Annotated in this window: 78 protein-coding genes; 39 read left to right on the top strand and 39 right to left on the bottom strand. The window is 50.0% G+C overall.

Annotated elements, in window-relative coordinates:
- Positions 1-796 precede the first annotated feature (796 nt).
- Genes ACR6Z4_RS20215 through ACR6Z4_RS20225 form a run of 3 tightly spaced genes read left to right on the top strand, consistent with a single transcriptional unit; the run spans position 797 to position 4,258 of the window.
- Complete coding sequence (locus ACR6Z4_RS20215; RefSeq protein WP_479719122.1) at positions 797-1,333, top strand: hypothetical protein; 537 nt, start codon at positions 797-799, stop codon at positions 1,331-1,333.
- Positions 1,334-1,363: 30 nt separating this feature from the next.
- Positions 1,364-3,466, top strand: a complete 2,103-nt coding sequence (locus tag ACR6Z4_RS20220) for a peptidoglycan D,D-transpeptidase FtsI family protein (RefSeq protein ID WP_479719123.1) — start codon at positions 1,364-1,366, stop codon at positions 3,464-3,466.
- 3 nt (positions 3,467-3,469) lie between these two features.
- Positions 3,470-4,258, top strand: coding sequence for a peroxiredoxin-like family protein (locus ACR6Z4_RS20225; RefSeq protein WP_479719124.1), 789 nt, complete (start codon positions 3,470-3,472; stop codon positions 4,256-4,258).
- A gap of 318 nt (positions 4,259-4,576) precedes the next feature.
- On the opposite strand, the gene ACR6Z4_RS20230 is transcribed toward ACR6Z4_RS20225, so the two are convergent.
- On the bottom strand, positions 4,577-5,092 hold the full coding sequence (locus ACR6Z4_RS20230; RefSeq protein WP_479719125.1) for a nuclear transport factor 2 family protein: 516 nt from the start codon (positions 5,090-5,092) through the stop codon (positions 4,577-4,579).
- A 267-nt stretch (positions 5,093-5,359) separates the two neighbouring features.
- On the opposite strand from ACR6Z4_RS20230, the gene ACR6Z4_RS20235 reads away from it, so the two are divergent.
- Positions 5,360-5,860, top strand: coding sequence for an orange carotenoid protein N-terminal domain-containing protein (locus tag ACR6Z4_RS20235; protein WP_479719126.1), 501 nt, complete (start codon positions 5,360-5,362; stop codon positions 5,858-5,860).
- Positions 5,861-6,135: 275 nt separating this feature from the next.
- Here ACR6Z4_RS20235 and ACR6Z4_RS20240 read toward each other — a convergent pair whose 3' ends face one another.
- Positions 6,136-7,536 carry a serine/threonine protein kinase gene (locus ACR6Z4_RS20240; RefSeq protein WP_479719127.1) on the bottom strand — a complete coding sequence of 467 codons (1,401 nt, stop codon included), beginning with the start codon at positions 7,534-7,536 and terminating at the stop codon, positions 6,136-6,138.
- Positions 7,537-7,749: 213 nt separating this feature from the next.
- Here ACR6Z4_RS20240 and ACR6Z4_RS20245 point away from each other — a divergent pair, with 213 nt between their 5' ends.
- Together ACR6Z4_RS20245 and ACR6Z4_RS20250 are read left to right on the top strand one after the other, a co-directional pair.
- Positions 7,750-8,202, top strand: coding sequence for a hypothetical protein (locus ACR6Z4_RS20245; RefSeq protein WP_479719128.1), 453 nt, complete (start codon positions 7,750-7,752; stop codon positions 8,200-8,202).
- A 102-nt stretch (positions 8,203-8,304) separates the two neighbouring features.
- Complete coding sequence (locus ACR6Z4_RS20250) at positions 8,305-9,627, top strand: HhoA/HhoB/HtrA family serine endopeptidase (RefSeq protein WP_479719129.1); 1,323 nt, start codon at positions 8,305-8,307, stop codon at positions 9,625-9,627.
- 208 nt (positions 9,628-9,835) lie between these two features.
- On the opposite strand, the gene ACR6Z4_RS20255 is transcribed toward ACR6Z4_RS20250, so the two are convergent.
- The gene (locus tag ACR6Z4_RS20255; protein WP_479719130.1) at positions 9,836-10,039 is read right to left on the bottom strand and encodes a hypothetical protein; all 204 of its coding nucleotides are present in this window, start codon (positions 10,037-10,039) and stop codon (positions 9,836-9,838) included.
- A gap of 170 nt (positions 10,040-10,209) precedes the next feature.
- Here ACR6Z4_RS20255 and ACR6Z4_RS20260 point away from each other — a divergent pair, with 170 nt between their 5' ends.
- Positions 10,210-12,189 (top strand): META domain-containing protein, encoded by a 1,980-nt coding sequence (locus tag ACR6Z4_RS20260; RefSeq protein WP_479719131.1) that lies wholly within the window; start codon positions 10,210-10,212, stop codon positions 12,187-12,189.
- Positions 12,190-12,441: 252 nt separating this feature from the next.
- Here ACR6Z4_RS20260 and ACR6Z4_RS20265 read toward each other — a convergent pair whose 3' ends face one another.
- Complete coding sequence (locus tag ACR6Z4_RS20265) at positions 12,442-14,484, bottom strand: elongation factor G (RefSeq protein ID WP_479719132.1); 2,043 nt, start codon at positions 14,482-14,484, stop codon at positions 12,442-12,444.
- A gap of 864 nt (positions 14,485-15,348) precedes the next feature.
- On the opposite strand from ACR6Z4_RS20265, the gene ACR6Z4_RS20270 reads away from it, so the two are divergent.
- The 4 genes from ACR6Z4_RS20270 (at position 15,349) to ACR6Z4_RS20285 (ending at position 24,182) form a co-directional block, all read left to right on the top strand.
- The gene (locus ACR6Z4_RS20270) at positions 15,349-15,516 is read left to right on the top strand and encodes a hypothetical protein (protein ID WP_479719133.1); all 168 of its coding nucleotides are present in this window, start codon (positions 15,349-15,351) and stop codon (positions 15,514-15,516) included.
- Between the two features lie 129 nt (positions 15,517-15,645).
- Entirely contained in the window at positions 15,646-20,691 is a 5,046-nt protein-coding gene (locus ACR6Z4_RS20275) for a CHAT domain-containing protein (protein WP_479719134.1), read from the top strand.
- Positions 20,692-20,874: 183 nt separating this feature from the next.
- Positions 20,875-21,714, top strand: coding sequence for a DUF928 domain-containing protein (locus ACR6Z4_RS20280; RefSeq protein ID WP_479719135.1), 840 nt, complete (start codon positions 20,875-20,877; stop codon positions 21,712-21,714).
- Positions 21,715-21,878: 164 nt separating this feature from the next.
- The gene (locus ACR6Z4_RS20285; protein WP_479719195.1) at positions 21,879-24,182 is read left to right on the top strand and encodes a CHASE2 domain-containing protein; all 2,304 of its coding nucleotides are present in this window, start codon (positions 21,879-21,881) and stop codon (positions 24,180-24,182) included.
- An 84-nt stretch (positions 24,183-24,266) separates the two neighbouring features.
- Here ACR6Z4_RS20285 and ACR6Z4_RS20290 read toward each other — a convergent pair whose 3' ends face one another.
- Positions 24,267-24,590, bottom strand: coding sequence for a DUF1825 family protein (locus ACR6Z4_RS20290; protein ID WP_479719136.1), 324 nt, complete (start codon positions 24,588-24,590; stop codon positions 24,267-24,269).
- Between the two features lie 271 nt (positions 24,591-24,861).
- Between ACR6Z4_RS20290 and ACR6Z4_RS20295 the strand changes: the two genes are divergently transcribed.
- The 3 genes from ACR6Z4_RS20295 to ACR6Z4_RS20305 are packed head-to-tail and all read left to right on the top strand — an operon-like array spanning position 24,862 to position 26,926.
- Positions 24,862-26,088, top strand: a complete 1,227-nt coding sequence (locus ACR6Z4_RS20295) for a hypothetical protein (RefSeq protein ID WP_479719137.1) — start codon at positions 24,862-24,864, stop codon at positions 26,086-26,088.
- 3 nt (positions 26,089-26,091) lie between these two features.
- Positions 26,092-26,484, top strand: a complete 393-nt coding sequence (locus ACR6Z4_RS20300) for a hypothetical protein (protein ID WP_479719138.1) — start codon at positions 26,092-26,094, stop codon at positions 26,482-26,484.
- Positions 26,450-26,926, top strand: coding sequence for a hypothetical protein (locus ACR6Z4_RS20305; protein WP_479719139.1), 477 nt, complete (start codon positions 26,450-26,452; stop codon positions 26,924-26,926). The genes ACR6Z4_RS20300 and ACR6Z4_RS20305 overlap by 35 nt, the downstream gene beginning before the upstream one ends.
- A gap of 85 nt (positions 26,927-27,011) precedes the next feature.
- On the opposite strand, the gene ACR6Z4_RS20310 is transcribed toward ACR6Z4_RS20305, so the two are convergent.
- The 4 genes from ACR6Z4_RS20310 to ACR6Z4_RS20325 all read right to left on the bottom strand — a co-directional run bounded on the left by ACR6Z4_RS20310 (position 27,012) and on the right by ACR6Z4_RS20325 (position 35,856).
- Positions 27,012-28,610 (bottom strand): hybrid sensor histidine kinase/response regulator, encoded by a 1,599-nt coding sequence (locus ACR6Z4_RS20310; protein ID WP_479719140.1) that lies wholly within the window; start codon positions 28,608-28,610, stop codon positions 27,012-27,014.
- Positions 28,601-30,937: a PAS domain S-box protein gene (locus tag ACR6Z4_RS20315; RefSeq protein WP_479719141.1), complete on the bottom strand. Its 2,337-nt coding sequence runs from the start codon at positions 30,935-30,937 to the stop codon at positions 28,601-28,603. Before ACR6Z4_RS20315 ends, ACR6Z4_RS20310 begins: the two co-directional genes overlap by 10 nt.
- A 676-nt stretch (positions 30,938-31,613) precedes the next feature.
- Entirely contained in the window at positions 31,614-34,367 is a 2,754-nt protein-coding gene (gene cphA, locus ACR6Z4_RS20320) for a cyanophycin synthetase (RefSeq protein WP_479719142.1), read from the bottom strand.
- Positions 34,368-35,001: 634 nt separating this feature from the next.
- Positions 35,002-35,856: a cyanophycinase gene (locus ACR6Z4_RS20325; protein WP_479719196.1), complete on the bottom strand. Its 855-nt coding sequence runs from the start codon at positions 35,854-35,856 to the stop codon at positions 35,002-35,004.
- Between the two features lie 718 nt (positions 35,857-36,574).
- Between ACR6Z4_RS20325 and trmD the strand changes: the two genes are divergently transcribed.
- Together trmD and ACR6Z4_RS20335 are read left to right on the top strand one after the other, a co-directional pair.
- The gene (trmD, locus tag ACR6Z4_RS20330) at positions 36,575-37,267 is read left to right on the top strand and encodes a tRNA (guanosine(37)-N1)-methyltransferase TrmD (RefSeq protein ID WP_479719143.1); all 693 of its coding nucleotides are present in this window, start codon (positions 36,575-36,577) and stop codon (positions 37,265-37,267) included.
- Between the two features lie 76 nt (positions 37,268-37,343).
- Positions 37,344-38,120 (top strand): MlaE family lipid ABC transporter permease subunit, encoded by a 777-nt coding sequence (locus ACR6Z4_RS20335; protein ID WP_479719144.1) that lies wholly within the window; start codon positions 37,344-37,346, stop codon positions 38,118-38,120.
- A gap of 5 nt (positions 38,121-38,125) precedes the next feature.
- Here ACR6Z4_RS20335 and ACR6Z4_RS20340 read toward each other — a convergent pair whose 3' ends face one another.
- Positions 38,126-38,803 carry a PD-(D/E)XK nuclease family protein gene (locus ACR6Z4_RS20340; protein ID WP_479719145.1) on the bottom strand — a complete coding sequence of 226 codons (678 nt, stop codon included), beginning with the start codon at positions 38,801-38,803 and terminating at the stop codon, positions 38,126-38,128.
- Between the two features lie 235 nt (positions 38,804-39,038).
- Between ACR6Z4_RS20340 and glmU the strand changes: the two genes are divergently transcribed.
- Complete coding sequence (gene glmU, locus ACR6Z4_RS20345) at positions 39,039-40,394, top strand: bifunctional UDP-N-acetylglucosamine diphosphorylase/glucosamine-1-phosphate N-acetyltransferase GlmU (RefSeq protein WP_479719146.1); 1,356 nt, start codon at positions 39,039-39,041, stop codon at positions 40,392-40,394.
- A gap of 237 nt (positions 40,395-40,631) precedes the next feature.
- Here glmU and ACR6Z4_RS20350 read toward each other — a convergent pair whose 3' ends face one another.
- From ACR6Z4_RS20350 to ACR6Z4_RS20365, 4 genes are all read right to left on the bottom strand, one after another.
- Positions 40,632-41,372, bottom strand: a complete 741-nt coding sequence (locus tag ACR6Z4_RS20350) for a histidine phosphatase family protein (protein WP_479719147.1) — start codon at positions 41,370-41,372, stop codon at positions 40,632-40,634.
- Positions 41,373-41,391: 19 nt separating this feature from the next.
- The gene (locus ACR6Z4_RS20355; RefSeq protein WP_479719148.1) at positions 41,392-43,065 is read right to left on the bottom strand and encodes a 2-succinylbenzoate--CoA ligase; all 1,674 of its coding nucleotides are present in this window, start codon (positions 43,063-43,065) and stop codon (positions 41,392-41,394) included.
- Complete coding sequence (locus tag ACR6Z4_RS20360) at positions 43,014-44,051, bottom strand: o-succinylbenzoate synthase (RefSeq protein ID WP_479719149.1); 1,038 nt, start codon at positions 44,049-44,051, stop codon at positions 43,014-43,016. The genes ACR6Z4_RS20355 and ACR6Z4_RS20360 overlap by 52 nt, the downstream gene beginning before the upstream one ends.
- A 465-nt stretch (positions 44,052-44,516) precedes the next feature.
- Positions 44,517-45,161 carry a DUF3318 domain-containing protein gene (locus tag ACR6Z4_RS20365; protein WP_479719150.1) on the bottom strand — a complete coding sequence of 215 codons (645 nt, stop codon included), beginning with the start codon at positions 45,159-45,161 and terminating at the stop codon, positions 44,517-44,519.
- Between the two features lie 428 nt (positions 45,162-45,589).
- Here ACR6Z4_RS20365 and ACR6Z4_RS20370 point away from each other — a divergent pair, with 428 nt between their 5' ends.
- Positions 45,590-45,790 carry a hypothetical protein gene (locus ACR6Z4_RS20370; RefSeq protein ID WP_479719151.1) on the top strand — a complete coding sequence of 67 codons (201 nt, stop codon included), beginning with the start codon at positions 45,590-45,592 and terminating at the stop codon, positions 45,788-45,790.
- A gap of 237 nt (positions 45,791-46,027) precedes the next feature.
- Complete coding sequence (rnc, locus tag ACR6Z4_RS20375; RefSeq protein ID WP_479719152.1) at positions 46,028-46,699, top strand: ribonuclease III; 672 nt, start codon at positions 46,028-46,030, stop codon at positions 46,697-46,699.
- Positions 46,700-46,903: 204 nt separating this feature from the next.
- On the opposite strand, the gene ACR6Z4_RS20380 is transcribed toward rnc, so the two are convergent.
- From ACR6Z4_RS20380 to cobS, 5 genes are all read right to left on the bottom strand, one after another.
- Positions 46,904-47,788: a hypothetical protein gene (locus ACR6Z4_RS20380; protein WP_479719153.1), complete on the bottom strand. Its 885-nt coding sequence runs from the start codon at positions 47,786-47,788 to the stop codon at positions 46,904-46,906.
- Between the two features lie 20 nt (positions 47,789-47,808).
- Positions 47,809-48,051 carry a DUF4351 domain-containing protein gene (locus ACR6Z4_RS20385; protein ID WP_479719154.1) on the bottom strand — a complete coding sequence of 81 codons (243 nt, stop codon included), beginning with the start codon at positions 48,049-48,051 and terminating at the stop codon, positions 47,809-47,811.
- 169 nt (positions 48,052-48,220) lie between these two features.
- On the bottom strand, positions 48,221-48,700 hold the full coding sequence (locus tag ACR6Z4_RS20390; RefSeq protein ID WP_479719155.1) for a Dps family protein: 480 nt from the start codon (positions 48,698-48,700) through the stop codon (positions 48,221-48,223).
- Between the two features lie 678 nt (positions 48,701-49,378).
- Positions 49,379-50,722: a sensor histidine kinase gene (locus ACR6Z4_RS20395; RefSeq protein ID WP_479719156.1), complete on the bottom strand. Its 1,344-nt coding sequence runs from the start codon at positions 50,720-50,722 to the stop codon at positions 49,379-49,381.
- A 407-nt stretch (positions 50,723-51,129) separates the two neighbouring features.
- Positions 51,130-51,930, bottom strand: a complete 801-nt coding sequence (cobS, locus tag ACR6Z4_RS20400; protein ID WP_479719157.1) for an adenosylcobinamide-GDP ribazoletransferase — start codon at positions 51,928-51,930, stop codon at positions 51,130-51,132.
- 556 nt (positions 51,931-52,486) lie between these two features.
- On the opposite strand from cobS, the gene ACR6Z4_RS20405 reads away from it, so the two are divergent.
- The 3 genes from ACR6Z4_RS20405 (at position 52,487) to ACR6Z4_RS20415 (ending at position 54,823) form a co-directional block, all read left to right on the top strand.
- Positions 52,487-52,945, top strand: a complete 459-nt coding sequence (locus ACR6Z4_RS20405) for a hypothetical protein (protein WP_479719158.1) — start codon at positions 52,487-52,489, stop codon at positions 52,943-52,945.
- A 30-nt stretch (positions 52,946-52,975) separates the two neighbouring features.
- Positions 52,976-54,100: a tRNA guanosine(34) transglycosylase Tgt gene (tgt, locus tag ACR6Z4_RS20410; RefSeq protein ID WP_479719159.1), complete on the top strand. Its 1,125-nt coding sequence runs from the start codon at positions 52,976-52,978 to the stop codon at positions 54,098-54,100.
- A 237-nt stretch (positions 54,101-54,337) separates the two neighbouring features.
- On the top strand, positions 54,338-54,823 hold the full coding sequence (locus tag ACR6Z4_RS20415; protein ID WP_479719160.1) for a glutathione peroxidase: 486 nt from the start codon (positions 54,338-54,340) through the stop codon (positions 54,821-54,823).
- Positions 54,824-54,938: 115 nt separating this feature from the next.
- Here the strand turns inward: ACR6Z4_RS20415 and ACR6Z4_RS20420 are convergent, their stop codons facing one another.
- Positions 54,939-55,664 (bottom strand): hypothetical protein, encoded by a 726-nt coding sequence (locus tag ACR6Z4_RS20420; protein ID WP_479719161.1) that lies wholly within the window; start codon positions 55,662-55,664, stop codon positions 54,939-54,941.
- Between the two features lie 156 nt (positions 55,665-55,820).
- Positions 55,821-58,397, bottom strand: coding sequence for a leucine--tRNA ligase (leuS, locus tag ACR6Z4_RS20425; protein ID WP_479719162.1), 2,577 nt, complete (start codon positions 58,395-58,397; stop codon positions 55,821-55,823).
- 324 nt (positions 58,398-58,721) lie between these two features.
- On the opposite strand from leuS, the gene ACR6Z4_RS20430 reads away from it, so the two are divergent.
- The 3 genes from ACR6Z4_RS20430 (at position 58,722) to ACR6Z4_RS20440 (ending at position 61,078) form a co-directional block, all read left to right on the top strand.
- Entirely contained in the window at positions 58,722-59,135 is a 414-nt protein-coding gene (locus tag ACR6Z4_RS20430) for a gamma-glutamylcyclotransferase family protein (protein WP_479719163.1), read from the top strand.
- A gap of 247 nt (positions 59,136-59,382) precedes the next feature.
- Positions 59,383-60,303: a HEAT repeat domain-containing protein gene (locus tag ACR6Z4_RS20435; protein WP_479719164.1), complete on the top strand. Its 921-nt coding sequence runs from the start codon at positions 59,383-59,385 to the stop codon at positions 60,301-60,303.
- Positions 60,304-60,463: 160 nt separating this feature from the next.
- On the top strand, positions 60,464-61,078 hold the full coding sequence (locus tag ACR6Z4_RS20440) for a hypothetical protein (protein ID WP_479719165.1): 615 nt from the start codon (positions 60,464-60,466) through the stop codon (positions 61,076-61,078).
- A gap of 316 nt (positions 61,079-61,394) precedes the next feature.
- On the opposite strand, the gene ACR6Z4_RS20445 is transcribed toward ACR6Z4_RS20440, so the two are convergent.
- The 3 genes from ACR6Z4_RS20445 to ACR6Z4_RS20455 form a co-directional block, all read right to left on the bottom strand.
- Positions 61,395-62,990 (bottom strand): FkbM family methyltransferase, encoded by a 1,596-nt coding sequence (locus tag ACR6Z4_RS20445; RefSeq protein ID WP_479719166.1) that lies wholly within the window; start codon positions 62,988-62,990, stop codon positions 61,395-61,397.
- Between the two features lie 24 nt (positions 62,991-63,014).
- The gene (locus tag ACR6Z4_RS20450; protein WP_479719167.1) at positions 63,015-66,815 is read right to left on the bottom strand and encodes an FkbM family methyltransferase; all 3,801 of its coding nucleotides are present in this window, start codon (positions 66,813-66,815) and stop codon (positions 63,015-63,017) included.
- A gap of 145 nt (positions 66,816-66,960) precedes the next feature.
- Positions 66,961-67,107 (bottom strand): hypothetical protein, encoded by a 147-nt coding sequence (locus ACR6Z4_RS20455; protein WP_479719168.1) that lies wholly within the window; start codon positions 67,105-67,107, stop codon positions 66,961-66,963.
- Positions 67,108-67,121: 14 nt separating this feature from the next.
- Between ACR6Z4_RS20455 and ACR6Z4_RS20460 the strand changes: the two genes are divergently transcribed.
- Positions 67,122-67,286 (top strand): hypothetical protein, encoded by a 165-nt coding sequence (locus ACR6Z4_RS20460; RefSeq protein WP_479719169.1) that lies wholly within the window; start codon positions 67,122-67,124, stop codon positions 67,284-67,286.
- Between the two features lie 120 nt (positions 67,287-67,406).
- Here ACR6Z4_RS20460 and ACR6Z4_RS20465 read toward each other — a convergent pair whose 3' ends face one another.
- Positions 67,407-68,729 carry an MlaD family protein gene (locus tag ACR6Z4_RS20465; RefSeq protein ID WP_479719170.1) on the bottom strand — a complete coding sequence of 441 codons (1,323 nt, stop codon included), beginning with the start codon at positions 68,727-68,729 and terminating at the stop codon, positions 67,407-67,409.
- Between the two features lie 161 nt (positions 68,730-68,890).
- A complete protein-coding gene (locus tag ACR6Z4_RS20470; RefSeq protein ID WP_479719171.1) occupies positions 68,891-69,673 on the bottom strand; it encodes an ABC transporter ATP-binding protein in 783 nt (260 codons plus the stop codon).
- A gap of 765 nt (positions 69,674-70,438) precedes the next feature.
- Between ACR6Z4_RS20470 and ACR6Z4_RS20475 the strand changes: the two genes are divergently transcribed.
- Positions 70,439-71,791, top strand: a complete 1,353-nt coding sequence (locus ACR6Z4_RS20475; protein ID WP_479719172.1) for a gluconeogenesis factor YvcK family protein — start codon at positions 70,439-70,441, stop codon at positions 71,789-71,791.
- 276 nt (positions 71,792-72,067) lie between these two features.
- Here the strand turns inward: ACR6Z4_RS20475 and ACR6Z4_RS20480 are convergent, their stop codons facing one another.
- Entirely contained in the window at positions 72,068-73,141 is a 1,074-nt protein-coding gene (locus tag ACR6Z4_RS20480; protein WP_479719173.1) for a glycerate kinase, read from the bottom strand.
- A 4-nt stretch (positions 73,142-73,145) separates the two neighbouring features.
- A complete protein-coding gene (locus ACR6Z4_RS20485) occupies positions 73,146-73,499 on the bottom strand; it encodes a DUF565 domain-containing protein (protein ID WP_479719174.1) in 354 nt (117 codons plus the stop codon).
- A 257-nt stretch (positions 73,500-73,756) separates the two neighbouring features.
- On the opposite strand from ACR6Z4_RS20485, the gene ACR6Z4_RS20490 reads away from it, so the two are divergent.
- A complete protein-coding gene (locus tag ACR6Z4_RS20490; RefSeq protein ID WP_479719175.1) occupies positions 73,757-74,377 on the top strand; it encodes a GerMN domain-containing protein in 621 nt (206 codons plus the stop codon).
- A 487-nt stretch (positions 74,378-74,864) separates the two neighbouring features.
- On the opposite strand, the gene ACR6Z4_RS20495 is transcribed toward ACR6Z4_RS20490, so the two are convergent.
- On the bottom strand, positions 74,865-75,473 hold the full coding sequence (locus ACR6Z4_RS20495; protein ID WP_479719176.1) for a hypothetical protein: 609 nt from the start codon (positions 75,471-75,473) through the stop codon (positions 74,865-74,867).
- A 45-nt stretch (positions 75,474-75,518) separates the two neighbouring features.
- The gene (murD, locus tag ACR6Z4_RS20500) at positions 75,519-76,943 is read right to left on the bottom strand and encodes a UDP-N-acetylmuramoyl-L-alanine--D-glutamate ligase (protein ID WP_479719197.1); all 1,425 of its coding nucleotides are present in this window, start codon (positions 76,941-76,943) and stop codon (positions 75,519-75,521) included.
- Positions 76,944-77,166: 223 nt separating this feature from the next.
- On the opposite strand from murD, the gene crtO reads away from it, so the two are divergent.
- From crtO to ACR6Z4_RS20520, 4 genes are all read left to right on the top strand, one after another.
- The gene (gene crtO / locus ACR6Z4_RS20505; RefSeq protein ID WP_479719198.1) at positions 77,167-78,846 is read left to right on the top strand and encodes a beta-carotene ketolase CrtO; all 1,680 of its coding nucleotides are present in this window, start codon (positions 77,167-77,169) and stop codon (positions 78,844-78,846) included.
- A gap of 35 nt (positions 78,847-78,881) precedes the next feature.
- A complete protein-coding gene (locus ACR6Z4_RS20510; protein WP_479719177.1) occupies positions 78,882-79,157 on the top strand; it encodes a UBP-type zinc finger domain-containing protein in 276 nt (91 codons plus the stop codon).
- A gap of 348 nt (positions 79,158-79,505) precedes the next feature.
- Positions 79,506-79,943, top strand: coding sequence for a DUF4363 domain-containing protein (locus tag ACR6Z4_RS20515; RefSeq protein ID WP_479719178.1), 438 nt, complete (start codon positions 79,506-79,508; stop codon positions 79,941-79,943).
- 259 nt (positions 79,944-80,202) lie between these two features.
- The gene (locus tag ACR6Z4_RS20520) at positions 80,203-80,499 is read left to right on the top strand and encodes a peptidase (protein ID WP_479719179.1); all 297 of its coding nucleotides are present in this window, start codon (positions 80,203-80,205) and stop codon (positions 80,497-80,499) included.
- A gap of 141 nt (positions 80,500-80,640) precedes the next feature.
- Here ACR6Z4_RS20520 and ACR6Z4_RS20525 read toward each other — a convergent pair whose 3' ends face one another.
- From ACR6Z4_RS20525 to ACR6Z4_RS20540, 4 genes are all read right to left on the bottom strand, one after another.
- On the bottom strand, positions 80,641-81,024 hold the full coding sequence (locus ACR6Z4_RS20525) for a hypothetical protein (RefSeq protein WP_479719180.1): 384 nt from the start codon (positions 81,022-81,024) through the stop codon (positions 80,641-80,643).
- A 54-nt stretch (positions 81,025-81,078) separates the two neighbouring features.
- Positions 81,079-82,071, bottom strand: coding sequence for a hypothetical protein (locus ACR6Z4_RS20530; protein WP_479719181.1), 993 nt, complete (start codon positions 82,069-82,071; stop codon positions 81,079-81,081).
- A gap of 120 nt (positions 82,072-82,191) precedes the next feature.
- Entirely contained in the window at positions 82,192-82,650 is a 459-nt protein-coding gene (locus ACR6Z4_RS20535) for a hypothetical protein (RefSeq protein WP_479719182.1), read from the bottom strand.
- A 119-nt stretch (positions 82,651-82,769) separates the two neighbouring features.
- A complete protein-coding gene (locus tag ACR6Z4_RS20540; protein WP_479719183.1) occupies positions 82,770-83,135 on the bottom strand; it encodes a hypothetical protein in 366 nt (121 codons plus the stop codon).
- Positions 83,136-83,495: 360 nt separating this feature from the next.
- On the opposite strand from ACR6Z4_RS20540, the gene ACR6Z4_RS20545 reads away from it, so the two are divergent.
- The 3 genes from ACR6Z4_RS20545 (at position 83,496) to ACR6Z4_RS20555 (ending at position 86,178) form a co-directional block, all read left to right on the top strand.
- Positions 83,496-84,326 carry an ABC transporter permease gene (locus ACR6Z4_RS20545; RefSeq protein WP_479719184.1) on the top strand — a complete coding sequence of 277 codons (831 nt, stop codon included), beginning with the start codon at positions 83,496-83,498 and terminating at the stop codon, positions 84,324-84,326.
- A complete protein-coding gene (locus tag ACR6Z4_RS20550; RefSeq protein ID WP_479719185.1) occupies positions 84,323-85,405 on the top strand; it encodes an ABC transporter ATP-binding protein in 1,083 nt (360 codons plus the stop codon). The genes ACR6Z4_RS20545 and ACR6Z4_RS20550 overlap by 4 nt, the downstream gene beginning before the upstream one ends.
- A 167-nt stretch (positions 85,406-85,572) precedes the next feature.
- Positions 85,573-86,178 (top strand): alpha/beta fold hydrolase, encoded by a 606-nt coding sequence (locus ACR6Z4_RS20555; RefSeq protein WP_479719186.1) that lies wholly within the window; start codon positions 85,573-85,575, stop codon positions 86,176-86,178.
- 8 nt (positions 86,179-86,186) lie between these two features.
- On the opposite strand, the gene ACR6Z4_RS20560 is transcribed toward ACR6Z4_RS20555, so the two are convergent.
- Entirely contained in the window at positions 86,187-87,212 is a 1,026-nt protein-coding gene (locus tag ACR6Z4_RS20560) for an ABC transporter substrate-binding protein (RefSeq protein WP_479719187.1), read from the bottom strand.
- 583 nt (positions 87,213-87,795) lie between these two features.
- Between ACR6Z4_RS20560 and ACR6Z4_RS20565 the strand changes: the two genes are divergently transcribed.
- The gene (locus ACR6Z4_RS20565; RefSeq protein WP_479719188.1) at positions 87,796-89,289 is read left to right on the top strand and encodes an aminobutyraldehyde dehydrogenase; all 1,494 of its coding nucleotides are present in this window, start codon (positions 87,796-87,798) and stop codon (positions 89,287-89,289) included.
- A gap of 82 nt (positions 89,290-89,371) precedes the next feature.
- On the opposite strand, the gene ACR6Z4_RS20570 is transcribed toward ACR6Z4_RS20565, so the two are convergent.
- Positions 89,372-89,779, bottom strand: a complete 408-nt coding sequence (locus ACR6Z4_RS20570; RefSeq protein ID WP_479719189.1) for a response regulator transcription factor — start codon at positions 89,777-89,779, stop codon at positions 89,372-89,374.
- A gap of 1,072 nt (positions 89,780-90,851) precedes the next feature.
- Between ACR6Z4_RS20570 and ACR6Z4_RS20575 the strand changes: the two genes are divergently transcribed.
- Both ACR6Z4_RS20575 and ACR6Z4_RS20580 read left to right on the top strand, forming a co-directional pair.
- Complete coding sequence (locus tag ACR6Z4_RS20575; RefSeq protein ID WP_479719190.1) at positions 90,852-92,321, top strand: phosphoglucomutase/phosphomannomutase family protein; 1,470 nt, start codon at positions 90,852-90,854, stop codon at positions 92,319-92,321.
- A 236-nt stretch (positions 92,322-92,557) separates the two neighbouring features.
- Complete coding sequence (locus tag ACR6Z4_RS20580) at positions 92,558-93,136, top strand: peroxiredoxin family protein (protein WP_479719199.1); 579 nt, start codon at positions 92,558-92,560, stop codon at positions 93,134-93,136.
- Positions 93,137-93,347: 211 nt separating this feature from the next.
- On the opposite strand, the gene ACR6Z4_RS20585 is transcribed toward ACR6Z4_RS20580, so the two are convergent.
- The 3 genes from ACR6Z4_RS20585 to cysC form a co-directional block, all read right to left on the bottom strand.
- A complete protein-coding gene (locus tag ACR6Z4_RS20585) occupies positions 93,348-93,947 on the bottom strand; it encodes a transposase (RefSeq protein ID WP_479719191.1) in 600 nt (199 codons plus the stop codon).
- A gap of 54 nt (positions 93,948-94,001) precedes the next feature.
- On the bottom strand, positions 94,002-94,466 hold the full coding sequence (locus ACR6Z4_RS20590) for a transposase (protein WP_479719192.1): 465 nt from the start codon (positions 94,464-94,466) through the stop codon (positions 94,002-94,004).
- Positions 94,467-95,210: 744 nt separating this feature from the next.
- A complete protein-coding gene (cysC, locus tag ACR6Z4_RS20595; RefSeq protein WP_479719193.1) occupies positions 95,211-95,768 on the bottom strand; it encodes an adenylyl-sulfate kinase in 558 nt (185 codons plus the stop codon).
- A gap of 241 nt (positions 95,769-96,009) precedes the next feature.
- Here cysC and ACR6Z4_RS20600 point away from each other — a divergent pair, with 241 nt between their 5' ends.
- The gene (locus ACR6Z4_RS20600) at positions 96,010-96,984 is read left to right on the top strand and encodes an EI24 domain-containing protein (RefSeq protein ID WP_479719194.1); all 975 of its coding nucleotides are present in this window, start codon (positions 96,010-96,012) and stop codon (positions 96,982-96,984) included.
- Positions 96,985-97,004 lie beyond the last annotated feature (20 nt).

The following is a 97,004-nucleotide window of genomic DNA, read 5'->3' on the forward strand; positions in this document are numbered from 1 at the left end:
TGCGTGGGGGCACCGCCCCCACCCCCCTGATGTCCTAACTGGATTGTGTAGAGCTATAGATAGAAGAAATTTGCAGAAAAATTGATAAAAGTGCGATCATTTCTCCGTTCCACCTTATACTTGAGAACCATCTACACCGAAACTGTGTTCTCTGCATTCTTCATCGGCTTGCATCAACATCTAACAGTTAATTAGGGCAGACAGCCCCTTGTCTTTACTCCAGATTTGATGCAATATCGGAGGAATTCCTGGGTTTCCAGAATGCCCTTACATTAATATGAAAAGCCTGATTCCAAATTTTGTGCTACTTGCGCAGCTTGCGGCGCAGAGGTTTGGGGTTTTATGTTTAACTGTGGTTAGTTAGGGTGACCGATCAAATACAACTCGAAGATGTATGTGCAACAGCATGGCGACGCCAGGCTAATGACGATAGATCTGCGGATTTATTAAATCACCGATCCCCAACTCATAACCCGTTCACTTAATGATTAGTCCAACTTATTTTTAGTCCAAATTTATTTTTTAGACTGAATCAATTGGGATTAAATAGTAAGTTCTTAAAATACGGCGCATTTCATATTAATGAGATAAAAGGGGGGATGAGGGCTTCACCCCCAGCCACAGGTTCCACCGCCTCATAGACTGTCGGAATCTGCTGGATACAGGGCTAGTGTTGTCAGCGCTGAAATTTTGCAATATATGGGTTTGAGGGTTATAGTCCTAAACTGGATGATGAACCTCTTGACCCCTCTTCAACAATTTAATTGTGTACTACTACATTTAAGCGGGTGAAGTGATGACTGCCATTCTCAAACCATCTAGACAAGAGTTGATGCGCTCTAGAAATCCTAATCCCATCGCTTCGTTACCCAATACCAACCGATCGCGTTATCAAAAGCAGCATCAGAACCAGTCTCTACCGTCATCGCCTCGCCATCGCTCCCAATCAGTCAGTGTTCTACCCAATCTGCAAACCACTCCTGCTTGGGTTAAGGCACTGGTTTTGGCACAACGGGGATCAACGATCGCCACATTTTGTCTGGTGTCTGGAGCTTTAGCGGTCTACAGTTGGACGGTGTATTCCCAAACATTTTGGGGTAGAGAATATAGCCATCTAGAGCAATTGCAAAAAAATCAGCGGCAACTCACGGAAGCCAATGAAGCCCTGAAAAATCAAATTGCTCAGCAGGCAGAAACACCAGACGCCGGATTGGTGTTACCTGATGCCAATAACACTATTTTCTTGCAAGCTGCACCCGATCGCCCGCTGCGTCCTGATCCCACCACGTCAGTCATCGCCCCCACACCCCTAACGATGCCCATGGGATACTAGTGTTGCGACCACAAATTTTGCGCTGCCATCATGCCCAGTCCTCCTCCGCCCCCCGGTTCTCATCGTGTGATCTCCATCGCCCAGGCAAGACGACGAAAATCATCGGATAGACGAGGACAGCCTGCGATGCGTAAAACTCATGCCGGAGCGACCGCTGGATCGGCAACTGGGTTTGCATCACGACAGCGATCGCCGGGTTCTCGTCCGCCCAGTCGCCGTCGTCGAGTGCCAGTGCAACCCTCTCGGTTTCGCCTGGTCTTGGTCTGGATGATTTTGTTAGCTGCGTTGCTGGGGTTGGCGATTAATTTATTTCGCTTGCAAGTAGTTGATGCTGACTTTCTCCAACGTCAAGCCCAGCAACAACAGGTTGTTAGCCTCAAACCATTTGTGCCGCGTCGCCCGATTATTGATCGCCTGGGGAATGTATTGGCGATCGATCGCCCTGCCTTTTCTCTCTATGCTCACCCTGTGTTGTTTGAAAAAACATCTAACGAAATTGCAGCGGCGATCGCGCCTCTGGTCAATCGACCCGTTGCCGATCTGATTACCCTGTTTAGTACGGGCGATTCCGGTCTGGAAGTAGAATACTCGTTGCCCGAAAATGCTGCAAACCGGATTCGAGCGTTGGGGATCAGTGGGTTAGAACTGGTGGGGCATCAGCAGCGATTTTATCCGCAGCAAGATTTATTCGCGAATATCCTTGGCTATGTCGATATTGACCAGCAGGGGCAGGCGGGAATTGAATCGACCCTGCAAGACCAGCTCAAACGGACTGTGGCAGATGTTGAGGTCAGTCGTACGGGAGACGGCAGCCTTTTGCCCGATCGGGTGACAGATGATTTCTTGCAGGGAGATGATCTGCAATTGCAACTGTCTCTTGATAGCCGGATGCAACGATCGGCGCGATCGCAGTTGAAACAACAGCTCGAACGCTATCAGGCAAAACGAGGGACGGTCATGGTGATGGATGTCAATGACGGCTCCATCCGCGTGCTGGTTAGCGAACCATCCTATGATGCCAATCGCTATAACCAGGCAGACTATAAACTCTTTCGTAACTGGGCTGTTAGCGATTTATATGAACCGGGATCAACCTTTAAACCCATCAATGTGGCGATCGCCCTGGAAGATGGTGCGGTGACACCCGATGATGTCTTTTACGACGAGGGTGAAATTTATGTCGGTGGTTGGCCGATCAAAAACTTTGACTATCAAGAAAGAGGCGGACGCGGCAACCAGACGGTCACTCAAATCATTCAAAACTCTAGCAACGTCGGCATGGTGCATATCATGCATCAGGTGAAGCCCGATGTTTATTATCACTGGCTAGAAAAAATTGGTATTGACAAGCCCACTGAAGTTGATCTGCCCTCCGAAGCAACCGGACAACTTAAAGACTTTGACCAGTTTACCGAGGCTCCGGTTGAGCCAGCGACCACTGCCTTTGGGCAAGGTTTTGCGTTGACCCCTGTCAAACTCTTGCAACTCCATGCCAGTCTGGCAAATGGGGGTAGATTGGTCACGCCCCATGTGGTTGAGGGTCTGGTCGGGCGCAATGGAACGGTTGCCTGGCGACCGAATCTGCCGATGCCGAGTCCCATTTTCTCGATCGAGACGACCCAAAAAGTCATCAAGATGATGGAGACGGTGGTTCAAGATGGCACTGGAAAAGTGGCTCAAATCCCTGGCTATCAGATTGCCGGTAAAACGGGCACGGCACAAAAAGCCGACCCGAATGGGGGTTACATGGATCGGGCAAGAATTACCAGCTTTGTCAGCATTCTCCCGGCGGATGCACCGCGCTATGTGACATTGGTGGTGGTCGATGAGCCTCAAGGGGATGATGCCTACGGTTCAACTGTTGCGGCTCCGGTTGCCAAAGCGGTGATGGAGGCACTGATTGGTGCGGAACGTATTTTGCCCTCTGAACCGATTGAGCATAATTTAGAACAACTGAATCAACTGCCCATCGAGCCTGAACCCGAAATGACAGATATCGAGAATAGCGATGAGGGACAATCGGCAGAAGCAGACGGTCAACACTGGGAAGACTCCTCAGACACAGGAGATGGCTTCTATGACGACGGCTCTGCGGCTGCGGATGACTATTATTATGACGATGCGAACAGGTGATTGATGAATTCTTATGCCCTCTTCAGCCAGTCGTTGTGCCAGCGGGTCAGTGATGGCGTAATGGTGCCGATCGTCAGCAGTAGAGCGTCGGCTGCTTTGCAACTGGTATTGCTTTTGCCCCAATTGGGCGATTTCGATAGTCTGGAATATGCCTGGTGGGTACAACGCCACGCCGAATGGTTGCAAGCGGGGGGTGTCGCTGTTGCGGCGATTGGCATTGGCGATCGCACCTCTGGGGAGCAATTTTGTAGCTATACGGGGTTCCCGTCCGATCGCCTCTGGGTAGACCCCACTGCTGCCCTGCACCAAAAACTCGACCTCTATCCAGGGTTATCCCTGAAGCTACCGGGGTTATCGCCGGCTCAAAATGCCGGGTTTAATCTCTTGCTGATGTGTGCCGGGATCGGTAGCCCTGGAACGTTGGCTGAAGTGTTTCGCGGCTATCGAGGCGATCGCCAGGCACCTCAACTAATTGATGACGAAGAAACGATTCGAGCCATGCCGTTGCCACCAATCAAAGGGTCATTCTTCCGCTGGGCAGGGGGCACAGGGTTTCAACGACCGTTTGAACTGGCAACGCTACGACTGCGCAATATGGCAGAAGTATTGGGGCATTGGAAAACCTACGTCCCCGATGCGGCGTATCTGACTCAGCGAGGAGCCACGTTCCTGTTCAATGCCGAGGGCGAGGTATTGTATGAGCATCGCGATCGCGCCATTCTTGGCTTTGCAGAAGATATGAGCAATCCGCTGTCATTTCTGGCTCAATTTGTATCTGTCCCCCGCCAGTAGTCTGTCATTTTTGCTAGTGGTATTCATGTCATGATTTTTTGTGGCGCGGGCGACGCCCGCGCCACAAAAAATCATTATTTTTTTAGGACTACCCACTTTTTATAGGAAGGGTGCAGCAGTGTAACACCGATTTAATGTGAAGCTGCGTCTTATTCAACCCCCGGCTGTCGCTGTCCCCCTTGCCAAGGGGGACTACAGGGGGTTCTAGTTTGGCGCAACTTCAAAGATTGGTTAACCCCTGTGTGTGGGCAATGCTTTTAGAAGGATGGGGGCGGACAATGTAGTGCAACACGGTGCTTCATGTTGTGCCTCAACCCATTACCCTTCTGCATCCATGCGTATAGCGCTGTGTCCCTCTGGTCTCAATTTGAGAAGTTCTTCCAGAGCTGCCAGCAATTTGACTCGAACGGATGCAATCTCAGTCCCTTTGATCTCGATCGTCCAGCCGACATTGACGCTAAAAAGGGGCGTTTGCACGCTGCCCATAACTCGATACTGCACGGTGTTAGCATCCTTTTCTGAGGCATCTTCTGAAGCATCGTTTTCTTGGGCATCAACGGCATATGTCCTGGGAAAAAGCTGTAATCCCTTAGCTTCAGTTTCTAGATAATGGGCGATCGCCTCACGCCCAACAATAGCAGCCTCAAATGGAGGATACAACACGCCATCCTCTGCAAATAGCTGCGCCGTTGCTTGGGCATTCTCTGTGTTGAGCGTGTCAAAATAACGTGAAATCAGAGTTGGAATGAAGGATTCTGCTTCGCTGAAGGCTGCACATTCAGATTGAGAATCAGCCGTATTAAATGGCGTGTCTGATGAAATAAACTGACCCATTATTAACATCTTGTGTAAGAAATAACTGCTCCTACACTACTGCTTTTAATTAAAGAAAATCAGCTACGTTAGGTAGATTTAAAACCTAACCAAAGTATTGGTATCAATAACTCTGACGACATATAAAGAATAAATTTCTGGCTCATTTTCTGGAGCAGTTTTAATTAGTAATCTACCTTTGGTTAGGTGGCGTAGTTCCATCTTCAGAATGGTTTGTTTACTTGCAAACATTTGTTAAGTTGCAGGGAATGAATTGAGGAAATACGCGTGACATTTACAACCACCGGATCAAATTCAACTTTAGTGACGGCGTTTCAAAATCTAACGGTTGACCAACAACTCGCGTTGTTCTGGTTCATTTATACCGAAATGGGAGAGTCGATCACGCCTGCGGCACCCGGAGCCAGCACTGCCTCCGCTCCGGTCGCAGAAGGGCTGTTCGAGCAGGTCAAAGGTATGTCTCAGGAAGAGCAATTGCAGGTTCAGCGCGATCTGGTGGCTCGCAAAAACAGCCTGATTTCGCGAGAATATGGCGCACTCAGCGACACCACCAAGTTGCTGTTCTGGTATCTCCTGGCAACAGGAATGGAAAACGGCATGGTCATTCCAGTTCCCGACGATTATGAGTTGAGCGACCAGGCTCAAAGCGTGTTCAACCAAATTAGACAGTTAGAGTTTAATCAGCAGATCACGCTTTTCAGAGACATCGTTGCCCCGATGGGTGTAGATCCATCGGCAGCGCCCCACGATCGCGCAACGGGTTTATGAGAGCTGGAGAGCCTCGCGCAGCGAGGCTCCCGACACCTATACCCTGTTTGAGTTTTAAGTCGGCATCAAATTGTAGACGTTGCTAGTTCTGGGCATGAGGTGAATGGAAGCTGAAGGCTTCTATTCATCTCATGCCTTTACTTCGTCATGCGGGATTTTAGGGTTAACGATAGCCACGGCTTATGTAGTAACCGTTGAGACGGTTAAATCAGGAGGTTGTATGAGAACCCGCGCGGAGCGCGGGTTCTCATACAACCCTTGTCCCAATCAACTCTTTATTCTCTGGAAATCGGTATATCGAGCCACTTGCTGAGTTCTTGTGCCAGCCAGTCCAGTTCTAGATCGGTGAGGTGACTGCCTAATTCATATTTTTCGGTGCCGGCCCAGAGAATAAAGCGAGGTTTGATTTCGACGTGACGACGTAAACTCTGAGACCAGGTGAACGAGCAGGGTGTATAGATTAGTTTGTGGATGTGCTGTCGCTGTACAGGACGCCGAAAACTATATTCCATGGTATTGATGGCATAGGAGAGAGCAACGTGTTGGGAATTGATTCTTAAATGAGTTCGTACAAACAAGGCTTTTAAGACGTTCAGCAATGCCTCCGCTCCTATGCCCCAAAAGGGCAAGGAAAAAAGCGCAAAGACGATGCTGCCAGGTAGGGCACTCAATATCCCCGCCAGGAGAGAGGCATTCCAAATAATGGCAAAGCCTGCTGCATGGAGGGTTTCAGTTGTAAATCCAGCAGGGGGAACGGTGACGTTGAATTCATTCCTAGTTTGTCTTATCCATATCCTACAGCCTACTGGAGGGGTGAGGGCGTTGGCAGGCGATCGCACAGGCAGCGATCGCTCTGCTAATTCGTTTAAAGCGTCTTGGGCTGAGGTCAACCGTCGATCGAGACTGGGTTCGATCAGGTGATGCAACCAGCGAGTGAACCTGGGATTCAAGCTTACCGATGGCTTAAACTGAATTCGTAAATCCGCCTGGGGCAAATCAGCAGGATGCTGACCTGTGACTAGATAGACCAGGGTCGCTCCCAAACTATACAGATCAGAAGCCGGAACGGCGCGTCCACCAAACTGCTCGGGAGGCATATAGCCATAGGTGCCCACAACCGTGATGGTGCCACCTTCCCGTGCTGCCAGGGTTTGCACAGAGCCAAAATCGACTAAATAAACCTGTCCGATACTATGCCCCGAACGATTGGATAACAGAAGATTGCTGGGTTTAATGTCGCGATGGATGACGGGTGGTTGGCGATGATGCAGATAGGTGAGAATTTCTAATACGGCGATCGCCAATTCTTTGACCTCGGTAGGACTGAAGCTACGTCCGGCTTTGAGGTGATCTTCGAGCGATCGCGCCTCGATATAGGTTTGCACCAGAGCAAACCCTTTGCCTTCTACTTGATCGACTTCAAAATGATCGAGATAGCGGGGAATAGATGGATGGCATAGCGATTGTAGGGTTTCGGCTTCGCGTTCAAAGAGTTTTAAGTCATCCCATTCAAAATCGACATTAAACAACAGAATTTTAACAACCACCGGGGTTTGGGTTTGCAAATCTTGGGCTAAGAAAGTTCGCCGCCCTGCCCGCTTGCCCAACAGTCGTTGGATCTGGTAGCGATCGTTTAAAACCAGGTTGGCAAAATTATCTGGCGATTGGCGTTCCATCGAAATTCGTTGAATAATAGATTGATCTAGCCCGGTTACGGTCTATGCAATATCTATCGAAATTCGCAATGGCGTGACGTGGGAGTCGTTTTGTGAGAGAGCCGCGCTCTGCGTGGCTCTCTCACAAAACCCGTAATCTATCCCGGCGCAAAGCGCTATAAACAAGCCATGTCTGAGAAAGCAACGCCTGAGAAAGCAATACCTAAGCAAGCAATGTCTGAGAAACCAACCTCTGAAACAGCAACACAGTTCGGTCCTGGCTTTCTGCCGACGTTTTTATATTACTTTTCTAGCACAGCGCTGATTTTCTCTCTGGTTGTCATGCAGGGATTAAACATTGGGTTTGATAGTGGCGTTCCCCAACAAACCGGGATATTGGCAGGGCTGCTAGCTGGCTTGTTGGGGGCATATGCCAACCGCACCACCACATTAACGTTGCCGTATACCCATAAAAATCAAAAGCAGCAACTGATTGCCCGAATCGAGACGGTGTTATCCGACAAAGGCTATCAGTCTCACGAACAGGTTGAAGAGATTTCAGTTTATGAGCGATCGGCGATCGCCAAGTACCTATCCGGGAAGATTTTTGTGCATGTAGAGGCGAACCAGATCACCCTTGCCGGACGTGCCAGCCAGATACGTGGTCTACGGAAACAATTGACCTAGAACCTGACATAAAACCGTTAAGCCTGCGTCATAAGGTTGACAAATTCACTGTCTAAGCTAAAAACAAGTCGGTACATGAATTGTTTTGCTTAGGTATTGTCCATGCAATTAGATCACCGCAACACCAGCGATCGCACCTCTGATTCAGACGCCCTGTCGGCTGAGTTTCTCACACCTCACACCCCATCACCGCGCTCCTCACTGCTTCAGCGGGCGGGTACGTCAGTGGCATTGGTGTTGATGGGCGCGGGAATTGCTACGGCAGGGTCATACGTTGTCTGGCACCGCAATTCTGTGCCGTCCCAAACTCCTCCACCCGTTGCAGTGGAACAACCTGCAATGTCACCCGCCCCCGTTGCTGCTGCGGTTCCGCCCATTCCAACCTCGTCCTCGTCCAATTTTGTGCAAGATGTCGTGAAACGGGTGGGACCGTCAGTAGTTCGCATCGATGCGTCGCGTACGGTGACGCGTTCGGCTCCCCAAGTGTTTAATGACCCGTTCTTTAGGCAATTTTTTGGCGATCAGGTACCTTCGTCGCCGACTCAACCTTCCCAGCAGATTGAACGGGGGGTCGGGTCGGGCTTCATTTCGACAGCAGATGGACGGATTATTACCAACGCCCATGTGGTAGATGGTGCCGATACGGTGCAGGTAACGCTGCAAGACGGGCGCACGTTCCAGGGGCGAGTGATGGGAACTGACCCTGTAACCGATGTTGCTGTGGTAAAAATCGAGGCGACACAGTTACCCACCGTTGCCATCAGCAATTCAGATGCGATCGAGCCAGGAGAATGGGCGATCGCTATTGGTAATCCTTTAGGGCTGGATAGCACTGTGACAGTGGGAATTATTAGTGCCACGGGTCGGTCGAGCGGACAGGTTGGCGTTCCCGATAAACGGGTAGATTTCATTCAAACCGATGCGGCTATCAACCCCGGCAACTCTGGGGGTCCCCTGCTCAATGCGGAGGGGCAAGTCATTGGCATGAATACTGCCATTATTCAAAGGGCACAGGGCTTGGGCTTTGCCATTCCCATTAACACCGTGCAGCGCATTGCCGACCAATTGGCTAGCAATGGCAATGTTGAACACGCCTATCTGGGCGTGCAAATGGTGACTTTGACCCCAGAAGTGAAACGACAGATCAATGGCGACCCCAATAGTGGTCTGAGCGTCGATCAAGACAATGGGGTTTTAGTCGTGCGAGTCATCCCCAATTCACCTGCTGCACAGGCGGGAATGCGATCGGGCGATGTGATTGAGAAAGTAAATAATCAAGACATTGCCACCGCCGATGATTTACAAAAACTCGTCGAAGCTAGCCAGGTGGGCAGCAATCTTCAGGTTACGCTTAAGCGCAATGGTCAGGAGTTGACGCTGTCGGTGAAACCCGGCGCTTTTCCAACGACACCTCAAGAAAATTAGGGCTTAATTTAATTATGAAATTGGGTGTGAGCGCCGCGCTCTGCGCGGCACTCACACCCAATTTCATAACCCTAAAACCTCGGAGGTTTAATCTCCTCTGTCAGCCTAGATCCAGCAGCCGAGAGGCTGGTTGAACGGGGTGCAGGGGTAGAATCCCTGGCTGGGGCGCAGCTCCACCCCCCTATCCTCCTAACCATCTACTCAATGGCTATAAATGTTGATTAAGCGCCAAAGACGTAGAATTCGAGCAGAAATCGTCAGTATCAGTCAGTATCAGTAGAGTTTGACCCGATCTGCCAGTGCGATCGTAGGACAGTCCCGATAACTGTTCTAAGGTGTCCTCCACACTGAGCGATCGCCATCTAGACACAAAAATGGGCAAAACTGCTTCTATTCCATACGAATCAGGCATTGTTCTGCATTTAAGCATCAGCTAAGACAAAATTTGCCTTGGCACACTTGAAAAACTTTAATAAGCTTTGCGCTACTTGCTAATCTGCTTGGGAAGATGGATATTGGCTACTAAAAAGGAAAAGCAGTCAATCATCCAACACTGCCTCCGTCAAGGGGAGAATTCTCAACATGATCAGGAAACATCAAGCAGCTCTTACAGGGTTATTGCTAGCAACATATCTCGTGGGTGGTCTACCGATCGCTAACGCCGGAGAATCTGATGCAGTGGCGATCGCTGTCAAACAGACATCCTCTCCCTCTACCCCCTCAACCACTCCTACCAATCGCCTCAATGGCACATCCTGGAGACTGTCCTTCTGGGAAGGACCGGATGCCCTCAATAGTTTGGTAGACGATACAGAAATTACGGCTGATTTTGTTGGCAGTGCGATCACCGGATCGTCCAGTTGCAACCGTTACAGCTCGTCTTATCAGGTGAATGGTGCGGGTCTAACGGTGAACCGGGCAACCACGACCACCAGCGCTCGTTGTACGCGCCGAGTGCGTCGCCAAGAAAGCCGATATCTGGAAGCTTTACAAGGCGCACAAAGTTATCAGATCAACAGCAGAGGCGAACTAGAAATTATTTATAGAACCCGACGTGGTCCGGGTCGGTTGACCTTCCGGCAAGCCCCTCGACAACTCAGCCTGGAAGGAACCACCTGGACGATCGCCACCTGGACGGGCACAGGCGCGCCCAGTCGGTTAATTACTACCAGCCCGATTACGGCTGAATTTACCCGTGATGGCGTCAGTGGGTCTGCCAGCTGTAACCGCTATCGCTCGACCTATCGCACCAGTGGCATTAGCTTAACGGTTGATACAGTTGCGGCAACACGGATAGGCTGCGCTGAAGACATCATGCGGCAAGAAACGGCGTTTATTAATGCCTTAGAAAGCGCTCAGACCTACGAGATTGCCAGCAACGGTCAACTCCAAATTGCTTATAGAACCAGTCAGGGGACTGGCGTTTTAACCTTCAATTCGGGTCTGCCAGCGACAAACAATCCCCCTCCCGGTGCTGAACGGGTCATCTACGTGGCACCCCAAACGGTGCGATGCTATGGGGGAACGCAGCAAGATTGTTTACAAATTCGCGATCGCACGTCTGATCCATGGGCAGTGTTCTACGGCACGATTGAAGGGTTTACCTATAGAGCCGGGTACACCTACCAATTGCGGGTATCAGAAACCAGGGTGACTAACCCGCCTGCGGGCGCGCCTGCAACGCGGTTAACGCTGGTTGAAATTGTCAGCCAAACGCCGGTAGGCTCGACCGACAATCCGCCTCCTGCCACGACTCAGACGGGTGTCTTAAGAGCGTCTACTCCAGATGCGTTGATTAACATCCGCTCTCAGCCCACCACCGAATCCGAAATTGTTGATTATGGTCAAGTGGGCGATCGCGTGCAAGTATTGCGATCGAGCCGAGGACGTGATGGCAACCTCTGGTACAACATCCGGGTGACAAGCACCTCTGTAGAAGGATGGGTGCGCGAAGATCTGATTACTATATCGGGCACGACCACACCGCCGGGTACGGGAACAGACAGCTCGTTGCAATCCTTGCCAGTGGTTAGCGGCATCGATGTCAGCCAGGTGCAATATGTGCGGGCAGAAACGACAGCGAATGCAGCGTTAGAACGAGCCATCTTACGCGAACTGCCGGGGTATCAGTATGGGGCAGATGAACCCGTTTCGCGCGCCGTGCGGTATTTCTACAATCAGGTAGATCTAAACGGCGATAACACGCGGGAAGTGATTGTCTATCTGGTGGGTTCTTATACCTGTGGCACGGGTGGATGCACTGCTCTGATCTTCCAACCCAGCGGCTCTGACTATCGCTTGATTTCAGAACTGACGGGTGTTAGTAACCCCATTGTGGTGAGCGAACAGCGCACCCAGGGGTGGAATGATTTGATTGTCTATGTATCGGGTGGGGGGTCTCAGGGCGCTTATCATGTCTTGAAATATACCGGACGCCGCTATCCAGACAATGCCTCGGTAGAACCGACGGTAGCAGCCAATACCCGGATTACGGGCAGAGCCTTTGTTGCCGATCGCACATCCGCGACGACTACATCAGATTCTGTATTGCAGTCGAGATAGCCTGTTCACGTTTATGTGAAACACACCGATGTGAAACAGTGATGGTTCGTGCCCGACGGGCACGAACCATCCAACACCAGTTTCTAACGGTGCTTCAAGACCTCCGAGGTTTGAAAACCTCGGAGGTCTAACATTCCGCAGCCATCTGCACCGGAGTGTTGACAAAGCACTAAAGGCTTTTAGCCTTTGTCATTATGGGATAGGGCGTGGGCTTCGCCCACGCCCTATCCCATTCAATTAGAATCAAGGCTTTTAGCCTTTGCCGTTGCCATTACTCGACTTTGCCAGCACCCGTTCCATCACCTTTTCAGGCACTTCCTGGAGGTGGTCAAACTGCCAGCGGAAAAAGCCAACGCCCATGGTGAGCGATCGCAATTCTACGATCAGGTCGTGCATTTCAGCTTGAGGAATTTGGGCTTGCACTTCATCCCAGCCGCGCCAGTTGGGTTTGGCATCATACCCCAGGATCTGACCTCGACGACCGCTCACCAGCCGCAGAGCGCTGGAGGTATAGTCGGTCGGAACGGAAATGGCGATCGCCAAAATCGGTTCTAACAATTGTGGTTCGCATTGCAACATCCCCTCCTGCATTGCCAGACGAGCGGCTTGCCTGAAGGCTTGTTCGGAACTATCTACCGAGTGATACGAGCCATCTTTCAGCGTCACTGCCACATCGACTACCGGGAAACCCAATGGACCTGTGACCAGATATTCCCGCACTCCCATCTCGACACCGGGAATATATTGTCGAGGCACAACACCCCCGACAATCGTTTCACTGAAGTTAAACCCTTCCCCGCGTGGCAGCGGTTTGATTTCCAGATAGACATCGCCAAATTGTCCATGACCGCCGGTTTGGTGCTTATAGCGACCATGCACTTTGGGGGCTGTCTTGCGAATCGTTTCTTTGTAAGGAATTTGGGGTAGGTGGGTGCTCATGGGCAGATTGTATTTCCGCCGCAGCCGATCCAATGCAACTTGCAGGTGAATATCGCCCTGCCCCCACAAAATCACTTCATGGGTATCGCCATGCTGCTCCCAAAAGAGCGAGGGATCTTCTTCCATCAATTTGCTCATAGCGCTGCTGAGTTTCACCTCATCACTGCGCTTCTCAGGGGCGATCGCCAACGCGAACACGGGATTGATATGTTCTGCTTTGGGCAACAATGCCACCAGTTGCGCATCGTTGCTGAGCGTATCTCCGGTTTTAATGCCATCCAGCCGACCCAGTGCCACAATGCTTCCGGCTTGCGCTTCACTCAAGCTCTGTTGCTGTTGTCCCATGAGTTGATACAATCCACCAACCCGCACGCCATTCAGCATTACACCATCGGTAAGTGTGCCCTGCCAAACGCGAACCAGGGAGATCTTGCCACCCTGGGGGGTGTAGTACGTTTTTAGAACTTGGGCAAGCGGTGTGTCTGTATCTAACGCAATGCCTCGCCGTTCAGTTGTAATTTCAGGTTCAGGTGCTTCCCGCAGCAACGCATTCAGTAACGGGCGCACACCAAAATCTTGATCGGCTACACCGATGAAGACGGGCACAATCAAGTCTGCCCCAAGTTCCATCTTCAAGTCAGCCAGGATTTCTTCTTCGGGTGGGTTGATATCTTCCAGCAACTCTTCTAACAAGTGATCGTCAAAGTCTGCCAGAGTTTCCAGCATTTCGGCACGCGCGGCATGTTCTGCCTCACGCAATTCTTCGGGGAGGGGAACTGGGTCGGCAGGCGCACCGGGATGATAGTGATAGGCTTGCTCATTCACCAGGTCAATAAAGCCAGTGATCTGTTCGCCTTGCCCAATGGGATATTGGTGCAGCACCAGAGGACGACTGGAAACTTGCTTGAGTGCTTGCAGAATATCGGCAAAGTTGTCGTGGGCGCGATCCATCTTGTTGATGAACACAAGGTGGGGGATTTCCCAATCATCTAAAAATTGAAACAGCGGAGCCAACGTAAGGACACGGGCGCTATCGGGTTCGCACACGACCACAGCGGCATCGACGCCCACCAGAGCATTGTAAGTTTCTTGGGCAAATTCTACGGAACCGGGACAATCTACAAATGTAAAACGAATGCCGCCGTACTCAGTACTGGCGGCATTCACTTCCACACCCATCTGGCGATCGCGGGCTTCATTCGAGCTATCTCCCACTGTGTTGCGCTCGGTTACTTTACCTTTGCGGGAGATGGCGGCGGTGACAGACAAAATGCTTTCCAACAGCGTTGTTTTGCCACTGAGATAAGGACCCACAATCGCCACGTTTCGTGAGCCAGATAAGACTTTTTCGTTCATAAAACATTCCTCGCCTTTGAGACTGAGCTATGAGTTGCTATTAGCGTTAAGCCATTTGCTATGCGCCAGTAGCGATTAGCGATCAGTAACTAGCTATCAACAACCCGGTATCGCCATCTGTTTGAAATACCCATGGTTTGCAGAACCCATAGGGTTAGAAGAAAATCTGCAATTGCAGCCTGATCCTGTGTCAGGCAATCACCCTATTTCCTGAGACAAAATCAATGGGCGATCGCTGTTATTTGAACTGAATTCAGCGAATGAAATAGCGATAGAGCTGATTCATCATGGTTGGCTAATCACTGATTGCTGAGATTAAAAAGCAATCCTAACTGCTAGAAGAGCCACCAGGCAAAACATTAGCAACGCTAGTCTCAATTTGACTTTTATGGAAGTCATACATGAGTTCTGTCTAGTGGCTTAACTTTAGAGTACCGTGTCCTTCCCTCGACAACGATCTCTGGCAAGGAAAGTTTATGTCACTAAGTTTCTTTGATTTCTTGTTACAGTATGAAACACATTTGAGCAGGTTTTGTTACTGAGACGTGTCGCTTCAATTAACCCCAATCGTTTAGTTTTGCGATCGCGGCGTTATGACCCTGACAACAATAAATAGTTAGTTCTAACTCCGTTTGTGTTGCCCTAAATATGGGGGCTTAGCATTTGGGTCAAGATTTTCGAGATCGATCCAAGGATTTTTTACCAAATGCTAAGCCCCTACAAGAGGGTCAAAATTTTCGAGAGCGATCCGAGGATTTTTTACCAAATGCTAAGTCCCTACAGGATTGGATGACGCCGACATAATATCCATCAGACATCCGAATCAGAAAGATTACAGCGGCTAAATGAACATAAAAGAATCGGGTGGGTATAACTGACCGCTTCACAGAAACTTTACCCAATTCAAACAGTCCTGCTAAGGTAGGGGTGCAGAGTGAATCGAATCAACTCGATCGCATCATCCATGGTTTAAGGGGTAGCGCTGCCATTGCCAGTCTAATTTTTATCGAGAGTTTTATTCTGATTCTCTAATCTGCTGGTGTAACTATGTAGTGTCTTCTGTTTTAAAAGCCCCCGTTCATCATGAATTTAATTAACTCTGTTTTCCTTCCGTCCGATGGACGAAGGAGCGGGACTGGTCTTGCCTTCCCGCATCCTCCGGTGCAGACTAATTCTGAGAACGAACTAAGACTTTGGGATGATGATGTCGGCGAGGGGTGTGCAACCCTGCCATCGACCTCCAGTTTTGTGACGGCAATTTTCCCGTCTAAAAGCGCGTCTCAAACCTGGCTGATGTTGACGACGTTACTGCTGGCAGGGGCGATCGCCCCCAAAGCAGCTTGGGGTCAGTCGATCACGCCCAGTCAAGATGGCACCCAGACGATCATCATCCGCCATGGCGATCGCTTCAACATCAGCGGCGGGCGACGGTCGGGCAATGGTGCCAACCTGTTTCATAGCTTCGACGAGTTTGGGTTACGGCGCAACGAAATCGCCAACTTCCAATCCAGCCCAGAGATTCACAACATTCTGGCGCGGGTGACGGGAGGGGATGCCTCGATTATCAATGGCTTGCTGCGGGTCAGCGGCGGCGACAGCAATTTATATCTGATGAATCCGGCAGGCATTATTTTTGGACGCACCGCCCGTCTGGATTTGCCTGCATCTTTTACGGCAACAACTGCCACAGGCATCGGGTTGGGCGATCGCTGGTTTTATGCCACAGGTGGTAACGCTTACACGGCTCTGGTCGGCACCCCTAGCGGCTTTAGCTTTGCCACACCGGAAGCAGGAGCCGTCCTCAATGCCGGAATCTTATCGGTACCGGCGGGTGAACATCTGACCCTATTGGGCGGCACGGTTGTGAACACAGGCACGATCTCGACGGCAGGTGGAGACGTTACTATTGCTGCCGTGCCGGGAGCCAGCCGGGTGCGGATTCGTCAACAGGGGATGATCCTGGGATTGGAACTGGAGCGGGGGACGGAGGTCAGGGAGCCGGGAAGAGAGGATGGGGGGCGGAGCGTTAGCGGCAGTAGGGCTATACCGTTTACGCCGATGTCATTGCCGGAGCTATTGACGGGGGGCGGATTAGAGCGGGCAACGCGGGTTCTGGTGAATCCGGATGGCTCGATTCATCTGGCAGGTGATGGAACGGCGATCGCCGCTGATCCCGGTACCACGATCGCGTCTGGTACCGTTGATACGTCACAGACGAGTTCTAGCCAAGCTGCGTTATCTTCTACTACCCAGACCGGCGGCACTGCGCAGATCTTGGGCGATCGCATTGCCTTGATGGAAGCCAATATTAATGCCACAGGCACCCGTGGCGGCGGCACGATTTTGGTAGGGGGTGATTATCGGGGTGAGGGAACAACACCCACAGCCACTCACACCTATGTCAGCCCAACCTCAACCCTGAATGCCGATGCCTTAGAACACGGAGATGGAGGACGAATTATTGTCTGGTCAGATGTATCGTCTTACGTTCACGGCACTCTTAGCGCCAGAGGGGGGGCAGCATCGGGTGATGGTGGATTAGTAGAAACCAGTAGTCGTCAGGGGTTGGCGGTGACAACGGCGGCTGATGTTTCGGCTCCAGCGGGGACTGCTGGCATCTGGTTGATCGATCCGCACAACATCACCATTGGGGCAGGTGCGCCTGTGGTACCGGGTCCTCCCTTTACCGCGATCGCTGATGATTCTTTCTTACCGATTGCGACACTCCGGGCGGCATTAAGCGGTGGAGCCACGGTGATTGTCTCGACGGGAACGACCGGAACGCAACTGGGCGATATCACCCTGACTGATCCTTTAGATTTCGACGGCATTGGAGCCGGAACGCTGCGACTGGAAGCTGCCAACGACATCAACCTCAACAATGAAGTATTTGACTCTGCCCCTGGTGCCGACTCGCTCAATCTGTTTTTGCTTGCCGACAGCGATAGCAGTGGCGAAGGACAGCTGAATATTACTGACAACAATCCACTGGGGGCGAGTCGGTTAAATACAGGCGGCGGCGATATCACCGGGGTGGGCATCAGCCAGGGATTTGCCGGAATTCAGATCACGGGCGATATCCAATCGGATGCCACCAATGTGACACTGACCGGAACGGGGGCAACCCAGGGCATTGTTGTATCGGGTGGAACCCTGAGTCTGACTGGCGATGGCGTTGTCAATTTGACCGGAACCGGGGGTGCCAGTGGCATCCAGGTGAATAATGGGTTTGTGGACTTTGGCGCGAGTCAGGTCACCCTCACCACTGACGAATTGGACTTGACCAATGTCGGCACTCTCCAGGGCACGGGCTCTTTCCTGATTCAACCGGCTACGGCTGGTCTGGATATTCGTCTGGGCGGAACAGGTGCCAGCGGCGGGTTGGATCTATCCACCGCAGAACTGAACCGTTTGCAAAATGGCTTTGGGGCAATTACCATCGGGCGGGCGGATGGTACAGGCGATATTACCCTGGGTGGCGATCTGACGGTGAATGATTCGTTGACGTTGCGATCGCCCAATGGCTCCATTGATACCACAGGCGGCAGTTTGACGGGAACGGGGAATGCTGCCTTGACGCTGCTGGCAAACCAGAGTATTACCACGGGCAACATCACCACCAACGGTCAAGCTATCACCCTGACGAGTGCCACTGGCAATATCGATACCTCTGCCGGAACCTTGCAGACGACCTCTGCCACCGATGCCGGGGCGATTACCTTACAATCTGCTAATGGCACCATTCGTACCGGCATATTGGATGCATCGTCAGTGAATGGCATAGGGGGAGCGATCGCATTCACGGCACTGGGTGCGATCGCCACCGATGATCTGCGCTTGGGTTCAGCCGCGGGACTGACCAGCGGCGCACTCAGCTTCAACACACCCGCAACCCTCGATCTTTCTCTCGCCACGCTGAGTGACAACGGAGCCAGGGTCAATATTGGCAACCTCACCCCCATCAGCAACATCGTTTTGCCGGTCAATACCTTGCGGTTGAATGGCGGCAGTTTTACCCTGGTGCGCAATGGCAGCCTCAGCCTCAGCGGCTCGGTCAACACCGGGGGCGGCAATTTTAGGATGACGACCACCAGCGGTAACCTGTCGTTTGATGGTGCAGTCAGTACAGCGGGCGGCAATTTTTTGCTGGCGAGTGCTGGAGCGGTAACGATTTCAGATCAGGTGGCTACGAACGGCGGCACGATTGACATTCAGGGCACTCGCATTACCACCAACAACCTCGATGCTGGCAGTCCTTTGGGAATCGGCGGCGGGATTAACCTGACAGCAACTCAATCTGCCATTCAAACGGGTGATCTGACCAGCAGTGGAGCCACAGGCAGTGCAATTTCTCTGACTGCCGTCACAACCATTACAACAGGGGCGATCGACTCCAGTGGCAGTGTTGGCGATGGCGGGGCAGTTTCCCTCGACCCCAGTGGCGATATCCAGGTCAGCTCGATCAATGCGCAGGGTGGCGATAGTGGCACCGGCGGCAACGTTGATATTACGACGGCTCGCTTTTTCCGGGCAACAGACAGCTTTAGCGATCGCAACGGTCTTCTAACGAGCATCTCCACTGCCGGTGGACTGGGTGGCGGTGCGATCACCATTCGCCATGGCGGCAACGGCATCACCCCCTTTGTCGTGGGCAGTGCTGTTAGCAATGGGACAACGGCTGCCATCAGTAGCGGTGACTTCAGTATCATCCCCGACCGCTCGTTTTTGAGAAGTTTCACCCTGGGTAACATTCGCATTATCACCACGGCAACGCCGACCCCGACGCCCACACCCACGCCGACGCCGACCCCGATTCCCACCCCAACTCCCACCCCGACGCCGACGCCGATCCCGACGCCGACCCCGTCACCGCCACCCCCGATCAGCTTCACCCCACCCCTTCTCTGCCCGACCGACTGTCCGGCAGAACTACCTCTGGAGCAACCGTTAACCTCTGATGTGTTGACGCTGGATCAGGCGCAGCAAATCTTGCGCCGAATTCAAGAACAGACGGGTATTACTCCGGCGATTCTCTATGTCAATTTCATGCCGACGGAATTGCCCATAGACCAGGATTTTCAACAGCGAGAGGCGAACTCGTTGCAGCAGGTCTATGACTATTTAGAACACCCCATCAGTCCGGGGAATTTAACCTTAAAGTTTGAGCCGCAAGCCAGTGATTCGTTGGAATTGCTCTTGGTCACCCCCCACGGAACACCTGTGCGCTATCGCCTACCTGGGGTCACCCGATCCACCGTCTTACCTGTCGTGCGGCAATTGTTGAGCGAGATCACCGATCGCACTCAACTGCGGACAACAAGTTACCTGGCTCCAGCCCAACAGCTTTACCAATGGATCGTCGCGCCCGTTGCCGCAGATTTACAAGAACGTCAGGTACAAAATATTGCGTTTGTTATGGATAATGGGTTACGTGCCCTACCCGTTGCTGCTCTTCATGATGGACACCAGTTTTTAGTCGAACAGTACAGCGTCGGTTTAATGCCCAGCCTCAGCCTCACGGATACGCGCTATGCAGACATCCGCGATCGCCAGGTTTTAGCGATGGGTGCATCAGAATTTGACCAGTTGCCTGACCTGCCAGCCGTTCCTACCGAACTGAACATCATTACCCAAACGCTCAGGGGTGGCGAAGAATTTTTGAACCCATCCTTTACCGTGGCGAATTTACGATCGCAACAGCAACAGACCCCATTTAGCATCGTCCATCTGGCGACCCACGGCCAATTTAACGGCAAACAAAACTCCTACCTTCAGTTTTGGGATCAACGGCTGACCTTAGATCAAATTCGGCAGTTGGGTCTGAACCAGCCACCTGTAGAATTGCTGGTTTTAAGTGCCTGTCGCACGGCTCTGGGTGACGATGAAGCCGAACTCGGCTTTGCCGGATTTGCTTTGCAAGCCGGAGTCAAAACCGTTTTGGCTAGCCTCTGGGCAGTCAGTGACGACGGCACATTGGGGTTGATGGCAGAGTTCTACCAACAATTACATGCTGCCCCGATCAAGGCAGAAGCCCTGCGACAAGCCCAACTTGCCATGCTGCATGGCGACGTGCGCATTGCCAATGGGCAGATTCACATATCTAGCGGTGCTCTACCTCTTGCGCCAGGATTGGCGTCTTTACAAAACACTAACCTATCCCATCCCTATTACTGGTCAGCCTTCACGCTGGTGGGTAGTCCGTGGTGAGTAGGACAGGAACCCGTCTGATAGCAACGCACGTAGAAACGCACTATCCCGCGTCTCAGGAGTTCAAAAAAGTAATTTCTTTATTGCGCGGGCGACATCCACGCAATAAAGAAATCACCACACGAAAACCCCTACCTGCGCCTCTACCAGATGCCTGACATTCTTAAAAAGAGGTTTTGAGCCATGAATTGGAAAATCGTTTTCGTTCCGTTAATGACGGTGATAATGGGTTTGACATCGGAATTGGTTGTATTCTCCCTGGGGTCAGGAGAGGCGATCGCCACCCCAACCAGTCCCGCTCAAGCCAATACTCGCAGTGTTCCCAGACGCCGGGTGCGTCGGGTCAACTTTAACCCACCCAATCGCGGCGCACCCCCGGCAACGGTGGGGTTGGGGAGTCGAAACGGTAGTTGTGTGGCGGCGAGTGAGCCACCCTTGAGTGCGGTCGTGCCCTTAAGTTTGGGCAGTTCGGCAGCGGTTGAATCGATTTCGTTGGAATATACAACCACCGACCATCCTACGTTTTTGGTCTATGTACCTGCCTACAGTTCTACCGCTCAGGTATTGTCGTTGCGATTAATGCAGATGATGCCGGATGGACAGGAAGCAGAACGCTATAGCCAATCATTTACCCTGCCAACAACTCCTGGAATTGTTAGCCTCAGCACGGCGGATGCTGGCTTACCGGCGCTACAAATAGGGCAACGCTATCATTGGTACGCGTCTCTGGTGTGTGGCTCGGTTGATCAATCCGGGAATGCGATCGCCGAAGGGTTGATTGAGCGGATCGAACCTGACTCAACCTTAGCCAGTCAACTGGCACAAGCAGATCCGTTCAATCGGGCAGCCCTGTATGGAGCAGCCGGTATTTGGCAAGATACGGTGTTCACACTGGCGGAGTTGCGTCGATCCCAGCCCCAGGACTCTGAGTTGCAAGCAACCTGGCACGATTTATTGACCTCCGTAGGATTAGATGCGATCGCCGACGCCCCCTTGCTAAACTGTTGTCAACCCCAGGACTAAGGCTCGTAGATTTCATAAAACCCACTTCTGTTGGAGAGCGACGGCTTTGCCGTCGCTCTCAAGCAGAATTACATCAAACATCGTGTTTTACACCAAATGATGGACAGCATTTGCTGCCCATCATTCCTGTTTTAGCCCACCCCTAAATGGGGCACATTGTGGTGATGCGAACCAAGCTCAAACACTCAATCTGGCAGATACTCTGGCAATGGCGCGGCGTATTGTTGGCTGCCCCCATGATCACCGGGTTGATTATTTTGATCCGTTTGACTGGGGTGCTGCAACCGCTGGAATGGGCAGCCTATGATCAATATTTTGGCTGGCGATCGCCAGCCCCCGCAGACCATCGCATTATCATCATTGGCGTAACCGAAGCAGATTTACAACGCTATCGAGTTCCGTTATCCGATGAGATTGTGGCAGAACTTTTGACCAAAATCAGAGAACAGCAACCCCGTGCGATTGGGTTAGATTTGTACCGCGATTTCCCAATTGAGCCAGGAGAAGCTGCCCTCAAGCGTGTCTTTCAGTCAACTCCCAATTTAATTGGCATCGAAAAAGTGATTGCCAATTCCGCCGGAACGACGATTCCAGGCGCTCCAGTGCTGTATGAGCTGGATCAAGTCGCTGCCAGTGATGCCATTGTTGATGCCGATGGCAGGGTCAGACGAGGGTTTTTGTATCTCCATACGCCTCCCCCTGACTCAAACGTGATTTTTGGTTTGGCGCAGCGTCTTGCATTTTTGTATCTGGAAGCCGAACAGATTTATCCCCAACAAACACCAGACGGCAACGTTGTCCTGGGCAAAGCCACCTTTGAGCCATTTTCTGGAAATGATGGAGCGTATATTCAGGCAGACGATACCGGATTTCAGGTGTTATTGAACTATCGGGGTCCGAAAGGCTTTTTTCAGACCCTTTCGGTCAGTGATGTGTTGGATCACCCCAGTCGCCTGGCAATTGTGCGCGATCGCATTGTGTTGATTGGCGCGGTTGCCGAAAGTACGAGCGACTATTACCCCACCCCGTTCAGTTCTCGCAAAGAGCGGGGCTTGCCCCAACTGATGCCAGGAGTTGAGATTAACGCCAATCTCACCAGTCAAATTCTCAATGCCGCCTTAGATGGGCAATCTGCCATCCATAGCTGGTCGGAACCGATGGAATGGGTGTGGATTTTGACCTGGGCAATCATTGGCTCAACGGCTGCATGGCAAAAACAATCTGCCAGTGCCTCGCTCAAAACCCGCTGGGGCACGACCAGTTTCAAAATTTTGCTGGCAGGGGCGATCTTAACGGGCATTAGCTATATCGCCTTTTTAAGAAACTGGTGGATTCCGATCATTCCCCCTTTGCTGGCGTTGCTCGGCTCAACTGTCGTGATCACGGGCTACATTGCCCAGATGGCAGCAGAAATCCGTAAAACCTTCGGGCGCTATCTCACCGATGAAGTCGTTACGAGTTTGCTAGAAACCCCAACCGGGCTGCAATTGGGTGGTGAAAAACGCAAAATTACCATCCTAATGAGTGATTTGAGAGGGTTCTCAGCCCTTTCAGAAAAATTGCCCCCGGAACAGGTGGTGCGGCTGCTCAATCACTATTTAGAAACGATGACCGAGGTTATCCGTCACTACGGGGGGCTGATTAACCAGGTGATTGGCGATGGCATGGTGATTTTCTTTGGGGCGCTGACGCAAAAGCCCGATGATGCCGAACGAGCCGTTGCCTGTGCAATCGCTATGCAACTCGCCATGGACGCGGTCAATCAGCAAAATAAAGCGATCGGGTTGCCGCTGCTAGAAGTTGGCATCGGCATCAACACCGGAGAAGTGATTGTCGGCAATATTGGCTCTCTGCGGCATTCTCAATTTACTGCCATTGGCAGTCACGTCAATCTGGCAGCACGGATTGAATCGGTAAGCGTGGGCGGACAGGTGTTGATTTCCCAATCCACGTTAGATGAAGTTGCTAACCTCCAGATTCACCAAAAAACCCAGGCTCGAATGAAGGGGATGCAACAGCCCATCACCCTCTACGAAGTCGGTAGCATCGGCGGCAAATACAATCTATCCCTGCCCGATCCCCAGTCCGAACTATTTCCCCTACCTCACGAAATTCCGATCTGGTACAAGTTGGTAGAGGGCAAGCAGATCGTGGGGCCGCCTATTCAAGCCAGTTTTGTCAAACTCTCGCTCAAAGGGGCTGAAGTCGTTTCTCATCAGGCGATCGCCCCGCTCACCAACCTGAAAATCAACTTGATGCCCTCCCTTGGTTCCGATGCCATCCAAGAGGATATCTATGCCAAGGTGGTCAACACCAAAATCGGTACAGTTGAAGGGTTTCGTGTTCGATTTACCAATATTTCACCCAAAATGGCAACCTACTTGCTCAGCCTGATCAATCAGCCGTCTAAGGGTTTACCCCCTGCCAATTCTCCACCCCCAACCCTTCCCATCTTGCCCGATGATTAGGCTGATGCAAAAACAGTTGCGAAATGCAGCGTTGCTGCATTTCGCAACTGTTTTTATCTGGGTTTTAAATCGGATAGATAAATTTCAAAGCGTCTTCTCGACTTCAGATTTCATCCGTTCCAGCGTAGTATGCATCTGGTCAAACATTTGCTGTGGGGTAACGCCAAACTGACCGAGTTGGGTTTTCAACTGTTCCATTGTCATTTGCGCCATGAAATCTTCTGATAACTCAAACCGCTTCATGAAGATGCGATACCGCGCCATCATCTCTTCCATTTGCGCGATAAAGAGTTTTTTACCTTCACGGTCAAACTTGCCATAGCCGTTTCCCAACTGCATCAGCGACTGATAGTCTTCAAACAGTTGCTTGGCTTCTTGCTGAACAATTTCAGAATCGAAGAATCCCATCGTTACCCCGTTCTTATTTGAACCCTCTATTGGTGAATGTTTAGCAGTTGACAGCGGCTGCTGAACTTAATCCTAATTCTAGTGCAGCTTGCTATCACCTTGAGGTGCGGGAATTGCGAATTGATTCTTCCCGACGATTGGTTCTGATTCGTAATTCTGTAATAAGAGCTTGCCATGGGGGCTGGCAATTTGGTACAAATGTACTAAACTATCGATAGGCAGATCTCGCAGCAGCGGTTTGAGCCGGTTCCAGAGTTCCTCAGGAGTTGATATGAAAGATTCGCAAGCCAGAATCCAGGCGATCCAGGAGCGGTTACAGGCAATTCATGCAGGTCAGGGTGCAGGGCAACAGACAATGTCATCCCCTCAGTCCTCACCCATGGTCGAACTCACGCCTCATAGTCGCCCTACGAATTCGACCCCTCTGGCATCGTCGCCCCTGGTCAATGACGTCGATGACTGGGAATCGCGATCGCCTCAGTCTGACTCTCCTCGACTGACCTCTTTAATGGAACCCCCGCCGAGAGACCCGTCTGAAACGGCTTACCCCAACTCTGGATTAACAGCTCAGGTGGAAACTCTGAGTCAACGGGCAAATGCCTATGTGCAGCAACGGCAACAACCCAGGTTTCAGCATCCGTTACCCCAACCAACTCAGTTTCAGTCCTCATCCGTTGCCCCAGCGTCGTCCTACCAGTGGCAGCAAGCCCAGCAACACCTGGAGCAGCGTAGAACAGAAATTTTGCAACGATTGGATGCCCAAGTCAACCACATCCATCAGCTTTCAACGGCACAGGAAACGGCGCTACACGATTTAAAGGCAATTGCCGACCGCGCCGAACACGATCTAAAAGCATTGGTGTTAGATGGCGAATTGCCGCCTTCGATGCAACTCCCCATACCCAGCCTGGAGCTAGAAACAGCAACTGTTCCCCATGTGCAAAAAGGGCAGGGGGGCAAATTTATTGTCACCGCTCGATCGGTGAACCTGTTGCAAGCCGAACATGATGCTGTTCTGATGGCTGAGTTATTGCGCAATCGCTCACAATCGGCTGACTATCGCACCCCGTTGCAACCCTCACCCCGACGACGACCCCGGCACCCAAGCTCTTACGACGATCCGCAGGCATGGCTGCGTTGGTTGCGCAAACAGGTGCAAGCGTGGGTACGGTTGCTCAATCCGCCTGCCCCTTCCTTAAAATCAGCTCCGGCGAAAGCATCCCGGTTGGGTCCTGCTCCCGCAGAATCGCCTGTTCCTCTAAGTTTGACGGTGCCAGAAGCACTGGTTTGGCTGATTGGGGCGATCGCCGCTCGCATAGGCATTAACATAGTTCTCCATGCATTTCCCTGGCTATGGTTTCCGGTGATTGGGTTGATTACCATTCCAGCGGCGATCGCTGTTTACAAAGCCACTACCTCTCCCCAGTCGGGGTTTATCTGGGGATGCCGTTTATTGCTGATGATGATAGGGTTATTGATCGGTGGGAGGTTGATGTGAATTATGCGTCAAGCCAGTTCATCCCACTCCGGGTTAAGCCCCTTGCTTGCCGGGGGAATTATGTTTGCGTTTGTGAGTTTGCTGATGGATATGCGAGGTGCGTCAGTTTCGCCTTCAACGCCCGATCCGCATGACGTCTGTCAGGGTACAGTGAATACACACGTTGTCATATCAAAAGAGCAATTAGCTCAACTCTTGACTGTGCCGGAACGAGACACGAAGACCAGAGTTCGAGACATTCTTGACACACCTTATTGCCAGTTACCTGGTTTAGAAGTGCGGGCTGGCATCGTTGCCGAACGAGACGTCTACCCTCTAGCCTTTGACCCGCAAACGCGGCTGGTCATTCTTTATGAGGGCAATGAATATGCCGGGTATCGGTTCAGTTTCCAATAAATTAATCAGAATCGGGTGGCTAGTAGTAGTATTAGCCACCAGTTGCAGTCGCTTTGGTGTCAGTGAGCCAGTGCGATCGCTACAAGTGCAACAAAATTGGGAATTGCAACCGGGTGATACGGTCGCTGGCTATCGCATTGCTGGCAGCCTGGGAGATGTTTCGGTGGAGTTAAACGGAGGAACTGTTTATGCGCCGTTTGATGGCAAAGTGCAACCCAATGATATTCAGGGATGTTTGATTTACTCCAGTCCTGAAGTTCCTGCCTATCTATTTCGCCTGTGTGGCTTGCGATCGCCCAAATTAGGAGATGTCAAGCAAGGAGATGCGATCGGCAACGGCAACTATTTGCAATTTGCTGCCCTCAGACGCCAGCCAGAAGGCACCTGGGCGATCGTTGAACCTGCAAGTGACATATTAGAACGCGCCTTGAAAAAGCCGTAGACCCCGGTTAACGATACCTGCCCCCCTGCACTTAATCATGGAATGATCTATTGTGGGCGCGGGCGACGCCCGCGCCCACAATAGATCATTCATTTTCTGAATCCCAGGGAATCAGCACTGTAAAGGTAGTCCAGCCCGCCTCACTGGTAACGGCAACCGAGCCTTGCAACCGAGTCATCAATTTTTGCACCAGCGATAAGCCCAGACCTGTGCCACCCTGATTGCGGACATCACAACTCGTGATGCGGTAGAAGGGTTCAAAAATGCGGGTCTGGTCTGCTTCAGAAATTTCAACACCAGAGTTGCTGACCTGGATTTGCAAGAGTGTTTGATCTGAGGTTTGACCCGGAATTGCTTGTGCGGAGACTAGAATGTGTTCCCCGACGGGTGTGTATTTGCAGGCATTATGAACCAATTCTGAAAGAATGCGGGCAAGGCTGGAGAGATCGGTCGTCAATAACGGTAAATCTGGAGACACATTGATTTGAAAGGTTTGCTGCTGAAGCTGGGCACGTTGTTGAAACCCTTCAAGGATGTGGGGAATCCAGTTTTGGATCTGGGCTTGACAGCGTTCTGGTGGCACCAGGTTGGCATCGACTTCCCGCATTTCCAGCAACTCATTCACCATCGTGATTTGCTGTTCGCATTGCTCGTTGAGAATTGTGAGATATCGATTGACGCTTGAATCGTTAGACACCAAACCAGATGCAACAAAATTGGGTTGAGAAAATACCAGTTCTAACAGTCGAATGGTTGTTTTGATATTTGCCAGGGGCGTTCGTAAGTCGTGGGAAACGGTTGCCAAAAATTCTTCTTTCAACTCGATCAATCGTTGCTGTTCTGCCATTTGCAATTCCAGTTGGCGCGCCCGTTCGATCGCCAAATTCCGCTCTTCGGCTAACAGGCGTTGCGTCACATCTCGAAAAACTGCAATCACGCCATTGAGTTCGCCCCGATTATTTTTGAGTGAAGTAATGCTATCGGCAATGGGAATCGTGGTTCCCTGTTTAGACGTGAGCAGAAAGGGTTTATCGAGATAGATGGGCATGTCTTGTTGCAAAGCCGTAGCCACAAGCTGTTCGCTGACAGACTCTTGTGTTTGGCTATCGACTAAATTAAACACCTGGGCAATCGTTTGGTCTTTGGCTTCTTCTTGCTTCCATCCGGTTAACTGTTCGGCAACCCGATTGAGAAACTGAACCCGATTTTGGGCATCTGCAACAATGACCCCATCTCCCATACTTTTGAATACGGTTAAAAGTAATTGCTCTCGTTCGTAGCGTTGCAGAGCCGTTTCGATCGCAATATAAAGTTCTTTTTCTTTAATGGGTTTGAGTAAATAGCCGAAGGGAGCCGTAATTTTAGCCCGATCTAACGTTTTTTGATCGGAATGCCCTGTGATGTAAATGACGGGAATCAGGAGGGTATTCCAAATCTGCTCGGCGGTTTGAATTCCGTCCATATCGCCCTGGATGCGGATATCCATCAAAACCAGATTGGGGCGATGTTCTGTGGCTTTGGCAATGGCTTGTTCGCCGGAGGATGCGATCGCCGATACGATGTAACCCAATGATTCTAAATATTCTTGCAGGTTGATCGCAATAATCCGTTCGTCTTCGACAACCAGGATACGGATTGCCTCAGAAGGCGTAGATGAAGAGGGGGGAAATTGCATCACAAGCATGAGTTCTCTTGGGGGAATTCGATTTTAAACTGTGTTCCGGCTTGGCTACTAAAGCTGAGCGTTCCGTTGATCTGCTCAACTAAACCTTGAACCAGCGTCATGCCTAGCGATCGAATGTCGCCTAAATCAAAAGCCGGGGGCAAACCAATGCCATCATCTTGAATGACCAGGGTTAAGGTTTTGGCATCACTTTGACAAAACTCAATCCGCAGTTCACCTGTTCGATCGGGGGGAAAGGCATATTTTAATGCATTGGAGATTAGTTCATTAATGATTAAGCCGCAGGGAATCGCAATGTCGATGTTGAGGGCAATGTCATCTACATGGGTAGTGAGAGCAACCCGGCTAGGCTCAACGTTGTAGGATTCCAGTAAGTAAGTTGCCAAATCTTGAATGTAGTGGGCGAAATTGATTTTGGCAAGGTTATCTGAACCGTATAGCTTTTTATGAACCAGAGCGATGGACGAGATCCGGCTTTGGCTATCTTGTAAGGCGGCGATCGCCTGCGGGTCTTTGGCTCTGCGGATTTGGAGTTGCAACAAGCCATCAACAATTTGTAAGTTATTTTTGACCCGATGATGCACTTCTTGCAGCAACACTTCTTTTTCTCGCAGCGATGCTTTGAGTTCCGCTTCAGCCTGCTTTTTGTCTGTAATATCTTGCTGCACTGCCACCATAACATCACCATAGTCTGGGTGAGTGAGTGCCGATGTCGTAGCTTGACACCAAATCAGCGTTCCGTCTTTTTTGATATTGCGCACTTCATAGCTGGCTTCTCCATAGCGAGTCACTGCTGCGGTAATCTGCCGGTTAATTTCTCTGGCATCTGTCGTTTCATCTTCATAGTTGACGATGGAGACGTGCTGGCCGTTGAGTTCGCCCGGTTCATAGCCAAACATTTTTTCAAACTTCGGATTGGCATACACAAAAATGCCATCGGCTGCCCGCACCAGACAGATGCCTTCAGCCATATTCCGGGTGATAATCGCTTGCAGTTCCAGTTCTTTTTGCGCTTGTTTGCGATCGGTAATATCTAAAACTGCCCCAACTAACTGCACAATCTGCCCGTCGCTGTCTTCGATAGGGTCGGCTCTGGTTTCCAGATATCGCACCGAGCCATCAGGTTTGACGACCCGATATTCCACCTTAAGTTGTTCTCTATGGGCGATCGCCCGTTGCAGTGCCGTCTGAAAATTAGCCCGATCATCGGGATGCACCAGCTCAAAAAACTCTTCTGGAGTGGGTTCGCCCAGATTGGGGTCGCGTCCAAATATATGAAATGTTTCGTCTGACCAATGTCGCTGCTGTGTTACTAAATTAAATTGCCAACTGCCGACATGGGCAATTTGCTGAGCGGTAATTAGTTGCTCTTCCCGTTGGCGCAGGACTTCTTCTGTTTGTTCTAACTCGGTCAGGTTGCGCAAACTGACGACGACACCCGAGATCGTTTGATCTACATCCATGTAGGGAGCATAGGTAACATCGATGAATTGGTTCCCTTTACCGGGATAGGTAAACCACGCCTGATATTGTAAGGTCTGTCCCTTAAGACATTGATCAAAGTAAGGTTTGACCACACTTTCAAAGACAGGCTGACCCAGGATTTCACTTACGGAAACCCCCACAACCTCGTCTTCTGTTTTCTGATGCCAACTCAAATAGGCAGGATTGACGACTTGATAGACGTAGTTGCGATCGACCAGAGCAACGCCATCCGATATATCCGAAATAATATGTTTGTAACGTTGCAGGGCTTCGTCGGCTTGCTTGAGTTGGGTCAGATTGTGAGCGCTAACCAAAACAGATGTAATTGTGCCATCATTTTCACGACAGGGCGAGTAGGTAATTCTCATAAACTGCCGTCCCAGTGTCGGGTAGTCAAACCAGGCTTCATATTGAATGGTTTGCCCTGCCAGGCATTCGTCTAATTTAGGGCGAACCAGTGTTGTAAATACGGTTTGCCCCAACAGATCGCTAACCGAATGTCCGACAATGTCGTTGTACTGTTTGTTGTTGTAGTGCAGATAAACGTCGTTAACAAATTGGTAGACGTAATTGCGATCGAGTAACGAAATGGCGTCAGTGGTGGCAGAAATAATCCGTTCGTATTGTTGTAAAGCAATGCGGCTATCGGTGTGAAAAGCCCGTTGGGTATGAGTCTGACAGGGCTGGCGTTGACGATAAAACAAAACAACTATCCAACCGATCTGGCTGAATAGGAGAACCATGACGATCGAGGTCATGGCTGCATGACTAAACACCCCATCCAGTCGGAACCCCACGTCTCCAATCTGGGCGATCGCACCCTCTAGAGTTTGCATGTTCATGGGCAAATTCGACTTTGATTTAGGTTATAGCGCTTCGCACCTGAATAGATTACGGGTGTTATGAGAGGCGATCCTTTCAGGATGCACCTCTCACAATCCATTTGGGATTGCTTTTGAGATTGCTATAGATGTAAAAAACTATTCCCATTTCCTATTTTTAAAATGTCAGTTTTTTGTCCTAATCGCGTTAATTTTTGTTGTTTGTCATACACCTTAGAACCCCGATAAAAATCACTTGAACGCCTTTTTTATAAGGAGTACGGCTCTGCCATACTCTCCCTAAACGTTATAGTTTTTAACCATGTCGAGATTCTTAAATAGGGTCTAAGATTATTCCATAATGCACGTTTGCCGCACTATAAGTTAATTTTAGACCTGGACACCCGCAAGATTTCTACCTGGGCTGAAGCAGCTGTTGCCAAGCGATTAGCCGACCCGGAGCAGGGGGTTTAACAGCTATGGCGAGGTGTAGCAGTGGTTATACCTAATCTTTTATGAGGTTGTGTCAAACTAGAACCCCCTGTAGTCCCCCTTACCAAGGGGACGGCGACAGCCGGGGGTTGAATAAGGCGCAGCTTCACATTAAATCGGTATAACGAACTTGCACACCGCTATCGATGGCATAGACGGCTATGAAAGAGAGAGCCGCGCGTTGCGCGGCTCTCTCTTTCACTGTTTACCCGTGGGATTCTAAACCAGCGGTTTGTAAATTGGTTCCCGTCGCGTCTCCCGTCACCTCAACCGTTACCGCTCCGGCAGAATGATAGCCATTGCCATTTGTCGATGGTGGTGCTTGAGTTTCGTCTGAATCTCCCTCTGTGACCGGGCGGCGTCCTTCGATCAGCTTCAAGGCACGCGGGACAGATTCGGGCAAGATGACCACGAGCGCATTTTTAGGAGCCTGATCGAGAGCCGTGTTAACCGCTTCTGTTTCGTCCAAAATCACTTCATAGCGCATGTTGGGCTGGATCTGCTGAATCCCTTCGACGATAAACTTAGCAGCGTCGCCTCTGGGTCGTCCGCGATTGTCATTATCTTCTTTGACAATAATGCGATCGAAAATTGCTGCTGACAACCGACCCAGCGTAATGAAGTCCTCATCTCGGCGATCGCCCGGACCCCCAATCACACCAATGCGATCGCCTTGCCAATTGCGTACAAATCCGCCCAAGGCTTCGTAGCTGTGGGGATTGTGGGCATAGTCAATCAGGGCATGGTAGTCGCCCAAATCGAATAAATTCATCCGACCGGGTGTTTGCCCAACCGACGCCCGGAACGACGATAAGGCTTTGCGAATATGTTCTATTTGCACACCCTGCGCAAATGCCGCTAAGCAAGCTGCCAGAGCGTTGGCGATCATGAACGGTGCACGTCCCCCCATGGTCAACGGCACATTTTCTGCTTTTTCGATGCGCAGCGTCCAATCGCCCTTAAGAACAGAGAGATAGCCATTCTCATAGACAGCGGCTAACCCTCCCTGTTGCGTATGGCTGGTCACCAACTCGTTATCAGGGTTCATCGAAAAATAAGCAACCTGAGCTTTCACCCGTTTTGCCATTGCTGCGACCAGGGGATCGTCTGCATTCAGAACAGCATAGCCGTTGGGTCGAGCCGATTCGACCACGATGCTCTTGAGATGAGCCAGATCTTCAACCGTTTCAATATCGCCAATGCCTAAGTGGTCGGCAGCCACATTGAGAACCACACCTACATCACATTGGGTAAAGCCCAGACCTGAGCGCAGCATGCCGCCCCGTGCGGTTTCCAGCACAGCTACTTCTACGGTGGGATCTTGCAAAATCACCTGGGCGCTTTGGGGTCCTGTGGTGTCGCCCTGCTCTGCCATGTAGTTGCCGATGTAGATGCCATCGGTGGTGGTATACCCTACGACCTGCCCTGTCTGCCTGAAAATATGGGCGAGCAAACGGGTGGTGGTAGTTTTACCGTTTGTCCCTGTGACCGACAGAATGGGGATGCGGGTCGGTGTCCCGGCAGGGAACAGCATGTCAATCACGGGTTCTGCCACGTTGCGGGGAATCCCCACACTGGGGCAGAAGTGCATACGAAAGCCAGGGGCAGCGTTGACTTCCACAATCACGCCATCGACTTCACGCAAAGGACGAGAGATATCTGGAGTCACAATATCGATCCCGGCGATATCTAAACCAATGGTTTTGGCAACCCGCTGGGCGATCCAGATATTTTCTGGATGGATTTCATCAGTGCGATCGATGGCAATGCCCCCGGTACTCAGGTTAGCCGTCGCTCTGAGGTAACAGATCGTTCCCTCGGGTAATACGGTTTCCAGGGTGTAACCTTGACGCTCTAGCAGTTGATAGCTATTGCGATCGACTTCGATCTGCGTCAGAACATTATCATGCCCTTCGCCGCGCCGGGGATCGCGATTGGTTTCTTCGACCAGTTCAGCAATGGTTAGTTTGCCATCTCCGACCACATGGGCAGGAACCCGTTCGGCAACAGCGACCACTTTGCCGTTGACCACGAGAACTCGGTGGTCGCGTCCGCGATAGTAGCGCTCGACAATCACCCCTTTGGAGACGGCTTTGGCAACATCGTAGGCTTCTTCTGCCAGTTTCCAATTGTCGATGTCAATCGTAATGCCGCGCCCGTGATTGCCATCCAGGGGTTTGACTACAATGGGGAAGCCACCGACATCGGCGATCGCTTCTTCTAATTCGTCTAAATAATAGATCACTGTACCGCGTGGCACAGGAATCCCGGCATCTCTTAAAATCCGCTTGGTGCCTTCTTTATCGCTGGCTAATTCGACACCTAAAATGCCTGTCTGACTGCTGAGCGTGGCTTGCAAGCGTTTTTGATGAACCCCTTGACCGAGCTGGATCATTGCCCTTGCGCCCAGTTGTGTCCAGGGAATCCCTCTGGCTTCGGCTTCGTTGACCAGACATTCGGTGCTGGGCCCCAACGAGGCATCTGCCCAAAAAGTGCGCAGATCTGCCAAATCTTGTTCCAGTTCTTCGGCAGGGTAATGACCATTATCAACAATACTTTGGCAGAGACGAACGGCTGCTCTGGCAGCATAGCGTCCGGCTTGTTCGTCCATATATTCAATCACCACCTGGTAGGTTCCAGGGGTTGTCGTTTCACGGGTGCGACCAAACCCTACGGGCATCCCGGCAAGAGTCTGGAGTTCCAGCGCAACATGTTCGACAATGTGCCCCATCATTGTGCCTTCTTGCACCCGACTGAGAAACCCTCCCCGACATCCCGGCGAACAAAAGTGTTCGACCAGACTGGGTAGAGCTTCAGTTAACCCCTGATAAAACCCTGAGATTTCATTGGAAGGTCTCTCGGAAAGATCCTCCAGATCTAGGCGCAAAATAATCAGTTTTTGATGTCTGATACTCCAGTAGTTGGGACCTCGTAATGTCTGGGTCTTGAGGATTTTCATAAGAATATGGGGTCAAGCTATGTCAGTGATTTTGGGCAAGGAGGGGGGAACAGCACGCTATTGCTCTAGTCTCGGACGTTTGGAAAATAACAAACCGTTCATGCTGAACAATTTTTCTAAGGTTTTGTGGCTTCGAGGTTAATTTGGATGAGGCTTTAGCAAGATGTGTGTGCTGAAGCAAGATATGAATGCTGAGGGTGCGTTATTTTCTGGATTATTTTAAGTTGGTTTTACGTTCGCACCCCAGCGTTGTCGCCGTTAGAGAGTTGCCTGGGAAACCTCGTTTCCCGTTGATTCTTCTCTAGTCTCTCGGTGGAATGGTCATAAAACCCGATTTGATGATTGCCCTATAGATAGTCAGGCGTTTTCACGTTTTTGATTCTGGGCAACGTTTTAGCTCTTGAAGATTTGTCTTCTTAATTTTAGGTAGTTATCTACGGGTGGACTTCACCTTATCAAACTAACCCGATCGTCAACATATATCGGGGGAGCTAAATCAACATGAAGAACTTTTTTTGTCAATAGAGGGGGTGCCATAACAAGGGTGAGAGAGTGGTCTGAGCAGGATCTGACCCATTGCCAACCTGGTTTTGACATAGGGGTTAAGCCTTATGGTGGATAAGACCGATGAATGCTAATGCGGTTGAGGAATGATGGCGCGCTTATAGACATGGTAGCGATCGCCATGGCTGAGCACATGCACCCGCAGGTTATGAATGCTGAGGGGATCGGTGGTGCCGATCTCGGGTTGGTTGGTGTAAATCAATTTGCCCGGATCGATGATGGTAACCGTGCCTTTGCCAATCACCTGAAACGAACCATCGGCTTCAAACATGGCGCAGGTGTCTTCATCAATGCCAATGCCCAGGCGATCGGGATAACTGGCGATCGCACTCATCAGCCGTGCCATGCGGTTGCGATTGTGAAAATGTTGATCGACGATCACTTCGGGAATAATCCCCAGGCCCCCCGTCAGATCGACTAAGGAGCGGTTGGGAGACTCGCCACTGCCGCCACCCGCAATCATATGTTCGCCCATGACGGCTGCCCCGGCACTGGTTCCTGCCAGGGTAATCTCGCCGATCTGGGCACGCTTGCGAATGGTTTCCATAATTGGTGTGTCTGCCATCAGACCGCAGAGCCGCAGTTGATCGCCCCCCGTCATAAACACACCACTACAGGTTTCGGCGTAGGCATACCAATCGGGGCTGTCGCCCTGTTCTCGTTCGCGGACATCCAAAATTTCGATTTCTTTGGCACCCATCTCCGAAAAAATGGTGCGATAGCGATCGCCAATAATCGATGGCTCTCTAGAGGCGCACGGAATGATAGCAATGCGAGCATCGACTGCCCCAGAGCGATTGAAAAATGTCTGAAGAATTTGGCGACCGTGTACTTTATCTTCCGCACCACCAATCACCATGACAGCGTTTTTTTGTGTAATCTCTGACATCCTTTGCTGAAGGGATTGAGTTTCTAATTGCAGCACCATATCTCTCCTGGACATGAAGTTGAATAACCGCTCCAGTCCGCTACCGAATATGGATGCCACTCTTGAATTATGCACCTGCTTAATCTCTGCAACACCCTTACTCACACTTAGGTAATCCTAGTAATCTCCGCTGGGGAGAGTTGACCGGGTAGCATTGACAATATCTGCTCCCATTTATCATAGGGCGATTGTCTGCCAAGACGAAACTGAACGCTCGCTGGGGTAAAAAAATTCCCCTTAACCATACTACGTCTGTTTATTCAACAGGAGTGTTCGTCTTAAACCCGTCGGGCGGTGTTTCATATCTGTTGTTCATGTTTGGGAAAGGTGCGCGGAGCGCACCTTTCCCAAACATGAACAACAGATCTAGAACATCCCCCACCCTAGAAAGCGGGCATTGCTTAATGTTGGGAAGGATTTGGACGTGAACCCGACGGGTTCACGTCCAAATCCTTCCCCAAACTCAGCAACATCAGAGCGTGCTGTAAACGGATGCAGTGTAAATTAAGGATCGTGGATTTAATAAAACCGAAGATTTATTTTTGGAAGCGCGGCTCCGCCGCGCTTCCAAAAATAAACTTCCAGGTTTTAATTGATTTGTGATCCTAAACAAGGAACGGATGAGTGGACTTGAGGGTTTTCAATATAGGAATCATCTCAGATTTTTCAACGGAATTTAACTGATTCGAAAATTTTTATTAAGAAATATCCAATTGTGCGTTTTGACATTATTACTCTATTCCCTGATTTTTTTGCGTCGCCGCTGGCATCGGGCTTGCTGGGCAAAGCGTTGGCAAAGGCGATCGCCAGTGTTTACCTTACCAATCCCCGAGATTTCACCCTCGATAAGCACCGTCGGGTAGACGATGAACCCTACGGTGGCGGGGTGGGCATGTTGATGAAGCCGGAACCGATTTTTGCGGCAGTGGAGTCATTGCCCCAGTTGCCACGGCGTCAGGTGGTGTTGATGACGCCCCAGGGACAACCGATGAATCAGCCGATGTTCCAGGAATTAGCCGCAGAGGTTGAGCAACTGGTTGTGATCTGTGGTCATTATGAAGGGGTCGATGAACGGGTGTTGCATCTGGTTGATCGAGAGGTGTCTCTGGGAGATTTTGTGCTGACCTGTGGCGAGATTCCGGCGTTGGCGTTGCTGAATGGCGTGATTCGGCTGTTACCGGGGACGGTAGGGAAAGAAGAGTCGCTTAAGTTAGAAAGCTTTGAAGCCGGGTTGTTGGACTATCCGCAATATACCCGTCCGGCAGAGTTTCGTGGGTTGCAGGTGCCGCCAGTATTGTTGTCAGGAAATCATCAGGCGATCGCGCAATGGCGTCAAGAACAACAGGTGTTACGTACTCGCGATCGCCGACCTGACCTATACGCCCAGTGGATGCAAAAACATCTCTGAATCCGCCGTATCTAAATTCGCGGTGTATGATTTGGGGCGCGAAGTGCCTCAAATCGTACACCCCAAAAAATTGGTTATGACACCGTCCGACTATACCGACGATCGATGGTTCCAGAGATTTGCGATCGCAATTTTTCTAGGAGGGCAGGTGCTGGTTCGCCTGTTTCGCGGCAGGTTTTATAGCCGCAGTGTTCTGGAACATATGGTAACGGTTGGACCCGCATCGCTCAATGCGGTACTGCTGACGAATTTTTTTGCGGGCATGATTTTTACCATCCAAACGGCGCGATCGCTGGTCGATTATGGTGCCGTGAGTGCGGTAGGAGGAGCCTTTGGCATTGCCTTTTGTCGTGAATTAGCCCCCATTCTCACCGCTTGCGTGATTACCGGGCAGGTGGGGTCTGCCTTTGCTGCCGAACTGGGGAGTATGCGCGTCACCGAGCAAATTGACGCCCTACAAATGCTGCGAACCGATCCGATCGATTTTTTGGTGATCCCGCGAGTGGTTGCCTGTTGTTTGATGCTGCCCGTGATGACGGTTTTAGGGCTGGTGACAGGGATTGTCGGTGGCATTTTTGTTGCCAATTATTTTTATGGCGTCTCATCGGCAGAATTTCTACATTCTGTACAAGCGATTTTGACGCTGGTGGATTTAATGAATGTAGTGATTAAAAGCCTGATCTTTGGCGCGTTGGTGGCAATTATCGCGTGCAACTGGGGGCTAACCACAACGGGTGGGGTTAAGGGAGTTGGGCGATCGGCAACGGCGGCTGTGGTAACAGCCTGGGTTTCTATTTTTGTGGTTAATTTCTTTCTATCCCTGGTGATGTTTCAGGAACTGGGGATTCGCTAACCGCCTCAGTACCGTCGATAAAACTGGTTGACCCGTGCCTGCCATTGCTGCCAATACTGCACCATCAGCTCAGGTTCAAACCAAAACACCTCGGCAGGGCGATCGGGAATTGCCACAATCAAAACAGCATGGTTGAGCTTTAGCCCGTGCTCTGCATAGGTATGGTTGATAGCACCGCAATACGCGGCAAGCTGTAAGGGACCGTCGTAGAGCCGTTCAATCGACCCCTTGGGTTGGTCAGCCGTTTTCCAGTCAAATACGCAAGGGATCTCGCCATAGTTGGCAATGCAGTCTACTTTTCCGGCATACCCCAGGTCGTCATGAAACACAAATCCTTCCACCAGACGAACGGTTTGGATATTTTCTAAAACGGGTTTGAGGCTCTCCCAATAGGGTTGTACCGTGGGCGGACACAAGATCTCTTCTCCCAGCAAGTGGTGTTTCAGGTGTTTATGGGTGAGGGTGCCCCGGCGGCTAGCCGTTCCGGCAATGCGATTGGCTTCGGCAACCCCCACGCGATCGCGCCATTGCCTTAAGGCATCTCGATCAGCCTGGGGTTTGGTGGCATTGAGAATCGTAGTCACACTGGGCAACCGCATCCCCCGACTATCTAAGAAATACTTTTGTCCATTTTGCCGCACCGATTTTGCTTGATAGGTCGGCAACAATTCCAGGTTCGACATAGGGTTCAGGGGTATGCGGACAATAATTTCTAATTCTGAAGAATAGGGACAGAGGAACCCTATACCTCAACATCATGACCACTTTAGGACTATCCTAAGCTTTAATAATGGACAGATGGTAATGTTCTAGATTGTCGTGAATGGTTCGGAAAAGCACGCGCCACGTGTCTTTCCGAACCATTCACAACAGACTGACAACACGACCTGAGATGTTAATCAACTGGCTGAAAGAAACATGGTAGCGGTAGCAATTCTGGCAGCGGGGCGAGGCACCCGAATGAAATCTGATCTGCCTAAAGTCCTGCATCCCTTAGGGGGGCGATCGCTAGTTGAGCGAGTGTTAGAAAGTTTATCGGAGATTCAACCGACGCGTCGGTTGATCATCGTCGGGTATCAGGCGGATAGCGTGAGAGCGGCGCTGAGCCAGTATCCCGACTTAGAATTTGTTGAACAAACGGAGCAACTGGGCACAGGTCATGCCGTGCAGCAAGTGATTCCGCACCTGGATGGGTTTGATGGAGATTTATTGGTTTTAAACGGAGATGTGCCGCTGCTGCGTCCCAAAACCCTGCAATTGATGCTGCAAACCCACAGACAGGCACAAAATGCGGCGACTATTCTCACCGCTCAACTGCCTGACCCCAAAGGCTATGGGCGAGTGTTTTGTGATGGCAATAATGTGGTCAAACAGATTGTCGAAGATCGCGATTGCAATGCTGCACAGAAACAAAATCGTCGGATCAATGCAGGCATCTATTGCTTTCGCTGGTCTGCTCTGGCAGAGGTATTGCCCCAACTTCAGCCCAACAATGACCAGAAAGAGTATTACCTCACCGATGTCGTCAACTTTTTGCAACCTGTGATGGCAGTGGATCTGGACGATTATCAAGAAATCCTCGGCATCAACGATCGCAAACAGTTGGCAACGGCTTACGACATTTTGCAAACCCGAATTAAAGATGATTGGATGAAAGCGGGCGTGACGCTGGTCGATCCCAGTAGCATCACGATTGATGATACGGTGCAGCTAGAGCCAGATGTGGTAATTGAGCCGCAAACCCATTTGCGTGGCACAACGTCGGTTCAGGCGGGTAGCCGAATTGGACCCGGTAGCTTGATCGAAAATAGCCAGATTGGGGCAAACGCAACCGTGATGTATTCCGTGGTCACTGATAGTCGGGTGCAGGCAAATGCACGGGTCGGTCCTTATGCCCATTTGCGGGGGCATGTTGAAGTTGGTGAACACTGCCGCATTGGCAATTTTGTTGAGCTAAAAAACTCAACCCTGGGCGATCGCACCAATGTTGCCCATCTCTCTTACATTGGCGATGCCAGCCTGGGCGAACGGGTGAATGTGGGAGCCGGAACGATTACGGCGAACTACGATGGCTTCAAAAAACACCGGACTCACATTGGCGATCGCACTAAAACAGGGTCTAACAGCGTCTTAGTCGCACCTGTGACCATTGGCGAAAATGTCACCATTGCGGCGGGTTCCATCATTACCGAAGACGTTCCCAACGATGCCCTGGCGATCGCCCGTGCCCGTCAGGTTACGAAACTCGGCTGGAAACCCAAAACAGAACATTAGAACCCTGGCTTCATCCGGCAACCCGATCTGATGCTGGTGCTTTTATCGCAATGGATTTTTGTTTGCCAGCCATGCTCCGCATGGCTGGCAAACAAAAATCTGTTCTAGCCGAGCGCGAAGCGCTATAGAGCCATTCTCAAGGGTGTGAAGCACAAGATGTTGCGTGAGAGCCGCGCGGAGCGCGGCTCTCACGCAACATCTGTGATCTATCCAGGTGCGAAGCGCTATCGATGGGGATTACTTCAAATGCTGGGAGTCGTTAAATCGATGGATTTGCCAGAGGTCGGTGTTAAAACGGTTCTGGTCTTGGGCATGCCAGCGATCGCGGTTGAGCCAAAATTCAAAGATGGCAGTATTGCGAGCATGAAGCCGCCAGGAGCGATCGCATCCCAATAGTTCCGCGATCAGGTGTTGCAAAATCCAGCTGTGGGTAACAATCCAAATATGGTCGCCATCGGTATGCCGTTCGAGGATGCGTTGAATAAATTGATGAGAGCGATCGCGAGCTTCAGCCAACGATTCTGCACCGGGTACCTGAATCCAGTCAGGGGATGATTCCAACTGGGCACAAAGATCGGGATACTGGGTCATCGCTTCTGCCCAGGTCAGCCCTTTGAAAATGCCATTTTGATGTTCTTGCAGTTCTTCGGCATACTCAACGGCGATCGCTCCCTGCCGTCGGGTTAATACGTCCAGCGGCGCATCGATCTCACCATCCACCAGATCGCTGATGGTCGAGGGCAGGGATTCTGCCAAAAATGGGGATAGCAAAATTTCTGTGGTTTGCACTGCCCGTTTTAAGGGGCTGCTGTAGACATGGGAGGGATGCCATGACTCGGCTAGCAATCGCTGGGCTAACTTTTCGGCTTGCAATTTGCCATCTTCTGTGAGTTCAAATTCTCCCAATCCTTGCATCCGTTTTTGTTGGTTGCCGACAGATTGAGCATGACGAACAAACAGCAGTTTCAACAGCTTCATAGCGCGTTTTGAGGGCTGGTTAAGCTTTAATCATACGTTTTAATGCTGCGATGTTAATTTTGCCCTGGCTATTGCGGGGCAGGCGATCGCTGGCAATCCAGTGTTTGGGACGTTTGAAGCTACACAATTTATGGCTAATCCCGGTTTGCAAGTCGGCAACAGTTACGGATGCATCACGCGGTACATAAATTGCCGTCACCCGTTCGCCCCACTCCGAGTCGGGTAAACCGATAACACAAACATCCGCCACTTTTCCGGTCGTGTGAATGGCAGCTTCAACTTCAGCCGGAAATACATTTTCTCCGCCAGAAATAATTTTTTGGCTATTGCGCCCCACCAGATGCAGATAGCCTTGCTCATCAAAGTAGCCCAGATCATCCGTTGGAAAAACGCGATTCGCAGAATTGCCAGGTCGGTGATCAGGAGTGCGATCGCCAGTTTCATCCACCGTTTCAAAACCGAGATTAACGGGATCGTGGGTGCCGGATGGATAATAGCCCAGTGCTAGCGAATCGGCTTGAATCCAAACGTTGCCCATCTGGTTCGGTGGCAGACAATGATCTGGGCGATCGCCTACAGTAATGTGCGCGTGCGGTAGCACCTGCCCACACCCCGTTTTTCCTTGAAGAAAATCGTCTGGTTTGAGTGTCGCAATTTGGGAGGCTGTTTCGGTCATGCCATAGGTAGGTGCCACCCGAATCTGTGCCTGTCTTGCCTGGGTCAATAAGCCTTCCCAGGCAGGCGCACCTCCCAGTAACACAGTTTGAAATCGGCTCAGCCAGTCTGTTAAGTCAGGCTGATCTAGCAATCGTTTGAGTTGAGTGGGGACTAACGAAATAAAAAAAGTCTGGGGATCAAACTCTGGCAACGTTCCATGGGTCAGGAATTTAAAGGGGAAGAGGGCAAGCTGTCCTCCCGTCGTCAGCGATCGCAGAACTTGCATCAATCCGCTGACATGATAAAGCGGTAACACACAACACGCATTCACCTGTTCGACCTGGAAATAGTGCTGAAATCCGCGCACCGACGCCATCAACGTGTCCCAGGTATGAATGGCAAAACGAATTTGTCCAGACGTTCCACCTGTCGAAATCATAATTGTGCCTGCTCCCCCCGTGAAGACGCGATTCATCGCGTCTCTACCATCCATCCCGTTTTCAATCTCGATTGCGTCTCTACTTCCGATCGCTTTACCAGGATTGATCCCATTACCAACACCGATCGCGTGACCGACGTCGATCCCATTACCAACATCCATCCGGTTTCCAACCGTGATCTCATTGCCAACACTGATCGCATTTCTAGCACGGATCGTATTTCCAACATCGATCGCGTCTTTACTACGGATCTCGTTGCCGAGATGCATCGCATTTTCACGGATAGAGTGTCCGGGTTGAATACCCCAGATCAGATCGGGTTTTACGTAATCAAGCACCTGCTGCCATTCCGCTTCAACCCACTGGGGATTCCCTAAAAATACGGGATAATGGGCAGTACATGCTGCCATAAAACTTCCCAGGAACTTTATTGGATCGCTTTCTGTCAGCAAAATTACTGGCAAAGTTCCTGAGTGCGCTGCTTGGGCAAGTTCCTGAAGTCGTCGCTCAGTGACATCTACAATCTGGCTTTCCCTCTGACCGATCAGCCAGTGGTCGTTGTGGCGCTGTCGCAGGTAGGTGAGAGGGTCTGCCATATTTCTTCAAAATTGGATTGATCGAAGCGGCGATCGCCAAACCATTGATTGATCCCAAAGCCAATTGCCCGTTGCTGTTGCGGGACAGACGGAATCAGGCGAGTTTCAATAAAGTGGCGAGCGATCGCTGTTTCAAAGACTGAAGACCAGACTACATCAACATTGCGCGTTCGACAAAAGGTTCGCAACGGATGGATAGATCCTGCGATCGCCGCTTTGATCACAAAAATTCCGCGCCACCCTGCCTGATAGCACTGCTCTAACTGATGCACCGTCGTCACCGACTCATCCAACGCGATCGGGGTTTGGTATTGCTGACTGAGTTGCAATAACTGCTCAAACGAATCGGGTGGCAAGGGTTGCTCTAAAAATTCGATCGTTCCCAAGAGCCGTGATCCCAGTTCAAATCCCCTATTCTGGCGATCGCACCACTCTAGCCACCGGCAAGCCTCTTCATAGCTCAGTCCACCGTTGGCATCCAGTCGAATTGTGCTGCCTGCGGGTAAAGCCTGGTGCAGGGGGGCGATCCAGTCCCACTCGGCTTGCATCGGCTGCACCCCAATTTTGCACTTAAAGGTTCGGTATCCCTCCGTCCAGGGGATTTGCCAGGAATGCAGAGCGATCGCCCCAGTTGGCAGCAGATAACTATAGGTCAGGGGTTGAGTCAGCGTCTGATCCACCTCAACGGAATGCAGCAGTTCCCAGGCAGACTCAAACCCAAACTGGCAAGCATACAAGCGATCGGGAATGGACCCCATCTCCTCCTCGGTTAACACCGCAGGAAGTTGCTGACAAAAGCTCAACGCATCTGCCCATGATTCTGTGCCAAACCAGGGTAAGGGTGCGATCTCACCCCAGGCAATGTGCTCATCTGGATGAATGAGTCGCAAAATAATGCCCTCCCGTTTTACCCATAGACCATGATGGGTTTCGAGAGCACGTTTGAAGGGACGAGCATAGGGGCGAAATTCAAACCGACAGGACATCCGTCATCTCAGTGCGATCGTTCTCAATCAACGTTTGGTTGTCCTAAAAAAGTAATAGTTTTTTGTGGCATGAACGACACTCACATAACAAAACGTCATTCCATGAATACCCCTAGTGTTGCGAATACTAATACCAATTTAATGAGCGATTGCACCAGATCCCGTGGGGGCGCATCGCGATGCGCCCTTACAGAAGATTGATGTGCCGCGCAGTCTATTTAAATCGGTATAAATTTTGCAACATGGGGTGTGTGGGCTGCGCCCCACGCAGGGGTGGAATCCCTGCACCCCGCTGTATAGCGCTGTGCAGGTTGATTCAGTACGGTGTTGTGGGGCGCTCCGCGCCCCACAACACCGTTTCTGTACTTAACGAACTTGCACACCGCTATAAAACGTTTGATTGGATCTACTAGTTAAACGAAAAAAGGCGCACTCCCGCAGGGAGTGCGCCTTTTTGAAGAAATATTACTGTACGTCTTCTCGGGCGGTCTTCGCTTTAGCCTTAGCTTTAGCCGCGCTCCGACGCAACGCATCGAGGCGAGTCTCGTATTTTTTGCGCTGGCGTTTGTTCGGTGCCTGATCAATCAGGATTTTTAAAGCACTTCCCAGACTCTTATAAGCATTGGGCAGGGTATAACCAAATCGGGTTGCCAGGGCGATCGCCTTGTCATCGGAGTCAACCGCTTCTTTCAACTGTTTTTGCCCATTATTGCGCTGATATAACCGGAAACCCGATACGCTACACAACACCAGGGCTAAAACCAACAACAGACCATCCTGTACCCACAGTTCACCCACTGCGCCGCCCAGACCGATCGCCAATGCTGCCATTTCCCACCCATCTCTGGGAATCGTATCGTTCTGGATGCGGGCAACTTCGTGCCAAAACAGTAGATTGCGCTGATCGAGCGCTAAGGCATCCCACTTCACCAAATCAATCTGAATTTCTACTTGATCTTTTCCGATCTCTTCACAGGTGACTAGAGGTGGGTTGACCGCCGTGGCTGCTTCAACAGACACCCAACTTTTGAGTTCAGGTGGCAGCAGACCCTTGAGCCGTCGTAGCTCACTCAGATCAGCTCTTGCAGTAGCAGTAGCATATGAGGTCATGAATCTCACCTTCAACGATTCAAATCGAAATAAACCAGATCCTTTCTATGGAGTATATCGGTCTTTTGCCCCGATGGAGTGTTCCAGCAGATAGAACTGAGCAGAACGTTGCGTTTGCTCTCCTAGACTCCGACTCCTCTCCTAATCTTAACTTTTACCCCTGTGATTCAGCAGTCGGTACAACCCGATCTCAGTGTAATTCGCCATACTGATTTTAATTTAACGTGAAGTTGCAGTCCTATCCGTACAATCCGCGCCCGGATTTTATCGCTTAGTGAAGTTTTTACGGAATCGATCGTCCTAATATTGTTTCTGTGAACAGTAAGACTACGCTTGGGCTGCATAGATGGGCGTGGGTAGGATATAAGTATTCCTGTCAGAGGTGCTTCAAGCGACGACTGTAAGGACTGCTGAAAAGGGAGCCTATTATGACAACACTTCGAGTCGATACACTAGTAACTGCCATTGCTTTGACGATGACCTTGGGCTTTATCGCTTCCCTAGATCGACAATTGACGGGACTTGGCACCTCATCCAATCCAAACTATCACCTTGCTAATATTTATGGTGCAGCTTCTCAAACCAGCTCCACCACTGCTTTGCCTACTAATCGGTCGGTTGCAGATTAGCTTGCACTTCAGTACATCTTGCTTGTTGGCATTGCTGAATCTAGTCATAAAAATGGGTGTGGGTGCGGCGTGAAGCGCGGCACCCACACCCATTTTTATAGCTCCGATCACTAACGCCGAATATCGCTGTAAATCGGGTCGATTCAGCCTCTATGTACTTTGATTGCCTGGTTTGCATTAAACGGTCATGGGTCAACTAGAATCCTATAGGGAGTTGCGGTCAACCATGATTGAGTAATGCCTGAACTACCCAAATTTTACGACCCGTCGCTTTTGGAACAGGCGCTTACACATAAGTCTTACTGTAATGAACGCCCAGAACAAAACTTGCCAGATAATCAACGCCTAGAATTTTTAGGCGACGCCGTGCTGGGGTTTTTGGTTGGTGTGTTGCTTTATCGGCTGTATCCAGAATTGCCCGAAGGGGAACTGACCCGTCGCCGTTCTGCATTAGTCGATCAGCCTCGTCTGTCAGAATTTGCTGTGTCGCTCAACCTGGGGCATTTATTGCGCATGGGACGGGGCGTTGAGAAAGAAAGAGGACGACACAACCCTTCGATCTTGAGTGATGCCTTTGAAGCGGTCATTGGGGCTTACTTTTTAGACTCTGGTATTGATGCGGCACAAGAGTATGTCAGAGAACTGTTTACCCCCATTGCCCAGCAAATGGGAGATGAAGCAGGGTGTACGATTGACCCTAAGAGTTTGTTTCAGCAGTGGGCACTGGCAAACTTGGGACCGGACAATCCTAGATATCGCATTACCGCTGAATCGGGACCTGATCACGCTAAAACGTTTACGGCTGAAGTGCTAGTGGGCGATCGCATTTATGGACGAGGTAGCGATCGCAGCAAACGCGAAGCCGAAAAACGGGCTGCCGAAGATGCCCTCCGGCAATTGGACTTGTGAGCTGCTATAGCCGTCGAGGGGTTGATTAGGGCAAAGGTTGTGAGAGAACCCGCGCTCCGCGCGGGTTCTCTCACAACCTTCTAATTTAACCGTCTCGACGATTGCTATAGCAATCCTATTTGATTTGTGAACCTGATCAGTTGTGAAAGCGCCCGCCCGAAGGGCGGGCGCTTTCACAACTGATTTAGGATTGCTATATAGGGGTTAAGCCGGAGCTAACCATACCACTAGATTATGGACATAGGCTTTAATATCGTCCAACGCTTCGGGATGGTTTTGATAGCCATCGCCAGCAGCTTCGGAGACGAACGTGGGACAGCCTTTGGTAATATCCCAGTTATAGTCAACCAGATGGTGAAAGGTGGATTGGGCAACAAACCGTCCTACTGTATTGCCATTGCCATCCGCTGTGCGATCGCCTGCCACCACCAGATTAAATGGGCGATGGGTCACAGCACTGGTGCCCGTTGCAATAACTCGCGCATAGCTAATGTTATCGGGCACCCCAACTCCACCTTCATGGGGATGGGCCGGAAAATACTCGATCACACCCTGCGTTTTTTTTAATAGCGGATGGATCGGTTCAACTGGGGAAATGCGCTGGTAGTCGCCATTGCGCCCAGAATGATAATTGGGATAAGAAATTGAGGTCGTGTAGGAATCATCAGCACAGCAACGAGACTCATCAGGGTCTAGTTGTTGGGAATGGAAGTAATGAAACATTCCCAAGGTATGCAACGCACACATGGAAATCCCCATGTCCTGGTGATCACGAGTGGTGAAAATGCCCCCACCCTGTTGGTGAAAGCGGGTAATGCCCGCACAATCTTGGGCACTCAACCCATCGCCCACATCCAGCGCAAACAGCCAGAGTTGATCAAACTCCGCCCGATTTAAATAGCTTAAGACAGGATCATTACCATCGGCATCGGGTTGGCGATCGCGAGCTGTCACACTAACCAAAGGCTGACTATTGGCATCAGTCAAAGCCGCAAGATACTCAGTGAGCAACGAAAATCGGGCAATACTCCAATCGTCTTCAGTGGTCGGAATGGTCGTTTGCAACAAAACTCGAATGGGCTGTGCCACGATCGCATCTCCTTAAATGGCTACTGTGAATTTTCCCTTAACCACTGTTCTAAATCGAGCAAACTCTGAAACCTCAACAGCGCTAAACTCAGTGCTTTGATGCGATCGCCTGACAACTTGGCGATCGTAGATTGCACAGGCTGCGGCAGGTCTCCACATAAACTCGCCAATTGTTCCAAAACTAGCGATCGCTCCCCCTGCTCAATTCCTCGTTCAATTCCCTGTTCAAACCCAATCTGTTCGACACTAGTAATATAAGGCATTCGTCGTTCCTCCTCGTACGCCTTCAACTCTTGCCAAAACTCGTACTTTAAGCTGTTGAACAAAATCCCAGTTTTGTCGTGGCGCATCTTTACACCATCAAAAAACTGGGATTTTAATAGATCAGACAAGCTAACTAACAGCTAACAGCTATTAGCTAACAGCCAAAAACTACGAAACCAAATTGTCACCTTTTCTCAACAGTTCTTTTAAGAACCAGCGATGTTTTTGGTGAACTTGTACCAGACGGGTATAGAGATCAGCAGTGCCGATATCGCCTGCTTCGGTGGCAATTTCTGCATCCTGGTGCATTTCTTCGATGATCAATTCGTGAGTGGCGATCGCTTCTTCTACCATTTCTTTGACGGTTAGTCGTCCTGACGAGGGTTTCACCGTTGCGGTAGGGATATATTGAGCTGGGTCGGCAACTGGAGTTCCATCAATCATCATGCTGCGCTCTGCCAACTCATCAATCATGTCAAACACCTCTCCGCCTTGACCTTCAAACAGCAGATGCAAGTCGCGGAAGAGGGGACCGTAGGTAAGCCAGTGATATTTTTTGTAGTTGAGGTAAGCAACTAGAGCATTGGCTTGTTCACGGTTAAGCGTTTTGACAACTTCAGTTTGTTTGGTTTCTAGCGTAACTGTCATAGAGATCTCCTTTCTGGTGGTTGAGTTGAATTGAAATTGGCTTCAGGAAAAGGTTTGGATGGCTTTTAGCAGGTTTACCCTGACCCTACCGTTGGCGGGTAGGGTGCCACTTGAGTGCCAATAATTTCAGGCTGATCGAGATTCAGGATGATCGATAAAGCGGGTGCGAGACGGATGACCGGGCGAACAGATTAAGTAGATTCTGACCAAATGCTGGCTTGAGCAGAATAGCGATCGCCATCTTTATGTTCATGTATGTTTATGCAGCTCGGGTAATGCTCACTCGCCCAAGACGGAGCATATAAGAGTTCCATCAAAACTGCATCGAACTATTGGATGATTTTTGGTATGTTTGCTTCCCCCCTTCTGCATAGAAATTGGGAGCAACGGCTGCCATCTCATGAGCACCTAGACTTTGTCTGAATCAACCTGCTTATTAGTTTATCATACTCATAACGAGTACGACTTATGTCACCGATTTATAGCGGTGTGCAAGTTCGTTAGGTGCAGAAACGGTGTTGTGGGGCGCTCCGCGCCCCACAACACCGTTTCTGCACAGCGCTATATACCCTCTTCCCAAAATTTATGGCGCTAGTCTGCGAACTTTAGTGTGGGTGCTGCGCTTCGCGCGGCACCCACACTAAAGTTCGCAGATCATCAGGTTATCGTCCTCATCCCTCAGGCTCTTAAGGAATATTCTTGCCGGGTGGGAATTTCAATCACGAGTTCTGTACCACTGGTGACTGAGGAAATGCACTGTAAAGAGCCATGGTGTTTTTCGGTCACGACCTGATAACTAATCGATAGACCCAGCCCAGTTCCTTTGCCAATCGGTTTAGTGGTGAAAAAGGGATCAAAAATACGTTGCTGCTGCTCAGGCGGAATACCAACGCCATTGTCTCGAAAGCGGATAGCAATTCGATCTGTCTGGATCAGTTCTGTATAGATTTCTATTTGAGCATTGTCTGTGCGATCGCCCGGATTCAGTGCCTGAAGCGCATCAATGGCATTACTCAAAATGTTCATAAATACCTGATTGAGCTGCCCGGAATAACACTCGATCAGGGGCAAATTACCATAGTGTTTCACCACTTGAATTGCAGACTGACTGGGCTTTGGCTGCAACCTGTGTTGCAAGATCGTCAGTGTATTGTCGATGCCTTCGTGGATATTGACAAATTTAACGGCTGCCTCATCCAGGCGTGAAAATGATCGGAGCGATTTGATGATTTCCCGAATCCGATCGGTTCCCACTTTCATCGAACTGAGGGTTTTGGGTAGATCTTCCATGACAAAATCGATCTCCCTGTCTTCCAGCTTTTGTTGCAGGGCATCGGCAGGCGCAGGATATTCGCTTTGATAGAGTTGCAGAACGTCTAATAAGTCTTCTATGTAGCGCTGGACATGCTTTAAGTTGCCATGAATAAAATTCACGGGGTTATTGATTTCATGGGCAACCCCGGCAACCAGCTGTCCCAGACTCGACATTTTTTCACTTTGTACCAGGTGTGTTTGTGCCTGTGCCAGATTGATCAGGTTGCGGCGCAGTTCTAGTTGCGAAATCACCTGACGCCCCAGGGCTTGTAATGCAGAGAGTTGTTCGGGGGTGAGCTGGCGAGGATGTTGATCGATGGCGCAGAGGGTGCCTAAGGTATAGCCATCGGGATTGATCAGCGGTACCCCAGCATAAAATCGTACGGTTCCGTCCGTAACCAGAGGATTGTCAGCAAATCGCTCGTCTTCTAAGGCATCAGGGATAACGAGAGGCTCTGTTTGTAAAATGGCATGGGCGCAAAATGCCAGATCCCGCGAGGTTTCATTCGCATCCAAGCCCACTTTAGATTTAAACCATTGGCGATCGCGATCGATCAGGCTAATTAAAGAAATAGGCGTTCCGCAGATATAGGAAGCGAGCCGAGTCAGATCATCAAACGCCTCTTCCGGCAACGTATCAAAAATATTGTATTCGTAGAGTGCTTTCAGTCTTTGATTTTCGTTGTATGGGAAGGGAGCGACTTGCATAATGTTCTCTTAGCCGAGGATAGAAGATAAACGGCACGCTGGGCTGACAGGGGTCGCCTGGGTCATGAAAATGATAGATTGCAACCCATGTAGTGCGGTTCTGCCATTGATCTCGGATATCGCTAGAACAGGGTTATAAATGACCGGGTGCTCGGGTGATAGTCTCAATCTAGTTCTTAAATGTGAAAAACTTGGTGCAACGCTGTGATATTCATCACAAATCTACCTGTATTCATTCCTCAAATTCGGGCTACATATTGAGATCAGGAAGGTTCTATTGCCTGATGCCATTGAGGTAGAGCCAACGATGGGCTGAGGAGCTTCGCTCCGCGAAGCTCCTCAGCCCATCACTCTTTTGGTCTGGAAGGCATAGCCTCAACCTATTTTGTAGCCTGGCGTTGGCAACCCTAGAAAAGAGTCAACGCTATCAAAAATAAAGTTTCTGTCCATTCCACCGCCGCCCCATAGGTATCGCCTGTCTGTCCACCCAACTGGTGCTGAAACCAGGCAGGAACTGCCACCGCCAGCCCTATACCAGCCATGAGTAGGAGTGCCACAGGTTGCCAATGATTGCTAATGTGCCAGATGCTGACCAGGCTGATGCCCACAAGCAAGCCCAAACTAGGCACGGTGTGCCACACAGACGGCAACGCGGTTTTGTGAAATGCGCCTTTGCCAGAGGGTTTCAAATAGGGGTACCGGGCGATCGCCATTTGTTGTGCCCATCTGCCCCAACCCGGAGCCAGAATCAACGCGATCGCCCGATAGTCAGTTAGATCATTCAACGCAACAGTTTTCAGCAGCAAAATGGCGATCGCTGCCATTGCCCCAAATGCCCCCGTTGCACTATCTGTCATCACCTCCAGACGACGTTGGGGATCTGGAACCGCCAACCCATCCGCCGTATCCATCGCGCCATCCAGATGCAACCCCCCTGTGATTGCCAACGCAGTTAAAACTAAAACGGCACTGCGCGTTAACGAGGGCATTTGCACAGCCTGTAAACCGAGATCAACTATCGCCAAACTACTCCCCATTAAGATCCCCACCAGGGGAGCCAAACGCGCCACAAAGCGAAAATCCAGGGTGGCAGCTAACGGAATTGGCAGACAGGTATAAAAGGCGATCGCTGCCAACACTTGAGAAAATCCAACCGTAAAAAATGTCACAATCCTTTGCCCAATGACTCTCGCTCCAACCCTATCCATTAATTTGGTGTACTGGTTTTGGTGTGGCGCGGCTCCGCCGCGCCACACCAAAACCGGACTTGATTTGATTTTCTATCCTTAAAAGCCTGTCTAAAGAATTGATCTGAAATAGGACATATCACATCGCGAGTTGGATAGGTTCAGCGCTTTGGCTGAATCTCTGAAGCGTGCTTAGCGCCATAATTAAAGCTTGATTTAATCCTGGAAATCGCAAGAAAAGTCAGAAAATTCAAACTATTCAGGAAGTTCAGTAGATTCTATTAAAGAAGAATCTTAAATCCTGGGATAAGATTGTTTCATGCGCTACTAATCCATGTGTGCTGTACTTTTCTCCATCCTGTTTTTTTTGATAGGATGTGCAGGAAGTGTTTCATTAATTGGTCCTCTACTGAAGAGGAAGCAATTCCTCTACACTCGGTTAGATTTAAGCTAGTCAAGATTTACACAAGGTTTTCTTCCGGAAAGTCTCTCTTGATTGGCAGTTTCCTGTTTCTATGTTCCCCTGTTGTTGAGCGACCTACGGTCTTATTAATCTAGGTCAAGGGTTTCTGTTTTTATGAGTCATGATCAACTCTCTGGAAACACAAAGTTGCCCGCTCCTTGCATTGTTGACACAGGTCTTGTGATCAACAAGCAAGATATGCAAAGACTGCTTTCCGATTTGAGTCGGGTGCGCTATGTTTACAGTCAAGATGGGCAGGTGCTAAGTGAAGGCGAAGGATATGTACTGGAGGTCTTCTCCGATCCTCAACGCTCAACGTTAGTGGCAAACCATACGCTTTACATTAATGTTTGTAGCTTTGATTATTTAGAGCTGAGGCGATCGCCAGAACAAGAAGCACGGTTTGATCTGGTGCAAGATACTCTCCAACTCCGCTTAATTCCCCTTTCCAATCCCCTCCAAGAGCAAACGACTCGCTGCTTGAATGCCGCCGCACTAGAAGCCGTCGTGGCTGAAGTTCTCTCTGCGGGTTGGGATGTGCGGATTGATGACGAGGAGAATTTTCCTCTGTAAGTTTCCTAGCTGTTTCAAGTTTTTCTAGAGTTGAGTTCACAATTTTCCTTTGAGTGTCAGGCTCGGTGCAGTCATACAAACGCCCGAGCCGGAGTTTTTTCAACCCCCCACGGTGCAGTCGAAACACCCCGGTTTATGCCTGTGGGAACATTGGCAAATGTCAAAACAGTCACCCCTGACCAACTAAAGGCAACAGGGGCACAAATGGTTCTGGCAAATACTTACCACTTACATTTGCAGCCCGGTGAAGCTATTGTCGAGCAGGCAGGTGGGTTACACCGTTTCATGGGCTGGAGTGGTCCGATTCTGACAGATTCGGGAGGGTTCCAGGTTTTTAGCCTGAGCGAGATGCGTTCTATTACCGATGAAGGCGTCACGTTCAAATCCCCGCGCGATGGACAATTGATTCATCTGACCCCAGAGAAATCAATTCAGATTCAAAATGCTCTGGGTGCCGATGTAATCATGGCATTTGATGAATGTCCGCCTTACCCTGCCAGCTGGGACGCCGTCAATGCATCCACCGAGCGGACTTACCGCTGGCTAGAGCGTTGTATCGCTGCCCATCAACGACCCGACCAGGCGTTGTTTGCGATTGTCCAGGGTGGGGTCTATTTAGATTTGCGAGAGCAGTCGGCAAAAGCATTGGCAACGTTCGATTTGCCAGGGTATGCCATTGGGGGGGTCAGCGTCGGAGAACCACCGGCGTTGATTGAGAAAATTGTGCAAGCTACCACGCCTCTGTTGCCACCGGATAAACCCCGCTATTTGATGGGGGTGGGAACCTACCGGGAGATGGCACAGGCGATCGCCGCAGGGGTTGATTTATTTGATTGTGTGATCCCGACCCGATTGGCGCGTCATGGAAATGCGTTAGTCCAGGGAGAACGCTGGAATCTTAAGAATGCTCGGTTCAAGCAAGACTTCACCCCCCTGGATGAGCATTGTTCTTGCTACACCTGCCAGACCTTTACACGGGCTTACCTCAGCCATTTGTTGCGAACGTATGAGATTTTGGCGTACACGCTGATCTCGATTCACAACATCACCGAACTGATTCACTTTACTCAACGCATCCGAGCCGCTATTTTGGGCGATCGCTTTGAGTCAGAGTTCAGTCATTGGTTGAGTCCCAGCCCTGACGTGCCCAGTTAATTATTTGCTAACCCGGAATTCAAACAAGTGAGGGAGCGCCGCTGAGCGGCGCTCCCTCACTCGTTTAAATAGTTTAAATAGAGTCCTTTCGTGACATGGCTTAATCCATCTATGAAATCTGGTGTGAGCGCCGCGCAGAGCGCGGCGCTCACACCAGATTTCATAGCCTAAATCAGCAGTGCTCCTTTCCCTAACGTGCTCTACTATAAATACAGGAGTTAAGTTTTGTGAATTAAAATGAAAAGCTCAGTATCCGACATTACGGTTAAAACCATTACAGGTGAAGAAAAGCAGCTCAGCGATTATGCTGGCAACGTGCTGTTAATTGTGAATGTAGCCTCCTATTGTGGTTACACTCCGCAATATAAAGGGTTAGAGCAGTTGAATCAAACCTATGGTAAGCAAGGGTTAAAGGTGCTCGGCTTTCCCTGCAATGATTACGGTACTCAAGAACCCGGCACCAATGAGGAGATTGCTCAATTTTGCGATCGCAATTATGGCGTCACGTTTGAATTGTTTGATAAGGTTCATGCCAAAGGTGCTTATCAGCATCCACTATATGCTCGTCTGACGACGGCGATAGACCCCACAGGCGATGTCTCCTGGAATTTTGAGAAATTTTTGGTGAATAAACAGGGCGAAGTGGTTGGGCGCTACCGCAGCAGTGTTGCTCCCAATGATGCCGAACTGGTTACCGCGATCGAAAAAGAGCTATCGAAGTAAACTGAATGCCGATCCGTTGAAGATTCCGGATCGTGAATTTTATAAAGCCTAATTTTTTGTGAGAGAGCGACGGCTCCGCCGTCGCTCTCTCACAAAAAATGACAAAACCACCGCTCTAATTTTTTAGTTCTAAATGGTCTAAGACCAATTCAAATCTGGGTTGAAACCCGTCTGCATATTCGGCTGGGTAGCGACTGGCAATGTAGAAAGCGTCACCATCGCGTTCGCCAATCACAATCACGCCTAAGAAATATCCGGCTTCAGAATTTTCTTCGAAGGCGATCGCCTCTTTTGCCCAGGGATATGGAATATCAGTCGTGCGATTGACTTCAGACCAGTTATTGCTTGCCATTAAACCGCGATCGCCTGCAATAAAGTCTTTCATCGCATCCAGACTCATCGACTGAGCCGGAAAAAACGCATGGATGTAGGCGCTCTCATCCACATCACCGGCAAATGTCCAATATAACCGTACCCCGGTGCCTTCATCGGAACTCGTTGCTTCGTCGGTAAAATTACCTTCAGGCAAATAGGTACTAAACGGTAAATTGTCGGGATCAAACAATACCAGTTGAATTTCTTCGGGTTCGCCCTCCACTGTTAAGGTTGCCGTCTCGGTTGCTGGACGAGCGACAGGGGACAGTGGGGCTTCTGCAATCGGGCTGCTTGATTCCTCTGAAGTATTCGTGACCGAAGGGATTGGAGTACTAGTTGGAGCAGAGGGTGCCGGAGATTCAGCCAGTGGGCTAGGGCTTGATGGGCTTTGGCTTTGGGCACAAGCCGTTAATGCAATCAGCCCGATGCCAGATAAAATCTGCCCAATCCTATATCGCCTAGCCATTGTCTTACCTACCTTCGGATAATGGTGTTCCCTATCCCCACAATATTCGGGTGGGTGAGCCGTGGACATGAATGAATCTTTAAGAATGGTGGCGATCGCCCTGGTCATCTTTGGGGTGAGTGTGGCGCAGTGGAGCCGCGCCACACTCGTCGATCGTCAGGCAATGACAAAGTTGACCAGTTTCCCCGGCACCACGATCACTTTTTTGATCTCTTTGCCCGTAATATACCGTTGCGCCAATTCTGACTCGCGGGCATATTGCTCTAGCGCAGCTTTGTCAGACTGAGCCGGAACCTGAATCGTGCCGCGAGTTTTACCCATAATTTGAATTACCAGAGCAATTTCGTCTACCACCAGCGCCGATGGATCGTAGGCGGGCCAGGTTTGGCGGTGGATCGAGTCCGTATGCCCCAGGATTTGCCAGAGTTCTTCGGCAATATGCGGGGAAAACGGAGCCAATAACCGCACCAGAGTATCAATACCTTCTGTGTAAATAGGCGAAGTTTTGCAGTCGGCATCAGTGATGGCGTTGCTCAGCTTCATCAACTCTGAAACGGCAGTATTGAGTTGATAGTCGCCTGCCAAATCTTCGGTGATGTGCTGGATGGCGTAGTGAATGGCGTAGCGCAACGTTTTTTCGGACTTGCTCAAGGGTTCATTGGCTTTGGTTTTGCTGGACGAAGATTGAGCAGCAAACTCTGTTACCAACCGCCAGACCCGATTGAGAAACCGAAACTGTCCCTCAACATCGGCTTCATCCCATTCCAGATCCTTTTCGGGTGGAGCTTTGAACAAGATAAACATGCGAGCCGTATCTGCGCCATATTTTTCCAACACCTGTTTGGGATCGATGCCGTTGTATTTGGACTTCGACATTTTCTCGAAGACGACTTCTAACGGATCGCCAGTGGTTGGATCAACGGGTTTCGACACATCTGCCAGGTCAGCCGGGGCAAAGTATTTGCCCGTTACTGGATTTTTGTAAGCTGCTGCCTGCACCATCCCCTGGGTCAGCAATCGCTTGAACGGTTCATCGAAATTGAGTAACCCGCGATCGCGCAAGACTTTGGTAAAGAACCGCGAATACAGTAAGTGCAAAATGGCGTGTTCAATTCCGCCCACATATTGATCGACAGGCAACCAATCGTTTGCTTTGGCTGGATCAAATACTCGTTGATCGTTGTTCGCATCGGCGTAACGCAAAAAGTACCACGACGAACAGATAAACGTATCCATCGTGTCTGTTTCACGTTTTGCAGGAGTCCCGCAACTGGGACAAGGCACATTAATCCACGACTCCATCTGGGCTAAGGGCGATGCACCCCGTCCGGAGAATTCAACATTTTCGGGCAACAAGGCAGGCAAGTCAGCATCGGGAACTGCCACTGCACCACAGTCGGGACAATGGATAATGGGAATTGGGCAACCCCAATAGCGTTGCCGCGAAATTAACCAATCTCGCAAGCGATAGGTTGCGGTGCCTTTGCCCTTGCCGTTGGCTTCTAACCAGGCGATCGCCGTTGCCACACTTTGACCGGCACCTTTCCCGGCGGCAACCCCATCCAATGGTCCAGAATTAACCATCACCCCATCACTGGCAAACGCCTCGGTCATCGTTGTAGCATCCAGGGTTTGATCGGTGGGTTGCACCACCACCTTGATCGGCAAGTTGAAGGTTTTGGCAAACTCAAAGTCACGCTGATCGTGGGCAGGCACCGCCATAATCGCACCCGTTCCGTAGCCCATCAGCACATAGTCAGCAATCCAGATAGGAATCTTCTCATCGTTAACGGGATTGATGGCATAACTGCCCGTCCAAACCCCTGTTTTTTCTCGTTCCTCAGCTGTGCGATCGATTTCGCTTTTGCCAGCGGCAGCGGCTTGATATGCGGCGATCGCTTCAGCCTGAGCAGCCGTCGTCAACGTTGCAACCAGCGGATGTTCCGGCGACAGCACCATAAACGTCGCTCCCCAGAGCGTATCTGGGCGCGTCGTGAAGACCGTCAAATTATCATCGGTTTCAGTTTTGAACGTTACCTCTGCCCCAGTTGATTTACCGATCCAGTTTTCCTGCATCAGCTTCACCCGTTCGGGCCAGCCATCCAATTGATCCAGATCCTTCAGCAACTGTTCGGCATAGTCGGTGATTTTGAGGAACCATTGCCGCAATAAACGGCGCTCGACCTTTGCCCCCGATCGCCAGGAACGACCTTCACTATCCACCTGTTCATTTGCCAGCACCGTTTGATCGACAGGATCCCAGTTCACTGCCGCTTCTTTTTGGTAGGCTAAGCCAGCTTTAAAAAATTCTAAAAACAACCACTGCGTCCAGCGATAATAATCGGGCGAACAGGTGGTCACTTCCCGATCCCAGTCGTAAGATAACCCCAGTTTTTTGAGTTGCGATCGCATCTGTGCGACATTTTGATACGTCCACTTGGCAGGATGAACGCCCCGATCGATCGCTGCATTTTCGGCTGGCAAGCCAAACGCATCCCAACCCATGGGATGCAACACGCGATAGCCCTGCATCCGATGCACTCTGGCAATCACATCCGTAATCGTATAGTTGCGGACATGCCCCATATGGAGATTCCCGGACGGATAGGGAAACATCGACAGTGCGTAGTATTTCGGCTGATCGGTTGTTTCAGGGGTTTTGTCTAACCCTTGCTCAGCCCAAGTATTCTGCCACTTTTCCTCGATCGTTGCGGGATTATAACGGGACTCCACGGATGACTCCTCTGGATAGCTCTATCTATTTACACCATTCTAAGAGCCTATCCGAAAAGTGATGAGAAGGGTACTCAGCCAACCCCAGTGGGTGATTGGGAACACTATTACAGCGACTTTCAATCGCTTAAAACCAGGTTATTTTTGTGAGAGCCTCGCTCCGCGAGGCTCTCACAAAAATAACGATGGCTTACTCAAGCGTAAAGCGCTGTAAGAGTTTGAGTTTTGAGTTAAACCTGAAACTCAGTACTGTTCTAGACAGGGTGTTAATTTTTGGTGCTGCTGCTGTGTTAAACGATGACCTTTACCCCTTCTTGCTCTGCTATGACCTCTCCATCGATTCGCGTCTTCGTCTACGGTACGTTAAAACCTGGCGAATATTACTATCCCCAATATTGCGAGGGTCGAGTCATTGAGGCGTGTGAGGCGATCGCCTATGGTCAATTGTTTGATCTGCCGATGGGCTACCCGGCAATGACATCTGGCAATCAACCGATTTATGGGGTCGTTCTCTCCTTTGCGGATGCAGCCGTGCTGAAGCATCTGGACGAATTGGAAGGGTATGACGTGGGGCGATCGCCAGATTTGAATGAATATAATCGCTATGAACAAGAAGTGTTTGATCCACAAGGGCGATCGCTTGGAATTGTTTGGATATATAGGATGTCGCTGGCGCAAGTGCAGAAGTTTAGCGGGGTGCTGATACCCAGTGGGCAATGGACCGGGCAATCCTGGTGATCCATCCAGCTATGAAATTGGGTGGGAGTGCCACGCGGAGCGTGGCACTCCCACCCAATTTCATAGCGCAAATCAGCAGCCTCGGTTTCACAGTTTCACGGTCAACGTTATCCCCCAAATCAGTACCGTTTTGGAGAGCGACGGCTCCGCCGTCGCTCTCTCAAACAAAATTACAAATGCTGGAGAACTGCTATAACGACGGGTGAATGTTCTAGGCTAGGAATAATGACATTTGAGTGTTTGTATCATGTCTGACCAACACAACCCCACACCCTATCAGCCCCCAGTCGCTGCTCTCCTCACCATCGGTGAAGGTTATCTGACCGACTTAAAGGATTGGCCAGACTATCCTACAACCTATGGGCTAACACCCGCAGATAGTCCTGAATTGATTCGCATGATGACAGATGACCACCTCTGGGAGAATGAAGAATATTTAGAGGGATGGGGCATTGTTCATGCATGGCGGGCATTGGGGCAACTCAAGGCAATAGAGGCGATCGCACCTCTATTGTCTCTATGGGATCGCTACAAAGATGATGATTGGCTCAGCAACGAAGCACCTTGGGTCATCCAATTAATCGGTATAGATGCCCTACCCGTTTTGATAGACTCTCTAGCCAATACTGCCTTGAATGAATGGGCACGTTGTGCCGTCGCAGAAGGAGTCTCAAAGATTGGGAGGACTGCGCCAGAGCATAGAGATATCTGTGTTGAGACGTTGAGCCATCAGCTTGAAGCATACAACGAAAATACGCCCATATTAAATGGCATATTAGTCGCAACCTTGCTCGATCTACAAGCGGTTGAAGCCGTGGATCTGATCGGGCAAGCCTATGCTGCTAATCAAGTGGATGACATGATTCCAGGCACCTGGGCAACCGTTCAGATCGAATTTGGACTTAAAAAAGAATCTGATTTTGCACCTAAAGACTTGCAACCCCGATTCTTTAAAAACCTGCGAGCGGCTCAGCTGATTGCCAATCCTGAGTTTGAAGAACCGTCTGATCAGCCCCTGTCTGATTGGGATTTTCCATCTACCTCATCTTCCTCATGGGATAGCCATTTTCTAGACATACCCAGGCAAGCATCGCTAAAACCCGTGCAAGGATTTGGTCAGGGGGTGTCTGGCTCCACGAAAAGTAATAAGAAAAAGAAGAAAAAGTAAGCGATCGCATCCGTAAGCGGGTTGCGTTTGAATGTATCCATCTACCATCCCTGATCCTGATGCGAGGCGAAAAGAATGCGATCGCCAGGGAAAGGACTATAGTAAAACCAAGAGCATTTGCACCTGCATTTTTGTTGTAACGTTCACCCCTCCTTGCGATATGTTTGACTCTGAGACTCCCCAACCGCCTAAATCAGGTAACGTCTGGAAATGGATCGGGATTGGGTGTGGTGGCGCGTTGCTGCTATTCATCCTTCTAGGAGCTGGTCTGGCGTTCTTTGTTCAGCGATCGCTTAACCTGTCTTTTGGCACAGAGCAAGCCGAGCAAGCTGCCCAAGATATCATGGAGTATGAGATTCCGGGCGGGTCAGTCGGGTTGATGGCAATGAATATTGGTGGTGTTCAGTTTGCGGGCGTCATGAGTGCCCAAGATCCGCACCCCATCATTTTGGTAATGGGCAAAATTGGCACCCAACTGCAAGGTGATCCGGCAGAATTTCAAAAAGCGATGCAAGATAGCATTGAACAACAGCAGGGCAGCAATTTTAAGACGGAATCAGCCACTACAGAATCCAAAGAACTTTGTGGTCAAACAGTAGATGTGCTGGTTTCTCAAGGGAAGCAAACGACTTCAGGGCAAGCCGATCAAACCGCAATCAGCTATCAAGCCACCGTCACCTATCGCGAAAATCTTTATTTTGTCGCATTGACCACCACTGGCGACAACGCCGCAGGCCTGGCAGAGCAAGTGTTTAACTCGCTTCAGTGTAAATAGTGTCTGCTCTGAAACTGTCCCTTAGAAACGCAATAAAAATCGAGTTTTATATAGCAGTCGAGGGGTTAATTAGAACAAGGGTTGTATGAGAACCTGCGCTCCGCGCAGGTTCTCATACCAATTTAATTAGCGATCGCACCAGATACCGTAGGGGCGCATTGCGATGCGCCCTTACACGAGATCGATGTGCTGTGGAGTCTGTTTAAATCGGTATCACACAACCTCCTGATTTAACCGTCTCGACGGTTGCTATCGCAGGGGCGCGGCAGAGCCGCGCCCCTGCCACACTCGATTTTGTTTAACAACATAGCCCTGACTATGGCAATGCGGGTAACGCAATAATGTTTAAGGTGCCTGACCAGTCTTCATCGGCATTCAGGGGAATTAGATCATCCAAATACGGTTGGTAGCGAAATAGTTGATAGCCTCTGGATTTGAGAAAGTCGGCTACTTCAAGATTGCTATCTCCTGAACTCGCGATGTTTTCGTAGAGAATTGCCGGAGCGTAGGTAGAAAGTAGGCGATCGCTTCCTCGCAAAACTTGTAATTCATGACCTTCGGCATCAATCTTCAGCCAATCTACCCGCTCCAGCTTTTCTTGCGCCACCAAACTGTCTAACGTAAAGCAGGTAATGGCTTCAACCGCCTCTGTTGCTGCCAATGAGCCATCATGCATAACAATTTGATTGAGTTCGTTGGCATCATGAATCGAGAGGTGAGCAGTCCCCATGCGATCGCTGGCAGCTCCAGCACAGAGAGTCAACCAGGAGAGTTGATTGATCCGACGGGTTTCTGTCAAACATTGAAGGCACCCGGAAAAGGGTTCAACCGCCAGCACTCGCCCCTGGGCACCGACGCGTTGCGCCGCACTGATAGCATATACCCCCACATTTGCCCCCACATCAATCACCGTCATACCCGGTTGAATCTGGTTGCGCCAAAAATGAATCTCTTGCTCTACCCAGTCTGCTTCACCCAACAAAATATTGGTGACAATGCTTTGAAGGTTGGCTTCTACAGCCAATTGCCTATGTTCAAAGGGAATGTAAGTAAATGGGCTATCCCAAGGTAGAGTTGCCCATACCCACTCTGGTGATTCGGGCTGTTGATTGTATTGAACTAATGCAACGTCTAGCCAACGATGAGCAGCATTGATATCTTCAAGGTTGCGATATGCCAGATACAACGCCTGCATAGGGGCAGCCAGGTGCGGCGCTAGTTGCTGGGCACGGTGGAGATAATACAAGCCTTCTCCTTGTTTGTTGATCAGGCACGAAAGCCCCAGCTTCAAGTTTAGATCTACTCGATCGGGAGTCAGATGGGTTGCCAGGTGCATAAACCGCATCCAATCGGGCTGATAGAAAAACTGTTTGGCTCCACAGAGGGTCTGGATCGAAATTTGTAAGGCTTGCTCGTAGCCTGTTTTTGCCTGTAAAAGCTGGGTGAATTGCTGACTGCGAGCCATTCCACCGGGTTGACTCTGCGGTGGTAAATAAACCAACCCCAGCGGTAGTACTTCAGCCGACGGAGTGAACGCGGGTTGCAGTGCATTCATCCAGGTAGAAAAAGCAATCGTCGCTGCGATTTCAGCCTCACCTAACATGAGATGAATCTGGGCAAGATGGGCAGCACATAAGGGATAGTCTCCCATCTCTGCACCCTGTTGCAAGGCGGATACTGCCATGTCTAATTGGATAGTCCGCAGATCGCGATCGCCACAGGTTTCTGCTTCAATCAATGCCATCACGGCAAAATTATTCAGGGCGATCGCCGATTCTGGCTGTTCCCACTCACTCCAGTCCAGATCTGCAAACGCAGTGAATAATGCTGTCAAATCCAGCGACGGACAAGCCCGGTGAAGGTATTGCCAGTAAGAAGCAATCGGAGAATCGGGGGAAAATGAATCAATCATGAGGGTGCTGCATCCGTCAACGGCTTATAGATCGCTGAGACTCAACTGAGGAATCTGGAATTGCTGGCAACGAGCGATCGCGGTTGACTGCTCTGTTAGAGCAATATAGCCTCGCAATCGAGTCGCTAACACGTGCCATTGGGTATCGCTGAGCTGATCAACCAATGCCAAATTGGGTTCGTCAACCTCCTCTTCTTGCTCCATCAATAGACTGATGACCACATCTCCCAATAGTAATTCGGGATCAAGCCCCTCTGGTACCTCACTTCTATCAATCAGCAAAGTCATCTCAGTCATCTGGGGATGGGTCAACCATACGGTCATCACTTCAACCAGGCTGGCATACAGATCAGTGTCAGGTTGGCTCCAATCCAATACTAATAGGACGTTGGACGGTTTGAGATTGAGTGCAGACAGGGTCGCTTCGACTAAAATAGAACGCACCGTTTCCGCCATCGTCACCCAGGAAAATTGCTGCGATCGCTCGACCCCTGCCGTAATTAAGTGGTGTCGGATACCTGGCTTTTGCACATCACAAAGCGCATTTGCCATCGCATCGATATCATTCTCGCCGACGTAAATAACAGCGTTGTCTGCGACTTCTGGAATTGATGAATTAGCACAGGTGATTACCGGACAACCGCATGCCATCGCTTCTAAAATCGGCATCCCAAAACCTTCGTATTTAGAAGGATAGACCAGGGCGATCGCCCCGGAATAGGCAACGGCTAACTCGGCATCGGTTAAACGTAAAAGATGGACGGGACTTCCGGCGGTGCAATCTCGCCAGGTCGCAGGTAAATCGGCAGAAAGGGCAGTCCCGACAATTTCAAACCCGGTTTTACTGGCGAGCTGGGCAAAGGCTTGGAAAAATAGCTGATTGTTTTTGTAGGGACTGGGATTGTCTACACTCATCGCTATGAAGTAGGGTTTAATAATGCCATATTTATGGCGAAAGGCAGTAATTTGCTCTGGGGTCGCCGCTACAAAGGTCGGATCAACGCCACAATGGGCTACCTTTGCCGGTTGATTCAACAAACTGCCATACAATTTTTCCAGGTCTTGAGCCGTATTGTGTGAAATCGTGATGTAAGCTGATGCATGAGCGATCGCCTCACGTTTTGCTTTAACGATGGGATGATCCGACCGTTCTCCCATCATTTCAGGAATCATGTCGTAAAGCATTGCCACTGAAGGGGTAGAAACCGGCGTTGTGAAATAGGTTGACGTAAATAAATCAGCCCCTAACTGATCACAGGCCTGTTGCAATAATTTGCGATCGGCATCGATTGCATCGGCTCGATAGGCAGCAATCGGATAGTACTGAATGCCTGCAATATCCGGTGCAGTCCCGGCTCGATCTAAAACAATGATATGTTTGCTAAATCCGTTTTCTACCCAGTGTTGCAGCAGGGATTGCCACACTCTGGCAATCCCCGTTTTGTACAGTTGGAAAAAGACACCATCCACCACAATTAAAGGAGACGGGCGATCGGGAATAGCTTCAATGCTTGTTTGCAAAGAGGCGGCATCCAGAAAACGCCAGGAATTTTGGGTTGCATCATATTGGGCGATCGGCACGACACCCCGCGACTCTGGGCGATCGACCATCGTCAAATCATGCACCCAGGAAAAGTACTGTCGCAAGCGCACCGGAAACTGTGTTTGTGATTGCAAGGCTTGCCACTGTTCCAGGGCATGGGCATAGCCGTAATAGTGTTCTTTAAACTGCAATTGCTCAGGAGTAGTATAGGCGTAATGTTGAAACACCAACCCATGATGCTCTAATTCATCCTGCCGAAATGGATTGGCGATCGCCACATCGCGATATTGCTGATCGGGCAACGGTTCGACTAAACAAGGCGGTTCATGCGATGCCCAAACATAACCCGGTCGAAATCGCCAGGTGCGTAGCCAGTCGTGCTCTACATTTTGGCTATAACAGTTGCGCGTACTGACCATGAGCTGCGCCCCCACAAAATACCAGCACCAGTAGTAAGCGGCTGTTTTTTCGGGATGTTGCACAAACAATCGGTGAGCCGCTTCAATCTGCTCTGTTGTCCAGAGTTCATCGACATCGACCTGCCACAACAAACAGTCCTGTTGAATGTTAACCAGGGGAGCCGATACCATTTCCAGCTTGCCATCCCAAAACTCTCCTGGGGGCTTGCGATAGACGGTGATGTGATTGGGATAAAGCTGTTGCAGGTTATCTAAATAGGCACTGGTGCCATCACGACTGCGTCCGTTGTCATGTAGAGTATCGGTAATCTGTCCACCCCAACTGACACTCCAAGCCGTGTCGTGTTTTAGGTCAGCCACCCCTTCAATAATGTGCCAGTGCCAGGGACATTTGAGTTGTTGGAAGGCTTCAATGTGATAGCGAATGAATGGTTCACCGTTCAAAACAATAGTAAAGAAATGAATCGGTAACGCCGGAACCGCAATATAGTTTTCATAGAAAGCATCAGAATCACGGACGCAATCACCCAGATCGCCATCGGGTAAGATTTGGTGGCATTCATACCCATACTCTTGCAATAGATCGAAAGTGGCGTTTGCCGATCGCCCCATGCCTTCCAGCATCTTCTGAGAAATTTCAAATTGAATCAACCGGATCGCTTTGGTTGCCAGCAGGTGTCTGGCTCCTTGCAACACATCACTTTCTGCCCCTTCGACATCGACTTTGAGATAGTCGATGGTTTGAATTTGATGGTCGGCACAAAAGTCATCTAAGCTAATGGCTGTAACCAGCTCACGATGGGCGATCGCAATGGATTCATCAGGATTTTCTGGATCTGCCATTTGTGGCATACCAATGCTATTCCAGGCAGCATAGTCATCTGGGAATTCACTAAATTCAACCCTGCCACTTTCTGAAAAAACGGCGGATTGAAATGTTTGAACATTCTCACAATGATAGGTTTGCAGCCGTGTTTGTAGTTGAGCAAAGGTTTTAGGGGTTGGCTCAAACGCATAGACAGTCCCTGTTTTGCCGACCAATCGACTAAAGAGAATCGAATAATCGCCAATGTTTGCGCCGACATCAAAAACAGTCATCCCCGGTTTGACTAATTTTGTCACCAGGAAACTTTCTTTCATTTCATATTCAAACAAGATGAAATTTTCCGGTGATTCAATCCGTTTGAATACCGAAAACCCATGTCGAATCGCATCATTTTGATGCACCAGACGATAGTTGGGGTCTTGAGTCAGTAATTGATGGGTTTTGTGATTCTTAAAAGTATGAATATCATCCAGCAAGATCCAGGCAGCGCCATACACCGCTTGCAATTCGGCATACCCTGTAAATTCCGAGCCATCGATCAGCACCACATCAAAAAAATCGATGGCGTGCTGTTGTTTGATCAACTGAATGCCATTTACGGGTACATCCGACTGACTAACGTAGGTTGTATCTTGGGCTAACCAATTCAGCACCTCTGCTAAAGGATAATGATTTAAGTTGCTGGGAACGTGTTGATAGAACTCCATCACGTCGGCTTCAGAGGCAAATTGTTCAGGGGCTACAGATGAAGCGTTATAGCAATGAACAAAGCGATCGCTTGCATAATAGGTTTGCAGTTCGGCAAATCGTGTTTGAGACACTTCCAAACAAAATAAATCAGGGTGATGGGGATTGTCTCTTAAACCTGTGACAAACGCGTGAGTGCTGCCTTGCCCTGAGGAAGACCCAATCTCCAGAACCGTTTTAATCGGTTCATCCCGAGCCAGAGTTTGAATGATGGTGTAGAATTCATCATCCCTAATTTCTCCAGGAATGAGTTTGTCTAAGTCTGAGCTTCCTGTTGAGAGGTGTGTCATAGGGAGAATTGGCAGGGTATAGAGCGATATCCTCCCTAGATTACCCACTTCTTCCCTAAAGTTTTCGAGTTCTTGCAGGATGGACGGAGATTAGAGGCATTGGCAAATCCGGTGCCAGGATTCCTCGTTACGGATGAGGTGTTCGTCATAATTGAGTGTCATAGGGAGACCCCTGGCGATCGTTTGAGCCGATCGCTTGATTCGATTGCATGATCGGGTTGTCACCGATTTGAAATTTAGAACAATTGCCCCACAGACCCCGCAACCCAACGTGGTGGTGGGGACGCAGCATTCGGCAGACCCTGTGTGATGGAATCCGATCAGTTTTGCCCGAATGCCCCGCCCGATGCGAACCAACACAATGATTCATCCCCGAATGCCCCGCCTGGTTTGAACCAACACAATGATTCATTCCCGAATACCCCGCCCAGTTCAGAGCATCGATTGGGGTTGGGCGTGGCATTGGAATAGAGGTTTTTGGTGTCAGAGTTTATCGTGCTGCAAGATGGTCATGACAAGCAGGACGGTGAGACTGCTGCTTAGGTGCATAGAGCCGCATTCACCCTGAATCAAGGGTCGGTATCTGGCCCATTACTCCGTAGGCGATCGCCTCAGATCGTTTTGTTCAAAAGGATTGAGATGAATCTGATACTCTGGGTCTAGCAAGGTCAGTCGTACTGGAGGTTGGGGACTGGGGCTAACGGCTGTAGCCGCAGTGGGTGCTGGTGTTGCTGTTGGGCTAGGTTCTTCTGCAACCGTTGTGCTGGCAGGGGGGTGCTGTTCGATGGAGTCTTTCGCGGCTGCCAGGGTTTGAGCCATCTGGGTCTGTTGCTCCAGTTGCTCGGTATAGGACAACAAATTACCTAAACCATCGACCAAATTCCGCACATTATCCCGAAATGCCGGATCACCCGTCAGCTCATCCAGATCGGAGGTGATTTTCTGGACATTCTGGAATGTGGCACGGGCAGATTCCAGGGTCTGCTGGAGTAATACGATATTTTCTGGGTTGCCAACACCATCGGTGAGGCTGCGCAAGCTGGCGGACGCGGCAGCGGCATTGGCTGAGAGGATTTGCAGGTTGCTAACAAACTCGCCATTGTCCATCAACGGGGTCAAGTTGCCCGTCAGCAGCCGAATCTGGTTAGTGGTTTGGTTGATGTTGTCTAACGTTCCTGCCAGGGCAGCGCGATTTTCGGTGAGCAGACCATTCACCTGAGCTGCGGTTAGCGTCAGCTGATCGGCAGTGCGCCCCACGGATAGGGTGGTTTTTTCAGCAGATGTAGACAACGAGGTTAGTTCTCGTTCGACCGATCGCGTCAGTCGGGTAACTTCACGGCTCAAAATAGCAACGCCTGCGGCAGCATCGGATGTGTTTCTAGCCAGTGCCCGCAATTCACCAAAAAAGGCTTCGTCGCCAAATAATTCAGATAGCTCCACCGTGGCTTTGATCAACTCACCAAAGCTGACCCCCACTTCTCCTGGAAGGCGATCGCCATTGCAAATAATGCTCGCTTGGGCACAATCTGCCGCCAGAGGATTGCTACTCGCAGGGGGCAGCTGACTGATCTCTGGGGGAGTAATATCAATCGATGTTTCACCAATTAGCCCAGACTGATTAACCTGGATCAGGGCATCTTCCGGGATGAGTAGGGTCGCGGGTGAAATTTCGATTTCGACCTCTACCCCTACGGCACTCGGTTGAATGTTGGTCACTTTGCCGACCGACACCCCCCGATAGCGCACCGGAGCGCCAACCTGCATCCCACCCACATCTGCAAAATCTACTGCAATTTCATAGCTACGCGCACCGGGGTTAAACCCACGTAACCACATCACAAGTAGCCCTAAAAAACCTACCCCAAGCAGGATCAGCAAACCAACAGAGCCTTCTCGAATTGTCCGCGATTGCATCGTTTCTCCTCACAAAACAACCCGTACTTCATGCAATTAAAAATTGCGATCACGCCTTTGGGGATTTTATCCCAAAATTTGGCGTTGCTAGTTGCGGGTATGAATTCGAACGTAAACGGGGTCGCGTTCGGACTCGTCCCAGGATGCAGCATTGCCAAAATTTAGTCTAATACCTGGATTGGACCTTCCACACTCCCACTGCGAAATTGACGCATCAGTGGATTATCTGTCGTATCAATTTCATCTACTGTTCCCGACCACTGCACCTTTCCCCGATAAAGGAAAATCACCCGGTCGGCAGTCCGACGAACCGTACTGTCCTGGTGGGTGACGATGACATAGGTGCTACAGCCACCCTGGCTGCGTTGTAATTGCCGTACCAGGTCTTCGACCACCGTGGAGGCGATCGGGTCTAGCCCTGCGGTTGGCTCGTCATACAAAATTACTTCTGGGCTGTCGGCTGGATTTTCTGGATTTTCCATAATGGCGCGGGCAAGGCTGACGCGCTTTCGCATCCCCCCTGACAGTTGGGCAGGATAGCGATCGCTAATGCCGCTGAGACCCACCATTTCTAGCTTTTGCTCGACCAATTCTTTAATTTTTTTGTGTGACAAATTAGAGTGTTGGTAAAGCAAGAATCCGACATTTTCATCCACGGTCAGGGAGTCAAATAACGCCGCATTTTGGAACACCATGCCAATCCCAATCGGATCTTTGGCATCTTCCATTAACCCCTCTCGACGCCTGCCCTGCACATAAATTTCTCCCGAATCGGGAGCCAGCAACCCGGCAATGATTCTGAGAATGGTTGATTTTCCGGTACCTGACGGTCCAATAATGGCTAAAGCTTCGCCCCTGTTGATATTCAGGTCTACGTTATCTAAGACCACAAAACTACCAAACGACTTGCTGACACCTCTAAGCTCAATCAACGGCTCACCCATAGGATTTGAAGTAGTTTTTGGCTAAAGATGCATCTTCGCAGATGATTACTATCTTTGACACTCACCATACTATAGCGATGCTCATAGTAATGAGAAATGAGCCTAAATACCTTGCTCTCAGGATGACAAATCAAAGTAAACCCAGACGGTTATTTTCGGCAGCGCGGCGACGCCGCGCTGCCAAAAATAACTCTTCGGTTTTATTAAATCTACGATCCTACAGGGCAACGCTTAACCCAATAACTTTATTTTATCTAAGCGCAAAACGCTATATTGCAATTCTAAACAGGAGATTTATACAGTCTCGATCAGGGGGTGTGCTACAAAATCAGTAAATCTTTCATCAAACTATCCTGAAACCAAGATGATGTATTGTGAAAACCTTCATAGTTTGACGCGTGCTGACAACAGCGGAGCCAGACTCAGGTAAAATTCGCCTTGGTAAACTCCACTACAAACTTCCTGCACGTCATCCTGATTAACCATTCAATTGTCATATCTAAATGCATAGTCAAAATTCATCGCCAAAACCAACCGTGCCGATCGCTCAGGCGATTTTTAGAAAAGGTCATGCCAGCACATCGTAGGGGGCGAAGCATTTGAACCATAATTTTCGCCATTCACCAACGACCCTCTAACGAATGCTCCGCCCTTACAGGGGTAACATCTTTTTCAGAAATCTCCTGAACCGTCTTCTATCGCTCAGTCGTGATCAACAGATTCCTGCTCACTCACCTTTTTACCCCTGCACATTTGAACAAGCCGATGAAACAAGCCATACAGCTAATTAAGCAAGAGGCACGCCAGCGTACTCCTTTACGGGTAAGTCAGTGGTTCAAGTGGTTGGCTCCTGGTCTACTGGTCAAGCGTTGGCTATTTATGAGCGTAGCGGGAACTATCATGTTAGTGCTGGGGCTGGCTATCTGGTCGAAGATGACGCCGGTTTTTTACATTAGCCAGTTTGCTGGGCAAATCCTGGAAACCCTCGCCAAAACCATTCCTAGCTATGTAAGTGGACCTCTGGTGATCATCATTGGGCTGTTGCTCATGTTTGTGGGGCAAATGCGCAGCCTGGGGGCGATTACCGAGGTGCTGATGCCGGAAGGAGATGAAGAATTAATCGATCGGCTCATGACCCACCGTCGTCTCCATCGGGGTCCCAAGGTGGTTGTGCTGGGCGGTGGGACGGGGTTATCGACCTTGCTACGCGGGTTAAAGACCTATAGCGCGAATATCACGGCGATCGTGACGGTGGCAGATGATGGCGGTTCGTCGGGTCGGCTACGGCGCGAAATTGGCGTGTTGCCGCCGGGTGATATTCGTAACTGTTTGGCAGCGTTGGCAGATGAAGAAAAGCTATTGACTGAGTTATTTCAATATCGCTTTAAAGCGGGTGAAGGCTTGTCGGGTCATAGTTTTGGCAATTTGTTTTTGACGGTCATGAGTGAGGTGACGGGCGATTTTGAACAGGCGATCGCCGCTATTTCCAAAGTATTAGCCGTGCGGGGGCAGGTGTTACCCGCGACCCTGAGTGATGTCAAGTTGTGGGCAGAACTATCGGACGGACGCCGGATTGAAGGCGAGTCAAATATTACGGAAGCCGAAGGCAAGATTGTCAAGATTGGCTGTATTCCCAGTCACCCACCGGCGTTACCCAAAGCGTTACAAGCGATTCAGGAAGCCGATTACATTATCATGGGGCCAGGATCGCTCTATACCAGCGTGATCCCCAATTTACTCGTGCCTGATATTGTTGAGGCGATCGCCAAGCGCACCGAGATTCCTCGGATTTATGTCTGTAACATTATGACCCAAATGGGCGAAACCCAGGACTATACTGTTTCAGACCATATTCGGGCGATCGATACACTCTGTGGACAAAAATTATTTGATGCCGTTTTGGTTCAGAAAAAAACACCGTCTGCCAAAGCCTTGATCCGCTATGCCCAGGAAAATTCTTACCCTGTTGAGTTTGACCGAGAAGGCATCATCCAGAGCGGTCGCCGGATTGTGATTGCGAATGTTATGGATGAAGATGAACAAACCGGCTTATTGCGCCACAACTCCGATCGCCTTGCCCGAACCTTATTGCGCTGGTATAGCCGCCATCAAGACTAAAGATCGTCGATTAAAGTTTGAAGGGGCGAACAGCCGTTCGCCCGTACAACACATCATCGACGTTATTTAATTCCCACTCCTGAGGTGATTTTTCCCCAAGAGTTTCCCGTTCAGTTGCCCTTCGACTTCGCTCAGGGCGCGTCCTTGGCTTCGCTTGGGATCGCAAATTAAGTAAAACCTGGACGTTTATTAAATTCATGATCCTTAGCGCGCGAGCGGGTTGAGCGGAGCCGAAACCAGCGGGTTTTTGATCAGATTTATCCTCTCAAGGGCGGATCATGGCAAATAAATCTTGCCAGGAGAATGGTCGGAGTTAATTTCTACCACCAGATCAACAGCCTCGCTACAATGCAGCAGCGGTGTGATAAATAAATCGGGATGGAGCGATCGCCAGAAATATTCAACAAATGAGTTGATCTCCGCATCCACCATGCCAGCTCGACCGGATGCTTTCATGCGCTGTTCGGCTTGCCGTCGCCAGTCTTGACTCAGGCGATAATCCACAGGATAAAGAATGATCAAGCGATCGAGCAAATCCCATAAGGGCAAATAATCTTGTAACCGTTGATTGCAATCGCGGGCAAACTGGCGATCGCTTTCAGTATTAATCGGCGGCGGTGCGTGGTCAAACGCGGTTGGATCGATGGGGCGAACCCCCACAAACCACCCTTCAAATAAGACAATATCAATGGTTTCAACCAGTTCTGGAGTGGTGCGATCGCCTGCACCCGCCTCAGCCGATTTATCAAACTTGGGGAGTGCAACCGGGTCGGGTGTGCCCGATCGGAGTTGCTGCAACACCCGTAGCCCTAACGCAATATCATGCGTGCCCGGTGGACCACGCCAGGTTAAGCGGGGGTCGGTGCGTTGCAACTGCACCCGTTCGTCGTAGGTTTTGTAGAGGTCGTCAAGGGATAGCCGACACACCTGATAGTCAAAATGTTGCAGAATCAGGACTAAAATTTCTGCCAGGGTCGATTTGCCGGTGCCCTGTCCCCCCAGAATGCCTTGAATTAATGGTCGGTTCAGCCGCGATCGCTGATCTGCCAATTGCAGTGCCAATGGTAGCCACAATGTCCAGGCGATCGCCAACGGGCAAGCAGCCCAGCCCAGCGTCAACCGACAAAACAGATCCAGCGTTGGGTAAAGGCTATGCAGCAGTTGCGATCGCTGTTGAACCATCACAGCAACCGTTTCAGGCGTTATCCCAAATGCGGTTGCAGAGTCTGAATCTGCTAAAACCAGCCGTTCTAATTCAGCCAACAGCGGCGATCGGTCTACCGACGGATCGCTGCCCGATTCAAGCAATTGGCGCAGCAGCGCATTCAGGTAGGATTCTGGCTCTGTCACAGCATCAACTACCTAGCTTGAATGCTTCTACAAACAAACCGTAAATCATCCCCAATTTTAATCCATTCAAAATTTCTACCCACAAGGCGCGTTGCTTCATTCCCGACCTGTCAGATTTAGCCAAGCGACTGCCGTAGGTTAGCCAGCTAATGGCTTCGGTGAGTAATACTAGCAGCATGGCAGCCACCACATCCAGGTCGGCTGTTTGACCCGCAATTGTAGAGAATGCAGTCGCCAAAAAATTGCCCAGCAGCAGGCTGAGAATGATCAACGAAATCCGTCGCCAGGGATTGCGAACCCATTGATTGAGGCGATCGCCAACCACATCAAATAGCGTATTCAGGCGAGTATTTTGCATAATCGATCCCGGCGATCGCTCCAGATGATGTCGATAGCATAGCTCGATTTCCCTAGTTCTTCACACTTTGTTTTTAGTATGGAGTTCTGAGTGGTACTGGGTTTGAGGTTTTACGGTTAACGATGCCGACCGGCTCGATCACGTTCTACTCATCTCCTGACGTACACGTGGTGATGAGAGAGCCGCGCAGAGCGCGGCTCTCTCATCACCGCCATCCATCCAGGCGCAAAGCGCTATAGTATTCGAGCGGATCAATTATGCAGATTAACCGATTTTTACTCAGCATCTGTCAGTTCCAACCCCTGTCGTTCAGTCGTAGGTCGCACCGACCTGTGAGCCTTCTATCGCTGGCATTCCTGTTGGGGTTGATGGCTCCGTCTGCCTCGTTAGCAACCCAACAGCATTCCCCTAGGGGAGTGCAACCAACTTCAACGACAACAGTGCCTGAAATTGCCGCTGCACAGTATCGGGTGCGAGTGTTCTTCCCGCACTATCCCGAAGCTGCTGATGATTTTACCTATGTGGTTCCCGTGTGGCGCACCACGTCTAATGCGGGAATCGCTCGGTTTGCGATCGCCCAACTGATTGCCGGTCCCACGTCGGCAGAACAACAGCAAGGACTCATCCCCGTGATCCGGTTTGGCAGTGCTTCAAACTGTGGGCAAGACTTTGCGATCGCGATTTCCAACGGTACTGCTACGCTTCAGTTTTGTCGGCAGGTCGTGTCTAACGGCATTGGCGATGACGCCCGAATTAAGAGCGCGATCGAGGCAACCTTGACGCAATTTTCTACCGTTCATCGCGTCATCATCCTCAACCCCAATGGCGATTGCTTCGGCGACCAGAGTGGCGACAATCGCTGTCTAACACAACGTTAATATAGCGCGTCGCACCTGCTGGGTAGATCACGAGTCTGGTGAGAGAGCCGCGCTCCGCGCGGCTCTCTCACCACAACGTGTCCTTTGCATAATTGAGAATTGCTGCATTTGAGTGAGGACGGGGTGCAGGGGTGGAACCCCTGGCTGGGGGCGCAGCCCCCACATCCTCTGTCCTACCCCAATGACGTCAGGCGATAAAGAACACGAGTGAGGCTGGGGTGCAGGGGTGGAACCCCTGCTGGGGGCTGCGCCCCCACACCCTCTGTCCCTACCCCAATGACGTCAGGCGATAAAGAACACGAGTGAGGACGGGGTGCAGGGGTGGAACCCCTGGCTGGGGGCGCAGCCCCCACACCCTCTGTCCTACCCCAATGACGTCAGGCGATAAAGAACATGAGTGAGGACGGGGTGCAGGGGTTCCACCCCTGCTGGGGGCGCAGCCCCCACACCCTCTATCCCTACCCCAATGACGTCAAAGGGATACGTTTTATTGATGAGTCGTCAATATGGCTTGCCGTTTCCACAACCAGATCAACGCCAGACCTGTAGTTGCCCCATAGGCTGCCCAACCACAACTATCAATGACAGCGGCGACCCAAATGCCTGTGACTTTTCCGGGTAGCAGTGCCAGCATGGGATACCACAACAGCTGATTAACGCCAACGCCAACGAGAGAATCAATCATGCCACCCATGGCACTCGCTGCCACCCACACCAGCAGGGGAGTAAACGGACTGGGTAAAACCAAAGCCTGAGCGATCGCCATCCATGCCGCCGGAATTAACCCTGCCAACGGTCGCTCTTGCAAAATCGGGAAGATATCCCAAATGGCAATTTTTAAAAACTGTCCGGCAACCCAGCCGACACTCGTCGCGATCGCCCACCACTGAGTTTGTTGGATGTATTGGCGTAACACCAACCACTGGGCAATTCCCGTTAAAGCGCCCTTGAAAATTAAACTGGCAGAAAATTGAAATCCCCCATTTTCTAAGGCACCGGCGATCGCACCGGCGATCGCATGGGCAAGAATCCACTCTAAACACAGCTTCACACGGGCATACCGAGAACGAGGCTGCGTATCCAGTCGGGTCGTCACAAAAAAACTCCTTGGGCGACGAACGATGTACCAGGAACCCACCTACTATGGCACTGGTCTTACCGACTCGGCATCGCCCTGTAAGGTATCCAGACAAAGTTCGCGAAAATGGTCGCCCCGTCGTTCGAAGTTGGGATATTGGTCAAAACTGGCGCAGGCAGGCGAAAGCAGCACAACCTTGGCTCCCTGCTGTTGTGCCAGTTCTGCACCCCGTTTGACAGCTCGATCCATCGTCTCGACGATTTCATAGCGGTCATATCCTGCTGCTGCTAACCGATTGGCAAAGGCATCTGCGGCATCACCAATCAGCAACACGGCAGCGGCTTTCGCGTGAATCTGCTGAACCCAGGCAGTGTCATCCCCGGCTTTAGCTTCTCCACCCGCAATCAAAATGGCAGGCGCATTCACTGCGGCTAAGCCAACCTCTGCCGCATCATAGTTGGTCGCTTTACTATCGTTGATAAAGTCGATGCCCTGCCAGGAGCAAATATGTTCCAGGCGATGGGGAACCCCCGGAAATGTGGTGATAGCATGGGCGATCGCCTGCTTTTCAATACCGGCAATCCGTGCCACACACACTGCCATCAACAAATTTTGCTGATTGTGCGCCCCCACCATGCGCAGTGCTGAGACAGGAACAATCCGTTCGCCTTGAAATACTGCCCAGCCATCTTCAATAAACGCTCCGCGTTCAGGCTTCCCTGGCAGGTAGTCTTTGCCCTTGACACTCGTCCAATAGGCATCTTGCCACTGACTGACCGCATGATGCCGCAGATACGGATCGTCGCCGTTCAAAACCTGCTCATTAGCCTGATTGAGCAACCGAGCTTTGATGTCGTAATAGTTATCCAGGGTGTAATGGCGGCTGAGATGATCGGGGGTAAAGGTCGTCCATACGGCAATTTTGGCAGCCAGTGTGGACGCCGATTCGATCTGATAACTGCTGATTTCTGCAATCACCCAGTCGGGGAAAGGGGTAGGTGAACGAACCGTTTCAGCTGGCGCTGGATCGGGTTGAACAGACAGCGCCAACTCACAAGCCGCATAGCCAATATTGCCGCACGCAGGTGCGTTGAATCCAGCTGCCTGAAAAATAGCGGCAATCAATGCCGTCGTTGTTGTTTTTCCGTTGGTGCCTGTGATGCCAACCCAGGGAACGGTTTGCAGCGATCGCCATGCCAACTCCATTTCCCCCATCAGTTCTATCCCCAATTCGCGGGCACGAACCAGGGCAGGCAAATCCCAGCGTACTCCCGGACTGACTACCACTCGTTCCATAATCGAGGGGTCGGGTTCAAATCGATCGGCTAGTCGAACGGTAATACCTTCCTCTATCAGCGTTTGACCCAATTGGTTCAGAGCATCCGAGGAGCCGGAATCGCTCACTGTCACCTGCCATCCTTCACGGTGCAAAAGCCTTGCCGCAGCAACTCCTGACTTTCCGAGACCGATGACATAAGCGTTAGCCATAACGTTAATAAAAATTAAAACTGGGTTACTCGCACGCGGGCTAATGTGCTGAGAAGCAGTCATAATCTTACCTTAAGCAGAGGCACGCAGAGAGAAAGCAAGACAAATTTATGGAGAGCCATGATGGACAGCCAAGCAACTGACGCTGTCATCAAGCTGTCATCAAGCAACGGCGCAATTGCTGTAGAGTGGAAACGTTTGTATGCAATCCGGAGCTTCGCTGATGCAGGTCTACGATGCCGTCATTATTGGTGCAGGTCATAACGGTTTAACGTGTGCTGCTTACTTATTAAAAGCAGGGTATAGCGTTTTGCTATTAGAACGGCGATCGGTTCCGGGTGGTGCAGCAACGACTGAAGAAGTCATGCCTGATGAGGCTCCAGGGTTTAAGTTCAACCTCTGTGCAATTGATCATGAATTTATCCATCTCGGTCCGGTAGTGGAAGAGTTGGAATTAACCAACTATGGGTTGGACTATTTGTATTGTGATCCAGCCGTGTTTTGCCCCCACCCCGATGGCAAATACTTTTTAGTCCATCGCTCTATTGAAAAAACCTGTGCCGAGATTGCGCAATTTAGCGATCGCGATGCCAAAAAGTATGCCGAATTTACGCAATTTTGGTTGCAAGTCACCAACGCTTTAATTCCGTTATTTAACGCACCTCCCCTCGCTGTCTTTGACATTTTTCGCAACTACAATTTAGCTCAAATCAAAGACGTACTGGCGTTAGTCGGTGGGGTGAATAAAGCCCTGGATATTTTGCGGACAATGATTACCAGTGCCGAAGAAATGCTGGACGAATGGTTTGATAGTGAGTTTATCAAAGCACCCCTCGCTCGTCTCTGTGCCGAAATCGGTGCACCTCCGTCTCAAAAAGGGATTGCGATCGGTGCCATGATGGCATCTATGCGCCATCATCCGGGGATGGCTCGTCCTAAAGGTGGTACAGGAGCATTGACCCAGGCGTTACTCAACCTGGTCAAAGCCAAAGGAGGAGTGGTTTTAACCGATCAAACCGTGAAGCGGGTGATGATTGACAATCAAGGTCGGGCGATCGGGGTTCAAACCCATGATGGCACAGAATATCGAGCCAATTATGGGGTCATTTCTAACATTGATGCAAAACGCTTGTTTCTCAATTTGGTAGATGCTGCCGATGTTGATCAGGCGGATCCGGCATTGCGAGAACGGCTAGAACGACGCATTCTCAATAATAATGAGACGATTCTAAAAATTGATTGTGCGTTATCAGCCCCACCCCGATTTGAACACTATCATCACAAAGATGAGTACCTGGTGGGTTCCGTGTTGATTGCTGATTCGGTGAAGCATGTGGAATATGCTCACAATCAAATCACGTTGGGTAAAATTCCGGACGAGAATCCTTCTATGTATGCGGTTGTACCCACGGTGCTTGATCCATCCATGGCTCCCGAAGGAAAACATACGTTGTGGATCGAGTTTTTTGCGCCCTACCAAATTGCGGGAGCGGAAGGGACAGGGCTAAATGGTACAGGCTGGACGGATGATTTAAAAAACAAAGTTGCCGATCGCGTCCTGGATAAATTAGCAGACTATACACCCAACTTGAAAGATTCAATCCTTGCCCGACGCGTCGAAAGTCCGGCAGAATTGGGCGATCGCCTGGGGTCTTATAAAGGCAACTATTATCATATGGATATGACGCTCGATCAAATGGTCTTTCTGCGTCCTTTACCCGAAATTGCGAATTACAAAACACCGATTCAAAACCTGTATTTAACAGGTGCAGGCACTCATCCGGGTGGCTCCATTTCAGGAATGCCGGGACGCAACTGTGCCCGTGTGTTTCTCAATGCTCAGCGATCGCCCTGGAAAGCATTTGCTAAGCTCGAAAAATCATTGAAAACTCTCACCTCTTAAAGCGCTCTCACTCAACCTACTCATCGCAAAATCCTATGGCTTGTCAACATCTCAATCAAGTGACGCTAGAGAATCTAATTTCAAAAGCCAATTACCCAACCTTTCGGTGTGAAGAGTGCGTTCGCATGGGCGATCGCTGGGTACACCTGCGAATTTGTCAGACCTGCGGTAAGATGCTGTGCTGTGATTCTTCTACAAATCAACATGCCCGCCGTCATTACGAAGACACTGGACATCCAATCATTAGCTCAGCCGAATTAGGAGAAGAATGGTTGTGGTGCTTTGTCGATGAGCAAGGAAAAGAGTATTAAGGCGATTTCTAGAAAAGGTCATCCCAGCAAATCATCGGGGCAAAGCATTCGAACCATGATGTTCGCTATTTAACAAAGACTCTCTAATACCAATTTTTTATGAAGATGCGCTCAACCTATGACCCCCTGTAGTCCCCCTGGCTAAGGGAAACGGCGATAGCCGGGGGTAAATCGGCGCAGCTTCATATAAAATTCCCACATCGCGGACTGTGAAACTGGCTTGATATTGGAACACATCGTATCCACCCGACTTCTTTACCTTTGCTACTTACAGTTAATGAAGTTCGGATGATTCAGTTTGAACCCGACTAACATCAACCCATAAACAGTTAAGCAGAAGGAGTTCCCATGATTCGATTCAAGCAGGCTTTGCTCATTGGCAGTCTTAGTCTTTTAGCTTTGGCAGGGTGTTCTAAGCCAGAACCACAAGCGTCTGATGCTCCAGTTTCACCCGAGGTCGTGTCGTCTTCTCCTGCCGAATCGATGGCATCAACCTCCCCCGAAACCCCCGATGATTTCCAAGGCTTGATGGGCGTTATTTCCAATACAAAGGCAGCCGTTGAAGCGGGAGACTATACCAAAGCTCAGCAAGAATTTGACCAATTTGAAGGATTTTGGTCAAAAGTAGAAGATGGTGTCAAAGAAAAATCGTCTGATACGTATAATGCGATCGAAGATGCCATGGATCAACTTTCCAGTGAAATGGGTGCAGCTCAGCCAGATCAGGCAAAAGCCTTAGCTGCGTTGCAGTCTTTGGAAGAGAATGTGAGTGCAGCCCAGCAATAAGTAAGAATGTAGCTTGGCTGTATCACTTTTTTGCCGGATATATAGCGGTGTGCAAGTTCGTGAAGTACAGAAACGGTGTTGTGGGGCGCTCCGCGCCCCACAACACCGCACTGAATCAACCTGCACAGCACTATAAAGCTGACCGATGTGGCTGATTTTGGGGATGAATTTGAACCTGAAGCCTTGGGTTTCACGTTCAAATTCATCCCTCTATTCACCGCCAGCTCATCGACTGACTCACACACGCCTGGAGAATGACATGAAGCGCTTATTTCGCAAATATCACCGTACCCTTGCCATTATCATTTTTTTGCCATTAGGTTTGACCGTCATTACCGGAACGTTAGTCACTCTGACCCGCGAATGGCATCTTAATTTGGGCATTCCTGCCAGTTTATTGTTGAGCATTCATACGGGCGAAATTTTTCACCTCGAAGGGATTTATCCATTGCTGGATGGCATCGGTGCTCTCGGATTATTGGTTACAGGACTGAGCATGACCAGTTTATTTAACAAAAAGCCAGTCAAGGCTAACAAAAATAGCAATCAAGCCTAATTGAAGAGATTGGCAAGCCAATACTATCCCCATTCTGAGGGTATGTCAGGCGATCGCTGTACCGCACTGCAAGTATTTTATTCTGCCGTAAGTTCCTCAGTATTGAAATAGGTATTGAAATAGATCGCGATCGCTTATGAACTAAGTCAGGTTTGTTTTCAACTGCTTGAGAATCGCCTCAAATGCGGCTGGCGTCGGCATTTTTACAGCGGCTACGATCTGGTTGCCGAGGTCGATCCAACCTGCTACTTTGGCAATCGTATGATTGACGGCATCTAATCGTTGAACTTCATGTTTTAATGTTTGGGTCGATTCCGTCAAAGTAGTTGCCGCATTCTGAATCTGGGATAGATCGTTCTGTGCGGCTAAATCACTCAAGTTTTGGCTAATGCGATCCATCTCTTTCGCCTGTTTTCGGAAGGCTTCTCTATCATCGTGACTCAGGGCTGACGAAGAATTGGCTTGCTGACGCAGCACCTGACCATAGGCTTCAAATTGATCAGCAAGATCATACAAAACAGACATATAGCAATTCTCAATGGGGTGATGTACAAGTTGTTGAGAGAGAGTACCGGGCAATTATGGTTCAAAGGCAAGTTGTAATGCTTGAATTGTTTCTTCCAGGTCAACGGTATAGTCTGCAATCATATGATTTAACGCTGCTTCCGTTGGCATGTCTCCGGTGCTAAATTGCTGTTTTAACTGATGATGTTCAGCTACCAGTCTTCGTAACAAATCCACATAGTGTTGAGCAGCCTCTCGTCGTTGCCGAATCGAGTCTCTCCGATCGCGCCACTCGGTATCTAAACTCAGAATGGTGGCGGTTAAAGACTGCGTATCTCCTGCGGTTCGTTCTCTAACGAGCGCTTCGATATAGGTTCTGTAATACTCATCGATCGCATGTTCTTCAAATCTAAGTTTGCGTAAATAGTTACCCTCAAGAATCTGAGCGATAGTATCTACCAACGCACCAAACTGCGTATCAGTCTCAACCACAACCTGTTGAATCACTCGTGTGCGAGAACGATTTTGAATGGCACGCAGTGCGCTGCCCAATAGGTCAAGCACTCGAATTCCATGGTCTCGGGACGTTCTGATCTCGGCACTGGCAACCTGATTCAATCCTTCAAGCGGGCTATTTTGTAGAGAACTTTGAAGGGCATTAATGCTCTCTAGATTGACCGTGCGATCGCTGGCAAGCTGCCCCAAAGATGTCAGGTAAGTAATCAATACCGTATGCGTTGCCATCAGTCCATTGCCGATCGCTCTACTGTTTTCACAGTCTTGCAACGCCTGGGTGCGATCGCCAAATACAGCTGAGACAGCCGCCGCAGCCGCATCATTGTCAGGAAGTGTCGCAGGATGGTCGAGGCTAATGGGTTGATATTCCGCCGATCGCACACAAGACGCATAAATATCATTGGCGATGTTAGGAAATTGTTCAGCCGCCTGATTTGCCAGCGCCGAAAATTCTTGGATGGCGACCAAATTGGCATTCCTGCCACAGCCATGACTGAGTAAGGCGAGTGGAAGCAACGAGATAAAAATGGCTAACGTTTGGGATGAAGACATACTGTTGGGTTGGGGGCAGAAAAACAGATAACCGGGTAGTGAGAGTCGCACCCCGAAGGAGTGCGACTCTCACTACCCGATTGGGATTGCTATGGAATCAGATAGATTGATCTGTGATGCTTAAGAAATCAAGTCGTGATTTCTAACCGTTGTATCTGGATAATTGCGCTTGAGTCCGTGTTGAATCCATGTCAAACAGTCGTGTTCGGTATGAAATAGTTTGGGTGCGGCAATATTATTCAATTCCTGCGGCGGATAGTGATCATAAAAATATTTCCCTGACTCCTGCACCACGATGATCAGGTGATGTTGGTAGATATATCGATGTTTGAAATAATCGCTAGACTGCTCGATATCTGAAGCTTGAGTGAGATGCTCCTGAGCAATCTTTAAAATAGTATCGAGCTGATCAGCATACAACCCTGCCGGATTTTCGAGTTTGTGAAATCTACCTTTATGACCCTGCTCAGATAGGAGTAAATAGGAATAGATCGTTTGCTGATCTACCCCACCATAGATGAAGGGAATGATGAGGTATCCCTTACAAATCGAAGAGTGTTCGTAAAGTAACCGATTCACTACAACCTCCATCTATTTTTTAGAACTATATTATTGGAGCGAATTATGGCGTCTCTACAGCATTTTCTAAGGTGACGAGGTACCAGAAACGGGATGCAGGGATGAAACGTTAACCGCAGCTAAGCCATTAAACTCGCTAAAATTCGCGCACACGCCTGAATTCCGATAATCAATAAGGGAAAGGCAACGCCTGCTAACCCAACCCAAGCCAAAATAATGCCCACCAGCCATTGAAAAATCTGCATGGGACGACGTTGGCGATCGCTCACGGTCAAAATAATTTGAGAACTGAGCGCAAATAAGACGGCACCCCCAATGCCAAATACAAAACTCCAGGAAAACCAGGGTTCATTGGCTCTTTCGATCGCACCAAAGACGGGGAAAAAGACAAAGCAAAGTAACTCTAAGGCAAACCAGATAGCTAAACAGATCAGAAAATCTTGTTTGGTATGTTGGTTGATAGACAGGTGCAGACGTTGGCGCATAGGGTGTTTATTTTCAGGGATAGGTGTCCATAGTCTAAACCGTAGCGGAAGCATCGCTCAAGGGAGATTTAATTTTTGAATGTATAAAATTTGTCTGGTATTGCTTAGCCCAGCCCAGAACGAACGCCATAGAATAGCGTTAGCACCTCGGTGTTGCTGATTTTGGGGATAAGGATCTTTACCAGAGTATTAAAACCCACAACTGTTTTGGGAGAGTGCGGCAGAGCCGCACTCTCCCAAAACAGTTATTCAAGGTATTTTGATGAAGATCCTGAGTTTGACTGTAAACCCTTCGGATTCACGCTCAACTTCATCCCGATATTCAACAATGTCAGGGCTTCTTTATTATTGGCAATCCAGATGACGGCTATCGATTCTTCCCCATCGCCTGCTTCTCCCTCTGCTCCACGTCGCACCGTGCGACAACCCTGGCTCTTGATCGGGTGGGCAATGTTGACCTACGGCTTTTTGAATTTACCGATCGCCGTGTTGGTGATCATGAGTTTTAATCACTCTCGCATTTTGTCATTGCCATTTAAGGGGTTCACGTTCAACTGGTACCACATGGCAATTAACGATGCCCCTTTGCAGGTTGCCTTGCTCAATTCTCTCAAAGTGGCATCTATGGCAACCTTGTTGGCAACGGGGTTTGGTCTACTGGCAGCCTTTGCCATCTATCGCTATCAATTTTTCGGTAGGGCTGCCTTTCGCATTTCTCTTAATCTGCCGATTTTGCTACCGGGGATCGTGACGGGTGTGGCGATGCTGGCGTATTTTTCGGATCTGGGCATGGATTTGTCGTTGTGGACGGTGATTTTAGGTCATGCTGTTTTTGGCTTGCCTGTTGCTTTAGGACCCATGTTGACGCGTCTTTCCCAGTTTCCTCGGAGTCTCGAAGAAGCGGCTTATGACCTGGGAGCCAAACCTGCCGAAGTCTTTACCACTGTGATTTTTCCCTACATCCGCAGTGCGGTGGTTGCGGCTGCTTTACTGGCGTTTACGCTCTCGTTTGATGAAGTGGTGGTGACTATTTTTCTGACGGGACGAGACAATACACTGCCCATGGAAATTTGGGGTCGATTGCGCACCGACATTACCCCAGAAATTGCGGCGATCGCCACTCTCGTTCTCGCAGCCAGTACGATATTAGTATTGTTGAGCCAGGGGGCAACCTTGAGGGATAGCGCATGACAACCGATAGCATTGTGTCTTTAGATCGGGTCAGCAAACTATACGGTAAGGGCGACGCAGAAGTCTACGCCGTCAAAAACGTTTCCCTGGACGTTCAACCTGGCGAGTTCTATTCCCTTTTAGGATCCAGCGGTTCTGGCAAAACAACCACATTGCGGTTAATTGGGGGCTTTGAAATTCCTGACTATGGCAATGTGTTGATTGGTGGAGACGACGTCACCACCCAGCCCCCCTATCGCCGCAACGTTCATACGGTGTTTCAAAACTATGCGCTGTTTCCCCATCTCAGCGTCATTCAAAATATTGCTTATCCACTGACGATCGCTAAAGTGGCTGCTGCCGAAATTGCTGACCGAGTCCAAGAGTCGCTGGCAATGTTTCAGATCAAAGCCTTGGGCGATCGCCGTCCGGCTCAGTTATCGGGGGGGCAGCAACAGCGGGTTGCCCTGGCACGGGCGCTAATCAGCCGCCCAAAAGTGTTGCTACTGGATGAACCGTTGTCGGCACTGGATGCCAAAATTCGCCAGGAAGTTCGTCAAGAATTACGCGATTTGCAACGTCAAACCAACCTCACCTTTATTTACGTTACTCACGATCAGGAAGAAGCACTGGCATTAAGCGATCGCATTGCCGTGATGCATAATGGGCAAGTCGAGCAAGTCGGTACCCCCAAAAATATTTACACCTGTCCGGCATCTCAATTTGTGGCGCAATTTATCGGCAAAGCCAACTTCTTAACGGGTAGGGTGGTGAAACTTACAGGAGATCACGTCGCGATTGAAATCAACGGGGTCACGGTTCAAGCAACGGCACCCAATTATCGACCGACCCCAGGCGAAACCGTGACCGTCATGATCCGCCCAGAATGCATTCAACTCCACCCGACTTCTTCCGATCACAACCAAATTTCTGGGAAAACCACGAATATCACCTATATCGGTCAGTTGTTGGAATATCATATTGAAACGGCAATCGGGACACTTTTAGTGACCCAACTCGCTAACAATACACCGATAGAAACTGTACAATTGCTATCCTGGAATACTATTGATTGTATTATTCTCCCTCCAAGTTTATAAGAACTACCGCAATTCTCATTGGTGTAACGTACACGTTGTTGTGAGAGAGCCGCGCGGAGCGCGGCTCTCTCACAACAACCGCAATCTACTCAGGCGCGACGCGCTATAAGGAGGCGTGGGCATTTCAGTGCCCCTTCCGGGCAACATCTCAGTTTTTTGGATATGGTATGACATCTGAAATTCGTTCCAGTTATGTATCTATTCAGGGCAGTCAAATTCATGTACTCGAAGCCGGAGACATGGCATCGCCCAGTGTTTTGTTTTTGCATGGCGCTAGCTTTCGCGGCAGAACGTGGGAAGAATTGGGCACCTTCGATCTGTTAGTCAGCAAAGGATATCGAGCGGTGGCGCTGGATTTGCCGGGATATGGTAGTTCAGCCCGATTTGCCGGACGAGATGAGGAGTTTTTGCTGAGGTTGCTGCCTATCGCAGAGGTAACTCGCCCTGTGCTAGTTTCTCCATCAATGAGTGGTCGCTACAGTTTGCCGTTAGTCGCTGCCCATGCCGATCAGTTGAGTGGCTTTGTGGCGATCGCCCCCGTTGGCATCGATCGCTTTCAGGACAAACTCAAAGGCAACCGATTGCCGACTCTGGCGCTCTGGGGTAGTCCCGATCGCATTGTGCCGGCGCAACAGGCAGATTTGCTGGTTGAGCTGATGCCCAATGCCCGCAAGGTGGTGTTAGAAGGCGCAGGCCACGCCTGTTACATGCGGGCAACGGACGATTTTCATCAGCACATCCTAGAGTTTGTGAGACAGTGTTTCTCTCAATAAGCGATCGCTTATAACGCTTTGATAATCGAATCGTCTACCAGAGCGTTCGTATCGACGAGATCGGGGGTCAGATCAATATCTTTGGCAGTTTGTGCAGCAAATTCCAAACTATCAAAAATGTTCATCGGATCTTGGGGGTTAAATACAACCGCCTTATTGTCCTCAACGTCAAAGAATTGCACGCCGTTCATTTGTTGCAGGGCTTCGTCGGCACTGACACCCAGTTTTTTGGCAATAATGTCGATGGCTTTGGCGTCTTTTTGGTCAATCAGCTGTACCGCTTTATCGATCGCCCGGAAATAAGCCAGCAATTCTGGTTTGCGTTCCGTAATAATGCGATCGCGGGTGACAAAGCCATCGGGAATAATATTGGTGCCTTTGGAGGTAAAGATAATCGTGCCGTCGCCCTCACTGGCAGCCTTGGTTAACCAGGGTTCCCAGGTTACGGCGGCATCGACTTTCTTGGCGGCAAATGCTGTGGCTGCATCCGACGCAGGCATAACCACGAGATTGACATCTGCTTCCGTCAACCCGCCTTGCTCTAAATACTTGCGTAACAACATGATCTGAAACAATAAATCTTCGCGAGCGACTGTTTTTCCTTTGAGATCGGCAGGGCTGTTAATATTGCGCCCCAAGATGCCATCCGAACCGTTGGAATAATCGCATAGCATTAATAACTTCAACCCTTGCTCTCGACTTGCCATGGTAATCAGGTCGGGAATTCCGGTTAAAATCAAATCGACTTTTCCGGTTAAAAATGCTGCGTTAGAGTCACTTTGTACCGGAAAAAAGATCTCTTCGACCTCAACTCCTTCCTCTTGAAATAAGCCCAGTTCATTGGCGACATATTCAGACCCAAACCCCGGCCATTGCGGCACCCCCACCACGAGAGCGATTGCCGGAGTCGATGCCGTGCCCGACAGATCGCTGTCAGGTGTATTGCAGGCAACGATCAGCCCTAAGGGCAGCAAAAACAATAATCCCAGAACGAGTAGCCGTCGAATGGAGGCTTTGAAAATTGACGATAGCATAGGCACCCTCCATAGTTTTATTCATCATCTCGTAGATGATACGCCAGTTGTTCAACAAAGTTGGTGTGGCGTACGCCACATCAACTCGTCTCATCAAGTGTTACTGATTTGCTCGATGCCATTAGGAGTGAGTGCCGCGCTTTGCACGGCACTCACTCCTAATGGCATCGCTGGATTAAGCAATGCCTAGTTTTCTGGGTACTTAGGAATGAGAATTAAATAACTCCGATGATTTGTTGTACGGGCGAACGGCTGTTCGCCCCTGCAAACGATTCAATATTCGATCTTATTTAATCCACGATCCTTAGGATCGTGCACACCGCATAAAGCTTAATTCTGTTGAACATCACGCCCTGATCCAGACGTGAAGTATTAGGCTAAATGAACAGAACCAAATCAAGATAGACCGTTATTGTTTTAGCGATATAGCAGTACGCATCTAGACCAGGACGGGGTAGAGGGGTGGAACCCCTTGAGCGGGGGCGCAGCCCCTGCTCCCCCCTAGTCCTAACGCTTATGTGTAGGGCTATACATGTTTTGGCGTGTTTCATGTCCTGCCATCCCCACTCTCCCCGAGGTTTTTATGGTTTCTACAACAGAAAAATTGATTCACTACCCCATGGTTATTGGCGGTGATTTAGTTTCTACGGGTAGCGAAGATTTGATTGATCCCGCCACCGGAGACGTGTTTGCCACCGTTGCGTTGGGTAGCGCTGCCGATGTCGATCGGGCAGTCGTAGCCGCGAAAAAAGCACAAGCGATTTGGGGCAAGATGTCGTATGGCGATCGCAGTTTGGCACTGTTGAAATTTGCCGATGCTCTGGAGGCAAAATCGGCAGAACTGGCGCGGCTGGAAAGCCAAAATGCTGGCAAAGCCTTAAAGCTCACCGTTAATGGCGATATTCCCTTTTCCATCGACAATTTGCGCTACTTTGCATCGGTGGTGCGGCGGCAAGATGGGGCAGCTGCCGGAGAATATGTTGGGGGATACACCAGCCTGATCCGGCGTGAACCCATTGGCGTGGTCGGTGCTATCACGCCCTGGAACTATCCGTTTATGATGGCAATCTGGAAATTGGGACCCGCGTTGGCAGCAGGGAATGCAGTCGTGCTAAAACCGGCACCCAATACCCCGATTACGACGATCGAGTTGGCAAAAACTGCCCTGGAAGCGGGACTACCCGAAGGCTTGATCAACATCGTCACCGGCGGCGCAGAGGTGGGCGAAGCCATTTGCACCCATGCCGACATTCGCATGGTCAGCTTTACAGGGAGCACACGCACGGGTAAACGCATTGCCGAACTGGCTAGCCCAATGGTGAAGCGGGTGACGCTGGAATTGGGCGGAAAAGCTCCATTTTTGGTATTTGCGGATGCGGATATCGAAGCGGCAGCGCATAGTGCGGTCGTGGGTGCCTATGTGAATTCGGGGCAAGATTGTACAGCTGCCACTCGGATTTATGTGCAAAATGAAGTTTTTGACCAATTTCTCGATCGCTTTGTCGAGCTGTCGAGCCAGGTAAAAGTCGGGCATCCCTTTGCCGACGATACCGATATTGGACCCCTCTCCAGTCAGGCTCAGCGCCATAAGGTGCATGGCTATGTGCAGGACGCCAAAGCCCAGGGGATCAGGGTGGCGCTAGGGGGTGAGTTGCCCGAAGGAGAAGGGTTTTACTATCCGCCGACCATTTTGGTCGATGCTCCGCAAGACGCCAGCTGTGTGCAGGAAGAAATCTTTGGGCCCGTTGTGGTAGTCAACCGCTTTAGCGATGAAGCAGAGGCGATCGCCCTGGGTAATGATATTGCTTACGGTCTGGCGGGTAGTGTCTGGACTGCAAATGTACAACGAGCCATGCGGGTTTCAGCGGCTATGGAATGCGGCACCGTTTGGGTGAATGACCATCTGGCGATCGCCAGCGAAATGCCTCATGGCGGCTTCAAACAAAGCGGCATTGGCAAAGATATGTCTCACTATGCCTTAGAGGAATACACCATCGTCAAACATGTGGTGTTTGATATCACCGGCGATCAGCGCAAAGGATGGCACTTCACGACCTTTGGCAAAGCCGATAGTTAAAGCCTGTCTAGCAAACATTGAGGGTGCGCGCCCACAGGGCGCGCACCCTCAATGCTATGGATTGAACGACTAGCGTTCAGGGTTAGAGCAAGCTTGCGCCATTCGAACACGCTTTGCTTTCTAAAATGTGATTGACCTTGGCGACCAATTCCTCTGGGTCAAAGGGTTTGAGCATATAAGCTTCTGCCCCGACCTTTAACCCATCTGCCTGATCTTTGGCTTTACTGCTGGCAGATAAAAACAAAACAGGGATTTTTTTAGTTTTCGGGTTTGCCTTTACCCGTTCTACAAAGCTATAACCATTCATCCCAGGCATCATCATGTCGCAAATGATTAGGTCAGGAGATTCTTGTTCTAAAAGTGCTATCCCTTGAAGACCATTTTCGGCTGTAGCGACTGAAAACCCTTTGAGCTCCAGGTAATCCCTTGCCAGGAGAATCATGTTGGGGTCGTCGTCAACGATTAAGAGCCGATGGCAGTGATTATCCATAATTTTTATTGAGATCTTGATGCCATGACCAGAACAAAACTTGGGTGCCCCTGATGTTCAAAAGCCTCAGAAAATAGAGAAGACTCACCTAAACAGAATTACCTAAACAGTTTGAATGAAGGATAAGTATTATTGCTGATGCTTTTTTCAACTAAAACCTTTCTTAAGGTTAATCAAGTCTGATCAGAAATTCAAGCGTATTGAAAAATCAGTAAAAATACTTGACTCCCAAGCTGTATTACTCAAAAGTTAGGCACTCGATTGGACTGGATAAGTGTTCTAGAACGCTATGTTGGGCGATCGCCCCTGAGATTGCGGAAGGATCAAGGTCAGTATAGAACGTGTGACTTTAAACACATAACATTCCTGAGTTTACTCGGTAGACAGATTGCAAATTATCTTATCTAAATCATATAGCGATCGCTCCAGGATTGGGTAGGCTGACACGCAATAAACCGACGTTAGCCAGTGACCTCCATGCCACCCCCTATGGGGACGAAGTGTTCTAATTGCCTAAGCCACAGATTTTTTGGGAGCCGCATCCCCATTAAAAAGCATAGATTGCAGATGGGGTAGGGGCTGTGCCCCCATCCCATCTGCAATCTTGCTCAAATACCGTTGGCAATAAGGGTCGAGAGCGAAAGCTGACCGTCGTTTTTTGAGAGCCTTGCTCTGCAAGGCTCTCAAAAAACAACTCGGAGGTCTTTCAGCGTAGGACGTTATGGCAATGAATGGGGTAATTAGGGCAGGGGTGAAACCCCTGCCCCCGTCCTGATTAGCCCTTTGGCTGCTATATGTAGCGGTGTGTATGGTCGTTCAGTACAGAAACGGTGTTGTGGGGCGCGGAGTGCCCCATAACACTGGACTGAATCAATCGGCATAGCGCTATAAATCGGTGTAAGAGACTTTTTATCGTAACCATGAAATCTCTTCAAAGGAGTGCGACTTGTCCTGGCAGGGGGGTCATTTCTGTGGATATACTCACAGCAGCAGGGCGTATGTCCGTCGTTTTGCAAAGCGAATTTCATACGTTCACTGCGACTATTGGTTCCCCTTGAGGCAAATCTTGATTATGGCGGTTCAACCTTCTCCTGCATCCTTTGCCGGTAAGCCTATTGCGTTTGGTACCGATGGGTGGCGAGGCGTCATCGCAGCAGATTTTACCTTTGAGCGACTGATTCGCGTTGCCCCTCTGGCAGCAAAAGCGCTGGAACAGGCTTATGGCAAGGCGATCGCCAGTCGTACAGTGGTTGTCGGTTACGATCGACGGTTTCTTTCTCCTGAGTTTGCTAAAGCAACCGCAGAAGCCGTGCAAGCAGCCGGATTTGATGTAGTGCTATCAGACTCCTATGCCCCAACGCCCGCGTTTAGCTGGGCTGCCAAACAGATGAATGCACTGGGTGCTTTGGTGATTACAGCAAGCCATAACCCGGCAATTTATTCGGGTTTAAAGGTCAAGGGTGGTTTTGGTGGCTCTGTGCCGCCAGAAGTGACGAAAACGATTGAAACCATGTTGGCTGATGGTGAGACGGGCATCATCAAAGACGAGCCTGGGTCTTTCAGCACCTTCGACCCCTGGGATAGCTATTGCGAAGGGCTCAAGGCACGGGTGAATATCCCTCTGATTCAAGAGGCGATCGCCAGTGGCAAACTGACGGTCTTTGCCGATGTTATGCATGGTGCTGCGGCAACGGGACTGGAAAGATTGCTGGGGGTTGCCATCCACGAACTCAATAGCAGCCATGATCCAACTTTTGCAGGCGGCGCACCCGAACCCCTGCCCCGCTACCTCAGCGGCTTATTTGAAGCCATCCAGGGGCATCGCCAGTCGCATCCCGACGGGTTACTTGTGGGTCTGGTATTTGATGGAGACAGCGATCGCATTGCAGCCGTAGATGGACAGGGTAACTTTCTCAGTTCGCAGGTGTTGATCCCAGTTTTGATTGCTCATCTGGCAGAACACCGGGGCTTTAGCGGCGAAATTGTCAAAACTATCAGTGGGTCAAACCTGATTCCACTGGTCGCCAAACTCTACGACTTACCGCTGTATGAAACCCCAATTGGCTATAAATATATTGCCGATCGGATGTTAGAAGCGCAGGTGTTTTTAGGAGGTGAAGAATCCGGTGGCATTGGCTATGGCAACCACATTCCCGAACGCGATGCCTTGATGTCGGCGTTGTATGTATTAGAAGCGATCGTCCAGTTTGGTCAAGACTTGAGCGACCTTTATAGCGGACTTCAGCAGAAAACAGGGTTTTCCTCTGCCTACGATCGCATTGACCTGCCCCTGGCAAATATGGACGTGCGATCGCGTTTGTTAAAACAACTTGAAACCAATCCGCCTCAAGAAATTGCGGGTGAAGCTGTGATTGATCAGTTAGCGATCGATGGGTATAAATTTCAGTTGGCAAATCAAAGCTGGTTGCTGATCCGCTTTAGCGGCACCGAACCCGTGCTGCGCCTCTATTCGGAAGCGAATACCATGGAAGAAGCCCAGAAGAATTTGAAATGGGCAGAAACATGGGCAAAAGCTATTTAGGATCGTGGATTTAATCAGACTGAAAGTTTATGGTTAGAAGCGCGGCGACGCCGCGCTTCTAACCATAAACTTTAATATATGGCAGTCGAGAGGTCGATTAAGGCAAAGGTTGTGTGAGAACCCTCGCGGAGCGAGGGTTCTCACACAACCTCCTGATTTAACCGTCTCGACGGTTGCTATATAGTTCAACCGAGTCCAAACCCAATCCAGGACAGTATCTCCTCACCCCTAATCCCATGCTCACCTCTACCGACTTTACCGGACTGTTTAGCGATCGCTTTTTCAAAAACTTTTTTCCTATTCCAGCTACCAATGATTTCAGCATCGGTTCGCTTGCGCCCCCGTTCCAATTGCTGAACATTCAAACCGGGCAAACCGTCCGGTTATCAGACTATGTAGGCATCAAAAAAACAGATGAAATTGGGCAAAAACGTCCCGTCGTTTTAGCCTTTACCCGTATCTTTACCGAAAAACAATATTGTCCCTTTTGCTATCCCCACATCAAAGCACTGAATGATGCCTATGAACAGTTTGTCGATCGGGGTGCTGAGGTGCTGATGATCACCAGTACAGATCAACGCCAGAGCCAGATTGTTGTGCGCGATCTGGGTTTAAAAATGCCATTGCTGGTTGATCCGGGCTGTCGTGTGTTTCGTAAATATAAACTGGGGCAAGCATTGGGCGCACCGCTACCGGCTCAATTTGTCTTGGATCGCGCTGGAAAGATTCGCTTGCGTCATTTGTTTTCTTTTTTAGACGCCAACGCCGATGTCGAACGCTTGCTTAGCTCTGTTTCATCATTGACACAGAGTTAGGGAATGCCGCGATTTGAGACCAGTTAGGCGAGCTTCAGTAGCGCTAAGGATCGTGAATTAAATAAGATCGAATATTGAATCGTTTGAAGGGGCGAACGGCCGTTCGCCCGTACAACAAATCATCGGAGTTATTTAATTCCTATTCCTAAGAAAAAGCAGATATCCGGATTCTCGCAAGAGGCGATCGCAGATTGTTTGATAGCGATCGTCATTACCACTTTGATGAAATATCTGGATGCAACTGGTCTTTCTGCCATGACAGAGGATTGTTGTGAATATACTGCCGCAGATGGTGTAGAGATTCCTCGTTACGAATAATATGTTCGTAATAATTGCGCTGCCAAACGGAGGTTCCTGATGCATTCCGCATAACGTTGATTTGTTTGGTTGTTGCCGATTTAAATCCCGCAACGAATGATGAAAGAGAATGGGGTCTGCGGTACGCAATTCCATGACGTAGAGACGCACCGTTGGGTAGGGGCGCATCGTTGGGTAGGGGCGCACGGCCGTGCGCCCCTACAGGGTGATGTGCTAAATCAGAGGTTTGAATCAATACAATGGCATGAATGTGATTTGGCATAATCACCCAGACATCGAAATTAATTTCTTGCCGAATATCTTGCGATCGCAGCCACTCATTTGACGCAATCTGTCCGTATTCGCTCAACTGCATTTCACCATTCACAACGGCACCAAACAAACATTCACGTTGATGGGTGCAAATGGTAATGAAATATGCACCCGGAGATGAATAGTCATATCCCTTTAACCGTAGCGATCGCCTGTGATGTTTATCTGGGTTGTATTTCACAATATTCCACCAATGCACCTCATTGATAGAATTCCCATTGAGGGAAAGCGATCGCTATCTGTAGGGGTTTGGCAAGGTTCCTGGTGCATTCCGCATAACGTTGATTTGTTTGGTTGTTGCCGATTTAAATCCCGTAACGAATGATGAAAGGGAACGAGGTCTGCGGTACGCGATCCCATGACATAGGGACGCATCGTTGGGTAGGGGCGCACGGCCGTGCGCCCCTACAGGATGTTGTGGTAAATCAGAGGTTTGAATCAATACAATGGCATGAATGTGATTTGGCATAATCACCCAGGCATCGAAATTAATTTCTTGCCGAATATCTTGCGATCGCAGCCACTCATTTGACGCAATCTGTCCGTATTCGCTCAACCGCATTTCACCATTCACAACGGCACCAAACAAACATTCACGTTGATGGGTGCAAATGGTGATGAAATACGCACCCGGAGATGAATAGTCATATCCCTTTAACCGGAGCGATCGCCTGTGATGTTTGTCTGGGTTGTATTTCACAATATTCCACCAATGCACCTCATTGATAGAATTCCCATTGAGGGAAAGCGATCGCTATCTGTAGGGGTTTGGCATTGCCAAGCCCTACAAATCTCTATCCTTTACCTTTAACCCCTGGAATGTCAGCCTCCACACACAAAACGTTGGCTTTTAAGCAAAATCAATTTTGTTCTCATACCAAATTAAATAGATTAGGGGACCCATCTAAGATTCGGTAAGGGTTTGGCATTGCCAAACCTCTACAGGTATCCGTCACATCTCCCATTCAAATGGATATTGACTCTATCTTTCGCCTTCAAAACGCAAAACTCCGACCTTAGAACTCGGAATTCTGACCTTTTTGCTTGAAACTTCAACCTTTTTACTCCAAGCTTTGACCTTTTTACTCCAAAAATTAAGCTCAGAACCCGGAATGTCGAGCAAATTACTCCAATTTCCAAGCTCTGAGCTTCAATTGTCGTCTTCAGAGGTCAAATGGTCAGGCTTTCTTGCAGGCATTGTAGGTTCTCCCTGCGTTATCACTGAATAATCCCAATTTCAAAAAATAGCACTACAAACGGTCATCTGTAGGCGCACGGCCGTGCGCCTCTACAAGGATTTTTAAATCGAATTTAGAGAATTGGTATAAGGTTATGAGCGATCGCCATCTGGCAACTTATTCACAAAAAATGGGGCACCTGTGCAGGTACCCCGTTTGTTTTAACTCCGAATTTCGTGTTGTTCAATCACTCGTCTGACAGCAGCCTACGCTTTGGAGGCTAGAGAACTAGGAACATAGCCCGCTGATTCTAAATAAGTCAGCACTTTCTCGACGCTTTCTTCCAAGCTTTCTAGATCGGTTCTGCATTCAACTTCAGGATTGAGAGGAGCCTCGTAAGGGTCATCAATTCCGGTGAACTGCTTGATTTCGCCAGCGCGTGCTTTCTTATACAGCCCCTTGACATCCCGTTCTTCGCAAACGGTTAGAGGTGCGTTGACAAATATTTCAACGAAGTTGCCAATCCGTTCTCTGACTTCTTCCCGAATGTTGCGGTAAGGAGAAATGGCAGAAACTAGCACAATGACTTCGTTACGACTGAGCAGGTGAGCCACAAAGCCGATGCGGCGGATGTTTTCATCCCGATCTTCTTTACTAAACCCTAAGCCGCGTGTCAAGTTTTCGCGGACAATATCACCATCTAGAACTTCAACTTTCAGTCCACGCGCACGTAGTTCTTGCTCCACTGCCATTCTGATGGTGGTTTTGCCTGCTCCACTTAACCCTGTAAACCAGATCGTGGCTCCACGCTGCTTTACGCTCATGCTGTTATTACCTCTTCTTTGATGGAAAGTTCAAGTGCTATCTCGTTGACTTGTCTAAGGCGCAAGATTGACTTCTTTAGCTTTTCCGTAAATATACGCGCCTCTAAAGCCCTCTCATTAGTTTACTTGCTCGTCTTTATACAATCTTTGAGTTAACTGTCGATTTGTTAAATTCTAATATGTTGGCTGATCGTTTCACCATCGCGATTTTTTTCTTGCCTTATTGATAAGGACTTTGACTATGCTACGGGCACCTCTGGGATTGTTTTTAGGCGTTACCTACCCGTTTCGGGCATTAATCTTGCTCATCCGGATGCCTCGGCTGTGGGGATATGTGTTGATGCCCATTTTGCTCAATCTGGTGGTGGGCATTATTCTTTATACCGGAGCGTTCGTTATTGGGTTACGCGGGATTGATGCGTTGCTGGCAGATTTACCGATCTGGGCAGGCGATGTATCGCAACAGGTGACGCACCTGCCTCATTGGACGCTGCATTTGCCTGCCTGGATGATGCATTTACCCGCCTGGGTTCCCTCCCTACCCACGTGGCATCTGACGCTACCGGATGGCTGGTTTCAGTTGCCCGACTGGCATCTGCAATTGCCCCAATGGGCTAACCAACTGCCCAATTGGGGGTTGTTATTGCTGCGATGGGTGCTGCGGTTATTGCTGACGGTGTTGTTGTTGCTGGCAACGGGGTTTGTGCTGTTGCAGTTTGGGGTGATTTTGGGGTCTCCCTGGTATGGCAAGTTATCGGAAGAGTTAGAAAAACAGCGCACCGGACACTTACCGATTTTGCCAGATGGCATTGGAAGTGCTGTACGAGATATCTGGCGGGCGGTAATGTATGAATTAAAGAAGCTAGTGTTGAGCCTGAGTGTGGGAGTCGGGTTGTTGTTATTTAACGTGGTACCGGGTGCGGGAACGGCGATCGCCACGGTTGGGGGCATTGCCCTGGCAGCTACCATTGTCTGTCTAGATTTTCTAGATCCGGCGTTAGAACGACGGCGCTTGTCCTTTCGGGCAAAACTCGGCATTATCAGACAGAGTTTACCTGCCAGTGCTACGTTTGGGCTGCTCTGTCTGGTGTTGATTAGCGTCCCGTTCTTAAATTTGTTTGCCATTCCCGTCTGCATTACGGCTGGAACGTTGTTTTTTTGCGATCGCATTTTGCCCATGCAAGACCTGGCGAAAGAATTGAAGCGTGAGGAGTGAAGGGTGGAGGGTGAAGGGTG

The sequence above is a fragment of the Calyptranema fuscum S582 genome, from assembly GCF_055793305.1.

Coding starts and splice junctions, on each gene's coding strand:
- ACR6Z4_RS20225 (WP_479719124.1), top strand. CDS start 3,470: ATGAATTCTTATGCCCTCTTCAGCCAGTCGTTGTGCCAGCGGGTCAGT.
- crtO (WP_479719198.1), top strand. CDS start 77,167: ATGCAGGTCTACGATGCCGTCATTATTGGTGCAGGTCATAACGGTTTA.
- ACR6Z4_RS20455 (WP_479719168.1), bottom strand. CDS start 67,107: ATGCTGCGTCCCCACCACCACGTTGGGTTGCGGGGTCTGTGGGGCAAT.
- ACR6Z4_RS20540 (WP_479719183.1), bottom strand. CDS start 83,135: ATGCGCCAACGTCTGCACCTGTCTATCAACCAACATACCAAACAAGAT.
- ACR6Z4_RS20555 (WP_479719186.1), top strand. CDS start 85,573: ATGACATCTGAAATTCGTTCCAGTTATGTATCTATTCAGGGCAGTCAA.
- ACR6Z4_RS20550 (WP_479719185.1), top strand. CDS start 84,323: ATGACAACCGATAGCATTGTGTCTTTAGATCGGGTCAGCAAACTATAC.
- ACR6Z4_RS20305 (WP_479719139.1), top strand. CDS start 26,450: ATGAATATGCCGGGTATCGGTTCAGTTTCCAATAAATTAATCAGAATC.
- ACR6Z4_RS20545 (WP_479719184.1), top strand. CDS start 83,496: ATGACGGCTATCGATTCTTCCCCATCGCCTGCTTCTCCCTCTGCTCCA.
- ACR6Z4_RS20420 (WP_479719161.1), bottom strand. CDS start 55,664: ATGGCTAGGCGATATAGGATTGGGCAGATTTTATCTGGCATCGGGCTG.
- ACR6Z4_RS20280 (WP_479719135.1), top strand. CDS start 20,875: ATGAATTGGAAAATCGTTTTCGTTCCGTTAATGACGGTGATAATGGGT.
- ACR6Z4_RS20395 (WP_479719156.1), bottom strand. CDS start 50,722: ATGCAAGTCGCTCCCTTCCCATACAACGAAAATCAAAGACTGAAAGCA.
- ACR6Z4_RS20310 (WP_479719140.1), bottom strand. CDS start 28,610: ATGCTTGTGATGCAATTTCCCCCCTCTTCATCTACGCCTTCTGAGGCA.
- ACR6Z4_RS20285 (WP_479719195.1), top strand. CDS start 21,879: ATGCGAACCAAGCTCAAACACTCAATCTGGCAGATACTCTGGCAATGG.
- ACR6Z4_RS20570 (WP_479719189.1), bottom strand. CDS start 89,779: ATGGATAATCACTGCCATCGGCTCTTAATCGTTGACGACGACCCCAAC.
- rnc (WP_479719152.1), top strand. CDS start 46,028: ATGCCTGAACTACCCAAATTTTACGACCCGTCGCTTTTGGAACAGGCG.
- ACR6Z4_RS20525 (WP_479719180.1), bottom strand. CDS start 81,024: ATGTCTGTTTTGTATGATCTTGCTGATCAATTTGAAGCCTATGGTCAG.
- ACR6Z4_RS20350 (WP_479719147.1), bottom strand. CDS start 41,372: ATGAAGCTGTTGAAACTGCTGTTTGTTCGTCATGCTCAATCTGTCGGC.
- ACR6Z4_RS20385 (WP_479719154.1), bottom strand. CDS start 48,051: ATGCCTTATATTACTAGTGTCGAACAGATTGGGTTTGAACAGGGAATT.
- ACR6Z4_RS20515 (WP_479719178.1), top strand. CDS start 79,506: ATGATTCGATTCAAGCAGGCTTTGCTCATTGGCAGTCTTAGTCTTTTA.
- ACR6Z4_RS20370 (WP_479719151.1), top strand. CDS start 45,590: ATGACAACACTTCGAGTCGATACACTAGTAACTGCCATTGCTTTGACG.
- ACR6Z4_RS20220 (WP_479719123.1), top strand. CDS start 1,364: ATGCCCAGTCCTCCTCCGCCCCCCGGTTCTCATCGTGTGATCTCCATC.
- cobS (WP_479719157.1), bottom strand. CDS start 51,930: ATGGATAGGGTTGGAGCGAGAGTCATTGGGCAAAGGATTGTGACATTT.
- ACR6Z4_RS20390 (WP_479719155.1), bottom strand. CDS start 48,700: ATGACAGTTACGCTAGAAACCAAACAAACTGAAGTTGTCAAAACGCTT.
- ACR6Z4_RS20415 (WP_479719160.1), top strand. CDS start 54,338: ATGAAAAGCTCAGTATCCGACATTACGGTTAAAACCATTACAGGTGAA.
- ACR6Z4_RS20565 (WP_479719188.1), top strand. CDS start 87,796: ATGGTTTCTACAACAGAAAAATTGATTCACTACCCCATGGTTATTGGC.
- ACR6Z4_RS20560 (WP_479719187.1), bottom strand. CDS start 87,212: ATGCTATCGTCAATTTTCAAAGCCTCCATTCGACGGCTACTCGTTCTG.
- ACR6Z4_RS20355 (WP_479719148.1), bottom strand. CDS start 43,065: ATGGCAGACCCTCTCACCTACCTGCGACAGCGCCACAACGACCACTGG.
- ACR6Z4_RS20230 (WP_479719125.1), bottom strand. CDS start 5,092: ATGGGTCAGTTTATTTCATCAGACACGCCATTTAATACGGCTGATTCT.
- ACR6Z4_RS20245 (WP_479719128.1), top strand. CDS start 7,750: ATGTCTGAGAAACCAACCTCTGAAACAGCAACACAGTTCGGTCCTGGC.
- ACR6Z4_RS20365 (WP_479719150.1), bottom strand. CDS start 45,161: ATGACCTCATATGCTACTGCTACTGCAAGAGCTGATCTGAGTGAGCTA.
- ACR6Z4_RS20530 (WP_479719181.1), bottom strand. CDS start 82,071: ATGTCTTCATCCCAAACGTTAGCCATTTTTATCTCGTTGCTTCCACTC.
- ACR6Z4_RS20260 (WP_479719131.1), top strand. CDS start 10,210: ATGATCAGGAAACATCAAGCAGCTCTTACAGGGTTATTGCTAGCAACA.
- cphA (WP_479719142.1), bottom strand. CDS start 34,367: ATGAAAATCCTCAAGACCCAGACATTACGAGGTCCCAACTACTGGAGT.
- murD (WP_479719197.1), bottom strand. CDS start 76,943: ATGGCTAACGCTTATGTCATCGGTCTCGGAAAGTCAGGAGTTGCTGCG.
- ACR6Z4_RS20340 (WP_479719145.1), bottom strand. CDS start 38,803: ATGTCGAACCTGGAATTGTTGCCGACCTATCAAGCAAAATCGGTGCGG.
- ACR6Z4_RS20440 (WP_479719165.1), top strand. CDS start 60,464: ATGTTTGACTCTGAGACTCCCCAACCGCCTAAATCAGGTAACGTCTGG.
- ACR6Z4_RS20575 (WP_479719190.1), top strand. CDS start 90,852: ATGGCGGTTCAACCTTCTCCTGCATCCTTTGCCGGTAAGCCTATTGCG.
- ACR6Z4_RS20295 (WP_479719137.1), top strand. CDS start 24,862: ATGAAAGATTCGCAAGCCAGAATCCAGGCGATCCAGGAGCGGTTACAG.
- ACR6Z4_RS20300 (WP_479719138.1), top strand. CDS start 26,092: ATGCGTCAAGCCAGTTCATCCCACTCCGGGTTAAGCCCCTTGCTTGCC.
- ACR6Z4_RS20405 (WP_479719158.1), top strand. CDS start 52,487: ATGAGTCATGATCAACTCTCTGGAAACACAAAGTTGCCCGCTCCTTGC.
- ACR6Z4_RS20435 (WP_479719164.1), top strand. CDS start 59,383: ATGTCTGACCAACACAACCCCACACCCTATCAGCCCCCAGTCGCTGCT.
- ACR6Z4_RS20250 (WP_479719129.1), top strand. CDS start 8,305: ATGCAATTAGATCACCGCAACACCAGCGATCGCACCTCTGATTCAGAC.
- ACR6Z4_RS20600 (WP_479719194.1), top strand. CDS start 96,010: ATGCTACGGGCACCTCTGGGATTGTTTTTAGGCGTTACCTACCCGTTT.
- ACR6Z4_RS20315 (WP_479719141.1), bottom strand. CDS start 30,937: ATGAACATGCAAACTCTAGAGGGTGCGATCGCCCAGATTGGAGACGTG.
- ACR6Z4_RS20265 (WP_479719132.1), bottom strand. CDS start 14,484: ATGAACGAAAAAGTCTTATCTGGCTCACGAAACGTGGCGATTGTGGGT.
- ACR6Z4_RS20520 (WP_479719179.1), top strand. CDS start 80,203: ATGAAGCGCTTATTTCGCAAATATCACCGTACCCTTGCCATTATCATT.
- ACR6Z4_RS20255 (WP_479719130.1), bottom strand. CDS start 10,039: ATGCCTGATTCGTATGGAATAGAAGCAGTTTTGCCCATTTTTGTGTCT.
- ACR6Z4_RS20485 (WP_479719174.1), bottom strand. CDS start 73,499: ATGCAAAATACTCGCCTGAATACGCTATTTGATGTGGTTGGCGATCGC.
- ACR6Z4_RS20445 (WP_479719166.1), bottom strand. CDS start 62,990: ATGATTGATTCATTTTCCCCCGATTCTCCGATTGCTTCTTACTGGCAA.
- ACR6Z4_RS20360 (WP_479719149.1), bottom strand. CDS start 44,051: ATGTCCTGTCGGTTTGAATTTCGCCCCTATGCTCGTCCCTTCAAACGT.
- ACR6Z4_RS20290 (WP_479719136.1), bottom strand. CDS start 24,590: ATGGGATTCTTCGATTCTGAAATTGTTCAGCAAGAAGCCAAGCAACTG.
- ACR6Z4_RS20430 (WP_479719163.1), top strand. CDS start 58,722: ATGACCTCTCCATCGATTCGCGTCTTCGTCTACGGTACGTTAAAACCT.
- ACR6Z4_RS20215 (WP_479719122.1), top strand. CDS start 797: ATGACTGCCATTCTCAAACCATCTAGACAAGAGTTGATGCGCTCTAGA.
- ACR6Z4_RS20470 (WP_479719171.1), bottom strand. CDS start 69,673: ATGGGTGAGCCGTTGATTGAGCTTAGAGGTGTCAGCAAGTCGTTTGGT.
- ACR6Z4_RS20475 (WP_479719172.1), top strand. CDS start 70,439: ATGAAACAAGCCATACAGCTAATTAAGCAAGAGGCACGCCAGCGTACT.
- ACR6Z4_RS20335 (WP_479719144.1), top strand. CDS start 37,344: ATGACACCGTCCGACTATACCGACGATCGATGGTTCCAGAGATTTGCG.
- ACR6Z4_RS20490 (WP_479719175.1), top strand. CDS start 73,757: ATGCAGATTAACCGATTTTTACTCAGCATCTGTCAGTTCCAACCCCTG.
- ACR6Z4_RS20450 (WP_479719167.1), bottom strand. CDS start 66,815: ATGACACACCTCTCAACAGGAAGCTCAGACTTAGACAAACTCATTCCT.
- ACR6Z4_RS20510 (WP_479719177.1), top strand. CDS start 78,882: ATGGCTTGTCAACATCTCAATCAAGTGACGCTAGAGAATCTAATTTCA.
- glmU (WP_479719146.1), top strand. CDS start 39,039: ATGGTAGCGGTAGCAATTCTGGCAGCGGGGCGAGGCACCCGAATGAAA.
- ACR6Z4_RS20240 (WP_479719127.1), bottom strand. CDS start 7,536: ATGGAACGCCAATCGCCAGATAATTTTGCCAACCTGGTTTTAAACGAT.
- ACR6Z4_RS20465 (WP_479719170.1), bottom strand. CDS start 68,729: ATGCAATCGCGGACAATTCGAGAAGGCTCTGTTGGTTTGCTGATCCTG.
- cysC (WP_479719193.1), bottom strand. CDS start 95,768: ATGAGCGTAAAGCAGCGTGGAGCCACGATCTGGTTTACAGGGTTAAGT.
- ACR6Z4_RS20580 (WP_479719199.1), top strand. CDS start 92,558: ATGCTCACCTCTACCGACTTTACCGGACTGTTTAGCGATCGCTTTTTC.